Annotated in this window: 103 protein-coding genes, 1 tRNA gene, 5 pseudogenes and 1 riboswitch (1 of these 110 only partly in view); of the genes and pseudogenes, 18 read left to right on the plus strand and 91 right to left on the minus strand. The window is 39.2% G+C overall.

Annotation, left to right across the window (positions count from 1 at the left end; genetic code table 11):
• The 5 genes from EL076_RS06135 to EL076_RS06155 form a co-directional block, all read right to left on the minus strand.
• Positions 1 to 564, minus strand: partial view of an ABC-F family ATP-binding cassette domain-containing protein gene (locus tag EL076_RS06135; protein WP_126429667.1) — the start only. 975 nt of this gene lie to the left of the window's left edge; only the first 564 of its 1,539 coding nucleotides appear in the window; its start codon is at positions 562 to 564; its stop codon lies off the left edge, out of view.
• A gap of 138 nt (positions 565 to 702) precedes the next feature.
• On the minus strand, positions 703 to 1,233 hold the full coding sequence (locus EL076_RS06140) for an ECF transporter S component (RefSeq protein WP_126429669.1): 531 nt from the start codon (positions 1,231 to 1,233) through the stop codon (positions 703 to 705).
• On the minus strand, positions 1,223 to 2,080 hold the full coding sequence (locus tag EL076_RS06145; RefSeq protein ID WP_126429671.1) for a pyridoxamine kinase: 858 nt from the start codon (positions 2,078 to 2,080) through the stop codon (positions 1,223 to 1,225). The genes EL076_RS06140 and EL076_RS06145 overlap by 11 nt, the downstream gene beginning before the upstream one ends.
• A complete protein-coding gene (locus tag EL076_RS06150) occupies positions 2,081 to 2,590 on the minus strand; it encodes an ECF transporter S component (protein ID WP_126429673.1) in 510 nt (169 codons plus the stop codon).
• Between the two features lie 139 nt (positions 2,591 to 2,729).
• Positions 2,730 to 3,260, minus strand: coding sequence for a DUF5067 domain-containing protein (locus EL076_RS06155; protein ID WP_064519838.1), 531 nt, complete (start codon positions 3,258 to 3,260; stop codon positions 2,730 to 2,732).
• Between the two features lie 159 nt (positions 3,261 to 3,419).
• Here EL076_RS06155 and EL076_RS06160 point away from each other — a divergent pair, with 159 nt between their 5' ends.
• Positions 3,420 to 4,685, plus strand: coding sequence for an aminotransferase-like domain-containing protein (locus tag EL076_RS06160; protein ID WP_003096861.1), 1,266 nt, complete (start codon positions 3,420 to 3,422; stop codon positions 4,683 to 4,685).
• 43 nt (positions 4,686 to 4,728) lie between these two features.
• Here EL076_RS06160 and EL076_RS06165 read toward each other — a convergent pair whose 3' ends face one another.
• The 13 genes from EL076_RS06165 to cls (EL076_RS06230) form a co-directional block, all read right to left on the minus strand.
• Positions 4,729 to 5,067, minus strand: coding sequence for an ATP cone domain-containing protein (locus EL076_RS06165; protein WP_002887879.1), 339 nt, complete (start codon positions 5,065 to 5,067; stop codon positions 4,729 to 4,731).
• 90 nt (positions 5,068 to 5,157) lie between these two features.
• Positions 5,158 to 5,739: a hypothetical protein gene (locus EL076_RS06170; protein WP_126429675.1), complete on the minus strand. Its 582-nt coding sequence runs from the start codon at positions 5,737 to 5,739 to the stop codon at positions 5,158 to 5,160.
• Between the two features lie 68 nt (positions 5,740 to 5,807).
• Entirely contained in the window at positions 5,808 to 8,222 is a 2,415-nt protein-coding gene (pheT, locus tag EL076_RS06175; protein WP_408055273.1) for a phenylalanine--tRNA ligase subunit beta, read from the minus strand.
• 296 nt (positions 8,223 to 8,518) lie between these two features.
• Positions 8,519 to 9,037 carry a GNAT family N-acetyltransferase gene (locus tag EL076_RS06180; protein WP_064519832.1) on the minus strand — a complete coding sequence of 173 codons (519 nt, stop codon included), beginning with the start codon at positions 9,035 to 9,037 and terminating at the stop codon, positions 8,519 to 8,521.
• Between the two features lie 16 nt (positions 9,038 to 9,053).
• Complete coding sequence (gene pheS, locus EL076_RS06185; protein WP_048788044.1) at positions 9,054 to 10,097, minus strand: phenylalanine--tRNA ligase subunit alpha; 1,044 nt, start codon at positions 10,095 to 10,097, stop codon at positions 9,054 to 9,056.
• Positions 10,098 to 10,607: 510 nt separating this feature from the next.
• Positions 10,608 to 14,141 (minus strand): chromosome segregation protein SMC, encoded by a 3,534-nt coding sequence (gene smc / locus EL076_RS06195; RefSeq protein WP_126429679.1) that lies wholly within the window; start codon positions 14,139 to 14,141, stop codon positions 10,608 to 10,610.
• A gap of 2 nt (positions 14,142 to 14,143) precedes the next feature.
• The gene (rnc, locus tag EL076_RS06200) at positions 14,144 to 14,833 is read right to left on the minus strand and encodes a ribonuclease III (protein ID WP_126429681.1); all 690 of its coding nucleotides are present in this window, start codon (positions 14,831 to 14,833) and stop codon (positions 14,144 to 14,146) included.
• Positions 14,834 to 14,989: 156 nt separating this feature from the next.
• Positions 14,990 to 15,925 (minus strand): 4-hydroxy-tetrahydrodipicolinate synthase, encoded by a 936-nt coding sequence (gene dapA, locus EL076_RS06205; RefSeq protein ID WP_126429683.1) that lies wholly within the window; start codon positions 15,923 to 15,925, stop codon positions 14,990 to 14,992.
• A 383-nt stretch (positions 15,926 to 16,308) separates the two neighbouring features.
• Positions 16,309 to 17,385 carry an aspartate-semialdehyde dehydrogenase gene (locus tag EL076_RS06210; protein ID WP_126429685.1) on the minus strand — a complete coding sequence of 359 codons (1,077 nt, stop codon included), beginning with the start codon at positions 17,383 to 17,385 and terminating at the stop codon, positions 16,309 to 16,311.
• A gap of 295 nt (positions 17,386 to 17,680) precedes the next feature.
• The gene (locus EL076_RS06215) at positions 17,681 to 18,334 is read right to left on the minus strand and encodes a DNA alkylation repair protein (protein WP_126429687.1); all 654 of its coding nucleotides are present in this window, start codon (positions 18,332 to 18,334) and stop codon (positions 17,681 to 17,683) included.
• A gap of 15 nt (positions 18,335 to 18,349) precedes the next feature.
• Positions 18,350 to 19,924: a cardiolipin synthase gene (gene cls, locus EL076_RS06220; RefSeq protein ID WP_126429689.1), complete on the minus strand. Its 1,575-nt coding sequence runs from the start codon at positions 19,922 to 19,924 to the stop codon at positions 18,350 to 18,352.
• 129 nt (positions 19,925 to 20,053) lie between these two features.
• Positions 20,054 to 20,566, minus strand: a complete 513-nt coding sequence (locus tag EL076_RS06225; protein WP_037597922.1) for a GNAT family N-acetyltransferase — start codon at positions 20,564 to 20,566, stop codon at positions 20,054 to 20,056.
• Positions 20,567 to 20,646: 80 nt separating this feature from the next.
• Positions 20,647 to 22,197, minus strand: coding sequence for a cardiolipin synthase (gene cls / locus EL076_RS06230; RefSeq protein ID WP_193383675.1), 1,551 nt, complete (start codon positions 22,195 to 22,197; stop codon positions 20,647 to 20,649).
• A 592-nt stretch (positions 22,198 to 22,789) separates the two neighbouring features.
• Here cls (EL076_RS06230) and EL076_RS06245 point away from each other — a divergent pair.
• Together EL076_RS06245 and EL076_RS06250 are read left to right on the plus strand one after the other, a co-directional pair.
• Positions 22,790 to 24,340, plus strand: a complete 1,551-nt coding sequence (locus tag EL076_RS06245) for a BCCT family transporter (protein WP_126429691.1) — start codon at positions 22,790 to 22,792, stop codon at positions 24,338 to 24,340.
• Positions 24,341 to 24,590: 250 nt separating this feature from the next.
• Complete coding sequence (locus EL076_RS06250; RefSeq protein WP_003096828.1) at positions 24,591 to 24,914, plus strand: potassium channel family protein; 324 nt, start codon at positions 24,591 to 24,593, stop codon at positions 24,912 to 24,914.
• Here the strand turns inward: EL076_RS06250 and EL076_RS06255 are convergent.
• From EL076_RS06255 to EL076_RS06270, 3 genes are all read right to left on the minus strand, one after another.
• Positions 24,885 to 25,166, minus strand: coding sequence for a protein rep (locus tag EL076_RS06255; RefSeq protein WP_002891204.1), 282 nt, complete (start codon positions 25,164 to 25,166; stop codon positions 24,885 to 24,887). The genes EL076_RS06250 and EL076_RS06255 overlap by 30 nt on opposite strands.
• A gap of 312 nt (positions 25,167 to 25,478) precedes the next feature.
• Positions 25,479 to 27,263 (minus strand): excinuclease ABC subunit UvrC, encoded by a 1,785-nt coding sequence (uvrC, locus tag EL076_RS06265; protein ID WP_002891205.1) that lies wholly within the window; start codon positions 27,261 to 27,263, stop codon positions 25,479 to 25,481.
• Between the two features lie 71 nt (positions 27,264 to 27,334).
• Complete coding sequence (locus tag EL076_RS06270; RefSeq protein WP_126429693.1) at positions 27,335 to 28,030, minus strand: YjjG family noncanonical pyrimidine nucleotidase; 696 nt, start codon at positions 28,028 to 28,030, stop codon at positions 27,335 to 27,337.
• A gap of 275 nt (positions 28,031 to 28,305) precedes the next feature.
• Here EL076_RS06270 and sdaAB point away from each other — a divergent pair, with 275 nt between their 5' ends.
• Both sdaAB and sdaAA read left to right on the plus strand, forming a co-directional pair.
• Positions 28,306 to 28,977, plus strand: coding sequence for an L-serine ammonia-lyase, iron-sulfur-dependent subunit beta (gene sdaAB / locus EL076_RS06275; RefSeq protein WP_126429695.1), 672 nt, complete (start codon positions 28,306 to 28,308; stop codon positions 28,975 to 28,977).
• A gap of 12 nt (positions 28,978 to 28,989) precedes the next feature.
• Positions 28,990 to 29,859 carry an L-serine ammonia-lyase, iron-sulfur-dependent, subunit alpha gene (sdaAA, locus tag EL076_RS06280; RefSeq protein ID WP_126429697.1) on the plus strand — a complete coding sequence of 290 codons (870 nt, stop codon included), beginning with the start codon at positions 28,990 to 28,992 and terminating at the stop codon, positions 29,857 to 29,859.
• A 155-nt stretch (positions 29,860 to 30,014) separates the two neighbouring features.
• On the opposite strand, the pseudogene tnpA (EL076_RS06285) reads toward sdaAA, so the two are convergent.
• Positions 30,015 to 30,478 (minus strand): annotated as a pseudogene (tnpA, locus tag EL076_RS06285) (IS200/IS605 family transposase).
• 237 nt (positions 30,479 to 30,715) lie between these two features.
• On the opposite strand from tnpA (EL076_RS06285), the pseudogene EL076_RS06290 reads away from it, so the two are divergent.
• Positions 30,716 to 31,965: pseudogene (locus EL076_RS06290) on the plus strand (ISL3 family transposase).
• A 153-nt stretch (positions 31,966 to 32,118) separates the two neighbouring features.
• Here EL076_RS06290 and EL076_RS10490 read toward each other — a convergent pair.
• Both EL076_RS10490 and EL076_RS06300 read right to left on the minus strand, forming a co-directional pair.
• The gene (locus EL076_RS10490) at positions 32,119 to 32,493 is read right to left on the minus strand and encodes a hypothetical protein (protein WP_316068311.1); all 375 of its coding nucleotides are present in this window, start codon (positions 32,491 to 32,493) and stop codon (positions 32,119 to 32,121) included.
• A 9-nt stretch (positions 32,494 to 32,502) separates the two neighbouring features.
• Complete coding sequence (locus EL076_RS06300) at positions 32,503 to 39,000, minus strand: S8 family serine peptidase (RefSeq protein ID WP_126429699.1); 6,498 nt, start codon at positions 38,998 to 39,000, stop codon at positions 32,503 to 32,505.
• A 936-nt stretch (positions 39,001 to 39,936) separates the two neighbouring features.
• On the opposite strand from EL076_RS06300, the gene EL076_RS10315 reads away from it, so the two are divergent.
• Positions 39,937 to 40,647 (plus strand): hypothetical protein, encoded by a 711-nt coding sequence (locus EL076_RS10315; protein WP_126429701.1) that lies wholly within the window; start codon positions 39,937 to 39,939, stop codon positions 40,645 to 40,647.
• Positions 40,648 to 41,030: 383 nt separating this feature from the next.
• Here EL076_RS10315 and EL076_RS06315 read toward each other — a convergent pair.
• The 23 genes and pseudogenes from EL076_RS06315 to EL076_RS06425 all read right to left on the minus strand — a co-directional run bounded on the left by EL076_RS06315 (position 41,031) and on the right by EL076_RS06425 (position 61,296).
• Positions 41,031 to 41,103, minus strand: a tRNA-Thr gene (locus tag EL076_RS06315).
• A 46-nt stretch (positions 41,104 to 41,149) separates the two neighbouring features.
• Positions 41,150 to 41,611: pseudogene (locus EL076_RS10495) on the minus strand (GNAT family N-acetyltransferase).
• A gap of 38 nt (positions 41,612 to 41,649) precedes the next feature.
• Positions 41,650 to 42,435 (minus strand): ABC transporter permease, encoded by a 786-nt coding sequence (locus EL076_RS06325; protein ID WP_126429705.1) that lies wholly within the window; start codon positions 42,433 to 42,435, stop codon positions 41,650 to 41,652.
• Between the two features lies 1 nt (position 42,436).
• Complete coding sequence (locus EL076_RS06330) at positions 42,437 to 43,255, minus strand: ABC transporter permease (RefSeq protein WP_126429707.1); 819 nt, start codon at positions 43,253 to 43,255, stop codon at positions 42,437 to 42,439.
• A gap of 1 nt (position 43,256) precedes the next feature.
• Complete coding sequence (locus EL076_RS06335) at positions 43,257 to 44,249, minus strand: ABC transporter ATP-binding protein (RefSeq protein WP_126429709.1); 993 nt, start codon at positions 44,247 to 44,249, stop codon at positions 43,257 to 43,259.
• Positions 44,250 to 44,778: 529 nt separating this feature from the next.
• A complete protein-coding gene (locus EL076_RS06340; RefSeq protein ID WP_048788454.1) occupies positions 44,779 to 45,015 on the minus strand; it encodes a hypothetical protein in 237 nt (78 codons plus the stop codon).
• A 117-nt stretch (positions 45,016 to 45,132) separates the two neighbouring features.
• Positions 45,133 to 45,402: a hypothetical protein gene (locus EL076_RS06345; protein ID WP_048788453.1), complete on the minus strand. Its 270-nt coding sequence runs from the start codon at positions 45,400 to 45,402 to the stop codon at positions 45,133 to 45,135.
• A gap of 209 nt (positions 45,403 to 45,611) precedes the next feature.
• Positions 45,612 to 46,619 carry a helix-turn-helix transcriptional regulator gene (locus EL076_RS06350; RefSeq protein WP_048788452.1) on the minus strand — a complete coding sequence of 336 codons (1,008 nt, stop codon included), beginning with the start codon at positions 46,617 to 46,619 and terminating at the stop codon, positions 45,612 to 45,614.
• 230 nt (positions 46,620 to 46,849) lie between these two features.
• Entirely contained in the window at positions 46,850 to 48,934 is a 2,085-nt protein-coding gene (locus EL076_RS06355; protein ID WP_126429711.1) for a DUF262 domain-containing protein, read from the minus strand.
• Positions 48,935 to 48,936: 2 nt separating this feature from the next.
• Entirely contained in the window at positions 48,937 to 50,472 is a 1,536-nt protein-coding gene (locus EL076_RS06360; RefSeq protein ID WP_126429713.1) for a DUF262 domain-containing protein, read from the minus strand.
• A gap of 174 nt (positions 50,473 to 50,646) precedes the next feature.
• Positions 50,647 to 51,249 (minus strand): response regulator transcription factor, encoded by a 603-nt coding sequence (locus EL076_RS06365; RefSeq protein WP_126429715.1) that lies wholly within the window; start codon positions 51,247 to 51,249, stop codon positions 50,647 to 50,649.
• On the minus strand, positions 51,246 to 52,340 hold the full coding sequence (locus tag EL076_RS06370) for a sensor histidine kinase (protein ID WP_126429717.1): 1,095 nt from the start codon (positions 52,338 to 52,340) through the stop codon (positions 51,246 to 51,248). Before EL076_RS06370 ends, EL076_RS06365 begins: the two co-directional genes overlap by 4 nt.
• The gene (locus EL076_RS06375) at positions 52,333 to 53,070 is read right to left on the minus strand and encodes an ABC transporter permease (RefSeq protein WP_126429719.1); all 738 of its coding nucleotides are present in this window, start codon (positions 53,068 to 53,070) and stop codon (positions 52,333 to 52,335) included. Before EL076_RS06375 ends, EL076_RS06370 begins: the two co-directional genes overlap by 8 nt.
• Positions 53,070 to 53,948, minus strand: a complete 879-nt coding sequence (locus tag EL076_RS06380; RefSeq protein WP_126429721.1) for an ABC transporter ATP-binding protein — start codon at positions 53,946 to 53,948, stop codon at positions 53,070 to 53,072. Before EL076_RS06380 ends, EL076_RS06375 begins: the two co-directional genes overlap by 1 nt.
• Positions 53,941 to 54,120 carry a hypothetical protein gene (locus EL076_RS06385; protein ID WP_003093251.1) on the minus strand — a complete coding sequence of 60 codons (180 nt, stop codon included), beginning with the start codon at positions 54,118 to 54,120 and terminating at the stop codon, positions 53,941 to 53,943. The genes EL076_RS06380 and EL076_RS06385 overlap by 8 nt, the downstream gene beginning before the upstream one ends.
• A gap of 10 nt (positions 54,121 to 54,130) precedes the next feature.
• Complete coding sequence (locus EL076_RS06390; RefSeq protein ID WP_003094505.1) at positions 54,131 to 54,340, minus strand: hypothetical protein; 210 nt, start codon at positions 54,338 to 54,340, stop codon at positions 54,131 to 54,133.
• A 153-nt stretch (positions 54,341 to 54,493) separates the two neighbouring features.
• On the minus strand, positions 54,494 to 55,432 hold the full coding sequence (locus EL076_RS06395) for a bile acid:sodium symporter family protein (RefSeq protein ID WP_003093402.1): 939 nt from the start codon (positions 55,430 to 55,432) through the stop codon (positions 54,494 to 54,496).
• Between the two features lie 142 nt (positions 55,433 to 55,574).
• Positions 55,575 to 56,024, minus strand: a complete 450-nt coding sequence (locus EL076_RS06400; RefSeq protein ID WP_003094422.1) for a cytidine deaminase family protein — start codon at positions 56,022 to 56,024, stop codon at positions 55,575 to 55,577.
• A gap of 143 nt (positions 56,025 to 56,167) precedes the next feature.
• Positions 56,168 to 56,662: a YkgJ family cysteine cluster protein gene (locus EL076_RS06405; protein WP_003094156.1), complete on the minus strand. Its 495-nt coding sequence runs from the start codon at positions 56,660 to 56,662 to the stop codon at positions 56,168 to 56,170.
• An 84-nt stretch (positions 56,663 to 56,746) separates the two neighbouring features.
• Entirely contained in the window at positions 56,747 to 58,747 is a 2,001-nt protein-coding gene (locus EL076_RS06410) for an ABC transporter permease (RefSeq protein ID WP_003094348.1), read from the minus strand.
• Between the two features lies 1 nt (position 58,748).
• Positions 58,749 to 59,507, minus strand: a complete 759-nt coding sequence (locus EL076_RS06415; RefSeq protein WP_003094077.1) for an ABC transporter ATP-binding protein — start codon at positions 59,505 to 59,507, stop codon at positions 58,749 to 58,751.
• A gap of 144 nt (positions 59,508 to 59,651) precedes the next feature.
• Positions 59,652 to 60,626 (minus strand): sensor histidine kinase, encoded by a 975-nt coding sequence (locus EL076_RS06420; protein ID WP_039976404.1) that lies wholly within the window; start codon positions 60,624 to 60,626, stop codon positions 59,652 to 59,654.
• Positions 60,616 to 61,296 (minus strand): response regulator transcription factor, encoded by a 681-nt coding sequence (locus EL076_RS06425; RefSeq protein WP_003094822.1) that lies wholly within the window; start codon positions 61,294 to 61,296, stop codon positions 60,616 to 60,618. Before EL076_RS06425 ends, EL076_RS06420 begins: the two co-directional genes overlap by 11 nt.
• A gap of 204 nt (positions 61,297 to 61,500) precedes the next feature.
• A riboswitch (purine riboswitch) is annotated at positions 61,501 to 61,596 on the plus strand.
• A gap of 149 nt (positions 61,597 to 61,745) precedes the next feature.
• Here EL076_RS06425 and EL076_RS06430 point away from each other — a divergent pair.
• Positions 61,746 to 62,327 carry a xanthine phosphoribosyltransferase gene (locus EL076_RS06430; protein ID WP_126429723.1) on the plus strand — a complete coding sequence of 194 codons (582 nt, stop codon included), beginning with the start codon at positions 61,746 to 61,748 and terminating at the stop codon, positions 62,325 to 62,327.
• A complete protein-coding gene (locus EL076_RS06435; RefSeq protein WP_126429725.1) occupies positions 62,327 to 63,595 on the plus strand; it encodes a nucleobase:cation symporter-2 family protein in 1,269 nt (422 codons plus the stop codon). The genes EL076_RS06430 and EL076_RS06435 overlap by 1 nt, the downstream gene beginning before the upstream one ends.
• A 52-nt stretch (positions 63,596 to 63,647) precedes the next feature.
• On the opposite strand, the gene EL076_RS06440 is transcribed toward EL076_RS06435, so the two are convergent.
• Positions 63,648 to 64,064, minus strand: a complete 417-nt coding sequence (locus EL076_RS06440) for a pyridoxamine 5'-phosphate oxidase family protein (protein WP_126429727.1) — start codon at positions 64,062 to 64,064, stop codon at positions 63,648 to 63,650.
• 171 nt (positions 64,065 to 64,235) lie between these two features.
• Here EL076_RS06440 and EL076_RS06445 point away from each other — a divergent pair, with 171 nt between their 5' ends.
• Entirely contained in the window at positions 64,236 to 65,585 is a 1,350-nt protein-coding gene (locus EL076_RS06445; protein WP_126429729.1) for an MATE family efflux transporter, read from the plus strand.
• 361 nt (positions 65,586 to 65,946) lie between these two features.
• Here the strand turns inward: EL076_RS06445 and msrB are convergent, their stop codons facing one another.
• From msrB to manA, 3 genes are all read right to left on the minus strand, one after another.
• Positions 65,947 to 66,897, minus strand: a complete 951-nt coding sequence (gene msrB, locus EL076_RS06450) for a peptide-methionine (R)-S-oxide reductase MsrB (protein WP_126429731.1) — start codon at positions 66,895 to 66,897, stop codon at positions 65,947 to 65,949.
• Positions 66,898 to 67,024: 127 nt separating this feature from the next.
• On the minus strand, positions 67,025 to 68,353 hold the full coding sequence (brnQ, locus tag EL076_RS06455; RefSeq protein ID WP_003093615.1) for a branched-chain amino acid transport system II carrier protein: 1,329 nt from the start codon (positions 68,351 to 68,353) through the stop codon (positions 67,025 to 67,027).
• 212 nt (positions 68,354 to 68,565) lie between these two features.
• Positions 68,566 to 69,507 (minus strand): mannose-6-phosphate isomerase, class I, encoded by a 942-nt coding sequence (manA, locus tag EL076_RS06460; RefSeq protein ID WP_003093849.1) that lies wholly within the window; start codon positions 69,505 to 69,507, stop codon positions 68,566 to 68,568.
• A gap of 373 nt (positions 69,508 to 69,880) precedes the next feature.
• Between manA and EL076_RS06465 the strand changes: the two genes are divergently transcribed.
• From EL076_RS06465 to EL076_RS06475, 3 genes are all read left to right on the plus strand, one after another.
• Complete coding sequence (locus EL076_RS06465; protein WP_048788435.1) at positions 69,881 to 70,333, plus strand: DUF3290 family protein; 453 nt, start codon at positions 69,881 to 69,883, stop codon at positions 70,331 to 70,333.
• Positions 70,330 to 70,962, plus strand: coding sequence for a DUF421 domain-containing protein (locus EL076_RS06470; RefSeq protein ID WP_126429733.1), 633 nt, complete (start codon positions 70,330 to 70,332; stop codon positions 70,960 to 70,962). Before EL076_RS06465 ends, EL076_RS06470 begins: the two co-directional genes overlap by 4 nt.
• Before the next feature lie 66 nt (positions 70,963 to 71,028).
• A complete protein-coding gene (locus EL076_RS06475; protein WP_003096760.1) occupies positions 71,029 to 71,223 on the plus strand; it encodes a CsbD family protein in 195 nt (64 codons plus the stop codon).
• 122 nt (positions 71,224 to 71,345) lie between these two features.
• Here the strand turns inward: EL076_RS06475 and EL076_RS06480 are convergent, their stop codons facing one another.
• From EL076_RS06480 to EL076_RS06525, 8 genes are all read right to left on the minus strand, one after another.
• Positions 71,346 to 71,606, minus strand: a complete 261-nt coding sequence (locus EL076_RS06480; RefSeq protein ID WP_003094097.1) for a SemiSWEET family transporter — start codon at positions 71,604 to 71,606, stop codon at positions 71,346 to 71,348.
• A 629-nt stretch (positions 71,607 to 72,235) separates the two neighbouring features.
• Positions 72,236 to 72,427 (minus strand): ASCH domain-containing protein, encoded by a 192-nt coding sequence (locus tag EL076_RS10325; RefSeq protein WP_232009622.1) that lies wholly within the window; start codon positions 72,425 to 72,427, stop codon positions 72,236 to 72,238.
• A gap of 185 nt (positions 72,428 to 72,612) precedes the next feature.
• Positions 72,613 to 73,998, minus strand: coding sequence for an amino acid permease (locus EL076_RS06495; RefSeq protein ID WP_003094082.1), 1,386 nt, complete (start codon positions 73,996 to 73,998; stop codon positions 72,613 to 72,615).
• 425 nt (positions 73,999 to 74,423) lie between these two features.
• On the minus strand, positions 74,424 to 75,026 hold the full coding sequence (locus EL076_RS06500; RefSeq protein ID WP_126429735.1) for a nitroreductase family protein: 603 nt from the start codon (positions 75,024 to 75,026) through the stop codon (positions 74,424 to 74,426).
• Positions 75,027 to 75,155: 129 nt separating this feature from the next.
• A complete protein-coding gene (locus tag EL076_RS06505; protein WP_126429737.1) occupies positions 75,156 to 76,016 on the minus strand; it encodes a VOC family protein in 861 nt (286 codons plus the stop codon).
• 133 nt (positions 76,017 to 76,149) lie between these two features.
• Positions 76,150 to 76,599: an Rrf2 family transcriptional regulator gene (locus EL076_RS06510; protein WP_126429739.1), complete on the minus strand. Its 450-nt coding sequence runs from the start codon at positions 76,597 to 76,599 to the stop codon at positions 76,150 to 76,152.
• Positions 76,600 to 76,779: 180 nt separating this feature from the next.
• Positions 76,780 to 77,643 carry an alpha/beta hydrolase gene (locus EL076_RS06520; RefSeq protein WP_003096749.1) on the minus strand — a complete coding sequence of 288 codons (864 nt, stop codon included), beginning with the start codon at positions 77,641 to 77,643 and terminating at the stop codon, positions 76,780 to 76,782.
• Entirely contained in the window at positions 77,630 to 78,922 is a 1,293-nt protein-coding gene (locus EL076_RS06525) for a PTS sugar transporter subunit IIC (RefSeq protein ID WP_003096747.1), read from the minus strand. The genes EL076_RS06520 and EL076_RS06525 overlap by 14 nt, the downstream gene beginning before the upstream one ends.
• A 248-nt stretch (positions 78,923 to 79,170) precedes the next feature.
• Between EL076_RS06525 and EL076_RS06530 the strand changes: the two genes are divergently transcribed.
• Positions 79,171 to 80,091 carry an ABC transporter ATP-binding protein gene (locus EL076_RS06530; protein WP_126429741.1) on the plus strand — a complete coding sequence of 307 codons (921 nt, stop codon included), beginning with the start codon at positions 79,171 to 79,173 and terminating at the stop codon, positions 80,089 to 80,091.
• Between the two features lie 4 nt (positions 80,092 to 80,095).
• Positions 80,096 to 80,851, plus strand: a complete 756-nt coding sequence (locus EL076_RS06535) for an ABC transporter permease (RefSeq protein ID WP_003093365.1) — start codon at positions 80,096 to 80,098, stop codon at positions 80,849 to 80,851.
• 51 nt (positions 80,852 to 80,902) lie between these two features.
• Here the strand turns inward: EL076_RS06535 and EL076_RS06540 are convergent, their stop codons facing one another.
• The 13 genes from EL076_RS06540 to EL076_RS06600 form a co-directional block, all read right to left on the minus strand.
• A complete protein-coding gene (locus tag EL076_RS06540; protein WP_232009623.1) occupies positions 80,903 to 81,412 on the minus strand; it encodes a DUF4352 domain-containing protein in 510 nt (169 codons plus the stop codon).
• A 157-nt stretch (positions 81,413 to 81,569) separates the two neighbouring features.
• Positions 81,570 to 82,445, minus strand: coding sequence for a sensor histidine kinase (locus EL076_RS06545; RefSeq protein WP_126429743.1), 876 nt, complete (start codon positions 82,443 to 82,445; stop codon positions 81,570 to 81,572).
• Positions 82,445 to 83,128: a response regulator transcription factor gene (locus EL076_RS06550; protein ID WP_003094226.1), complete on the minus strand. Its 684-nt coding sequence runs from the start codon at positions 83,126 to 83,128 to the stop codon at positions 82,445 to 82,447. The genes EL076_RS06545 and EL076_RS06550 overlap by 1 nt, the downstream gene beginning before the upstream one ends.
• A 163-nt stretch (positions 83,129 to 83,291) precedes the next feature.
• Entirely contained in the window at positions 83,292 to 83,924 is a 633-nt protein-coding gene (locus tag EL076_RS06555; RefSeq protein ID WP_037621397.1) for a nitroreductase family protein, read from the minus strand.
• Positions 83,925 to 84,016: 92 nt separating this feature from the next.
• Complete coding sequence (locus EL076_RS06560; RefSeq protein ID WP_126429745.1) at positions 84,017 to 84,703, minus strand: DUF1275 family protein; 687 nt, start codon at positions 84,701 to 84,703, stop codon at positions 84,017 to 84,019.
• Between the two features lie 98 nt (positions 84,704 to 84,801).
• Positions 84,802 to 85,644 carry an aldo/keto reductase gene (locus EL076_RS06565; RefSeq protein ID WP_126429747.1) on the minus strand — a complete coding sequence of 281 codons (843 nt, stop codon included), beginning with the start codon at positions 85,642 to 85,644 and terminating at the stop codon, positions 84,802 to 84,804.
• Between the two features lie 130 nt (positions 85,645 to 85,774).
• Positions 85,775 to 86,776 (minus strand): UDP-glucose 4-epimerase GalE, encoded by a 1,002-nt coding sequence (gene galE / locus EL076_RS06570; RefSeq protein ID WP_126429749.1) that lies wholly within the window; start codon positions 86,774 to 86,776, stop codon positions 85,775 to 85,777.
• A 128-nt stretch (positions 86,777 to 86,904) separates the two neighbouring features.
• Complete coding sequence (gene dexB / locus EL076_RS06575; RefSeq protein WP_003094180.1) at positions 86,905 to 88,518, minus strand: glucan 1,6-alpha-glucosidase DexB; 1,614 nt, start codon at positions 88,516 to 88,518, stop codon at positions 86,905 to 86,907.
• Positions 88,519 to 88,745: 227 nt separating this feature from the next.
• Complete coding sequence (locus EL076_RS06580; RefSeq protein ID WP_003093962.1) at positions 88,746 to 90,050, minus strand: sensor histidine kinase; 1,305 nt, start codon at positions 90,048 to 90,050, stop codon at positions 88,746 to 88,748.
• Positions 90,047 to 90,700: a response regulator transcription factor gene (locus tag EL076_RS06585; RefSeq protein ID WP_003094788.1), complete on the minus strand. Its 654-nt coding sequence runs from the start codon at positions 90,698 to 90,700 to the stop codon at positions 90,047 to 90,049. Before EL076_RS06585 ends, EL076_RS06580 begins: the two co-directional genes overlap by 4 nt.
• A gap of 72 nt (positions 90,701 to 90,772) precedes the next feature.
• Positions 90,773 to 92,149: an ABC transporter permease gene (locus EL076_RS06590; protein ID WP_003094563.1), complete on the minus strand. Its 1,377-nt coding sequence runs from the start codon at positions 92,147 to 92,149 to the stop codon at positions 90,773 to 90,775.
• Between the two features lie 13 nt (positions 92,150 to 92,162).
• A complete protein-coding gene (locus tag EL076_RS06595; RefSeq protein WP_003093416.1) occupies positions 92,163 to 92,795 on the minus strand; it encodes an ABC transporter ATP-binding protein in 633 nt (210 codons plus the stop codon).
• Positions 92,796 to 92,810: 15 nt separating this feature from the next.
• The gene (locus EL076_RS06600; protein WP_126429751.1) at positions 92,811 to 94,070 is read right to left on the minus strand and encodes an ABC transporter permease; all 1,260 of its coding nucleotides are present in this window, start codon (positions 94,068 to 94,070) and stop codon (positions 92,811 to 92,813) included.
• A 308-nt stretch (positions 94,071 to 94,378) separates the two neighbouring features.
• Here EL076_RS06600 and EL076_RS06605 point away from each other — a divergent pair, with 308 nt between their 5' ends.
• Positions 94,379 to 95,863 (plus strand): DUF1846 domain-containing protein, encoded by a 1,485-nt coding sequence (locus EL076_RS06605; protein WP_126429753.1) that lies wholly within the window; start codon positions 94,379 to 94,381, stop codon positions 95,861 to 95,863.
• A gap of 220 nt (positions 95,864 to 96,083) precedes the next feature.
• Here the strand turns inward: EL076_RS06605 and EL076_RS06610 are convergent, their stop codons facing one another.
• Positions 96,084 to 96,428, minus strand: coding sequence for a hypothetical protein (locus EL076_RS06610; RefSeq protein ID WP_003093336.1), 345 nt, complete (start codon positions 96,426 to 96,428; stop codon positions 96,084 to 96,086).
• Between the two features lie 258 nt (positions 96,429 to 96,686).
• Between EL076_RS06610 and EL076_RS06615 the strand changes: the two genes are divergently transcribed.
• Positions 96,687 to 97,880: a ferredoxin reductase family protein gene (locus EL076_RS06615; protein ID WP_126429755.1), complete on the plus strand. Its 1,194-nt coding sequence runs from the start codon at positions 96,687 to 96,689 to the stop codon at positions 97,878 to 97,880.
• A gap of 51 nt (positions 97,881 to 97,931) precedes the next feature.
• Here EL076_RS06615 and EL076_RS06620 read toward each other — a convergent pair whose 3' ends face one another.
• Genes EL076_RS06620 through dhaK form a run of 4 tightly spaced genes read right to left on the minus strand, consistent with a single transcriptional unit; the run spans position 97,932 to position 100,902 of the window.
• Positions 97,932 to 98,915, minus strand: a complete 984-nt coding sequence (locus EL076_RS06620) for a Gfo/Idh/MocA family protein (protein ID WP_126429757.1) — start codon at positions 98,913 to 98,915, stop codon at positions 97,932 to 97,934.
• Between the two features lie 13 nt (positions 98,916 to 98,928).
• Positions 98,929 to 99,303, minus strand: a complete 375-nt coding sequence (gene dhaM / locus EL076_RS06625; protein WP_126429759.1) for a dihydroxyacetone kinase phosphoryl donor subunit DhaM — start codon at positions 99,301 to 99,303, stop codon at positions 98,929 to 98,931.
• Positions 99,304 to 99,306: 3 nt separating this feature from the next.
• Positions 99,307 to 99,882, minus strand: coding sequence for a dihydroxyacetone kinase subunit DhaL (gene dhaL / locus EL076_RS06630; protein WP_126429761.1), 576 nt, complete (start codon positions 99,880 to 99,882; stop codon positions 99,307 to 99,309).
• Between the two features lie 30 nt (positions 99,883 to 99,912).
• Positions 99,913 to 100,902, minus strand: a complete 990-nt coding sequence (dhaK, locus tag EL076_RS06635; protein ID WP_003096700.1) for a dihydroxyacetone kinase subunit DhaK — start codon at positions 100,900 to 100,902, stop codon at positions 99,913 to 99,915.
• A 325-nt stretch (positions 100,903 to 101,227) separates the two neighbouring features.
• Between dhaK and EL076_RS06640 the strand changes: the two genes are divergently transcribed.
• On the plus strand, positions 101,228 to 102,487 hold the full coding sequence (locus EL076_RS06640; protein ID WP_126429763.1) for a threonine/serine exporter family protein: 1,260 nt from the start codon (positions 101,228 to 101,230) through the stop codon (positions 102,485 to 102,487).
• A gap of 149 nt (positions 102,488 to 102,636) precedes the next feature.
• Here the strand turns inward: EL076_RS06640 and EL076_RS06645 are convergent, their stop codons facing one another.
• The 14 genes and pseudogenes from EL076_RS06645 to EL076_RS06715 all read right to left on the minus strand — a co-directional run bounded on the left by EL076_RS06645 (position 102,637) and on the right by EL076_RS06715 (position 114,935).
• On the minus strand, positions 102,637 to 102,963 hold the full coding sequence (locus EL076_RS06645; protein ID WP_048788031.1) for a bacteriocin immunity protein: 327 nt from the start codon (positions 102,961 to 102,963) through the stop codon (positions 102,637 to 102,639).
• 322 nt (positions 102,964 to 103,285) lie between these two features.
• Positions 103,286 to 103,759, minus strand: a complete 474-nt coding sequence (gene tnpA / locus EL076_RS06650; protein ID WP_126429765.1) for an IS200/IS605 family transposase — start codon at positions 103,757 to 103,759, stop codon at positions 103,286 to 103,288.
• Between the two features lie 266 nt (positions 103,760 to 104,025).
• A pseudogene (gene rpsD / locus EL076_RS06655) lies at positions 104,026 to 104,620 on the minus strand (30S ribosomal protein S4).
• Positions 104,621 to 104,808: 188 nt separating this feature from the next.
• Positions 104,809 to 105,843 (minus strand): sensor histidine kinase, encoded by a 1,035-nt coding sequence (locus EL076_RS06660; RefSeq protein ID WP_126429767.1) that lies wholly within the window; start codon positions 105,841 to 105,843, stop codon positions 104,809 to 104,811.
• Positions 105,840 to 106,538, minus strand: a complete 699-nt coding sequence (locus EL076_RS06665) for a response regulator transcription factor (RefSeq protein ID WP_048788425.1) — start codon at positions 106,536 to 106,538, stop codon at positions 105,840 to 105,842. The genes EL076_RS06660 and EL076_RS06665 overlap by 4 nt, the downstream gene beginning before the upstream one ends.
• 80 nt (positions 106,539 to 106,618) lie before the next feature.
• Complete coding sequence (locus EL076_RS06670; protein WP_126429769.1) at positions 106,619 to 108,703, minus strand: SSURE domain-containing protein; 2,085 nt, start codon at positions 108,701 to 108,703, stop codon at positions 106,619 to 106,621.
• A 154-nt stretch (positions 108,704 to 108,857) separates the two neighbouring features.
• Positions 108,858 to 109,112 (minus strand): annotated as a pseudogene (locus EL076_RS06675) (TrkA family potassium uptake protein); the annotation flags it as partial.
• Between the two features lie 360 nt (positions 109,113 to 109,472).
• Positions 109,473 to 110,066 carry a pyridoxal 5'-phosphate synthase glutaminase subunit PdxT gene (gene pdxT, locus EL076_RS06680; RefSeq protein ID WP_126429771.1) on the minus strand — a complete coding sequence of 198 codons (594 nt, stop codon included), beginning with the start codon at positions 110,064 to 110,066 and terminating at the stop codon, positions 109,473 to 109,475.
• Positions 110,067 to 110,939: a pyridoxal 5'-phosphate synthase lyase subunit PdxS gene (pdxS, locus tag EL076_RS06685; protein ID WP_048788383.1), complete on the minus strand. Its 873-nt coding sequence runs from the start codon at positions 110,937 to 110,939 to the stop codon at positions 110,067 to 110,069.
• Between the two features lie 402 nt (positions 110,940 to 111,341).
• Positions 111,342 to 111,575 carry a type 1 glutamine amidotransferase family protein gene (locus EL076_RS06690; RefSeq protein WP_064520095.1) on the minus strand — a complete coding sequence of 78 codons (234 nt, stop codon included), beginning with the start codon at positions 111,573 to 111,575 and terminating at the stop codon, positions 111,342 to 111,344.
• A 406-nt stretch (positions 111,576 to 111,981) separates the two neighbouring features.
• Positions 111,982 to 112,245, minus strand: coding sequence for a hypothetical protein (locus EL076_RS10330; RefSeq protein ID WP_064520097.1), 264 nt, complete (start codon positions 112,243 to 112,245; stop codon positions 111,982 to 111,984).
• A gap of 157 nt (positions 112,246 to 112,402) precedes the next feature.
• Positions 112,403 to 113,788 carry an MFS transporter gene (locus EL076_RS06705; RefSeq protein WP_048788419.1) on the minus strand — a complete coding sequence of 462 codons (1,386 nt, stop codon included), beginning with the start codon at positions 113,786 to 113,788 and terminating at the stop codon, positions 112,403 to 112,405.
• A gap of 54 nt (positions 113,789 to 113,842) precedes the next feature.
• Positions 113,843 to 114,220, minus strand: coding sequence for a MarR family winged helix-turn-helix transcriptional regulator (locus EL076_RS06710; protein ID WP_232009624.1), 378 nt, complete (start codon positions 114,218 to 114,220; stop codon positions 113,843 to 113,845).
• A 151-nt stretch (positions 114,221 to 114,371) separates the two neighbouring features.
• Positions 114,372 to 114,935 carry a sugar O-acetyltransferase gene (locus EL076_RS06715; RefSeq protein WP_064520102.1) on the minus strand — a complete coding sequence of 188 codons (564 nt, stop codon included), beginning with the start codon at positions 114,933 to 114,935 and terminating at the stop codon, positions 114,372 to 114,374.
• Between the last annotated feature and the right edge of the window lie 408 nt (positions 114,936 to 115,343).

Consider the following 115,343-nt stretch of genomic DNA (forward strand, 5'->3'; position numbering starts at 1 on the left):
TGGCTCATCGAGGAGCAAGATATCAGGTTTTTCAAGCAATAACTTAGCCAAGAGAATCTTGGTACGTTGACCACCTGAAAGATCTGTTACATCAGTGTCCATACCAAAGTCCATAACACCTAGTGCACGGGCAACCTCATCAATCTTAGCATCTAGTGTATAGAAATCACGCGTTTCCAAACGATCCTGAAGCTCACCTACTTCTTCCATCAGAGCATCAACGTCGGCTCCTTCGTCAGCCATAGACATGTAAATCTCGTTGATGCGTTCTTCAGTTTTAAAGAGCTCATCGAAAGCCGTACGAAGGACATCACGTACGGTCATACCCTTTTCAAGGACAGCATGCTGATCCAAGTAACCTGCTGTTACATACTTAGACCACTCTACCTTACCTTCATCTGGCTGCAATTTCCCAGTAACGATAGACATAAAGGTTGATTTCCCTTCACCGTTAGCACCGACAAGACCGATATGCTCACCCTTGAGCAAACGGAATGAGACATTTTCAAAAATAGCACGGTCACCAAATCCGTGACTAAGATTTTTGACTTCTAAAATAGACATAGCATATCTGGGCTAAAACAGTCTTCAGCCCTTTCCTTTCTTGACATTAACTCTACTATTTTACCATTTTTTAGTTTAAATTTGGACCTATGCTTCTGGAAAATTAAAAAGAGTTATCAGGACCAACCTGCTAACTCTTTAGTTTCTCTGTAAAATACGTTTAAAGACAGGATATAGGAGAGGAACCGCAATAATTGTAACAACTGATGTCCCAAAAGTACCACCAATCTTAACCAATGAAGCCAACATTGCAGCTTTTAAAGGTAGAGATGCAACAGCAGTGTTTATAATCGTATATTTGACAAAATTAAGAATGATTTTCGTCACTGCAGCTATCACCCCAATAATTATGATATTAGCCATTTTGTCATTTGATTTTAGGAGCTTTTCAAAAACAAGATAGAGAACATAACAGACAATCAAAGATTCTAAAATAGTAATCCAGACTTCAGCGGCATAACCATTGAAAATATCAAATAACCCTAACCCTACTGTTGCGACTAGCGCACCTTTTCTAGCACCGAAAATCAAAACAGCAATTACCACTAGAGCATTTCCCAGATGGACAAATTGAGGTCCAAAAGGAATACGAATAAACTGTACACTCACAATAATTAAAGCTGCATACAAACTCAATTCAACTAATTCACGTGTTTTATCACTTTTCATTTTTCTCCTCCAATAGGGCATTAAAACCACTGAATAAATAACCGATATGGGGCTCATAGCAAAGACCATATTTTAAAGGACGACCATCGGACAGTGTTGACGAAAGAACCCTATCCATGACATCCAAGGCTAAATCACAAACCTTTAGTAAATCAAGATCATAAAAGTAACCAGCTGATAAGATTGCCGTTAGTAAATCACCACTACCATAAAAATGAGATTGATAACTTTTCCTCATAAGATAAGCCGTTTCATTAATCTCTTTATCAAAATAAGCCAAACCCATTTTTTCTGTCTCAAATGAGATACCTGTCAAAATAACTTTTCGAGGGCCAATCTTGCTTAAATCTCTCAGAAGCTTCTCAATACTAGCCTTGTCATAGGAACCTGCTTCAAGATATGGAGTATCCGTCAACAAGGCAGCTTCTGTCAGATTGGGAATGATGACATCTGCCTGTTGACAGAAATCCTTCATAGCTTCTACATAGTTTCTATCAAAACCTTGATAGAGACAACCATTGTCACCCATAATAGGGTCAACAAATAGAGCTATCTGTTTATCGCGAGCCAATTGACCTACACGCTTTAGTGCTTCTTCTGACTTAAAATAACCACTCACAAGGCCATCTACTCTAAAATCCAAGTGCTCCCACTGCTTACAAAGTCCCTTTAGATCATCCGTAAGATCTCGCACATAGATATTGTCAAACTCACCAGTATGCGAAGATAAAAGGACTGTTGGTAGGGGAAGAACTTCAGTTTGACAAGCTGACATGATAGGGAGGCTACTTGTTAAAGCAACCTTACCTAGACCAACCAGGTCATTGGCAACAATTACTTTGGTCATCTATTTTCCTTCCCAGGTCTTTTTAAACTGTTTAACAAAACCTGTGTGGAAATAAATGTAGTAGGCCATTCCTAAACCAAGAATAGCAGCTACAATGTCAAAAGGAATCTTCATAATAGCATAGGCAGGCGTTCCATAGATAAAGGCTCTTCCTAAGCCATATCCGACTAAGTCAATAATAGCCCCAATTAAGAGACCTAAAGCTGCCTTAGACTTACTCAATTTTCCTAAGCGTCCTCCAACAATGAGTGCAATAGCAAGAACTTGAAGGCTGTGTGTTACTAGGGTCACCCACATAGGAAGGGGGTAGAAAAGAAAATCTCCAATAAAGGAACCTACTCCGGCAATAATAACTGCTTCTGTAGGTGGGAAAATTAAACCAACTAGGAAAATAATAATCCCGTTAAAATAGAAATGACCTCCTGGCACAGGAATAGATAAGAGACTCGAGCTCAAAATAATGACAAGTGCCATGAAAAATGCAGAAATGGTTAAACGTTTTGAAGACATACCTAAAACTCCTTAGTCAATAAATATAGTATAAGTTTATGAAAATTCTGACGATTAAACAAGATAGTATTTCCGCTACTGTCTGGGTACAGATTTAAGACAATAAAAAAAACACCACACATTCATGTGGTGATAAGACTTATTGAGCTTTTTTATCAAAGTATTTGACAGGTGCCTTTTCAAGATTTTGTAGTGAAAGCTTAGCAGTCGCGTTAGCCTCAGTACCGTAATCAGAAAAATCAATGCTAAGTTCATGATCAAAATCTACAACGGCATAGTCAACAACGATTTCTTTAACTTCCTTAGGAGCAATCTTGGTCTTATTAGCAATCTTGTCTCTGTCATCATCTTTAGAGAAGACCATTGTCGCAACCTTCAATTCTTCCTTCTCCTGTTTAACATCGAGAACCACCTTCATCAAAAGAGTGTAGGCATTCATGGTTTCTTTACTTGAGTTGCTAAGTTTATAGTGAACACGTACAGCTTTCTGACCTTCTGGTGATTCGATTTTAGTTGCAGAAAGAACTTGTACACTAGCATCTTGTCCCACAAATTGCATTTTGTTTTTATCATATGTCCAAGTAGACTCTTTATCCGGCGTACAGGCTGACAAACCAATAATGGTTAAGCAGGCAAGAGCGATAAGTCCTAAGACTTTCTTAAATGTCATTCTTACAATCTCCTTAAACTTGTTTAAAATAGGAATTTAGTATTTCCTAATAACCTTTTTATTATGTCAAAATCTAATAATCTTGTCAAATATCTCCAGACATCTTGCTCTCAGAGAACAAATAGGGTAGAATAAGAAAAAATCTGTAAGGGGTCAGTTATGAGCATTTATCAAGAAATTGTTGAGACTATCACCAAAGATATCCAAAATGGTAAATTAGAGAAAGGAAGTAAATTACCATCTATTCGTCAGCTTAGCCAAACTTATGGTTGCAGTAAAGATACTGCTCAAAGAGCACTCTTGGAACTCAAGTATCAAAACTATATTTATGCCGTCCCCCAAAGTGGCTATTATGTTCTCGAGGGCGCCTCTAAATCCAATGATAAGGTTCTACTCAACCTTAATGACTATAATCAATTAGCCTACGAGGATTTTCGTCTTTGCTTAGATGAAAGTTTAGCAGGCCACCAAGACTACCTCTTCAACTATTATCATGAGCAAGCTGGACTAAAAGAACTGGTTGAAGCATTAAAAAATCGCCTTGCATCTGACGACATTTATGTCAATTCAAATCAAATTGTCATTACTTCAGGAAGCCAACAGGCCCTCTATATCCTATCACAGATGGATTTCGGTAATGGTGCTCACAAAATTCTTTTGGAACAACCTACCTACCACCGTATGAACCAACTAGTCAATCGTCAAAATCTAGCCTACGAAACCATCAATCGCAATTTTGATGGTCTGGACTTCACACTATTAGAGGAGTACTTTAAGTCTGGTCAGTTTAAGTTTTTCTATACCATTAGTCGTTACTCTAATCCTCTTGGATTGAGCTACACTGCTAGTGAAAAAGAAAAGCTTGCCCAACTTGCCAAACAGTATAATGTCTATATCGTCGAGGACGACTATATGGGTGACTTTAGCGATAGTAAAAATCTACCAATTCACTACTACGATACCCAAAATCAGACCATCTATATCAAATCATTTTCCATGGCACTTTTCCCTGGGTTACGTCTGGGGAGTGTTGTCTTACCACCAAATCTCAGAGCGACCTTTTTGGCTCACAAAGGGCTTATCGACTACGATACCAACCTCATTATGCAGAAGGCCCTCTCAGTCTACCTAGATAATGGCATGTTCCAAAAAAATATAAAAAAATTGCGTGATCTTTTTCAAGAAACCATGGCTAAAAGTCACGAAACTATCGAGCAAGCTAAGGTTTCCATTCCCTATCAGATTTCTCCTAGACACATTACCTGGAAGCTTCCAAAAGGGGTCTCATTAGAGAATTTCAAAGCTCAGAAACAAATTCGCTTTTTAGAAACATCCTTTATAAGACCGAGTTCTGAGACTTATATGCAAATAGGACATGGAAAAGAACTGAAGACTTTTTTAAAACTTTTGAAAATGACAGACTAAAAACTCAGACACACAAAAAAGCCATCAAAGCAATGGCTTTTTATTATTTAGTCTGTTCAAAGCGTAGGTGTACGATTACTTTGTCACCATAACCGTTACGCTCCAAATCTCGTTGCAAACGGTATGAAATATAATGTTCAGCAATATTGATAAAACCAGCTTCCATAAGACGATTTTCAACCAATGACTGAATCATGTTAATGGTTGGGCGTTCCACTTGGGCGTCTTGAAGATCAAGCACTACTTTACGAGTCACTTGAGCTAGGTTTTGGCGCCAAGCATCATCAATAACATACACAGTCTGGGCTGCTTTTAAGATGGCTTGGTAGATTTTATCAGGATCAAATTCAGCAACTTGACCATTACGTTTAATAATTTGCATGGCTACCCTCTTTTCAAGTTTTTTCTTTTATTATGCAGAGAATTTACATATTTGTCAAGTGCAAATCACTGAAAGAGCTATTCGGACTGCTTATTCCCAGAATTTAGCAATGTAAAGTGGTTTGCCATGTCTATCAAAGGATAGAGTTGAGGGATAGGACATTGACTGATTATGTCGAATATGATTAGCAATTCTTTTATCGCCGTTTATCAGGTGAATGTCATAAGTCTGCCCGTCAGAACTTTCAAAGTGAGCATTAATCCTAGCACTACTCGTTTTAGACCCAACATGACTAATATCTATTTGTTCAACTTTGCCATCAATGCTTTTAGATATAGGTCCTCCATAAGCCTTGTAAATTGTGACGGTAGCTAAAACATCCTCAACCAAAACATAGGTCATTCCGAAAATAAACAGATAGACTATTGGGATAACAATGAAAGATAATTTACTTTTGCGAAACGTTTCTTTATGCCAAGCCCAAATATCCTGAGGTGACATGATTAAAAACTTCTTAACATACTGATGAACGAGTAACCTATAGACTAACATTAAAAATGTTAATTGCCCCAAGGGATAAGCAAAACTGGGTAAGCCATCAATAAGTACATTGACTTTATCAGATTCAAAAGTGTAATGTCCCCACACCCCGTTAAAGAACTCTAAAAACAAATTATCTCCTCTATGTAATATCGTCTAATAACTTAAAAATCCATCTTCTCAGATGGATTTTCTAACTATTAACGTACTTCTGCTTTAACTTTTTCAGTGAGAGCTTTAGTAATTTTTTCCATGTATTTGGCAACTTCTTCGTCTGTGAGGTTGTCATTTGGATTTTGGAAGGTAAGGCTATAAGCCATTGATTTCATACCTGCACCAAGTTTTTCACCTGCGTAAACATCGAAGAGTTTAACGGCAACCAAGCGTTTGACTCCTGCAGAGTAGATAGCATCCAGAACTTCTTGATGAGTGATTTCTGCCTTGAGAAGAAGGGCGATATCACGTGATACTGCAGGGAATTTTGTGATTTCAACAAATGGTTGATCTGGTTGCAAGGCAGCTTCTACAGCACTAAGGTTAATTTCAGCCACATAAGTCTCAGGAATGCCATAGTTTTTGGCAGTTTGTGGGTGAACTTGACCAAGGAATCCAATAGTTTGACCATCAAGTACAATAGCAGCTGTACGACCTGGATGCATGCTTTCTAGATCTTTTGTCGCTACATAGTCAACTGAAACTTCAAGTTTATCAAAGAGTGCTTCAACAATACCTTTGGCATAGAAGAAATCAACTGGCGTTGCTTTGGTTTGGAAATCTTTTTCAGCTACAAGACCAGAAATAGCGAAGGCAAAGGTATTGATTTCATTTGGCAATTCCTCTTTTGGATTACCCTTTTGTTCAAAGACCTTACCGATTTCGTAAATAGCAACGTTACTATTCTTACGGTTGACGTTGTAAGCAACGGTATCAAGCATACCAGAGACCATGTTCTGACGGAGGGCTGAGCGATCAACAGTCATTGGCCACATCAACTCAGTCAAGTTACTTGGTGTCACTGCAAATTCTATGGCTTTTTCAGGTGTTGTCAAAGCGTATGAAATAATCTCTGTCAAACCAGCACCTTCAGCAATGGTACGAACTTTACGGCGAAGTACTTGTGTTTCAGTCAATTCACCGGCTGTCCCTGCTGCTTCTGGAAGTGTCGTAGGCAATTTTTCATAGCCATAGATACGTGCAATTTCCTCTACCAAGTCTGCTTGGATACTGATATCCCAACGACGACGTGGTACAGATACTGTGAATTTATCGGCATCACCTGTCAATCCAAAACCAAGTTTCGCAAAGACATCTTCAATATCTGCAAAAGTCAATTCTGTACCAAGGCGAACATTCACATAGTCAAGACTTGTAGAAACTTGAACTGGCTCTGTATCAACTGAACCTGCTTGAACACGGCCTGCAAGAACAGTACCATTTGCCAATTCTTGCAACATAGCTGCTGCAAAATCAAGCGCTTCAAGGACAGTATCGTTATTGATACCTTTTTCAAAACGTGATGATGATTCTGAACGAAGGTTAAGACGGCTGCTCGTCTTACGAACAGATTTGCCATCAAAAACAGCAGCTTCAAGAACAACGTTTTTAGAATTGTTGTCAATTTCAGTTGAAGCACCACCCATAACACCTGCTAGGGCAACTGGTTTGTCAGCAACTGTAATAACAATATCTTCAGTAGTCAATTCACGTTCTTCACCATCGAGAGTCACCAATTTTTCCCCCTCACGGGCATCACGCGCAACGATTCGTGAATCTTCAAATTTGTCCAAATCAAAGGCGTGCATTGGTTGTCCAAAGTAAAGAAGAACATAGTTTGTCACATCTACTACGTTGTTAATTGGACGAATACCAGCATTCATGAGAAGGTTTTGCAGCCATTGTGGACTTGGTTGAACCGTGACATTCTCAACCACACGACTAGCATAAGTAGCCACTTTATCACTTTCAATAGCTACTGAAATCTTATCAGAAGCTGGTTTGCTGTCTTCAGTAACTGTTTTTTCTGGGAAATGAACAGATTTACCATAGATTGCAGCAACTTCATGAGCCACACCACGCATAGAAAGAGCATCGGCACGGTTAGGTGTGATTGACAATTCGATAATTTCGTCATCAAGGTCGAGATATGGGAAAATGCTATCTCCAGGTACAGCATCTTCAGGCAAAATTTGGATTCCATCTGCAAATTCCTTAGGAATAATGTTATCTGGAAGTCCAAGTTCTGCCAAAGAACAGATCATACCGAGAGATTCCATGCCTCGAATCTTCCCTTTTTTAATTTTGTAATTGTCTGCAATTCGGGCACCAGGAATGGCAACAATGACCTTGATTCCAGCAGTGACATTTGGAGCGCCACATACAATTTGACGTGGACCTTCAGCATCTCCTGTATCTACTTGACACAAGTGCAAGTGTGTTTCAGGTACGTCTTCACATGTCAAGACATGACCAACAACCAATTTAGACAAGCCTTCAGCAGGTGTCTCAACACCTTCCACTTCAATACCTGTCGTCGACATTTTTTCAGCGAGTTCAGCAGTGGTAACATCCACATCAACCAACTCTTTTAACCATTTATAACTAACTAGCATAATAATGATATTAAGACCATGTCCTTGCAGAGCAAGGACCAAAGTGACAAGATTTTAGGAAGTCGCCTGAAATCCTAATTTCAGTAGCGACTTATCTAAATCTCGAACTTTGAGGTCGTATTCAAATCCTTTCTGTAAAATTATCAGTTCAACTGATAAATGAGAGAAGAATTTAAACCTCTACTTAGGGCGGGTTCAAATCCTTTCTGTAATATAGGAATATGTATAGCTGATATAAGAGGAAGACGAACTGACACGTTTAATCGCCTTATAAACTCCTCTCTATCAACTTAATAATAGGTTTATAATTTCAATTTTAGTAACCAATCGCAGTCCACTTTACCATCACCGACCGGAAAATTGTGTTCTGAAAATTTTTCAAAGCCATATTTATCGTAAAATATCTGTGCTTTGAAATTTCTTTCCCAAACACCCAACCAGGCCCAATCACAACCTAGATCACGGGCTTCCTGCAATGCAAATTCAAAGAGTTGCTTACCCAAACCCATGCCTTGGAAGGCCTGACTAATATATATACGTTGAATTTCAAAGGCATTGTCCAAATACTGCTCTGTTTGAGCAGAACCAACATTGGTCTTTAGAAAACCTGCCTTTTCACCATCAACGAGAATGAAAAAGTAACGCGATTCTTCATGAGTGATTTCATCCAAGAGAACTTCCTCAGCAAGTGTGGTGTCGAAGTAATCTTGCAACTGGGCCTCGGTATTATCATGAGCAAAAGTCTCTCTAAAGGTATCTTCGGAGATAACTTTTAATTCTGCTACTTCTTCCGGAAGAACCTTACGAATAACGACTGACATGACAACCTCCTAAACCTTATTTAAACTGTTCTGAGAAACGAACATCCCCTTGATAGAAACCACGGATGTCGTTAATACCATAACGAAGCATGGCAATACGTTCTTGACCAAGACCAAAGGCGAAACCTGAATATTCTTCAGAATCAACACCTGACATCTCAAGCACTTGTGGGTGAACCATACCAGCACCAAGGATTTCAATCCAACCTGTCTTTTTACATACGTTACATCCTTTACCTCCACACTTGAAGCATGACACGTCAACCTCAACGGAAGGTTCAGTGAATGGGAAGTAAGAAGGACGCAAACGGATTTGACGTTCTGCACCAAACATTTTTTGAATAATCATCTCAAGCGTTCCCTTAAGATCACCCATTGAAATGTTCTTACCAACAACCAAACCTTCGATTTGGTGGAACTGGTGACTGTGAGTAGCATCATCTGTATCACGACGGAAAACACGTCCTGGTGAGATCATCTTAAGTGGACCTTTAGAAAAATCGTGTTTATCAAGTGTACGAGCTTGAACAGGACTTGTGTGAGTACGAAGCAAAATTTCTTCCGTAATATAGAAAGTATCTTGCATGTCACGCGCTGGGTGATCCTTAGGCAAGTTCATACGTTCAAAGTTATAGTAATCAGTCTCAACTTCAAAACCATCAACGATTTGGAAGCCCATCCCCAAGAAAATGTCTTCGATTTCTTCAGCTGTTTGGCTAAGAATATGACGGTTACCAAGTTTAACTTGGCGTCCTGGAAGAGTTACGTCAAGACTTTCAGAGTCAAGTTGTGCTTGAATTTTAGCGGCTTCGACAATTTTAGTGGCTTCGTCAAAAGCTTCCGTCAAAACGTCACGAACTTCGTTGACCATTTTACCAACTTTAGGACGTTCTTCATTAGGAAGGTCTTTAAGTCCCTTCAAAAGGTCTGTCAAAGAGCCCTTTTTACCTAAAACTGCAACACGCAATTCTTGTAATTCCTTAGAGTGTTCACCACGCATTTCAGCCAGTTTAGCCTGCGTTGAGGTTTTCAACTCTTGCAATTGTGTTTGTAAATCCATGAGATTCCTTTCTGATGTGACAATTTCGAATCGCAAACAAAAAACCACATGCCAGAACTCCAACCCGGAGCGTTGACACGCGGTACCATCCGTTTTTTATCTGTTTTCCCAGACCTTGATTCGTCAGCCGTTTTCATGAGTGAATTCGCCAAACTTCCCTTGAGGAGGCTTCCAGTCCATGACCCCCAATCCCTGTCAATTTCTATAAGGTTACTAGTCTCTACGACTTCTATTTAATTACCACCATTCTATCAAAAATTAGTTGTGCTTTCAAGTGCCTACAGTTACGTCAATTCAATAAGGTATTTTTGAAACTATTCTTTTTGGAAAAATCATTCAGGTAATGGTCAATGCCCGTATCAAACAAGCCTAGTCTCAAACTGAAAAAGATGAGCAGTAAAATAGACACGGCAACCTTATTTTTTCTGAAAGTTATTTCAATTTTTTTGAGACTATAAAAAAGATAGTGATAAAGCTATCAACTATCTTTCATGAACATATAATCTATTTTTAGTCAAAACCGAGGTCTTTTAGTTTAACTGAAACAATTTTTGAGACACCTGATTCCTGCATGGTCACCCCATAAATAGAGTCTGCTGCTGACATGGTTCCCTTACGGTGGGTAACCACAATAAATTGACTAGACTTGTCAAAACGATTAAGGTAGTCCCCGAAGCGTTTAACATTGGCTTCATCCAAAGCCGCTTCTACTTCGTCAAGGATTACAAAAGGTATAGTCTTAACACGAATGATGGCAAAGAGAAGAGCCAAAGCTGACAAGGCCTTTTCACCGCCTGACATAAGGTTAAGTGATTGAATTTTCTTACCTGGTGGCTGCACAGAAATTTCTACCCCAGCCTCTAGGAGATTGTCTGAGGTCAAAATCAAGTCGGCAGAACCTCCACCAAACATCTGGGTAAAGGTCTGTTTAAAGCTTTCTCGGATAGCCTCAAAAGTTGCTTTAAAGCGTGATTTCACTTCATCATCCATGTCATTTATGGTATTCAGAAGGAGACTCTTAGCTTCGAGCAAATCATCCTTTTGGCCGTTCAAGAAATCTAGACGTTGCTTAACCTCTTCAAATTGAGCAATAGCGTCCACATTGACAGGACCCAGAGCCTTAATCGAACGCTCGAGACTTTGCAGATTCTGGCGAGTTTGGTCGACATTGTCAAGAGGACAAGCCTGACCTTTGGCGACTTCAAGTGTCATCTGGTAATCTTCAGCCAACTGGGTCGCAAACTTACGAAGCGATTGACTAATCTGACTTTCACGCTCTTCCAGGCGAGTCTGCTGACGAATCAAGTCCTCATTACGATTACCTGCTTTAGCCAAACGCTCCTCCAAATCTTCCAACTGACCTTCGTAATCTTGCAGCTGAATCTTGGCACGAACAAGAGCTTGTTCCAAATCGTCCTTACGTTGGACAGCTTCTTTATGCTGTGCTTGCAAATGCGGAAGGCGATCAGTTTGGTCATCATTGACCTGGTTATTAAGGAGCGCTTGAAGATTATCCGATTCCTTCATTAACTCAGACAAGTCGGCTTGAAGACGATTACTTTCTGTCCTAGCAAAACGCAATTCTGCTTGCAAATCACGTTCCTTCAACTGAAGTTCAGATTGCTTGTCTAAGAGAACCTGTTTTTGTTGGCCAAGAGCGTCTTTGTCTTCCTTAATAGCCTCAATACGGTCGTTAATGGCCTCACGCTTGGATGCAATTTGTGCTAACTCTGCTTTAAATTGTTCAGCCTTATCTTGAAGATTTGCTCCATCAGTTCCCTGAGAATCCTGTTTGAAACTATCCACTAGGGTTTGATTTTTCTCCACCTCTGACAGGGCTTGTTGGTGTTCTAAATCTAGTTTTTGCTCCTGAAGACGAGCATTTTCACCATCTACTTTAAGATCATCTAGCTCTTTCTGTAGAGCCTTACGTTTGGTCTTAAGGGCTTCAACTTTGGCTTCACTATCACTTAATTGGACCTTGATCTGGTTAATTTCAGCAGTCAATTCATCCAGTTCAGGCTTGATAAAGAGATTATTATTTTGTTTGTTGGTACCACCAGCAAAGGCACCACCGGGACGGATCTCAGACCCATCAAGAGTAACCATACGTACTTGGAAACGAACAGCTCGAGCAGCCTTATTAGCATTGTCAATGGTATCAAAGATTGCCGTAACCCCTAGGAGGTTTTGTAAAATATTAGATAAGCGTTCTTCATAGGTAACCAAATCGGAAGCCATACCAATAAAGCCTGGTGCATTGGCAAGACTTTGAGCAAATTGTCCATTAAGTTGACGTGGTTTAATAGTGGTCAACGGCAAGAATGTCGCACGACCCTGACGATTGCGCTTCAAGTAGTCAATCGAACGCTTGGCAGCCGCTTCGTCCTCAACAATAATATTTTGCCCGCTAGCTCCCATAGCAATTTCAAGAGCTGTCTGATAACGCGTATCAAAGGTCAAGTGTTCACTGACAGCACCAATAATTCCCTGAATGGACTGGGCATTTTGAAGGACAGCCTTAACCCCTGCATAGAAATTAGAATGATTTTTTTGAATAGATTCAAGACTTTGACGACGGGCATCTTTACTTTTAAGGTGATCCATGAGGTCAAACATCTGCTTTTGAGCCTCTTGATAGTCCTTATCAATAGCTTGATAAACCTGAGCCTTTTCTTTGTAACTAGCTAAAAGACTTTGAAGACTCTCTTTGGCTACTTGATAAGCTTTTTGGGTTTCGCTAGCCACTTCCTGAGCTGAGAGCAAATCGGCTTGAGCTTGTTTAAATTCTTCAGCTTGTGCCTCAAGCGCTTGTGTCTGACTGTCCATGTCGTGGGTGACCTGAGTCAAACTATTGGAAACCTTGGCTTCCTCCTGCATCAGACCAACATAATCCTCACGTAAACGTTCAATAAGCGTATCTGGATCATCAGAAAATTGCTCCAAATCTTTTTGAATGGCAGTCAGCTCCTGAGCAATAGTATTCAATTCAGCATCTAATTTAACTTTCCGTTGGTTAACCTTATCAAGTGATGCCTGAGCTTCTGCTTTCAAACTCTCTAACTCATTGAGACGAGATGCTGTCTCTTCTTTTTTCTCTGAACGCTGCTGACTCTCCATGGTATAAAGATCAATTTGACGCTCAAAATCACTAATAAGACGTGTGACATCCACCAAGGTTTGCTGGTCAGAAGAAATTTGTTCTGAAATTTGATGGCGTTTTTGCTTGAGTTCTTGATTTTCAGTCTCTAGATGATGGCGTTCCTCATAATAGCTGGTTAATTTTTCCTTGACCTCTGCCAAATCCTCTTGGGTCTGACTCAACTCAGACTTACCAATTTCAATATCGTGGACCAAAAGATTAAGCTGAGTCTGTCTACGCTCTTCATCTAATTCCAAATAACGTTTGGCAGTCGCAGCTTGCTTTTCAAGGGGTTTAACCTGACCGTCCAGCTCGTAGATAATATCTTCCAAACGATCAAGGTTATCTTGGGTTTGATTAAGCTTACTTTCCGTTTCTTTCTTACGTGTCTTATATTTGAGAACCCCTGCTGCTTCTTCGAAAATAGCGCGGCGTTCTTCAGGTTTGGCATTAAAAATAGCCTCAACACGACCTTGGGAAATAATGGAAAAAGAATCACGCCCTAAACCTGTATCCATGAAAAGGTCATGAATATCACGCAGACGAACCTTACGACCCTCAATCAAGTAATCATTGTCACCGTTTCGATAAATGTGACGCTCCACACGAATGGTTTCACCAGCACCCGCGATAAAGCCGTCACTGTTATCAAGAGTGACTGCCACTTCCGCATAGTTGAGAGCCTTACGAACCTCTGTCCCCGCAAAAATAACGTCAGGCATCTTGCCCCCACGCAAACTCTTGGCAGAGGATTCACCCAGTGCCCAGCGTAGACTCTCTGTAATATTTGATTTTCCCGATCCATTTGGACCTACAACGGCTGTTACTCCCTTGTCAAAGACGACTTGCGTCTTGTCCGCAAAGGATTTAAAGCCCTGCATTTCAATTGATTTCAAATACATGCTTAATTTCCTAGTTGTTCAAGGGCAGCCTTAGCCGCTGCCTGTTCAGCTAATTTCTTAGATTTTCCAAGACCTGTGCTGAGTTCTTTACCATCAACAGCTACCTGCATAGTAAATTCTTTGGCATGAGCTGGTCCAGACTCGTCAATAACGGTATAAGTAATATCAACCGTACCATTAACCTGAAGACGCTCTTGAAGGGCCGTCTTATAGTCTGTTACTCGGTCAAAGTTTCCCTTTTCAACCTGAGGAATCATGACCTGATTCAAAAATTTCTCAACAGCAGGCAAACCTTGATCCAGATAAAGGGCTCCAAGGAAGGCCTCCCAGAGGTCACCAAGAATAGTGGCACGTTCACGGCCTCCAGATTTTTCTTCACCTTTACCAAGACGAATATACTGCTCGAAACCACAAGCCTTCGAAAATCCGGCTAAGCTCTCTTCACGAACGATAGTGCTACGCATCTTAGACATTTCCCCCTCTGGCTTGTTAGGGTAGCGTTTGTAAAGATAAACAGAAATGACTAGTTGCAGAGCCGCGTCTCCTAAAAATTCCAAACGTTCATTATGTGAAATGTTTAGGAGGCGGTGCTCATTGGCATATGAGGTATGGGTAAATGCTGTTTCTAAGAGGTCTTTTTGGCTAAAAACAATACCAAAATCCTGCTCAAGTTTTTGTTCAAGTTGATTCATGAAACTTCCTTTCTTTTTAAGCACACTAACTATAATTATATCAAAAAAAGCCAATTTTCATGATAGAAAACTGCTTTTAGACCCTATATCTGCTGAATTTGTGAGATTTAACCTATTCAACTAAAAAAGCTGAGCAAGCTACTCAACTTCATTTTCTTAATAATCTGGACGAACGACACCTGTAACTGTCTCACGTGTTGCTTCGACATCTTCTTCAAGGACAACCTTGATGATACGTTTGGCTTCTTCTGAAGTACATGCAACCAATGGCAAACGAAGTGGTCCAACTTCGAAACCAAGATGGTTAAGAACAGCCTTGACAGGTGCAGGACTTGGAACTGAGAAGAGAGCGTTAACTTTAGGAATAAATTTACGTTGGATAGCTGCTGCTGTCTTGAGGTCACTATTTTCAATAGCTTCAAGCATGGCATGCATCTCACCACCATTTGTATGAGAGGCTACTGAGATAACACCGTTAGCTCCAAGGTTCATAGCGTGGAAGGCATCCCCATCTTCACCGGTATAAACCAAGAAATCTTCTGGTTTATGTTCGATAAGGTAGGCCATATTAGCAAGGCTGGTACATTCTTTAACACCGATAATATTTGGATGTTCAGCCAAACGAAGCATGGTATCAGGAGCCATTTCAACAACCACACGCCCAGGGATGTTGTAGATGATAATTGGCAAATCAGAAGCGTCCGCAATAGCTTTGAAGTGTTGGTACATACCTTCTTGTGATGGCTTGTTGTAGTATGGAACGATAGCAAGACCAGCTGCAAAACCACCAAATTTAGCAACTTCTTTGGCAAACTCGATAGAGTCGCGTGTATCGTTAGTACCGACACCAGCAATTAATGGCACACGTCCATTAACGATTTTCTGAACAGCCGCAAAGAGTTCCAACTCCTCATCGTGAGTAAGTGTTGGACTTTCAGCTGTTGTCCCCGCCAAAAGAAGAGCTTCTGTATGGTGAGCCAAAAGATGCTCAATCAATTCTGGAAGCGCATCGTAATTGATAGAGCCATCTTCGTGGAAAGGTGTAATAAGGGCTGTAATCAGTTTGACATCTCTTAATTGATCAATTGACATAATATTCTCCTTCAACCGTTTTCTAACCCTTTCCATTTTACCATAATTTTGACCAGACAGACAGATAAGTTAACAATTTTCTGAAAACGTGAGAACTGACTGTTTCAATATGATAGTCAAAACACAAAAAAACAGAGAGAAGTCTCTCTGCTTTATAGGATTCAGCTTGAATTTAGTATTCAAATACAACACTAAATCCTTACTAATTCCTGAATCATAACGCAGTGTTTGATTGGAACTACTCATGTCTGCAACATTCGTACTTCCTAATCAACTGTGCGGGGGGAGTATAAAAGTCTAGTGGACTTTTATAGCCTGAGCCTTAAATTATAAAAGCGAAGGAGAAATCAAACTCTTCGAGTTACTGATTTCTGTTTTGTTCCCTATTTCAATTCAAATTTTAATTCTGAAGTTGGGCGAACCAAACCACGTTCGTGAAGTGTTTCTGCGATTTGGACTGAGTTCCAAGCGGCACCTTTAAGGAGGTTATCTGAAACAACCCACATGTGGATACCTTTTTCAGCATCCAAATCTTTACGGATACGTCCAACGAATGTATCACGTGAACCTACAGCGTTAACAGCTTGTGGGTAGACTTGGTTAGCAACATCGTCTTCAAGAACTGCACCAGGGAATTCTGCAATAGCAGCTTTCACTTCGTCAATTGGTGCCACTTCTTTTGTTTCAATATAGACTGACTCTGAGTGAGCTGACAAAACTGGAATACGTACACATGTTGCTGATACAGCAATGCTGTCGTCTTCCATGATTTTCTTAGTTTCGTTTGTCATCTTCATTTCTTCGTAAGTATAGTCATTTTCAGTGAAGACGTCGATTTGAGCCAAGGCGTTGAAGGCGATTGGGAAGTGTTTCTTATCACCACCACATGGCAAGATTTCAGCTTTAACATCACGTGGGTTAACGCCGTCATTCAAAACTTCTTTCAACTCACGTTGTGTTTCAAGGATTGCTCCCATACCAGCACCTGATACGGCTTGGTAAGTTGACACGATGATACGGTCCAAGCCCCATTTTTGACGAACTGGCTCAAGGGCAACCATCATTTGAATCGTTGAACAGTTAGGGCAAGCGATAATACCGTTGTGAGCATCGAGTGCATGTGCATTGACCTCAGGTACAACCAATGGCACATCTGGATTTTGACGGAAGAAAGATGTGTTATCAACGACTACTGCACCGGCTTTAACAGCGTATGGTGCATATTTAGCAGAGGTAGATCCACCAGCTGAGAAAAGTGCAATGTCTACACCTTCAAATGCGTCTTCAGTCGTTTCTTCGATGGTCACGTCTTGACCTTTAAACTGCAAGACTTTTCCTGCAGAACGAGCAGACGCAAGGTAGCGAATTTTATCGATTGGAAGTGTTGATTCTTCCAACATTTTGATCATTTGAGCACCAACGGCACCTGTAGCACCGACAACAGCAACTGTGTATCCCATAGTTAAACCTCTTTCGGAATTTTCTATCAATTTAGTTTAGTGAATCTATTATACTACGTTTAAGTCCAGTTGAAAAGGGTAAAAAAGCCAAGAATAAAGAAAAATCCCCTACCAAACGGCAAGGGATAAGAGGCATCTTTCGATGAGAGTAGCAGGTTCACACAACTACTCAAGGTCCGCTCCTGCGTTACAATTTAATGTAGACCTCCTCAGCGCAAAAGGCTCTAAAGAGCCAATCGACTCATCGCATGTTTCTATTCTAGCATAATGAACGCAAGAGTCAAGCTCTTGATTTCTATAAATACTTACTTGCCTCACGAATGCTAAGAGATGCCATTTGACTAGCATGTTGATCAATAAAAGCCCGAACCCAATCAGGATTTACCTTTGAGTAATTGCGCAAACTCCAACCGATAGCCTTATTAATGAAAAACTCTGTCTGCCCAAAGTTGTTACAGATAACCTCTGCTAGGAGAGCAGTATCTGTCAAATCTTTACGCATAAGCTGGTGGTCAATGGCAATACGTCTCAACCAAAAATCCTCATCAAGACTCCATTGGCGCATGATACTCTTGGTTTCTGGATAGTGAAAAGTAACCTCTCCGATGATAAGGTCCAATTGATCTATACTGTCCCACCATGATTTGGTTTGAGCCAATTCCTTTAGCTTTGGAAAATCTTCAGGTCTAAGCTCCTTCTTCTTTTTATCCAGATAATCCATAGCAATATATTGAAACTCACGGTAAGGTTGCTGCCAACACTCTTCCACAAAAGTCCAATCAATTGGATTTTTTATGAAAGGCTTAAAAAACTCTCTTTCAATCTTTTTGAGAATTGGTTTTTGAACGCCAAGAAAGCTGAATTTATTTTTCATATAAGCTTCCATTGCTGGGACTTTCGTTGGATTAGCTTGGTCTTCTAACAATTTCAAAAGAATTTTTGTATCCATATGATTCCTCCTTTTTTACATCAAAGGTCCAATCAAAGAAAAGAGATAGCCACATAGACGATGAGCTAAAGGCATTTTTGATAAACTTTCCAATGTCACTTCCTCTGAGAGAGCCTGGGTTTTCTCAAAATCTTGTTCAATCTTAATCACTTCCAAATTTTTATAGAGATAAACCCCGTCTTCAAAATTTTGATAGAGACTTCGGTAGTCTGTATTAATGGTACCTACCACAGCTTGTTGACCATCAGAAACATAAACTTTAGCATGGACAAAGCCTGGGGTATAGCGGAAAATACGGACGCCAGCATCCAAGAGGGCTTTAAAATAGGTCGTCGCAATATCAAAGGCATACTGTTTATCTGGAATTCCTGGCATAATGATACGAACATCCACACCTCGTCTGGCCGCAAAGGTCATGGCCCGAACCAATTCGTCATCCAAAATCAAATAAGGCGTCATGATATAGACATAATTAGTTGATGTATTTAGAAGATGTAAATAAACATTTTCGGCAACCTTGTGGTAGGTCAGTGGTGAATTGCCATAAGGGAGTACAAAGCCCTGACTCTTTCTTTTTTGTGGTTCTTCTTGTAGATAGCGATCCATATCTGTTTTATCTTCTATTCCAGTCACTGTCCACATGGTCAAAAAGAGAGCTTTTAGCGTTTGAACTGCTGTACCATCTAAGCGAAGGGCCGTGTCCTTCCAATGCCCAAAGCGTTCTCGTTTATTAACATACTCGTCAGCGATATTAACGCCACCAGTGTAAGCAACTTGACCATCAATCACTGTAATCTTTCGATGGTCTCGGTAATTGTAATAGGTTGATAGAATAGGCTTGACTGGTGAGAAGGCCTGAGCTTTAATGCCAACCTTGTGTAGTCGCTCAATATAATCGTAGGACAAGGTAGTCATCTCATTCATCCCATCAAACATGACACGAACGTCCAGACCTGCCTTGGCCTTCTCCTCTAAAATGGTTAAAATCTCGCCCCACATGATTCCTTCGTCAATGATGAAATATTCCATGAAGATATAACGCTCCGCCTTTTTCAAATCCTCCAACAAGGCTGGAAGCATGTCATCTCCAAGTGGAAAATAGGTAACCTCTGTGTTTCTGTAGATAGGAAACTGTGCTGGACTATGCTCCAAAAAATAAGCTAATTTCTGTAATTGGCGATCACTTTGGGATAAATAATCAGCAACTTCTGGATCGGTACTTAGATAGTCGGATACCTGCACTGTAGCATCCTCAAGCCGTTTCTTCAAGCGTCTCACACCCAAATCAGCCAGTGAAAAGTAAAGCAGAGCCGTCCCAAAAATTGGAAAGAGGGCAATGATAATCATCCAGGACAGTTTGGAACGAGAATCCATGGAACGATTGAGCAAGTAAAAGAAGGTAAAGACACTCAACAAGTGTTCCCATAAGATAATGGATGGGAAATGCTCTTGTAGGCTGAGATATGAAAAGACAAGAAAGGCCAATTCCAGTAAGAAGAACAGGAGAATGGGAACCTTTCGGTTAAGTAGAATTTTAGCCCATCTGGAGGGCTTTTGAGGTAACAGTCTAGCACTGCTTACTTGAGACATATAAGCTCCTTTCATGTAGGGGAGACCATCACAACTTTCCGATCTCTTTCAATAATTTTATTAGTATCGTTTTAGCCTATGCAAAAGGCAGGGATAATTAGCCATTGTGGTTTACAAATGTCGTGATTTCTACTGTATTTTCCTGACAGGACCATCTATGGTCTTTTGCATCCAGACGATGTCGTGCCATTGCTCAAACTTGTAGCCAACTTTTGGAAAATGGGCAACTTGAACATAGCCACGTTTTTCATGCATGGCAATGCTGGCCTCGTTAGGAACTGCAATGCAGGCTAGGAAACGCAAGTACCCACGCTTCTCAAGTTCCTTCTCTAGGGCATCATAGAGCTGGCTTCCCAAACCTCGACCACGTGCATCTTCATGAAGATAGATAGACAGCTCTGTCGTCCAATCATAGGCTGTACGAGCATAATAGGTTGAGGCATAAGCATAGCCTAGCACTTGGCCATTCTCTTCTGCGACTAAATAGGGATATGTTTCAAGCGTCTTGCAAATGCGTTTTTCAAACTCTTGAACACTGGGAACCTCATATTCAAAGGTAATAGCTGTCTTCTCGACATAGGGTGCGTAGATGGCCTGAATAGCTTGTGCATCTGACAAGCTGGCTGGACGAATGGTTAACATCATTTTCTCCTTCGACTTCATTATCTTTATTTTAAACTATAAAAAAAGAGGGCTCAACCCTCTTCGAAAAGAAATTGTCACTACATCAATGGCGCAACTAATCTGGTCAATAAGCCTAAGCACTTCTGGTGGAATGGTCGATTTTTAACATCAGCCATGCTGACTCGATGACACTTGGCCATTGTCGCTTGGAAATCTTCTTCAATACCTACCACTGATGACGTCCTGTAAAGATAGGTCGCACACTCAAAGTGGTGATAAAGACTACGGTAATCTAAATTAATCGTTCCAACAACTGCCCTACTATTGTCACTCACAAAGACCTTAGCATGAACAAATCCAGGTGTGTACTCGTAGATTTTAACTCCGGATGCCAAAAGTGTTGGGTAGTAAGTCTTAGCTAGGTAGTAAGCTGACTTTTTATCAGGAATGCCTGGCATGATGATACTGACGTCTACCCCACGCTCAGCCGCAAACTTCAAAGCATGCAGTAACTCACCATCTAAAATAAGATAAGGTGTCATGATATGAACAAAATCACGCGCATGGTTTAGGATATCAATATAAACATTCTCACCAACCTTATCCTTATCAAGTGGAATATCCCCGTAAGGGACAACAAAACCAGGAGTATCAAAGGCCTCATGCTCGACCATATAGGGGGTCACATCCAGTGTTTCATGAGAGTAAGTCCACATCTGAAGGAAGAGGACTAAGAAAGTATCGACTGCTGGCCCCTCAACCATAAGTGCGGTATCTTTCCAATGGCCAAAACGCTCAATTTTGTTGATATACTCATCAGCTAGATTAACCCCACCTGTAAAAGCAACCTTACCATCAATCAGCAAGATTTTTCTATGGTCACGATAGTTGTAATAGGTCGACAAGAAAGGCGTTACAGAGGCAAAAACACGAGATTGAATACCAATTCTCTCCATACGTTTCTTATAGTCGAAACTCAAGGTTGAAAATTCGATCATGCCGTCATATAGGACTCGAACTTCCACCCCTTCTTGAACCTTCTGTTTCAAGATAGCTAGGATTTCACCCCACATCTCCCCTTCGTCAATAATGAAATATTCCAAGAAAATGTACTTCTCCGCTTTAAGGAGTTGTTTCTTCATTTCCTCAAACTTGGCCTCACCACTTGGAAAATAGGTCGTCTTCGTTTGACGATAGACAGGAAAATGCCCATTAACATTTTCAAGATATTGGACCAAGTTGTAGTTGCTCGTGTGACGCTGCTTAAGCTCTTCGAGAGCCTGATCATCCTGTTTCAATATGCCAGAACTGCGGTCAATATTGCTCTGAATCGCACGCTTCATCCCTGTATAGCCCAAATCTAGTTTTGTATAGGCTAGGAGTAAGGTTCCGATAATAGGGAAAGGTAAGACAATCAGCAGCCACGTATTAACAGCCGTCGACTCCATATCACTTTGAAAGAGATAAATAATGGCCAGAATACGAAGGACTACTTCTGTAACTTGCAGGTGTATCCTATATTGATGCAACCAGAGGTAAGACATGGCCACAACAACAAGCTGCAGTAAGATGATTAAGAAGATAATCGTAGCACGACTAAAGATTCCACGAAGAAATCCGCGACGACTCTTATCATAAAGACGTTCAATTTTAGCTTCGTTTTTGATAGCATGACTCCTTTCCCTTTTTAATTAATCTTATTATAACCAAATTTGTAAAATTAAGCTAGACAGAAAAAGCCATCTATGTTAGGCTCAGATAAACACCACATTTATCTGAAAAGAACTAACATATAGGACGAAATGGATTACCGAAACAAATGGATTTTACGAATGTTTCTCAAAATTATGAGGCTGGGACAAAAGTCCTAGCCTCTCAATTTGTCTTTGGATTGTCGAGAAAGACGCAGTGGTTGAGTGGGCTCTACTACACTGATTTCATCAGCTTTTACAGCCCTACTCAACTGTGCGGAGGTGGGACGACGAAATCGAATTCTAACGAATTACCGATTTCTGTCCCACTCTCAAGAAATAGAATTCCTAGGAAATCATTGAATTATCAATCACCCTACCAAGTTTTTCTGAGTTACTTGAAAAGTCTAACTTAATTTGACAATTTAGGTTCTTAAACGTCTCTAGTTAATCAACTAAAAATTATAACTAGCTGGGTGTTATCTAATCTCCCCTCATTTTTAAGTTTTTATCATTTTTGATATAATGGTAGAGAATGAAAGGAGACTTTATGTCAACTAAAAATTTAACGCCGGTCTTAAAAACCTCTTTTGTGCTACTGGCTATCCTCGTCCTTCTTGGTATTGTTATGCCTGACGGCTACCAAGTTTGGTCAGAACAACTAAGGGAAGTTATTTCAGATAAACTTGGCTGGTTTTACTTATTACTGGTCACGTCAATCGTTCTACTTTGTGGCTTTTTCCTGGTTAGTCCCGTTGGGCAAATCAAACTGGGGGAACCCAATTCGGTGCCTGAACACTCTACTATCTCTTGGATTGCCATGATATTTTCTGCTGGAATGGGAATCGGCCTTGTCTTCTACGGTGCCGCAGAGCCCTTATCCCATTATGCCATTTCAACGGTACGAGCTACCCCAGGGTCGCAGGAAGCCTTAGCCGATGCTTTCCGTTACACTTTCTTTCACTGGGGCATCCATGCCTGGGCAATATATGCTTTAATCGCCCTGGCCCTCGCCTACTTTGGTTTCCGAAAAAAAGAGAAATATCTTTTATCGGTTACCTTAAAGCCCTTGTTTGGTAAAAAAACAAACGGTATCCTTGGTAAGATCGTAGATACGATTACAGTGGTCGCTACTGTTATCGGGGTGGCAACCACTCTTGGTTTTGGGGCAGCCCAAATCAATGGGGGACTCAACTACCTCTTTGGTATTCCAAACAATGCCCTTGTGCAAGTTATTATCATCATTATCACAACCATCCTCTTTACCATTTCAGCCCTTTCTGGTCTTGGAAAAGGGGTAAAAATCTTATCAAACACCAATCTTATTTTAGCGATTGGACTACTCGCCATCACCATAATCATCGGTCCCACAGTCCAGATTTTTAATACCTTGACCGATAGTATCGGACTGTATATTTCCAATTTCTTCCGTATGAGTTTCAGTGCTGGTTCCTTTGGTCAATACAATCGTGACTGGATCAATACTTGGACGATTTTCTATTGGGCTTGGTGGATTTCTTGGTCACCATTCGTGGGAGTTTTTATTGCCAGAATTTCTAAAGGACGTAGTATCAGACAATTTCTATCCATCGTCTTATTAGCACCGACTGTATTAAGCTTTTTATGGTTTTCTACCTTTGGAACACTTTCAACGCATGTTCAATCACTTGGAAATGTAGATTTAACACAGTTTCCAAGTGAGCAGACCTTGTTTGCAACCTTCAGTCAACTGCCATTTGGTTTTATTGCCTCCGTTGTTGCCATCATCTTGATCATTACCTTCTTTATCACGTCAGCAGACTCTGCGACCTATGTGCTAGCTATGCTCTCTGATGATGGGAATCTCAAACCAAAGAATAACATTAAAATCTTCTGGGGCGTACTACTTGCGACTATTGCCATCGTCTTACTTCTTTCAGGGGGCTTAGTAGCCTTGCAAAATACGCTGATTATCGTAGCCTTTCCATTTTCACTCATCATGGTACTGATCATGGTTTCCCTAGTCATTGAATTGCTACACGAAAAAGACAAGATGGGACTGTCAATCACACCGACACGATACCCTAAAAAAGATCAACCCTTCAAATCTTATGAAGAATAAATAACCCAATTTGTAAAACGAAGCTAGACAGAAAAAGCCATCTATGTTAGGCTCAGATAAACACCACATTTGTCTGAAAGGAACTAAGATAAATGACCTATACTCATCTTACCACAAACGAGCTTGTAACGATAGAGGCTTACTATCAAGAAAACATAATAAAAATTAATATAAAAAGTGTCTAAAATACATATTTAGAAACTTTTTGTATGCTATAATTTTCATTAACACTATAACAAAGGAGAACCAAATGAAACGTTTAAATACTCTATTTCATATTATAAAAGTTACAGGTTTTAATCAATTTTTGATAAGTTTTGTAAGTTTTATTTTTATTTCAGGAGGAATACTTTTATTAGTTGAACCTCAAATAAGTAATTACTGGGATGGACTATGGTATGCTTTTGTCACATCAACAACAGTAGGTTACGGAGATATACTAGCTACTACTCTAATCGGACGTATTACTAGCGTCTTTTTAACTGTATATGGACTTATTTTTTTTGGATGCTTATCAGCCGTAATTGTCAATTACTACAGCAAATTAAATACATCTAATAATAAAACTGACTAACATATTTCTTAGTAACTGTAAAAAATAATTCTTTCTCTGCCAATTCCAAACGGCTACAATTTCCTGACCTCGCGATACTTCTTGACTATCCTCTCCAGTCTGAACAAGATTACCATCTTCGACATCATCTAAGTCTAATTCTTTCTTGATAGTCTTGAAGAGTTTTCCAAATCCAATCTGTCGTTTCCGATAAAGTCCCTCAAACAAATCACCCGTTATCCGTTCCTTCGTCTCTTCAGGCAAGACAATCACTTGTTTGTCATTCTCTTTCTCGACATCAAATGGATTTTACTAATATTTCTCAAAATTATGAGGCTGGGACAAAAGTCCTAGCCTCTTTATTGTTTTTGGATTGTCGAGCAAGACGCAGTGGTTGAGTGGGCTCTACTACGCTGATTTCATCAGCTTTTACTGCCCTACTCAACTGTGCGGAGGTGGGACGACGAAATCGAATTCTAACGAATTACCGATTTCTGTCCCACTCTCAAGAAATAGAATTCCTAGGAAATCATTGAATTATCAATCACCCTACCAAGTTTTTCTGAGTTACTTGAAAAGTCTAACTTAATTGTTATCATTTAATTTATCTAACAGAGCCTCTGCTACTTTTTCTGGAATGCCAAGTGCTTGGATGTCCTCAACAGTAGCTTTTTGGATAGCTGTCATAGACTTGAAGTGTTTGAGAAGTTTTTGTTTGCGCTTAGGTCCAAGGCCCTCCACGCCATCAAGTTTGGAGCTGAAACTATTTTTACTACGAACTTGACGGTGGAAGGTGATAGCAAAACGGTGAACTTCATCTTGGATACGGTGAAGAAGGAAAAATTCCTCGGATTGCCGTGGCAAATCAATGACCTGCAAGGGGTCCCCAAAGAGCAATTCGTTGGTTTGGTGCTTGTCATTTTTCTGAAGCCCCGCAACTGGGATAGAAAGATTCAATTCATTGCGTAGGACATCCTTGGCCACATTGACCTGTCCTTGACCACCATCCATGATAATAAGATCTGGTGGTGTTAGCCCATCGCGTTTGACACGACTATAACGTCGACGAATGACCTCACGCATGCTGGCATAATCGTCAGGCCCTTCAACCGTCTTAATCTTGTATTTGCGGTACTCTTTTTTATTGGGTTTTCCATTCTCAAAGACGACCATGGCGGATACAGGGCTCGTTCCCATGATGTTAGAGTTATCGAAGGACTCGATGCGAACCGGTGTCGGAATTCCCATGAGTTTGCCTAGATTTTCAATGGCTCCTTGGGTCTTGGCTATATCTTTTTCAAGAAGATCAAATTTTTGAGTCAGACTGACACGGGCATTTTTCGTCGCCAGATTAACCAACTGCTTCTTCTCGCCACGTTGAGGTTTAAAGACCTTGACCTCATCTCCAACTAGAGCTTCGACAGACTCTTGATCAATGTCTCCTGGAATGAAAATCTCCTTAGGCTTGAGATGACGACTATCCAGATAAAACTGACCCATATAGGTTAGAAAATCTTCCTCAGCATCATTATAATAAGGGAACATATTGACATCACGCTGAATGAGTTTTCCTTGGCGAACAAAGAAAACCTGAACACACATCCAACCCTTGTCCACGTAGTAACCGAAGATATCACGGTCCTGCATGTCCTGACGGATAACCCTTTGCTTGGTCCTCAGCGTCGATACTGCCTCAATCAAATCACGATACTCCGCAGCACGCTCAAACTCCATCTGGTCAGACATATCCTTCATCTTGGCCTTAAGCTGATTAACGATTTTATCATCATGACCGTTTAGGAAATTCTTGACATCCTCAACCAAACCTTGCCAATAGTCCTCAGTGGTGTGACAGATGGTATGGGCATTACATTGGCCAATATGGTAATAGAAACAGACCTTGTTGGCGGGATTTTTACATTTCTTAAAGGGGAAAATACGGTCCAACAGTTTCTTGATTTCATTGGCCGCACCAGAGTCTGGGTAAGGACCAAAATAGAGACCGCCATCCTTCTTAACCTGGCGGGTAATCAAGAGCCTTGGATAGAGCTCCTTAGTAATCTTGATAAATGGATAAGACTTGTCATCCTTGAGGCGGATGTTGAATTTGGGCATATTCTCTTGGATAAGATTAATCTCCAAAAGCAGGGCCTCAATATTGGACTCGGTTACGATAAATTCAAAATCTGCAATCTCAGATACCAAAAGCTCTGTCTTGGTATCATGACTTCCACGAAAATAGCTACGCACACGATTTTTTAGATTTTTAGCCTTACCGACATAGATAATATTGCCGAATTTGTCCTTGTGGAGATAGCACCCAGGATTGTTTGGGAGCAATTCCAACTTATGTTTAATCAGATCATTCATGCTTTCATTGTAGCAAAAAAAGAGCTGAAAAGCTCTTAGTAGTCATAGGTAAATACAATTTGAAAAGTGGTCTATTTGCTCAAAATTGTCAAAATTTCTTGGTAGTTTTTGACTTGATAAGATGGAACAGCTGGAGTCTCATTAACCAAACCATTTGGATTAAACCAAATGCTGTCAATTCCTGCATTATTACCACCTTGAATATCAGCAGTTAGACTATCACCAATCATGAGGGCCGAATCGGAATGAAAGTCATTTACCTGATCCGAAATTTTTTCAAAAAAGTCAGTAGACGGTTTGTGGGCACCCACTTCATCTGAAATGAAAATATCGTCGAAGAAAGGCAAGATGCTTGAGGCTTGCAGACGACCACGTTGGATGTAGCTAACACCATTAGTTGCTGCATAAATCTTGTGACCGCGATTTTTAACGTTCGATAAGAAAGCATGGGCCTGAGGCAACTCCTGCCCCTGTTGGCTCAAGAAATGCTGGTAACGGCCAGCTAAGTGTCTGCCATCAACCTCCTGTCCAAAATGCTCAAAAAGACGAGAAAAGCGAGTGCGAAGCAATTCCGGCTTAGTGATTAAACCATGATTGAGATCTTCCCACATGGAACGATTCATGGGGATATAGTGATCCTTGTAAACTTTAAGATCTCGTGAAGCCACCCCAGCCCCTTCAAGAAGGTAGGTCAAAGCCAAATCTTCAGCACGGTCAAAATCTAGGAGGGTGTGGTCAAGGTCGAAAAGTAAATGCGTGTAGGTCATGGTATATCCTTTCTAACTGGAAATCTTTAGGCTCTATTTTACCACAATCCAGCTATATATAAACAAAGAAACACAAAAGGGCGACCCGCAGGCCACCCTCTCAGATTTATGAAAAATAAGTATTGCTTACTTAATAGACTGCTATTATATCCATTGAACCTTAAAGAAAGCTTAAAGTAGCTTATTTTTTTGATTCTATAGATTTTTACTTAAACAGCGAATCTCTTTAATTCGTGGTATACTGAAAATACAAGATTAATCAAACGAGGCGTGTTATGAAAAATTTAAAATTTCAATCCGTTTTTGACATCATCGGACCTGTCATGGTCGGGCCTTCCTCTAGTCATACTGCAGGAGCTGTTCGTATTGGCAAGATTGTTTCTGCCATCTTTGGTGAGACACCGACTGAGGTAGAATTTCAACTTTTTAATTCCTTTGCCAAAACCTATCGAGGTCACGGGACTGATGTGGCTCTAGTAGCTGGTATTTTAGGTATGGAAACGGACGACCCTGACATCCCACGCGCTCTGGATATCGCATACGAAAAAGGCATTAAGGTCTACTGGAAAATTAACAAGGATAGTAATGCGCCACACCCCAATACGACTCGTATCACCTTAAAAAATGCTACAAAAACCATTTCTGCCACAGGCGTTTCTATCGGTGGAGGAAATATCCAAGTAACTGAACTCAATGGTTTTGCGGTCAATCTCAAGATGAATACACCGACTCTCATCATTGTCCACCAAGACGTTCCAGGAATGATTGCCCTTGTCACAGATATTTTGTTGCGTTATGGCATCAATATCGCCCAAATGACTGTTACTCGGGAAAACGCCGGTGAAAAGGCCATTATGATTATCGAAATTGACTCGCACCAGTGTGATGAGGCCGTCACTGAAATCGCTAGAATTCCTCATCTACATAATGTCAACTTTTTCAGCTAAGAGGGGGATTGCATGTTTTACACTATTGAAGAATTAGTTCAACAAGCTGACCGAGATTACCAAGGTAATATCGCCAAACTCATGATTGCTACAGAGACAGAGCTAACTGGACGGGAACGTCCTGAAATCCTAGCTCTGATGGCTCGAAATCTTGAAGTGATGAAGGAGTCTGTTCAGGCTGGTTTGTCTCCTGAGAAATCACCAACTGGCTTAACCGGGGGAGACGCTGCCAAACTGGATGCCTATATCAAAAATGGAAAGACCTTGGCTGATTCTGCCGTCTTAGGTGCTGCTAGAAATGCCATGGCAGTCAATGAATCTAACGCCAAGATGGGCTTGGTTTGTGCCACACCAACTGCTGGATCAGCTGGTTGTCTACCTGCTGTTCTTACAACTGCTATCGAAAAACTGGGCTTAACCGAATCACAACAATTGGATTTTCTCTTTACTGCTGGTGCATTTGGCTTAGTCATCGCAAATAATGCCTCGATATCTGGTGCCGAGGGAGGCTGCCAAGCTGAAGTCGGTTCCGCCTCTGCTATGGCTGCTGCCGCTATTACAATGGCTGCTGGTGGAACACCTTTCCAAGCCAGCCAGGCCATCTGCTTTGTGCTTAAGAATATGTTGGGACTCATTTGCGACCCTGTAGCCGGATTGGTTGAGGTCCCATGTGTCAAACGTAATGCCATGGGTGCAAGCTTTGCCCTAGTCGCTGCCGACATGGCTTTGGCAGGTATCACATCTGCCATTCCAGTAGACCAAGTTGTTGATGCTATGTATCAAGTCGGTTCAGCTATGCCAACTGCCTTTCGTGAAACTGCTGAAGGTGGCTTAGCAACAACTCCGAAAGGAAAAGCACTCGCAAAAGAAATCTTTGGTTGATTTTTTAGAATAAATCATAACCACCCGTCAAACGGGTGGTTTGTCCCAGGGCTATAAGCCCAAATTACCAGCCAGCGCCTAAAGACGCTGGCTTTCACGTTGTTCAAGCCTTATTGCTCTTGACTCGTCACTTGCCTCTTAAAGAGGCTTTAGTATTACTTACCGTTATTCCTAAAGAGATTTTCATATTCTTTTACGTTTAATTTGTCCAAAGAGATATCATGCTTCTCTTGTTCCTGAATATATTTCTTAATTGTGGCTTCATTAAGCCCTGCTGTACTCACATAATAACCTTCCGCCCAGAAATGCCGATTTCCAAACTTTTACTTGAGATTGGCGTGTTTGTCAAACATTATGAGTGCACTTTTTCCTTTTAAATAACCCATGAAACTCGAAACACTTAGCCTTGATGAAATACTTACTAACATGTGTACATGGTCTGTCATTAAGTGACCCTCGATAATTTCAACCCCTTTATAACTACACAAGCGATAAAATATTTCGCCTAAACTACTTCGATATTGATTATAGATGACTTTTCGTCTATACTTAGGGGTGAACACAATGTGATAGAACAGTGCCACTTTGTGTGCGATAAACTATGAGCCTTTTGTGCCATATTTTTCTCCTTTCGCTTTACAATTGGCTTGAACACCTTTATTGTATCGCGTTTGGAGTTTTTTGTTATAACGGTATAACCTTCGACGCGCACCCACATAGCGGGTGTTTTTTTGGGGCTCTATAATTTCTGTAGTGGGTAAAACCACTGTAGAGATTATGGAGCTTTTTGAATGCAGACAAAAAGTCCCATAAGAACTATAATGAAAAGCAACCAAACCATCATTAGGAAGAACTTATGAGACTTATTAAGAATACCACAGAATTAATCGGAATTAAAGACCAAAATATCATTATTTCACTTGTTTTTGAAACTGACACTCATATAGAGATTCAAGCAAAACTCGATTACCCTGCACCATCATGTCCTCACTGCCATGGAAAGATGATCAAATATGACTTTCAAAAAAACTCTAAAATCCCTCTTCTCGAGCAAGCTGGAACTCCAACTCTACTACGTCTGAAAAAACGTCGTTTCCAGTGCAAAAGTTGTAAGAGAGTAACGGTGGCTGAGACATCTATCGTTGAGAAAAACTGCCAAATCTCTAATCTGGTCCGACAAAAGGTTACACAACTCCTAACTGAGAAGGTGTCACTAACGGATATTGCCAGAAGACTTCGTGTGTCAACGTCCACTGTCTATCGTAAGCTTGACCAGTTCACTTTCAAGAAACATTATGACAAACTTCCAGCTATAATGTCCTGGGATGAGTTTGGGTTCAAGAAAGGTGACTTGGCTTTTGTGGCGCAGAATTATGAGACCAACGAACTCATAACCATCCTTGATAATCGCCGCCAAACCACTATACGAAACTACTTTTTGAAGTATCCATTGAAAGCTCGACAAAAGGTGCAGTTTATCACGATGGATATGTCTGGAGCCTATATCCCACTAGCCCACAGACTCTTTCCAAACGCCAAAATCGTTCTTGATCGTTTCCACATCATCCAGCACCTTGGTCGAGCCTTTTTAAAGACAAGAATTGCCATTATGAACCAGTTCGATAAGAAGTCACTACCCTATCGAGCCTTGAAGAATCACTGGCGACTTTTCCAAAAGGACAGCCGTAAACTATCTCTCAACTCTTTTTATTCAAAGACTTTCCGCCAAACTTTAGCACCACATGAAGTTGTTGAGAAGACATTGAATTTCTCAGAGGAACTCGCTAATTATTATAACCTTTATCAGCTTTTGCTTTTTCACTTTCAGGAGAAGAGAGTAGATGAATTCTTTGAGCTGATAGAGGAAAATAGAAGCAAAGTCAATCACTATTTTCAAACGGTCTTTAGAACTTTTCTTAGACACAAACAATACATCCAAAATGCACTAGAAACAGACTATTCAAACGCAAAACTGGAAGCTACCAACAAGTTGATTAAAGACATCAAACGGTTGGGCTTCGGTTTTAGAAACTTCATCAACTTTAAGAAACGTGTCTTCATCACTCTGAACATAAAAAAAGAGAAGACCTATCAGGTCCTCTCTAGATGTTAGCTTTTCGTCACCCACTACAGTTGACAAAGAGCCACAATTATATACTTATGTTAATTTTCAAATACACCTCTCATAGCAGAAAAAGAAAGCCCGTTTTATAAGCTTTCTTTTCATTATTTACATTTTCGATGGTAAATTTTACACTTTTAAACCCACTCACCGTTGGCATTTACTGTATAACCATTGATTGTAGTGCTTACTGCAAGGGCTCCTGAACTATAAGCATAGTACCATTTACCATCTACTTGGAACCAACAGGTCTTCATAGCGCCTGAATTATCAAGATAATACCAACTACCACCTTGTTTCAACCAACCAGTTTTCATTCCATCTTCTTTAGAGAAATAATGTTTCTCATCAACAGTAATATCACCCGTTAGACGAACACCTTCTTTGACATAGTAAGTTTTATCATCGATTTTAACAAAACCAGTTTTCTTCTCACCATCTTCTACAAAATAATAAGTCTTATCAGCAACTTTTACAAAGCCTAACTTTTTAACACCATCTTTTTCATCTATAGCTTTGTCTTAATCTTGATCTTTTTTCTTTAATCCAAGAAACGCACCTAAGGTAAACATTATTCCGGCAACTAATGACGTGAAGACTTCGTTAACTGTTCCGGTTTTTGGCAACCTATCATTGTTAGTAGTTGATTTACTATCAATATTGGTATGTTTATTATCTATGTTCTCTGGTTCATTAAGATAAACTTCCTTCTTATTTTCAAAGTTTTTATCATTTTCATCAGGAACTTTAGCTGTGACATCCTTAGTTGAATCAGATTTGTGTGAATGATTTTCTCTTTGTAAATCCTCCTTTTTGTAATTTTCATCTAAGTGACTATGATTTTCTTGCACGTTATCTTTCTTTTTCGATACATCAAAAGTAGGTTTATTTTCCTCCTCCTTTTTCTCCTCTATTTTCTTGAATACAGGTTTTATAAGGGTATCTTTTGATACATTAATAACATAGCCAGCGTCTTTTTTCCCTTCGACACCAGAAATTTCCCAGCCATCAAATTGATATCCTTTTTCTAATTCACCCTTATAGACAGGTAAAATGAAATCTTCTTCCGACACTATCGTTGAACTCATTTCTTTTCCATTTTGAATGGTCACAGTTACCGTATGAGGTTTTAGTTCGCTTACCTCTCCCGTATCTTTGTTTAAAATGAATTCTTTTACGGTTGTATTTCTTGCAAAATCTTTTACAACAATCTTAATGTTTAGTGTCGTATCTGTTAGTTGTTTAATATCATCAAATGATTTATATTCTTTTCCATTTACATAAATATGTTTGTCTTGAATCTCACCATCGAATCCATTATTTCTTTTATCATTGATATTAAAGACTACAGATTTTCCGTCAGCATATTCAATACTAGTATTTCCCTTAGGATCAATGTTTACTTCTGGTTTAACATTATCATATAAAAATTGATAGTGTACTCCAACCGCTTTCGCATTCAAATCGCTATAGCCAGTTTGAAGATAAACATTTCCATCCATATCTGTTACCTTATCTGGGAATCCATTTGCTTTATAGTCTTTCATTCCCCAGTCCATGATGTCACCGTCTTTAACATTAAGCTTAATATTAAAATCTCTAGTGTTATCAATGTGTAAATCTCCGTAGATTAAATAATTATCTACAACCGATTCATTAACTCTCAACTCCCAGTTAAAACCACCCTTATCAGAAATCTTACCTCTTAAATAAAATTCTGGATTTCGTACATAAATTTTATTAGATTTAGATGGATTAAAGTAGTTCTTGTCCATTGAAAGATTTACTGGTTTGGTATCAATAAATAACATAGAGCCATCTTCTTTTATAGCTTCTACGTTGGACTTATCCTCCCCATGATACTCTTTAGCATCTTTACCAAATAATACCAGTTTAGAAGAATCTGTTACAAGATTTCCATCTTTATCGATTGCCTCCCCTTTATCATTCATTTTAAAGGTAAACACTTGATATTTTACAATGTTAAAGCCATCCAAAGCCGACATTAATACTGATTGAGTACTTCTTCCATCTTCAACATTTCTACTATCAGCATAAATTATTTTTTCTGATAGGACTCTTAGATTAGGATTGGCCTTTTGTATTTTTGCTATATCTTCCTTGCTATAGACTCCATTCCCTTCTAACATATCCGTTTTTCCAGGATTATAGGTAGTCACTTTTAGTGCATAGCCTTTTCTTAGAATAATGTTATCCTTTAACAGATATTGTTGTTTTTCTGAATCAGAATAGATTTTACCAGATTCCATTTCCGTTAAATTGTTTGGTTTGTTCTTTGAAAGATCACCTTCTCCTAATTCTATTACATTCCCATAACTTGATGTATAGGGATATTCTGTTTTAGTTTCCTTATTTTTTTCAGGCATTCTAATTTTAGTTTCAGCTTTTATCTGATCATCATCTTTAACAAAGAATCTCATATCTCCTGCAAAAGCTAATCCATCCACAATATCATTAATATTAGCGTATAAATCAAATGTCATCGTTTTTGAGTGGGAATCATACTTAGTCGTTTTGATTTCTATAGATTTATAGTTATTGCCGTAATATACCTTGGCATTTTTAGAAACATTACTTATCTTTCCAAGAATTTCAAAGTGTCCATCTTTAGACGGGTTTAGAACACCATAAATTTTTGATTTGATTTCGTCAAGTTTTTCAGTTTCATATTGTAAGGCACTACCATCGTCATAAGCAATGATATTTCCCTTATCATCGTATTTATAATCGTATTCCTCTGTTCTCTTACCAGTTTCACTTGTAAAGTCATCAACTTCTCTAAATTTCTTTTTAATGAGTTTCTTTAAGTCTTTACTTTCAAAATCTCTAATTGTTGAAATAGTTTTATGAATAGTCAAGCTAGATTTTTCTTCGATAGACTCTTCATTGTCTTGATGATTTTCTTCCTCAGTTGTATCTTTTTTAAGACTATCCTCTTTTCTATTTTCTAAATTTTTAAATTTAGATTCGGAAATCTCGCCAAGCTTTTGGTATTTAGATGAATCTTGATCAGGATCTACTAGATAATAGGAAATCATCCCCTTTTCATCAGCATGATCAGCAAATTTAATTCTATGAATCTTTGTGAAATTGCTAGATCCATCTAATGCAATGACTTCAATGATTTTTCCTCTTAAATCTCCTGCACCATTAATTTCATAAATGGTATTTCCGTCTTTGTCTAGTTTCCTATTTCTTCCTTGACCCTCACCTGCATAAGTTACTTCAAGATTTTTCTCAACCTCTCCATCTTCATTAACCAGAGCGGCGCCTGCATACCAAACTTCGTTTGCAATCTCGTCAAATTTTTCAGGATGTTCTTTTTGATCTCTCGCAAATAGGGTTTCATTCTTGTATTGATCTTTTACCTTGTGATAAGTATCCTTTGTAATCAACTTAATTTTTTCAGGATTTGAAAAATCAACCGAAACAATCTTAGGGGCTGTATTATCAATTTTTACAGGAATATAGGAAACCTGCCATGGGTAATCTTTAGTTAATCTATATTTAAATTTATAGAAATATTGACCTTCTGCAATCGGTTCAAATTGTCCTCTTATCTTAGTAGCAGGATCTTTGGTATCCTTGCTTTCTGGTGCATTTTCTTCTCTACCTCTAGGATTATAAATGAGTCCATCCCATTTCAGGTCGCCCCAAACTTTTAGCTTAGAAGATTGGATTCCCTTAGCATCATTTCTCTTAGAGTTTAAAATTCCTTTAATGAAGTGTTCTCTCGAAATGACTTTTAAGTCTTTTTGATTTTCTCCCTCTTTATTTGTATTTACTATTGAAATCAATCCTTCTTCTGCACTTCTTAATACAAGTGGAGAAGGTGTTAATCCTCTCTCAAGTTGAGCATCTTGATGATTTCCATTTGAATCTAAAGGATAAATGTTAGCAATCTTAGAACCACTTGATGATGGTGCATTGATTCCTTCGTTATTGAAAGCAAATAATTCTGGATTTTGATCTAGGGATGTTCTATTTTTATCTTTTCTATTTTGTATAACTCCAGCTGGATTAAATTTATCTATACCATGTTCTCCACCAATCCCCTTATTTAAGGTTCCTGGAATTTTCGGTTTGCCATCATCATCATAACCTTCCATTGTTTTTGATCTTGAACCTTCTTCCCAGGCCCATTTATCAAGGATTGGTTCGTGGTTCCAATTCCCAGCAAATCCCATTAGAGGCATCGATAAAGAAGGTTGGAAGTTTATTTTCTTCCCGTTGGAGTTCAGAGCTTCCATTTCTTCCACTGACTCAAAATGAATAAATGATTCTACAAATTTATTTTTGTTTTTAGCCTCCCCAACATTTATAACCGCATTTAAATCAAAGCTAGAATTTGGGCCTATAGTGAAAGTGTCATGCTCAAATGTAATATTTGCTCCTTTGATTTTTTCTGGGTGGATTTCTGGAACAATTTGCTTCCCATCTGGAGATTTTTCATCTTTGTATGTTTCATCCAGTTTGAGTCTGTCAGTGAGAGCATCTGTAGTTATAGCAGATGCTGAAACTTTAAAGGTTAAAGGCCTGTTTGATGTATTGTGAAGCTTAATTGTAAAATATTTTTTATCTCCTTTTATTTCTTTAAGAGAAATAGAACCATAAGAGTTTACCAAACCTTTAGAATCCGTGTTTTTAAAAGTAGCTACGACTTCATTTCTCAAAGCATTGGCAACATTAATTAGCCCTGCTCCCTGTTGTCTAGGTGATGCAAAGTATTGACTTTTTTCTTTCCAAGAAGTTGCATCCATCATAGGGCGTGCAGTATTTTGTAGGGCTATTTTTGTAAGACTTGTAAGATCTATTTTGTCATCTCCCTTAAGATTTTTCAACACAGGTCTTTCAAGCATTTCTTTTAATTTTGGTCTAATCAAAACAGTAGAAGCTGCCACGATTGGAGTTGCCATACTAGTCCCTGACATATAACCATAAGTTGATTTCCCATTAATGACATTGAGAGTGGATTTAATATTTTTACCGGGTGCTGAAACATCCGGTTTTAAAAGTAAATCTATTCTTGGCCCCCAAGATGTGGACCCTGCTGGAACGATGATCTCTTCTTTATACAGTTCTTTGTCTGTGTCAGGTGCAAACTTAAAGTCAATCTCTTTTTCGTCACCTACATTCGGTTTATTAGAATTATAGCTTGCCATATCAATTGGATAGTATTGCTCCAATTTATCTTTAAAATCTTCTTTATTATTCCTTTTAACCTCAGTTTTTTTGGCAGGGTTAATCATGTTCCATAACTTTACACCATCATCTCCTGAAATTGAAAAAACTTGACTAGTAGTTCCTTCATCCTCCTCATATCCCATAGCTGGAAGCTCTGTCCAATTATCTCTATTGTAGTAATTGACAGTATTTACAACCATAATGGCGCGTGCGCCCTTATCCGTTGCTCTTTTAAAAGCATCTTTTAAATCCTTGGTATAAATTCGATCCATTACTGCAATTTTGCCCTTAAGATCCAATCCTATCAAATCTTTGTCTTGACCCTTGCCTATATATACAAAGTTTAATTTACTAGGAGCTTTTGAACCGTCTTCATTTGTTGTGATTTTATTCTTATCGAAAAAGGCCCCTATATTTCTGTATTTAAAATTTTCTCCACCTATGTTGACTTTATCAAACTCAACTGTCTGATTTTTAGCAGATGCGACCGCTATCGCATCTTCATGTGCTGCAGTTCGTGTTACATTTCCAGTGTCGGTCATTTTCAGATTATTATTTGCCACTAAATCCCATGAAGAACTTGAAGCAGAAGTCGCATAGTTACCCGTAGCTACAACCATTGGAATGCCTGCTTTTCTTAATGCTCTAATAGCTTGCCAATATTTCTCACCTACAAGACCTGTTCCTGTAAAGCCAGATGATATCGAAACAACATCGACATTGTGTTTGATCGAATCTTCAATAGCATGAAACATTGTTTCATCTCCTGCGAAGCCAGATCCTGCGTCAGAGTACATTTTATAAGAGAAAATCTGTGCATTAGGAGCAATTCCATCTATTCCGTTAAAGTTTTTAATATCTTTTTCAGTATCATTTCCCGCAAGAATCCCTGCAATATGCATCCCATGTGGATCAAAAAAATCGCTTCCATCATCAGCTTTTTCTACAGTAATTTTACCACCATTATAATAATTGAAAGCATGAGGAATTTTATCACTCAACCAGAAATTTTTATCAGTACCTTTTAAGTCTTCTTTTTTAAATCTCATTGAGCTTTTAGCGTCATCATCAATCCTCATGGCCTTATGCCTATAATCCGTTCCCGTATCGATATTTGAAATGACCATACCTCTACCATCAAAGTTTTTCCCAAATGGTGCATTGATAGATTTTAGGTAATCGATTGCCTCTTCAACTCCAATTTCTTTTCTAGCATGATTCATCATAGGTTGGACTTTTTGTGACCTTTCAACCGATGAAATACCTTCTATTAGTTTAATTTTGTCCAGAGTATCTTTGGTTGTTTCAATAGCGCTACCGTTAAAAATTCTATCATAAGTATATAAAACTTTTGTATTCTTAAGATTTGATAGTTCCTTGATTGCTTTTTCTCCAGATTCTTTATCTTTAAATTCAGCAATATAGACAAGTTTATCCTCTTTTTGGGGACTTTCTGGGTCTTTACTTGCAGACAAGTCCGCTTTATCTCCTTGGGATTGATTGGAATTTTCTTCTTTGATTTTTGCTTCTTCATTGCTAGTGTTATTGTCTATCACAGGATTTTTACTAACAACTTCTTTTTCCTCAATAATTGTTGTTTTCTTTTCTTCAGTATCCTTTGAAGTTTCTATAACATTATGAATATCTTCAAGTTTTTCTTTGTTTTCGTTTTGGTTACCTATTACTGTTTCTTTATCAGATATTTTTAAAGAATCTTCAGAACTAGGTGTATCTGCTAGGATTACCTCATTAGGGACACATGCTGCTAAAATAACTGCAGCTGTGGTTAATGACAATACTGTACTTTTTTTCATTTTAATTCCTTACATATTTATTTAACTTCCAATAGATAGTAAACTTTAACTTTGCTAGCATTTGTTATAAAAAGTTTTACTAATACTCTTCGAAGATCGCTTCAAACCGCGTCAACGTCATCTTAGCGTATGTATGGTTACTGACTTCGTCAGTTCTATCTACAACCTCAAAGCAGTGCTTTGAGCAACCTGCGGATAGTTTTCTAGTTTGCTCTTTGATTTTCATCGAGTATAAGTATTATCTAGGAAATAGAGTAGTACATTTATATATAATTGTTAGCTCTCCAGAAAAATAGTATATCATTTAAAAAATTTAAGTCAAGAAAAATTAATATACATTAATTTATTTTTTAATAAGAGTTAAAACATACTAAGATTAGTAGTGAAGAAATCTCCGACGGGAGAGAGTACTCACTACTTTTTCTTTATGTTAAAGTAGTGGTGTCTTGTAAAGTCGTAGGGCTCTATGGAGCTAGACGTCGCTTGACAAACTGGCAAGACACCTTATTTCAAAAAATACCAGATGAGGTGTTTTTTTAGCATGCCCATTTATGAATCAAAAAGGCTTAAAAATAAGACAGTAACTTCGGAATAGCTACTGTCTTATCCCTTTTTTACTTAAAGCCTTGATAGACTTGACAAATGGTAGAAAAGAGCCGAGATTCTTCACTTTGCCGATTATAAACCTATAAAAAATTGTTATAAAGCTTACTCTAATTGTCTTTAGACTAAATCTTCTATAATTTATAAATCCATCAAGAAGTCTCTTATGACTTCATTTTTATTTTCAATCAACTAATTTTTCTTAGAATGTTAAATGAAATTTTTTATTAAAAAGCAATAAATACTTGACAATATATATATATATATATATATAATTGAAACGATAAGGTTCGCCTTAGAAATAAAACGAAAAATTAAAGAGGAGATCAAACAATGAAAAAAGTTTTATTAACAAGCGTATTAGGAGTATCAGCAATCGCTAGCGTTGCTTATGCAGCTACTGAAGTGCCTTCTATCCCAGGAGTAACTGCCCCAGTTACCAAAACAGTTACAGAAGCAAATGCTAAAAATAACCACAACAACCGTTTTGGTTACGCAGTTTCTCCATTGAGAGAAAAGAAGGCTGTTAATTTTGCAGGTGCTGAAACTTATCCAGCTAAACCTATTGCAGGTACAGACGGTAAACCTTTGAATGATGCAACTCGTGAGTTCGGAGACAACACTCGCTTTGGTGCAGGATTTAACGCTGCTAAACAAACTGCACCAGCAGCTCCAGCAGCACCAGCAGCTCCAGCAGCACCAGCAACTCCAGCAGCTCCAGCAGCTCCAGCAGCTCCAGCAGCTCCAGCAGCTCCAGCAGCACCAGCAACTCCAGCAGCTCCAGCAGCTCCAGCAGCTCCAGCAGCTCCAACTGCACCAGCAACTCCAACTTATCAAGCTAAACCTATTGCAGGTACAGACGGTAAACCTTTGAATGATGCAACTCGTGAGTTCGGAAACAACACTCGCTTTGGTGCAGGATTTAACGCTGCTAAACAAACTGCACCAGCTAAACCTGTTGCAGGCACAGACGGTAAACCTTTGAATGATGCAACTCGTGAGTTCGGAAACAACACTCGCTTTGGTGCAGGATTTAATAAATAATCTAAGAAATTTATCTATTCTAGTTAGCTTTTATTTAGTTAATTAAGTGAGAAAACCAAATTGGTTTTCTCACTTTTCTTTTGTTCATCTCCAATTTCTTTTTTATGAACTTGAGTTCTCTGATAGTGAGGCCTCACGTCTCTTACAAAAATCATTATAACAGAGGTCAGAATAAACTCTTTTGTCTATCTGGTCTATATCTCAGTCTAAGTGGTTGAATAGTTAATACTCTTCGAAAATCTCTTCAAACCACGTCAGCTTCCATCTGCAACCTCAAAACAGTGTTTTGAGCAACCTGCGGCTAGCTTCCTAGTTTGCTTTTTGAGTTTCATTGAGTATAAGATAAAATAAAAAGAAACTCAGTAGAATGAGTTTCTTCACTTTGCCGATTGCAGGGTTTGAACCTGTGACCTAGGCTTTACGAGTGCCTTGCTCTACCAACTGAGCTAAATCGGCTAATACAATTACAGTCTAGCACTCTGAGGATAAATGTCAAGGAATATTATTCAAGCTTCTTAATCAAAATCTGACAAGGATTTTGAGGCCCCCAAAGTTGTGGAAAAATCTCTAACTTTTTAAAACCAAGACTGCGATAAAAGACATTCGTTCGATCATAATCTTTATTAGAACCTTCTGCCACTGTTTTGACCTGCAAATAATCAACTTTTTTACGTGCTTCACTTTCTAAAGTAGCCAGCAATTGACTCCCAATTCCTCTACCTTGATGAGCTTTTTTTACACCGAGACAATCAATCTCTGCACAATCTTCACTAGAATAGGACAAGATCACAAATCCAAGCAAATTACCCTCCTAAAAGGCGGCCCACACTTGCAAGTCCTTGGCTCCCTCGATGTAGGCTTGCGTGCTTTCTGGTATTCCAAACCATTCTGGCAAATCCTTTAAAATCTCAGCGACAACTGCCATTTTTTGATCTTCATACTTGACTTCTTTAATTACAAACATCATAGGTTCCTTTCTTGATTTTAGTCTTACTTTCCCCCTTACGACCCAGCACTTTCATAAGAATCCAAGCCCCTATCCCAGAGTTTAAGGGAAATGACAAAGAAAACAAGGGAAATCAACATCAAACCTCCGATGTTAAAGATTACATTCTTGCCCTGCAAGAAATAGCTGGCAGGATAATAGGCCGTAAAGGCAAATGGCACGATAAAGCTAATCAACCATCGAAGGAGCGAATTGTAAATCGAAATCGGGTACTTGGCAAAGTCATTGAACATATAGAAGATGTAAATCATTGCTCCTGACTGCTTGGTCCAAAAAGCGATGCTGGCTGTCGCGATTTTCAAGGAAGTATAAATCAAGGTCGCAAAAGGAATACAGACTAGAAAAAGTAGAAATTTGGGAAGCGTCCAAGCAATGCTTGATACTGTTGTTCCCAATAGAATGCAACCGACTAAAAGTTCGCCCAAAGCATCAATCTGAAAGGTCTCTACGAGGATGTGAAAGAGAGGATTGATAGGACGAGTTAGGTACTTGTCAAACTCCCCTTTTCGGACTAGTCGTTGACCTAAAGCCCAGAGATTGTCAAACAAGAGATGGTCCAATCCCTTGGGAATCAAGGAAAATCCATAGATAAAGGCAATCTCTTGAAAAGTCCAACCTTGTAAGGATGGAATATGTTGAAAGATGACATTGAGAAACAAGAGGTTCAAGCCTTGAGTCAGAAAGACTCCCAAGACACCAACTACAAAATCCACCTTATATTCCATGATTTGCTTGATGTATTGTCTGATAAAAATTAGATGCATGCGTTGATATTTTTTCATACTATCCTCCTTGAATGGTGATAAATGACTGGACTCGTTTCCAAATCAACTGAGACAAGCCCACCATAACTATAAGCCAGAAGAACTGGAGTAAAAGCGCTTGAAAAATCTGACTGGCATCGTATTTCCCAACAATGATCATGACCGGAGTATAAATCAAGGATGAAAAAGGCAGGAAGGACAGAATATCTGAAACAACCTTTGGAAAGAAAGCCAAGGGAATCAAACTTCCAGACATAAAAGCCACCAAGGAATTCTTGAGGAGATTTGATCCCCAAAGATTTTTAAATACAAAGGCTGAAAAACCAAAACAGATATTAAAGAAAAAGTTAATCAGGTAGGCGAGCGTTAAGCTAAAGAGGTAAAGGACAGTTAAGCCTATCACTTCTACAATACCTTGCCCAGATAAGATTTTCATCAACACAATGACACTTAAAAATGGAAGCCCAACAGTGATAAAAATCAACCACTTGGACCCAAGCTCGGTAAAGAGGTAAGAAGCCGCAAAATGTACTGGTCGCAACAAACGCATGATGATAGAGCCATCCTTGACCTCTTCCCCAATCATAAAGGAGCTATCAGACCTGGTCAAAAGATTAGTCACAAAACTCATGATGATGTAGAGGGTAATATCTGCCATACTGAAACCCTGAATCAAGGACTCCTGCGAGGAATCAAAGACAGCCTTCCAGAGATAAAAGGCCACAAAAGCCCCCATAACATCCCCAATCCGATAAAGAATAAAGTTGACTCGGTAGGTGATCAACTCCTGAACACCTGCATTGATAAAGGGTTTATAACGTCTCCACAATTTGACCATCTTAGAGCTCCTTTCGGTAGAAGCGACGGATAATATCCTCGATATCCGTATCCACCATCTTCAAATCGCGAATTTCAAAATCAGACAGGGTTTGCTTGATAATGTCAGCTGACTGGTAGCGTGAACTATCGAATTCAATATTGAGGCTATTTCCTTGTCTATCAACGGTCATATCAGGCAGGCCTTCATAGTGAGAAACAAGATGACTTTGACCTGGCACCAGTTCAAAAGAAAGGGTCTTCATCTTGCCAAAGTTTTCCTTGAGCTGGCTCACCGTTCCATCAAAAATCTCCTGCCCCTTGTCAATCATAAAAATCCGATCACACAGTTGCTCAATGTCGCTCAAATCGTGAGTGGTCAAGAGAATGGTTGTTTCTTCCTCCTGATTGATCTGGGTAATGGCTCGACGAATGTTATCCTTGACCGAAACGTCCAAACCAATAGTCGGTTCATCTAAAAAGAGAACCTTGGGATTGTGAAGCAAGGAAGCCGCAATATCCGCCCGCATCCGTTGACCTAGTGAAAGAGTTCGAACGGGGTCCTTGATAAAGTCCTTCAAATCCAAGACTTCATTCAAAAAGTCCATGCGCTTGTGGAAGAGCGAGTCTGGAACATCGTAAATTTCTTTTAAAACCGTGTAGGTCTCTTGCAGTGCCAAATCCCACCATAGCTGGGTACGTTGTCCGAAGACCACTCCAATATCCTTGACATAATCTTGACGATTATCCTGGGGAATCTTGCCGTTAATCCGACAAAAACCAGATGTTGGTTTCAAAATTCCTGTCAGCATTTTGATGGTTGTCGACTTCCCAGCTCCATTTGCTCCAATGAAGCCTAAAATCTGCCCCTTAGGAACCTCAAAAGTCAAATCCTTGACCGCTTCAAAGGTCTGTTTTTCAGGATGAATAAAGGAGCGCAAAGCACCCTTCAAGCCCGGTTCCTTAACAGTCTTCACAAAATTTTTCTGAAGATGTTCCACTTCTATCATTGCCATATCTATCTCCCTATCGTAAAAAAATCAACAAATCTTGTCATCTAAACACAAAAAGCCGATTTCTCATCTCCTAAAATCTGCCATCTTTCTCACACCAGAAGGCCTCAGTATGACTCTATTATAAAACAGTTAAAAAAGGAAACCAAGTATTATTCTCACAAAAGAGAAAATAGTTTTGATATTTTAAAAAAACAAAACCACCCGTCTAATTCACTAAACAAAATGACACAATTCAATAATTCATCAAAGCCTCTACATATTCCTGTAGAGGCTCATTTCAACTTCTCTCATTCTTTGCTTGTGAATGTTTAGATAGATTATAAACCACAAAAAAGCCACCATATGGTGACTTAATGATAGACAATCTAAAAAGAATTTGGAATAATTACTTTTTTGAGTTCTGTGAATATAAATCATAACTTTACACAATGATAAAAATTCCTTTGAACAATTGCTTCAAGTAGTTGTAAGCTTTAGAACCAAGCTATGGAAAAGATGAAAGTCTTCATCTAAAAAACGAAAAAATATATTAAAGTTCATTTATCACATCTAACAATAACTCTTTGTCATTCTTCATAATAGCTAACAATGCATCCTCGTCATCTTCCAAAATGGCTAAATATATCTTTCTTCGAGCTTCAAACTTTTCGATTTCTTTTTCAATCTCTTTACGCCGTCGATTTTCTCTTAATTTCATATAAAGAAAGATTCCTGCGACCAAATAGTTTAATACTGAAAATATAGCAAATAATACAACAAGATTCATGATAATTACTCTCCCTCTAAAATAAATTTTCTTAGTTCTCAGCTATTGAATGTATTTCAACACTTCACACTAAAAAGATGTGTTTTCCCTGTCTATGTTCATTATCAGCGTTAACTATTAACAAACATATACTCTAGCAAATAAATACAAATCATCTAATTCATTATGTTCAGGTCTTGAGGTTGTATGAAATCCTGCACAATAATGACAATAATAAGTACGAATGGTTTGATCCTCACACAACATAACTGCACGAAGCGCTTTGGCATTAGTCTCATAAACTATTTTATTTTTTTTAGCTCCATGACAGTAAATACCTTTTGTTGAGTGTCTATTCTCCATTAGTTTCATTTTGTTTCTATAAATAATCTTTCTAATTTTAGACATTTTGCTTTCCTCCTTTTGGTAATAAATGCTGTACTTTTGTTTTGCATTATTTATTTATAACTATATTTTATCATTAGAAATACACAATACAAGTACCTTAAATACATCATTGTCCATCTGTTTTATACTTTTAAACAATACAACAAAAAAAGTACGTATAAAACGTACTTCTGTTTTTTTGCGAAATGCTATTTAAAAAAGTGTCAATTTTACTTATTTATTTTTTCTAGTTCAAGTATAGTAAACACCCCATTAAATCGATCAATATAACGTTGAAAACTATCTCTGCCATAGGTTTCAATTTCATATATTACCCTAGGTACTGTACTCCTTGTATCCTTCTCAATAACTTTAAGTGCAGGGATATCATCTTCAAGTACTTCCCAAAACTGACCAACATATCTGAATCTAATCCGAAATTTTTCCGTATCTGAAAACATCAAGAAAGTATGATAACGAACATCACTATCTGACAAAATTTGAGTTAATTCCTCAGAACTTAATATTAATTCTGTATTATGCTTCGAACGATGAACAGTTTTAAAACGATCCAGTCGAAAATTACGCAGACTCCTTGTATCTATTTTTAATCTTCCATCTTTCTCTTCAACTTTATATGCCATACAATAAAAATAATGGTCATTAAACATAATCGAGACCGGTAACACATCATAATCGGCATCCTTACCTTGGTATTTCGTATACTTAAAAGAAAGAGGCTTCTGATTCTCAATAGCATCAAAAATAGCGGATAGATGAGGCAAGATTGATTTACTCTTATTGTCCCTGTAAATCGATAATTCCTTATACTCCTCTAGTTCCCGTTCCGTAAAGTTTCTAATACGCTGACGTTCCCTATCATCAACTGCTCTCTCTACAAAGGTATCAATGATTTCTCTAACTTCCTCAACACGTAGTGCTCTACTTTCTAAAAGAATCTTAGACAAGATGACGGCCTGGTTGTACTTTAAGTTACCATAACCATGGTTATATTCTGCCTCATAGGTTCCTGCAAGTCGAGAATACTTTATTTTCATGTCATCTCTAAGTATTTTTAGATTTTCCTTTAATTCCCTTAAATCATCTTTAAAGGTTCTCTCGGCGATATTAAAACGTTTAAGGTACTCAGTTTTATTAACCTTATGCCCCTTTTCCAATTCAGACATAAAATATAAAAGACGACTGGTTTTCCCTTGCAAATTATTTTCTTCTTTCATTATTCGACCTCATGCTTGATTATAACTTCTAGAATATAATATCATTATCCGCTAAGTTAGTATGCTTTTACTTTCAATACTTGTCAAAAAACTCAAAGTTCCTTTGAAAATTGAAAAATTATCCTAATTCTGTTCGTAATAATCTCTAGTCTTTTTATACTAGCTTACAATAAAAATTGAGATTTAATACACAAAGGCCAGTGTGAACTTCACTAGCCTTTGTGATAATATTAGTGCAATTTATTATTCAAGTATTCTGCTATATCCAAAAATGATAGCGTAGGATCAAAATGTTCTTCCTCCTCTTCTTCGCCACCTATTTTATTTATGCTAAAATGATTTCCTCGAAATCTGACTTCATATACTTCATTTATATAGAGTATCCTATTGGTACTTTCAATCCCTTTCTCTCTTTCATAACAAGATTGTATTCCTAATTCCTTTAGTTTTTCTTCTAGGGCTATCAAATGAATATCATAGTTTCTAGCACTAGAGCTCTTATTGGGAATTAACAACATTTCTTCTGATCGATTAAGCCAGAACGGAGATTTCATTCTATATTGTGAAGAATCCATTTTACTAAACATGGTTTCATAATAAGAAATGAAGGCATAACGCCATTCCTGAGGAGTCAGATGACTAATATTGTCTTGGATAATACGACGATACTCACCATCTAGTGGCTTGGTAATATCTACTTCATCAAGTAATCTTTTGACATACTCATTTCGAGATGAAAATAAACTTTTAAGGCTTGGTGCAAACCCAGAAGACTCATTTGAATTATCCCGATACAGCGTTTTATAATTATTAGCTGTAGTCATTGTATAGTCTCCTAGAGCTAGCAAAGCTGCCCGCATTAATAGACCTTCTTCAGGCTTTGTTTCAGTAAACATTTTTGATATTTTATTCCAATAGATTGAAATAACATCAATCTTTCTGCTTGGCAAATCATTTGCTTCGAAGTAGAAGCAACTTCGAATCTGACCATCAAAATAGCGATGCTTTTCAGCGACTTCAATAATATCTCTATAGGAATCATCTGCTGTTATCAATTTAGCTTTTTCAATCTCTTCGTCAACCTGGTCAATACTGAAACCATTAATTCTATTTCCCTCAGCTAGATATTCTAGCAGGTCTGAAGTATGTTCGATTTGTTCATTAATCCCCTTGATTGCCCGTTCATATGATTCTTGAGAATCTATAACTGAGTTATTAATCAAGTTCCTAAAGATACGATACCAGTTTTTATAGCTAGTATCTAATGAATCACCGTGATGTTCTAAGAATGTTGAAATAACGTGAAAATAAACCCTATCCTTCAGTTTTTTGTCGACTATTGAACCTTCTAAGATAGATGAAACCTCAGGCACTTTATTCTGAGAGAGAAAGTCAAGAACAGATACAATTATTTTTATATGACTTATTTCTACAGTTTCAAAGTCGATTTCAAGAGTCCAATTGTCGCGTTTAGAATAATCAAGGCTATCTAAATTATTGATAAGCACAATTTCAAATAAATTTAAAAAGTTGGTGTCAAAGGCATTTTTATCAATATTCCAAATAACATCAGTCCATTTTGTATCAATATTTTGGGAAAATTCCCTTTCTAAATGACTATCTATTTTCTTTATTCTATCAATTAATCTTGCTTTAAAATTTTCAAAGTCAGTTAATGGGCGCCCTCTAGAATTCAGTTTGATATAGAGCTCATCTTCTGAACCAAGTTTATCAATATCTAGAAAATTGAAGACAAGTTTTTGGTTATTAGAATCTGATAAAACTGAAACATAATCAAACCCATAATCAAAAGAATCAGAAATGTCATCTAGTGTTTTCAAGGCACCTTGTACAGTTGGATCTAACTGCCATGAATCTGCAAACCATGGCTGATCTGTTATGATTTCTGAAGAACTTTCTGTTTCTGTAAAGATATTCTTTCTGTTCTCAAATAGACTCTTGAAAAATTGTGTAGAAGACTTTCTAGTTTTATAAGAAAAATTACCTAGAAAGTCACACTCGTCATTATCTCTATAGGCAAAAAGATAAACCAGAAATAAGGTTGTCAGACGTTGTTGCCCATCTAATGGAATAAACTTCCCATTAATTGATTTTCCATAAATAAAATTCAAATCGAGTGGTCCAACGTTTGTGTCAAGTAAGGCAGTATTTATATCCTGGAGTAATTTTTTTCGAACTTCTGTGGTTCTTTTATCCTTTCTTCCTTGTGCATAGTCTCGCTGAATCAATGGAATTACGACTCGATAATTTTCTAACAATGATTTTAAGTTATATTTTACATTAATCTCTTGCATGACTACTCCTCATAATCTCCAAAAAATTGGTTGAATTCCTGTTTTATCGCTTGAATATAACTGTCTTTATCCTTATCAGTCCAGTCGTCAAATCCATCTACCTCATTGCTATAGACTTTCAAGAACACATTGCGCGTACAAACAGGTACAAATTTTCCTTCCGCATCAACCTCAAGAATAATTCTACGCTTTTGGTCAAATGGGCTATTTCCATAAGAGCGATTCGTATTAGAGTCTAGCAAGGTTAAATTAGCTAGACTATCATCAGCCTCAGCAGTCTCATCAGCCGTAGCATGAATATGCTCGATATCCCATTTCTCTTTCTTATAAATATCAAAAGGAAATCGATATTGTTTTTCACTCTTATTAATCAAAGTAACGAGATTAAACAGTAAAAGTAGATCCTTAATTTCTTTTTTCTTACTACTGTAGGAAAAATCTTCGATAGAACCTATATCTTTTTTCAAAGTTTTATAAGCAATTTTTTTTAATTCATAAAAAGCTTCTGACTTTTTCTTCCCTCTTGTAGCCTCAAAGACCTTTTCAATATTCTTATCGTCAACCGATAAGAGATAGCCGATTAAATGGTACCTATTTAGATCCTTGTACCAATTGGTCAAATCTTCAAATTTTAAGTAGACTTCATTCCAGTACTCACTTATAAAAATCGATTTATTTTCAGCATTTTGATATTTTGCGTAGATTGAGTAAAAAGTTGCATAAATATCATTTTGAGGTATTTCTAAAGTTTCATGTTCAAGTAGGTTAAACAAAAGATCTATCCTAGTGACATAATTCTCACTATTTGTAAGAAACTTCCAAAATGATTCCTCTTGAAGTCTATGTTCAATAATATCCCATTCTATTCCCCTTTGTATCCTTTCACTATCATTTTCAGATTCATAATTAGTTTGATCTAACAATAGAGCCTTAATGAGCTCAGCATTAGTCAAAGGAATCTTACCTAAGTTAACTTTAGTAAATAGTTTTATAGGGTCTTCTGTCTCATCAATTTCATACCAAATAAAGAAAACAGCCTCTGTTAAGACTTGATAAATATCGTGTAGAGCATTATCCGAATTAATATCTTCTCGTTCCACCCATTTATCAATAGCAGCAAAAGCCTTACTGATATGATTTGCGTCAATGTCATAATCTTCTATTTGTTGATAAGTGTCAAAGTTTAATTCTTTTAAATACTTAGCACTCTGTTCTCTTGTTTCATAAACCAACTCAAAGTAATCATATTGATTACTTCTTCTACGGCCTCCAAATTCAGCAGACATAAATTTCAAAAAGATAAAGATCGTTGTTAGCCTCTGTTGACCATCGACAACATCATAAGTATTATCTGAAACTTTTTTTACTATCAAGGGCTGCAAACAGTACTTATAATCTCTGTTCTGTTTACTATGTGTGTAGAGGTCTTCCAAAAGAGTTGTAACCTCATGTTCAGTCCAGCGATATCCCCTTTGATATGAAGGAACATTAAATTTTAGCCCTTTTAGGTCTTCAATTCGTTTTTCAGAAACTACCATTTGATGTCTCCTTTGCTCTAACAAAATGGTTACTATGATAAAAATGAAATTGTTATCTACAATTATAGCACTATTATAAATCAAAATATTGGAAAAAATGCAAAATACTTTCTATATAGGACAGGATAATGAAAAAAGCCACCATCTGATGACTTCATTCTTATCTATCTCTCCTCACCCCAACCAGTCTTTTTCTTTGGCAATGCGGACGGCTTCTGTTCTATTGCCTGCATCAAGTTTGGTCAGGATGGCTGTCATGTAATTTCGGACAGTTCCATTTGAAAGAAAGAGGCTTTCAGCAATTTCTTGGTTGGTTGACCCTTGAGCTACCATGGTCAAGACTTCTTGTTCACGTTGGCTGAGTGGATTATTGTCAAAGGCGACACCTTCGACAAGCTCTGGTGAGTACTCCTTTTGACCTGCTAGGACGGTATGGATGGTCGCCATGAGGTCACTGATGGAACGCTCTTTGAGAACGTAGGCATCCACCTGAGCTGCAAGGGCTCGTTTAAAATAACCTTTTCGTTTGAAGGTGGTCACAATAACGACCTTCGTTTCTCTTTGGTTGGCACGGATCCACTCAAGAACATCAAGGCCTGTTTTAACTGGCATTTCAATGTCTAAAATGGCTACGTCTACTTCTTCTTTTTCCAAGAGAGCAATGGCTTCTTGACCATCACTGGCCGCATGGACCTCTTCGACATCGTCTTCCAACATGAGGAGTTGGCAGAGGGCATCCCTCAACATTGACTGGTCTTCGGCAACTAATAATTTCATGCTTTTCCTCCCTCTTTCAAATGCACACGAATAATGGTTGGATGCGATTGAGACAGAATTTCCAAGTCTCCATCTACCAAACTGAGGCGCTCTCTGATACTGTGTAGTTCTTGTCCAGTGACTTCCTCAAAGCCACAACCATCATCCTCAAACTCAAGGACAATACCATGATCACGTCTTAGACGAATCTGACAGCTATCGGCCTGGCTATGTTTGATGACATTATTGGCCAGTTCACGAAGTACCATAGATAAGGTAGACTGAGTAACTGGTGACAGGCTGTCTAAGTCAAGACTGCTCTCCACAGTCAGGACGATATCAGATAGGTCAAAGAGTCGCTCGAGTTCCAGTAACTCCTCTGCCACCGTTCGGTACTTGAGCTGATTGACAATTTCACGCACCTCGTACATGGAGTCACGGCTAATTTGGTTTAATTCTTCCAGATTCTTCCTAGCAGCATCATACTGCTCCTTGTCCATCTGTTTTAGAGCCAACTCGGTTTTGAGACTCATCATGGCAAAGGTGTGTCCCAAGGTATCGTGCAAATCACGACCAATACGATTGCGTTCATTTTCAGCTGACAGGATATTAATGGTACGATTCTGCTCCGCAAGGGCTTCTTCCATCTTTCTCTCCTGACGCATACGATTTTGAAAATAGTACATTCCCAAAGAAAAGAGAGGAATCGCCATAGACATGAGGTGAGTGCTCAAATCGTCTGTCAATAGGAAGGATGATGACGTCAAAATCAAGAGTGTCGCTAGAAAGGATAAGAATCGATAAGAAGATATGCTATCCTCAAAGCGCCAAACGAGAAGATTAACATTGAAAAAAACAAACCACATCATGCCACCTTGGAAGCAAATGGACATAAAGATAATGTAAGCTAGAGTATAAAACCACAGGAAGGGAATCCACTTGCTATAAGCTTTTTTCAAATATACCATAAGGAGATAAGCGATGGTAAACAGACCCGTCAAAACTAGAGTCCAAACTGGAAAATACCCACCAAAGACTCCCAATACTGGGAAGACAAGGAAAATCAGACTAACAAAATAAGCAAAATCATTTTTCTGGTATGTTCTAAACATGGTCACTTTCTCTGTACGATTTGATAAAAAGGGCTAAGCCTGTAGCTATTGTAGCATAGACCAAGATAAAAATGAGTGATTTCCATGAAAATTCCCCTTTTTTTGCAAAATTGACTACCAACTGATTAATATGATAGATGGGTGTCCACTCGGAAATGTGCTGAACCCATTTTGGAAACATGGTTACTGGCATCCAAGAGCCACCGATAATAGCAAGTCCAAGAAAAACGATATTTCCGACAATTGCCATGATTTGTTGAGACTTAATTTGGGCAAGGAGTAAGCCAAAGGATAGGAAGACTAGACTTGACAAGAGTAAAAGAGCCCCTGAACCGAGCCAATGTGATAATGGCATCTCAACATCACGCACAAAAGCTCCCACACAGAAAGTCACTAGAATAGCTACCATAAAGTTCATAAGAACACGGAAGATTTTAGAGAGGTAATAAGCCTGAATACTGATTTTTGAATGTTCGATATAGGTTAACCAGTGATCCGTTTGGTCCTCTCTAAGCATGTAGGGAAATGTAAAGAAACCAAAGCTGGACATAGAGAATCCTGTCATGGTCAACATATAGGACAAGACAAAAGCTTTTTGTGACTCTGGGTCAGGACTCATTTCCATACCCGAATACAATAGGAAGAATCCGACAGGCATTCCGATGGACATGATAAAGACTGGCCAACTGCGCCATGTTTTTATCCATTCGATTTTAAGTAGTGCTTGCATTACTTGTCCTCCCTTGTGCTATCAAATAGGCTATCTAAAAGTGTCTTGTTTTGAATTTCAATGTCAGAAATACGACAGCCGTGAGCTTGTAAACTACTCCATACACTTTCAATATCTTTAGTCATAAAGGTTACAACATCACGTTTTTCAGTCACATCATAAATGGCTGCCAGTTTGTCAAGACTTGGCACAAAGCGACTCGGTAAGGTGACTTGTTTTTCCTTTTCTTCGCTACGCATAGCGTGTGGCGTAGTATCCCTGATGAGTCTCCCCTGATGAAGGACCAAGATACGATCAGCCGTGTGTTCTACTTCTTCAATATAGTGGGACGAATAAAGAATAGTCACACCTGACTTTTTCAGATCATTGATGATTTCCCAGAAACGTTGACGTGTCGTAGTGTCCATCCCTGCTGTCGGCTCATCTAAAAAGAGAATATCAGGCTTGCCAATTAGACAGAGGACAAAGGCAAGAAGACGTTTTTGTCCCCCTGAGAGTTTGTTCGCAAACTGCTGATACTGATCGTCTTTGAATTGTAAGAGTGCTTGAATCTCTACTTTAGATAACCCATTTTCAGAAATATCTTGGAAAAAAGTAATCAGTTCCTTGACTTTTAATTGTGAGGGAATGGTATTTTCTTGAAGGAGAACCGCAATTTGATCTTGCGCTTTCCCCTTTTTGCCCTTGATAAAGACTTGACCGCTACTGGCCTTCTTATCACCAAGAATACAGGACATTAAGGTCGTTTTACCAGCACCATTTGGCCCAATTAAAGCAAGACAGTCGCCTTTTCCCACCTCAAAGCTAATATGGTCTAAAATCGTTTTTCCCTTGATTTTTTTAACAAGATTTGTGACTTGAAGGATTGCTTCACTCATGTTTGTGATTTCCTTTCTTTTGGTAGAAGGCTAGAAAAACATAACAGCCTGCAACTGAGACGCCCATAACACTATAGAGAATATCACTGCTGCCATGAAGAAGGACATAAGCAAAGAGGATGGTCCAAATTGCTGCTAGAAGCATAATGCTTAGTATTTTCAATAATTTCATACTAGGCCTCCTAGTTTTTCAATTCTTTAATGACAAGGTCGATAAAACTTTTAGCCATAGTGATGAGAATGTAGGCTGAGATAGACAAGCCAATAATCATGCCCAAATTTGAGAAGATAACTTCAAAATTGCCTCTTTCAAAGATGTCAGTAAACATGCTAAGTCCAGCAAAGACAGTTCCGATGACAGCGTAGATAAGGTAAGATGTTTTGATTTTCATGAGATGACCTCTTTCGTTTTTTATTATTTCTAAGTTATGACTAAAGTATATCTTTTTGGTCATTCTCTTTTTAGCACCAGATGTCATGACATGATATGACATTTGTCATGTGACGTAAAAAAAAGCCAACCCAAGGTCAGCTTTTCATTTATCTTAATGACTATTTTTTGAATGGTTCTTCCACCATGATGAAAGGATAGAACCTGAGATATTGTGCCAAATACTGAAGATAGTTGATGGGATGGCAGCTTGTGGCACGAAATATTTCATGGCAAGGGTTGCTCCAAGACTTGAGTCTTGCATCCCCACTTCGAAAGTAATGGCTTTTTGTTGTGGTTCTTCCAAACCAAGGATTTTTGAAAATCCAAAACCAAGCGCATAACCACAAAGGTTATGAAGCATAACAACTGGGATAACAAGGGCTGTCGCTGCTGTGAAAATATTGGCATGGTTGGCAGAAACAACTGCTCCAACAATCAAGAGGATGGCGGCTTGTGAAATCAAAGGCATAATCTTGATGATGGCATCGATTTTTTTACCAAAGATTGAGTGAACAAGCACACCCAAGATAATAGGGACAACCACGATACGCAAGGTACTTAGGAAGAGGCTTTGGGCAGGGACACTCACGTACTGACCAGCCAGGAATGACAAGAGGGTTGGAATCATGAGTGGTGCCAAAAGAGTTGAGAGGGTTTCAATAGAGACATCCAAGGCAACATCCCCACCTGAAAGGAAGGCCATGACACTCGATGAAGTCCCACTTGGACAAGACCCAACAAGGATAACACCTGCTGCTGTCGCACCTTTCAGATGGAAAATCATACAAAGCAACCAAGCCAAACCAGGCATGATGACATAGTGAGCTACAGTCCCTAGGACAACTGGAATTGGACGCTTAGCAATACGCTTGAAATCCTCAGTGGTCAAAGTAAGCCCCATACCAAAGAGAATCAAACCAAGCAAGTAGGCCGTATTGGGAATGACCCAACTACTAGTTGCAGGAAGGGCGTAGTTAAAGGCCGCCCAGAGGATAACAGCTACAGTAAACCATTTGCTGAGCCATTTACTAAAAGATACAAGTGAGTCCATAGTGAAACCTTCTTTCTATTTTCACGATATAGTATAGCACTTTCATTTTGAATTTCAAGATGTGTTTGGAATTTTCTGAAATTTATTTCAAAAAATAAACCCTCGCACTTGAATCACGAGAGTTTAGAGATTTCTACAAACTTTAAACCTTGTCTTTCGACTTCTCTTCAAACTGCTGAGCCCGTTCTTCTCCCCACCACAGTGGTAACAATTCCCCCAGAGTGATGGTTTGACGTGTCTCGTAATCAACCATGAACTCCAAGTTACGATTATCAGGATGGAGTTCCATTAAAAATTCTCGACAGGCTCCACAAGGCATACCAGATGGTCCACCATGAGGTGGCTGGTCTCGAAAAGCAATAATACGCTTGACCTTAGTCTGACCAGTTTCTTGATACATATTGAAAAGGGCAGCCCTTTCGGCACATAGATGGAAAACACCACACGTCCCTTCCATACAAAAGCCTGTGAAAATTTGTCCATCTTCAGCCTCCACCGCAGCCACAACGTGCCTAGCATAGACAAAGTCTGAGACTTCCTGTGGCTGATACAAGGCTTGGGCTCGTTCATACATTTTCTGCCAAATATCCATTTTTTCTCCTTTAACCTCGATCACTTTCTCTTTGCGACTTGATAAAGAGTGACGGGGATCCCGATTCCCATGATAAAGACTGGCCAGCTACGTCATGGTTTTATCCATTCTATTTTTAATAATGCTTTCATGCCTTGCCCTCCCTAAATTCTGTCCTTAAGTTTTTCCACAAAGAGGTAGGCCGCTGGACAGAAAAGCGTATTTTTGATAGTCAAATGATTAATCTGATAGATTTTCTTACGATTCGTGTGAGGAAAAGCTGCACAAGCCTTGGGGCGGACGTCATAGATATCACAGAGATTATCAGGTCCCAAAAATGGACAAGGCATAGACTTGAAGACCTTATCACCATCCTCATCTACCTGTAAGTACATCTCCTCAAAGGCAGGTAACTTCATACGAAAATGCTTTGCAATACGAGTGATGTCCTGCTCTGTGAAATCTGGTCCTAGCGTCTTACAGCAATTTGCACACTGGGTACAATCAATTTCTTGAAATACTTCATTATGCACCTCCTGAACAATCTTATCTAAATTTTTAGGGGCCTTCTTCTTGAGCTGTGCGAGAAACTTACGGTGCTCCCCCTGCTTTTGACGTGCCAATTCCTCATAACGTTTGACATCAATAGTCTGTGACATGTGTTTTCTCCGATGATTTATAATTCTTTCATCTATTATAGCATAAAAGAAATAGAGCCTAGCATGAACTAGACTCTATGTAAGTTACATTGATACGATTCTACGATAAGAACGCGACGTTAGGGCGAAAACCAAGACATAGGCTAGGAAGAAAACGCCACAAACAATAATAGTGACCACTAACATAAGATCTGGATTGAGAACCCCAATAAGACGTATAATCAAACTGAGCATATGATAGGCAAAGGCCAAGTGAATAAAGGCAAAAATCAGAGGGAGGAAAAAGACGGTAAGAACTTGTTTACGAATGGTTTTCTTGACTTGTTGATCGTCCAAACCAATCTTTTGAAGAATAACAAAGCGCTCACGATCCTCATAACCTTCAGAAATCTGTTTATAGTAAATCACAAGAACTGTACCAATCATGAAGATGATAGATAGGAAAATACCGATAAATAATGTTCCGCTAACAAAGCCATTTAGTGCCCCTTCTACATCATATCGGCTATTAGTAATGAGGTTAAACCAAGGGACACCAGTAGTTTGTCCATCTAACTGTTGCGTTTCTTTATCCGCGAGTTTGTCTAACAAATCTGAATTTTTCTTGGCATCATGTGCAGGGTCTTTGACGTTAACACCAATATAGGTAGTCTGAGTGGTTGCTGTTCCTTTGATACTTTCTTTAAAATTATCCGTATCAGGAACGACAAGGTAGCTATAATCAGAAGATATAACTGAAAAGTTATTGGGTACTTTACCTTTAATAAAGTCATTAAGGCTATTCTGAATCTGGTAGTTTTGACCATTGATAGAGACACTCTTTTGATCTTTCAATGTTTTATTTTTAGTAAATAAGCCAACTTGATTTGAAGTCAGATTGAGGTCTTTACCTGTTAATTGTTTATAAGTAGCTTGTGAGAAGACAATAAAAATTGACTTTGGTAGAACTTTTCTTTCATTCTTAGAAAAGATGGTTAACTTGTTTTTTTCTTGTTCTTTGATACCAAAGTAGATGTAAGTTACTTCCGTTTTTCTATTGACCTGATTTCCCGACTGTGATAAGAAATCATCCATAACCTTCTGTGTACTTGTTACATCCACATTCGTTCCGGTAACTGAGTAATCATGTGGAGCAGCACTGGCCAGATAGTCTTTTTTTCCAGCATAGATATTTGTAGCACCTACAAGCGTCACGAGAACCATACTTGAGAGGATAGCAATGGTCGCCAGCCCAACTGCATTTTTCTTCATCCGAAAGACAAGGTTGGAAATGGAAATCATATTATTAGGCTTATAATAGTAGCTTTTCTTCTTTTTCAAAAGTTGCAGAACTACTGTTGTCCCGGCATTGAAAAGAAGATAAGTCCCTAAAATGACCAGTAAAACAGCTAGGAAAAAACTGATAATAGCTGTTACTGGATTCTTAACAGAGAGAGCAAGATAGTAACCGCATCCCATAGTCCCAAGTCCTAAAAGAGTTTGAACAACTAGGAAACGTCCTTTTTTTTCACCCTTAAGGCCATCTTTCGTTAATTGTAAAGGATTAAGCCGTAGTAATCGGAAACCATTTACCAAAACCAACAAACTAAAAATACAAGCAAAGATGACAAGAACAATAGGAATAGTCATTACTTGAAAGGTTGAAACCAAACCTGTACTTTCTCCGATAATTCTTTGAAGAAAAGCATAAATGAGTTTATCGAATAGCGCCCCTACACCTATACCTAGAAGCAAAGTTACAACCCCCATAATCATCGTTTCTTTTAATATCATGCTAAAGAGGTGACGCTTCTCCAAGCCTAGCACACTATAGAGACCAAGCTCCTTTGAACGATTTTTCATAACAAAGCTATTGGCATAAAGAACAATAATCCCAGAAGAGAGGGCGACAATTACAAGTCCCATACCCAAAACCGCCTTGATAGAATCTGCCCCAGGTAAGTCACCCAGATGCGGATTAAGCAGTAAAGATGTAAAAATATAGGTAATAGCAATAACCAGAATAGTTGCCAATGTATACGGATAATAAAGCTTACGATTTTTGATGAGATTGGATAAAGCCAGTCTATTGGTTAGACGAAACATATTAGTTCACCTCACTTGCCATTGTAGTTAGTGTATCGGAAATTTCTTGGAACATTTGATGTTCAGACTTATCCCCTTTAAAGATTTGATTATAAAGAATACCATCCTTAATAAACAAAACACGCTGAGCACGACTGGCGGCCGATGTTGAGTGAGTTACCATAAGGATGGTCTGACCGCTGGCATTAATAGTATCAAAGACATCCAATAAGGCCGCTGAAGATTTTGAATCCAAGGCGCCTGTTGGCTCATCTGCTAAGAGGATTTCTGGTTTAGTGATGATTGCACGCGCAACTGCAACCCTTTGCTTTTGCCCACCTGAAATTTCATAAGGGTACTTCTCTAGCAAGGGATGGATTCCCAATTGACGACTGACTGCTTCTACTTGCGTCATCATTTGCTTAAGTGGACGTCGAGAAAGGACCAAAGGTAGTAAGATATTATCTTTAACAGATAGGGTATCCAAAAGGTTAAAATCCTGGAAAACAAATCCTAATTTTTCACGACGGAAACTGGAAGCATCCTTATTTTTAATGGTTGCTGTGTCCATGCCATTAAGGTAGACACGCCCTGCCGTTGGTTTATCAAGCATGGCAAGAATGTTGAGCAGGGTTGATTTTCCTGAGCCAGACTCACCCATAATAGCAACATACTCACCCTTTTCAACCGTAAAATGGATATCTTTAAGGGCCTCAACCTGATTTCCTTTGAAACGTGTTTTATAAATTTTTTTAACATGTTGAACATCTAGTAATGTCATAATAAGCTCCTTTATTTAGTAGATTTTGGAGAGATTTTAGGAATCTCTTACTTAACTTCTGATACCATTTTATAGAAAAAGCAGGGGCAAAACCATAACCCTTGCTTTCATTTGTCGTCTAATTTCTTACACTTTTGTAAGTTATCAATCAATGGCTAACTTCTTCTTTTGAAAATGAATGGAAACTGTGGTTCCTTGACCTACTTGGGAGCTAATACTAATATCATGTCCAAGCTGATCAGCAATTTTCTTTGAAAGATAGAGGCCTAACCCAGACGACTGCTGAGTCAATCGGCCATTGTAACCTGAAAAGCCACGCTCAAAAACCCTTAAAATATCACTATCCTTAATACCAATCCCAGAATCTTTAAGATAAAGCGTATTATCTTTGAAGTAAATTTCAATACCGCCACTCTTTGTATACTTCAAACTGTTTGACAAGATCTGCTCAATGATGACTAAGAGCCATTTTTCATCTGAAATAACCTTAACATCCAAGTCATCTAGGTTAATAGTCAACCCTTTTTGAATAAAGAAAAGACTATACTTTCTAACAACTTCTTTAACTAATTGTTCTAATGCAACCTGTTTCAACTGCAAATCATCATGAAAGTTTTCTAAACGTAAATACTGCAAAACCAAATGAGTGTAGGCATCGATCTTGAAGATTTCTTGCTCCAAGAGAGATCTAATATTCCTATCTGTGACATCCTGAACCAACAATTGACTAGCCGCTATTGGCGTCTTGATTTGATGAACCCAAAGAGTGTAGTAGTCCATCAAATCTGTATAGCGCTTACATCCCTCCTCAGTCTGATTCTTCTGATTCTCCCTTGCATTTTCCAAGGTCTGGGCTAAGTAAAATTCCAAGGGACTTAAGGGAGTAATTTCCTCATATAGATATGCTAGCTTATAAGACTGATAGGATCTAAACAAGTCCCAAGCCACCATAATGATGCTCACAAAAGTCAGGATTGTCAGGGAATAATAAAGAACATCTGCTGCCTCTTCAAATAAAAAGGCAAACAAAATCAAGATGATTCCGTTAAAGATAACCAAGAGATAGAAAGGCAGACGAGACCTAATATAGTATTTGATAAATTGACACTTACCCATCATGACGCAACCCGTAGCCGACACCTTTCTTGGTTTCTATAAAATCCTTCAAACCGACTGCCTCTAACTTCTTACGCAAACGTGCCACATTTACAGAGAGAGTATTATCATCAATAAAGAAGTCACTATTCCATAGCTCCTTCATGAGATCTTCACGACTAACAATATTACCAGAACGCTCGAAGAGAACTTGTAAAATCTGAAACTCATTTTTAGTCAAAGAAACAACCTCTCCCTGATAAACCAAATCCATGGCCTTAAGGTTCAGAATCACACCCATATATTCCAAAAGACTCTGATCCTTACCAAACTCATAAGAACGACGTAAAAGCCCTTGAATTTTCGCTAGGAGAACATTTTGGTCAAATGGTTTAGTCACAAAGTCGTCTCCACCCATATTGATTGCCATAACGATATCCATGGCTTGATCTCTAGAGGACAAGAACATAATAGGCACCTTGGAGACCTTACGAATTTCCTGACACCAGTGATAACCATTAAATAGAGGTAAACCAATATCCATAAGAACCAAATGGGGCTCTACTTTTACAAAAATAGATAATACTTCCATGAAATCTTCAACAAGAACAACTTCATAACCCCACTGTTCTAGCATTTTTTTGACTTGTTGACGGATAACCTCGTCGTCTTCAACTAATAAAATCTTATGCATAACTCAACCTCTTTCGTTTCTCACTATTATAACAAAAATGATATAAGAATCGCCCTTTCTCAGCAAATATTACGATAATGTTAGATTGGATTTCCCAATTTTTTAAAGGGTGCGTTTTCATAGAAAAATTCTTTGAGTCTTCAAAGAAAATATAGTATTATAATAGTGTTGATGTTGGTTTATCATCAACCATCGAAAGCTTCATCGAACAATGAGAACATTACTTATTTATGTCACGAATGGGCGTGACGTTTCTACAAGGTGCCGTAACACCTAACAATAAGTAAGCTAATTTAGTCATAGAGAGATTTCAATGTCTTTTTGTGATTTTAAAGGCTTGCTTTGCAGGCCTTTTTCTATTATTCGATTGTTTTGGTTTATTTCAGAGTCTCAATAGATTCTGAAATAAATCAACACACAGCATTGTTATTAAATTTATAGGAGGTAATATGAAATTACTGGAAGACCGCATTCTCAAAGATGGGAATGTCCTTGGGGAGAACATCCTCAAAGTTGACTCTTTCCTTACTCACCAAGTGGACTTTGATCTCATGCGTGAGATTGGAAAGGTCTTTGCTGAAAAGTTCAAGGATACTGGCATCACCAAGGTGGTGACTATCGAGGCATCTGGTATTGCTCCAGCCCTCTATGCAGCTGAGGCTTTGGATGTCCCTATGATTTTTGCTAAGAAGGCTAAAAATATCACCATGAATGAAGGGATCCTCACTGCTGAGGTCTACTCCTTCACTAAACAGGTGACTAGTACTGTCTCTATCGCAAGCAAGTTCCTCACTCCTGAAGATAAGGTTCTCATCGTTGATGACTTCTTGGCTAACGGTCAAGCTGCCAAAGGCTTGATTCAAATCATCGAAGAAGCTGGTGCACACGTCGAAGCGGTTGGTATCGTTATTGAGAAATCTTTCCAAGATGGTCGTGCCCTTCTAGAAGAAGCTGGTTACCCAGTCGTTTCACTTGCTCGTTTAGATCGTTTTGAAAATGGTCAGGTCGTATTTAAGGAGGCAGACATCTAATGCAAAATAAAGAGAAACATTCGCAGGCGGCGGTCCTAGGACTGCAACACCTTCTTGCCATGTACTCGGGATCAATCCTGGTTCCAATCATGATTGCTGGAGCCTTAGGGTATTCAGCTCATGAATTAACCTACTTGATTTCAACCGACATTTTCATGTGTGGTGTAGCAACCTTCCTCCAACTTCAACTTAATAAATACTTCGGTATCGGTCTTCCAGTTGTTCTTGGGGTTGCTTTCCAGTCAGTGGCACCACTTATTATGATTGGTGAGAAACACGGTAGCGGTGCTATGTTTGGTGCCCTTATCGTTTCAGGGATTTATGTTATCCTCATTTCTGGCATCTTTTCAAAAGTGGCCAATCTCTTCCCTTCTATCGTTACAGGATCAGTCATCACAACTATCGGTTTGACCCTCATCCCTGTCGCTATCGGAAATATGGGGAACAACGTTGATAAACCAACTGGTCAAAGCCTATTTCTTGCAGCTATCACGGTTCTCATCATCCTTTTGATTAATATTTTCACTAAAGGATTTATCAAATCCATCTCAATCTTGATTGGTTTGATTGTCGGTACTGCTATCGCAGCAAGCATGGGCTTGGTTGACTTCTCACCAGTGGCTGCGGCACCTATTGTCCACGTGCCAACACCATTCTACTTCGGAATGCCTAAGTTTGAGTTGTCATCAATCATCATGATGTGTATTATCGCTACAGTGTCTATGGTTGAATCAACTGGAGTTTACTTGGCCCTCTCTGATATTACCAAAGAAGCACTCGATAGCACTCGCCTTCGTAACGGTTACCGCGCTGAAGGTTTGGCTGTTCTCCTTGGTGGACTCTTCAATACCTTCCCATACACAGGTTTCTCTCAAAACGTGGGTCTTGTGAAGTTGTCAGGTATCAAGACTCGCTTACCAATTTACTATGCCGCTGGTTTCCTTGTTCTTCTTGGACTCCTTCCTAAGTTTGGTTCCTTAGCACAAATCATCCCAAGCCCAGTCCTTGGTGGCGCTATGCTTGTTATGTTCGGTTTTGTTTCTATCCAAGGGATGCAAATCTTGGCGCGTGTTGATTTCGCCAACAACGAACACAACTTCTTGATTGCTGCAGTTTCCATCGCTGCAGGGGTTGGTCTTAACAATAGCAATCTCTTCAACAGCCTACCAAATGCTTTCCAAATGTTCTTCTCAAACGGTATCGTGGTCGCAAGCTTGCTTGCCATCGTCCTCAATGCCATTTTGAACCATAATAAAAAAGAAAAATAAAAACGAATAAACTCCCCTTATAGATTGTACTGATCCATAAGGGGAGTTTTTATCATAGTCTTAAGGTACCGATAGTAGCAAGATCTTTGGTAACAATAGCGGTATCAAATCTCACCTCAAATAGAATCAGCGATTCACCTGCGTAATCTATTGTCTTTTTATAATCTGGAACCTTTGCAATGAAATGTTCTGCCATATCAAATATAGTTTTCGAACTTCTTTTTGCGAGACCTTTGGCTTTGACATGCTGGTTTCCAGTGTGAGGAATAGTGGTAAAGGCAATCGAAGGATTTTCTTCTATTTCCTTGACTTTATCATTATCTTTAAAGGACGAAAAATAAAGAATATTATCACTAGGGTCGAAATAGAAATTAACGATTCTCACATTAGGAATGTTATTTACAGAAGTTGACAAGGCCATTTCTGTTTGTTCTGCCATTATTCTCAAAAATTCTGTTTTCGTGTTCATTTTCAAAGCCTCATTTCCTTAGATTAATTATATCTGAAAGCCTATAAAATGTCAGTAGAGAAAATGAAAGCAAAGTGTTTCTTTAAGATTAAAACAGATTGAAAGCAAGTCATATCTATAGTACAATGAAAATATAAATGTTTGAAAAATTAATTTAGAAAGGAAAACAGAATGCACGAAACACATTCTCTCCGTGAGCGATTCCTTGTTTTCTTCAAGATTTTTGTGCCCATACTGATTTATCAGTTTGCCAACTTCTCGGCAGCCTTTGTGGACACTACCATGACTGGTCAATACGATACCCTACACTTGGCGGGGGTAGCCATGGCAACGAGTTTATGGAGTCCTTTTTTCACCTTTTTAACAGGTATCGTCTCTGCCCTAGTTCCTATTATCGGACACCATCTAGGGGCAGGTCGCAAGGACCGAGTGGCACCTGATTTTTATCAATTTCTTTATATGGCTTTGGGCCTATCACTGATTCTCTTTGCCCTCGTTTTTCTGGGGGCTCCCTTAGTTTTGAGCCACTTAGGTTTGGAACCTGTTGTCAGAAAGGTGGCCCTTGGTTACCTACGCTTTTTGAGTCTTGGGATTATTTCCCTTCTGCTCTTTAGTGTGGCTCGATCCTTCCTTGATTCACTTGGCCTCACGCGCCTCTCCATGTATCTCATGCTTTTACTTCTACCACTAAATGGTTTCTTCAATTTCCTCCTCATCTATGGCATTGCTGGTTTACCAGAGTTAGGGGGAGCTGGAGCTGGGCTTGGAACTTCATTGGCTTACTGGGCCCTTCTCCTTATTTCCATCGCGGTTATCAGAAAGCATAAAAAGATTAAGCCCTACCACATTGAAAAGGTTCAACCCCTTGATAAAGCAGCTCTGCTTGGCGCCCTTAAACTAGGTCTCCCTATTGGTGGAACGGTCTTTGCGGAAGTCGCCATCTTCTCAGGTGTTGGTCTGGTTATGTCTAAGTATCCGTCACTAGTGATTGCTAGTCACCAGGCGGCCATGAATTTCTCAAATCTCATGTATGCCTTTCCTCTCAGCATTTCCAGTGCCATGGCTATCATTATTTCCTACGAATTTGGGGCCAGACGCATGGATGCGATCAAGAGCTATAGCAAACTAGGTCGCCTGACAGCCTTAGGATTCTCTATCTTTACCTTGATTTTCCTCTACTTCTTGCGTTATGATTTGGCTGAACTTTATGGGCATGAGCCTGATTTTTTGAGAATGACGGCCATTTTCATGACCTATAGCCTCTTCTTCCAAGTGGCGGATGTCTTTGCGGCTCCCCTTCAAGGAATCCTGCGTGGCTATAAAGATACCAAGGTACCTTTTTATCTCGGTGTCCTAACCTACTGGGGCATCACCCTCCCAGTTGGCTTCTTGCTTGAAAAAGTCACTGGACTTGGTCCCTATAGTTACTGGATTGGCCTGATTGCCAGTCTTATCGTCAGTGGTCTCTGTTACCAGTGGCGCTTAAATAAGATCGTCAAACGATACGAATCACAACAGTAACACACCTGAAGCAGTCTTTTCCGAATGCTTTTTCTATGTCCAAATCTCGATAATACAGAAAAAAAACTCCTGCATATTGAAAACAGATAAACTGTTATCAATACACAGAAAGCTTCTTTTGATGAGTGATTAATTAAATTCAGATTTTCCTGACCTATTACCAAACTGGATTCATTAATGAAAACATAATGTTTAATATTGAAAAAGGTCACTTTTTGTCCTGAATGGTTAGGTCACATATTATGTTAGTTTTAAAAGGCTTTCATCTTATTTACATCTTCTTTTGTCACATAAAAAGAGGTTGGGACCAAGGGTCACCAACCTCTCTTTTAGCTTTTACTAATTCCTTCAGAATACCTAATCAGTCCACTTGATCAAGTAAGTAGGCATAGCCTTCTTTTTCCATGTCAGCTTTAGGCACAAATCGCGTTGCTACACCATTGATACAGTAGCGTAGACCTCCCTTGTCACTTGGCCCATCTGGAAAGACATGCCCTAGATGGGAGTCGCCCACACGACTACGAACTTCGATGCGGTCCATATTGTGCGAATGGTCTTCCTTGTAATTGGCTACCTCGGGGCTTATAGGGCGAGAGAAACTTGGCCAGCCACAGGCTGAATCAAACTTGTCCTTGGATGAAAAGAGAGGCTCACCGGTCACTACATCAACATAAATACCTGGTTCAAACTGATTCCAAAGTGGACTCGTAAAGGCCCGTTCTGTTCCATTCTCCTGAGTCACAGCGTAGGCTTCTGGACTCAAACTTTCCTTAAGCTCCTCCCGATTCTGCTTGTGATAAGTACTGGCATCAATGACAGGATTAGCTGCCTGATTGACATTGATATGACAGTAGCCATTCGGATTTTTCTTGAGATAATTTTGATGGTAATCCTCAGCAGGAATAAAGTGCTCCAGGGGCAACAATTCAACCGCCAAAGGCTGACCGTATTGCTCAGTCATTTCTTGGAAAACTTGCTTGATAGTCGATAAATCATTTGCATCCGTGTAGTAAACACCTGTACGGTACTGAGTTCCCACATCATTGCCCTGTTTGTTTTTACTCATAGGATTGATGATACGGAAGAAATGAAGCAGAATCTCTCGCAATGACACCTTGCTAGCATCATAGGTCACCTGAACAGTCTCAGCGTGACCCGTCTGACCGATAAGCTCATAACGAGTCGTCTCACTACGACCATTAGCATAACCCGAAACCGCATCAAGCACACCAGGCACACGAGAGAAATACTCTTCCACACCCCAGAAACAACCACCTGCAAGATAGATCATATGAATATTTAGATTTGACATTTTTAACACTCCCTTCAATAGATAATTATATCTCCACGCCTTAAGTGTAACGCTTTTGAGAAGATTTCGCACTTATAGTGACTTGGGGACACAAAAAATCCCACCACATTGTGATAGGATTTTATTTTTATTCCATTTCGAAGCTTTCGCTCTTAATCTTATCTGGTAAGACAAGAGATAGGAGGATGAGTAAGATGGCTGGAATCAACCATGGCAGTGATGCTCCTGATAATGGAAGGAAGTTAATAATGGCATTAAGTCCTGCAAGTTTGAACTGGCTGCCAATTACACTAAGCAAAGCGATAAGTGTCACTACACCAACTGTAATTTGCATACCAGGTTTAGACAAGGCCACAAACTTATTAGCAATCACAATCATAACAATTGTGATTGTAATTGGGTAAAGAATCAACAGTACTGGTACTGAGAAAGCAATGATATTATTAAGTCCCAAATTGGCAATCGCAAATCCAATAAGAGTGAAGACAATAGCATAGGTTTTGTATGAGACTTGTGGGAAGGCCTTATTAAAGAACTCACCGGTCGCCACAATCAATCCTGCTGTTGTCGTAAAGCACGTCACTGTTACCATAACTGCTAGGAAAATCTGTGACATGGGACCAAAGATAGCCTGTGTTGCACTCGATAGAACTGCTGCTCCAAGGTTAGCACCTTCTCCCAAAGTTGATGTATCAAGTGGGAAATGGTTACCCAAGAATGCTAGACCTAAGTATAAACCTGAGAACATCAATCCAACCAGAATACCTACAACCCAAATGGTTGAGATGTACTCTTTTTTAGATTTAAAGCCTAATTGATTGAGGGTTACTACTGCCACCACACTAAAGGCTACCGAAGCCAAGGCATCTAAGGTATTGTACCCTTCCAAGAAACCATTACCAAAGGCTGTGGCTTTGTAAGCTTCTGTTGCTGTATGTGTGCTATGACCACCATATTTAAAGGCACCAACTACAATCAAAATAACGATTAATAGAGCAAAGATAGGTGTCAGGATTCGACCAATACTATCTAAAATCTTAGAAGGATTCATTGCAATCCATAAAGCCAAGGCAAAATAAACCGCTGTGAAGGCAAGTAACCATAGACTAGTATGACTATTACCAAGCATTGGTGCAATACCAATTGAAAAAGCTGTCGCTGCTGTCCTTGGAATAGCAAAGAATGGTCCAATAGACAAGTAAAGCACTGCCAAGTATAACAAGGCAAACTTAGGTGAGATTTTTTGAGAAATCTCGTGAATATACCCCTTCGGATTTAAAGTCCCAATAATAAGTGTTAGAATTGCAATTCCGACACCAGATAGGACAAAACCGGCAATAGCTGGCCAGAAATGACCTCCAGATTCAAAGCCTAGCTGAGGTGGGAAGGTTAGGTTTCCCGCTCCGAAGAACATACCAAACAGCAAAAGGGCTGTAAGGCCTCCTTTTTTTAACATAAGTTACTCCAATCTAAAACAAACAAGACATCATCTCAAAAAAGATAACTTGTTTATTACTATTTTAGTCAACTTACTTAGTATGACATGATTAGTTTGGAACTTCAAGCTATTGAAACGTATTAGGAAAGGTTTTTAAAATTGCAAATTTTCTGTATCATTATACGAAAAAACTAGACAAGAGTCTTATCTCGTCTAGTTTGATAGTTTAATTAAGGGTGACTAACAATCAGTTCAAGATCTCCCTTAATTTGCCATGCTTGAACATCGCTAGGAAGAATAAAGTGGCTTCCTTTTGCAATTGGGTATTCTTGACCATCGACTAGGAGACTTCCTTGACCGTCAAGTACACTAAACAAACTGTAATCAGCAGTCTTTTCAAAATCAGCTTTACCTGAGATTTCCCACTTATAAACGGCAAAGAAATCACTAGCGACTAAAAGCGTTGATTTGAGATCATCTACTTTTGTTGTGACTGGGCGACTATTGGCAGGTTCTCCAATAGTAAGCACATCAATCGATTTTTCTAGATGGAGCTCACGCAAGTTCCCTTGGTCATCCTTACGGTCAAAATCATATACACGGTAGGTCGTATCACTAGATTGTTGGGTTTCAAGAACCATGATTCCTGCACCAATAGCATGCATGGTACCGCTTGGAACATAGAAGAAATCTCCTGCTTTAACTGGAACTTTTGTCAAGAGATTTTCCCAATCCTTACTTTCAATTTGTTGGCGCAATTCTTCTTTTGATTTAGCATTGTGACCGTAAATGATTTCAGCACCTGGTTCAGCAGCAATGATATACCAGCATTCTGTTTTACCAAGCTCACCTTCATGTTCAAGTCCATAAGCATCATCTGGATGAACCTGAACCGAAAGCCAATCATTGGCATCCAAAATCTTAGTTAAAAGTGGGAAGACAGGTTCCTGACGATTTCCAAACAATTCACGATGCTCTGCATAAAGCACATCTAAAGTTTGCCCAGCGTAACGACCATTCTTAATCGTCGATACACCATTTGGGTGAGCTGAGATAGCCCAGTACTCTCCAACATGGTCGCTTGGTATATCATAGCCAAAGACATCACGTAAATGCGTACCACCCCAGATTTTTTCTTGCATAACAGATTGTAAAAACAATGGTTCAGACATAATATTCTCCTTATTCTAGGAACAGAGCCTCAGAGTCTCTGGAAAATTTTAGAAAAATGACTATCAGTGATAGATTCGTAGATGGATAAATTCCACATATGTCTTTAAATCACATGCAAGTCGCTAGTCCTTTTATTTACCAAAATTTTAGGCAAGTTCTTATGATTGTTTACCTCAATTATAAGCATAATTTGTGAAAAATTCAACAAAGTCTTAAAGAAATCATAATATTTTGGCTTAATGTCTTTAAGTTATCCCATAATCTAATTTACTTTTAAAGTCTAGCTCACTCCCTCATTTTCTGGATGAACTTATTGAAATTAAAGGCTTTTTATCCTATAATACTAGTGATACTGTGAAAGGAAACTTATCAATGAAATTCTACTCCTATGACTATGTGCTAAGTCAGATTAGCCAACAAAACTGGGTTATGGTTGCCATTGCTGCAGGACTTATTTTAGTGACTGGCGTATTTGCTTTTAAGGCCTTCAAAGAACGCCATAATACTAAGTTTCGTGAACTCTCTATCATTTCTATTTTAACCTTAGTTGCTGTGGTTCTAATTTCTATCAGTAATTTCCAAACTAATCAGACCAATGATAACCAGTTCCGAGCATCTCTTCATTTTATTGAAGTCATCTCGAAACAGTTAGACGTCAAGAAAGAAAATGTCTATGTCAATACTTCTGCAGCCACTGATGGAGCTATCGTAAAAGTTAAAGACAACTACTACCGTGCCATTGCAAGTTCGGATCCTGATAGCTACTTGCTAGAACAAATAAAACTTTACAAGTCTGATGTTGAACTCGTGGAGGTTAAAAAATGACATCTTTTTATCTTACTGTTGCAATTAAACTAGCTTTGGGGCTTATTTCACTCGTCTTTGTTATCAATTTAACAGGTAAAGGAAACCTAGCACCTAGCTCAGCTACTGACCAAGTACAGAACTTTGTTCTTGGTGCAATCCTCGGTGGTACAATTTATAGTAGTACCATTTCAATCCTCCAATATATCGTGATTTTGATTATTTGGACGATTTTGATTTTACTTCTAAAATGGCTAATTACCAATATTCTCTTTATCAAACATTTGATTGACGGTAAACCAACTGTCATCATCAAACATGGTCAACTAGATCCTGAAGCTTGTCGCTCTAAAGGACTTTCAGCCTCTGATGTCGCTTTAAAATTACGTTCCCAAGGAATTTTTCAACTTAAAGAGGTTAAACGTGCAGTTATTGAACAGAACGGCCAATTGATTGTGGTTCGTGTAGGTGATGAAAATCCTAAATACCCAATTGTCACAGATGGTGTCGTTCAATTAGAAATTCTTGACAGTATCGGAAAATCCGAAGCATGGTTAAATGACGAACTTACTAAAATGGGATATGACAACATTTCAGATATCTTCATCGCTGAATACGATAAAGGAAACATTAATGTCGTGACTTATTAAACAAATCACTTGCATTACCGTTTAATATTGTCTACAATGGTCTCATCATAAAAAGGAGGTTCTACTATGGGAATCGAAGATAAATTGAATCAAGCTAAAGGCGCTCTTAAAGAGGGGACTGGTAAACTGACTGGCGATAAAAAGACTGAAATCGAAGGTGCGGTTGAAAAAGTTGTATCTAAAGCAAAAGATAGCCTCGAAGACATTAAAGGTAGCGTTGAAGGTGCGGTTGAAGGCCTTAAAAATAGCTTTAAAAAATAATAAAAAACTGTATCTGTTCATCAGATACTTTTTTTATGCTTTAAATGATAGAGCTAAAAAAAGACAGTCCTGGAATACAGAAACTGTCAAATGATTTTTAAAGCACTTAAACTATCTTTTGCTTAAAATAAACATGTCAAAGTCGTGATAAGTCCAAAAACAATACCAGGAGCATTGGCTGCTGCAAGTGGTAAATCACGTTCTTTCTTGAAAAGACCATAATAAACCCAAAGGCTACAGTTAATAGCTGCAACGAGGGGTTGGATAAAGTTTCCTTTATGACCTGCCAAGTTGTCCATGATTTGTGGGATATAAGAAACATACATCAATACTGACATACATGTTGCTACCCAACCGACGATTTTCATTTGTTTGTCATTCATAGCCAAACTCCTTTATTAAAAATGCGAACGTATATTCTTATAATATCAAAGCAATTGTATCCTAAAAAACTAATGATTACAAGCTTTTTCAAAACTTATATTTATTTTTATTCATCCTCATATAATCATGAAATGATATAGAAAAAGAACAGTAGTTTACTCCGGAAAGACAGATAACTACTGTTCTTTTTATCTTATTTTTGAGACTTTCCTTGACCTTTTAATGCAAACGATGTTGTCATGAGTACAGCCCCTAACGCGCCTAGTCCCAAGCTACTCACCTCACCGATATTGGGTAGGCTTGATTTACTTGTTTGGTTCGTTTGTGAACTTTTATCAGACTGGCTAGCCTTAGAGTTTGTTTGGGTATTTTTTTGTGCAAGATTAGTTTGTACGACTGAGCTACCCAAAATTAAGCTAGCTACTAGGACTGCCCCCGCTTTTTCCCATTTTGATGATTTCTTAATGGCATACCATTCCTGTGTTTATTTGGTATGTTTGTATGTCATCTGTTAAACCTCCTACTTACTTTTGTGATGACTCTATTAAACACAATAAACCTAAGATAAGACTTAAAGAGAAGTTAACCTTCCCTTAAAGTAAAAAAATCACCAAGATATTGAGAACTTTCAATCTCTAGGATAGACCACTCTAAATCCTTCTATAATGACTAGACTGACCTGACTAAAATTCAGTCCATCCCTATGCAACCATTTGCTAAAGAAGTTTTCATGAATATTTTGCCAGTAAGCTAGGCTTCGATTTTCTTCACCTTCTTTGTAAGCATGGTCAACGCTGACTTGTTTAAAAGGAAGAACCACAACTTTAGTTGTTTCAATAATACAAACGGTATTTTACTTGGGCAATGGGACCTAGCTAACCGCATATAAGGCAAAAGGTGAGCTAGTTACTGTCTTTTGTACCACCAAAACCAAATTGCGAGATAGTCTATCTCTACTCCAAATATCAAAAAATGGTAGACCAAAAGGGCTCTACCATTTTCATCTTAATACTTAGAATGCTTGTAACCGTAAAAGGCATAAATAGCCGAACCAACTAGCACTGCTATGCCAAAGGCTAACCATGTCTGCCAACTGTACTGACTCATAAATGATAGACATACAATAATCGAAAGGATTGGTAAGACTGGAACAAATGGAACCTTAAATTCACCCTTTTGTGGCAAGCCCTTGTCTTTACGAAGAATGATAAGAGCAATAGCCAAGAGGACCAAATAAGCCAAGGTCGCAATGTTAACCAAGGATGCCATATTGGCCAAGGAGAAAACACCTGCTGAGATGGCTGAAAGGATACCAGTCAAAAGTGTCGCATGATGTGGAACCTTATGGGTCTTTGAAACCTTTTGGAAAGTTTGTGGAAGAAATCCATCACGCGCCAAGCTATAAACCATGCGACTAAGGGCATAGGCCATGGAAATACATACGGTAATCAAGGTCATAATGGCAACTACCGATACATAATTGGCTGCCCATGGCACACCAATGTAACGAAGGGCATAAGCTACGGCATCGTCGACATTTAACTTCGTATAGTGGACAACTCCCGTCAAGACTAATGAAACAACTGCATAAAGTGAAGCGACGATAATCAAAGCGAGAACAATACCTCGAGGAACATTCTTTTGCGGTTCCTTAATCTCATCTACTGTCATAGAGATGGATTCAAATCCAAGAAAACCAAAGAACATGAGAGAAGCACCTGCTATAATCCCCGTCTTACCACCATAAATTTGACCAAAGCCAAATGGTGCAAAGTTAGCCCAGTTGTCTGGATTCAGATGGAAAAGACCAACCAGGATGAAAACCGCCAAGGCAGAGAACTTAAGCACCACTAGGAGTGAGTTCAAACGAAGAACTTGTTTAGAATCCATGAGGAGGAGAGCCGTCACAAGCACCAAAACCAAGACTGGCAATAGGTCAATATAGGTCCCTTGACTCGGATTAAAAGGGCCACTGATAGCCTTGGGGAGCTGTAGACCAAAGCTCGCTAAGAGCCCCTTGAGGTAGGCTCCCCAACCAGAGGCAACACTAGACACGGCGTTCATGAAAACGATCATTGTAAGCCATCCGCCCATCCAAGCAGGGTACTCACCCCAAGAAGCATAGAGATAACCATAAACGCCACCGGCGGATGGATAGCGTGAGGCAAACTCAGCAAAGAAAATAGCCGACATACCCACACAAACGGCTGAAATCAAAACCGAAATAATCAGGGCTGGACCTGCCAAGGTTGATGCTGCGGTACCAGTAATGGTAAAGATACCGGTTCCGACCATGGCACCAATCCCCAAGAGGACGACATCCCTAAGGGTCAGATGCCGTTTCATCTCGGTTTGAGCCAAACCAACATCCTTTTTACGAAAAATACTCATTTTTATACTCCATTTTCTGAGAAATACCGCACTATTATACCATACTACAGGACAAAAATAGAGCTATTTCTGTGTTTTTATACCTCTATTAATAAAAAGCATATTCAAGATTAAGATTTCGTAACAAGTATTTTCTAACGTGTGGCCTATATCTGTCAAAAACCGACTGCTCAAAACTTTGCTTTAGTCGTCCATTATTTTGCAGTTTTAGTAAATTGGGATCATTTAAATTAGAAAACACTATGAAACTGAACAGGGTTTCAAATCTCAAGTTCTAGCTTTCATTTAGAATTTATCTACTAACTGGTCTTAGGATAGAAAAAATAACAAGATTTTTCAATCCTGCTACTTTTTTGTCTTATCATTTTGATAATGTTTAGTCATAGTACAGCCAATCGTCAAGCTAACTGACTAAATTAAAGTGATTATTTGTCACCAAAAACTTTGAAACGATCTTCTGTTTGGATGTCTTTATCTCCTGCTGGTGCAACGATTTGGCCAAATGGTGCTTGAGCACGGAGTTTCCAGTTAGCTGGAATGTCATATTTTTCAGCTAATTGTGCATCAACAAGTGGGTTGTAGTGTTGCACGTTCATGCCGATATTCTTCTCAGCCAAAGCCAACCACGTCGCATAAAGGGCGATTCCATGACCTTGCTCTGACCAAATTGGGAAGTTTTCAGCGTAAAGTGGGAATTGCTCTTGAAGGCCTTTCACTACATCTTGATCTTCATAGAAGAGGATTGTTCCCTTAGCTTGGGCAAAACCTTTCAAACGTTCTTTTGTTCCTTCGAAGGCTTCTGCAGGTGTCACTTTTTCAAGCTCTGAATAAGCAATCTCATTCCAGAAGGCATCTGATTCTTCATCCAGCAAGATCACCACACGTGATGTTTGTGAGTTGAAAGCTGTTGGTGTGTTAAGAACCGCTCGTTGGATAGTATCAATCAATTCTTGATTAGAGAGCTCAAGGTCTTTTCCCAAAGTATAAATTGAACGACGTTTTGTTTGTAAGTCTGTAAAGTAGGTCATAGGTATTCCCTCTTTCTTTGTGATATATGTTAATTGTTAAAATTGTTAAGTTCATTTGTAATAAGTTTGATTACAATAATCATTATAGACCTTTCAAATGTAATATCAATAGTTACGACTCGGGAATCACTAATTATTAATATTTTTTCTCACTCGTGTCAAAATACCATCATTATCCTCGAAGATTAACGCATTAGAAGATAACCATTTGACCTCTGCTCCACGATTCTTAGCACGTTCTGCTATGGTAATCAAGTCTTCCTTGTTTGCTACTTCAAGGACGTAGTAAGCAAGACCAGGTATATCTTCTTCACGTTTGACTAAGTTTTTGCCACCCCATTCATTGACAGCCAAGTGGTGATGGTAATCACCTGAAGCAATCCAACTAGCACTTGGAATGGTAAACTTATCTGCTAGCTCCAAAACATCCTGATAGAAAGTCGTTGATAGCTGACTATCTTTGACCGATAAATGAATATGCCCCATGCGAGTATCCTTAGCTATCACAAAAGGCTCAACCTTGCGTCCCATCTCGTAAATTTCTTGAGCTGAGAGTTCTTCTGTGACACCGACGATGCGACCATCCTCACGAATATCCCATTCAGCAACAGTTTTATCTCTGTAGAGCTCAATACCATTGCCTTCGAGGTCTTCCAAATAAAGAGCTTCACTATAACCGTGGTCAGCGGCACCAACAAAAGGATAGTCTAGCTCAGCAATATGTTTGAAAACATCTGCCAAATCCTCGCGAGATGGCAACATAATTGCCATATGGTAGAGACCATAACTGGACTTGACCGCTTCCTCACGATTGGTTTCAATCAAGTGAACTAGCGGCTTGTTTCCAGCACCCAAAATAATTTCTGTTGCAGTTTGAGATAGGATTTCAAGTCCTATAACCTGTGTATAAAATGCTGTCTGACGTGCCAAGTCCTTCACATTGAGTACCGCTTCTGCGAGGTAAATCTTACTATTGTAGTCGTATGTCATATGATTTTCTCCTGTGTTGTAATCATTCCTATGACATTATTATACTCAGTTTAATTGTAATATCGAACATTACAACCTGGAATTAAAAAGAAACCGAAAAACTTTCGATTCCTTATAGTTTAAAATCTAAAAATCAAGCTCCAACTTCTTTCCAGTTAGCCTTAGCATCCTTTAAAATACCAGCCAAAGTTTTCTTTTCGAGTTCTTTTTCCATTGCCATTTGAACGTCTTCTAGGCTCTGATCCAAAATCCCATGGATATTACGTCCTACTGGACACGCTGGATTAGGATTGTCATGAAAACTAAAGAGTTTGCCACTTGGACCGATGCTATCCACCGCACGATAAACCTGTAAAAGGTTAATCTCCTCTGGTGTCTTGACTAATGTGGCTCCTCCACTTCCCCTTTGAACTAAAATCAAGTCTGCTTTCTTCAGTTGCGACAAGGTTTTGCGGATAATAACTGGATTGACCCCCACACTCCCTGCTATTAAATCACTGGTTAGCTTAGTTTCATTTTCCTTATTTTGTGCTATAAGGGTCAAAATATGGACAGCAATGGTAAAGCGACTTGGAATTTGCATATTTGGGACCTCTCATTCTTCTTTGCTATTTTACTTAATTATAACAAAAAGAACGTTGTAAAACAAGGAGTTACAACGATTCAAAAAGTTAGTCTTACACTAAAAAATAGAGCCATCGTAAACTCTATCCTTTTGTATTTGATAATAAGTAACTAGACTAATAATAGATAGTATTCTATCCTATTGAGGCTCTAGTTTGGTCTTTTGTTTCTTACGGACCCCCTGCCCCTCAATATGCTGTTTGACCAGATCCACAACTTCATCATTGGTTGGCAAGTCCGAGTGCTGAGCATCTTCACCTGTAACAGTGATTTCAGTATAACTTTTTGCCTGATTCTGATAGATATATTTCCCAGCAGACACACTAGCATCAGGAACCAGCTCGTCCGAATCATAGGTAATGGTTCCAGCTACCGAATAGACATGCAGGGTAGACGGAATATTCTCCTTGGCAGCTATAAAGTCTGCTAGCATGACTGATTTATTTTTGATATTGGTTTCAGTGAAATTATAGGGCGTTCCGATAGTCATCAAAGAATTTATCTTGACATCGTAGTCGCTAAGATAATTTTCAATAAAAGCCGTATAAATCAGACCACCATTGGAATGGGCCAACCCTTTAAAATTATTGAAATTGTATTTATTCTGCAAGGCTTCAAAGGCCTGATTCATCATCTTAGCTTGTTTCTTGATATTACTATAGCCATCTTTGTTATTTTCAAATCCTATAACAATGACTGGTTCGTTGTCCTTAGCTTTGATTTTACCCTCAAAGGTGATACGCCCATTATTCCAAACCTTAACCTTGAGGAGGCTATGCTTGACACCACGACGGTCTTGATTAAGCTTACGTACTAGGCCATCAAATCTATTTTCCGTAGCGGAGCTCCCTGGAATCATGATAATGGGAGATAATTTTGAATTATAGAAAGTCTCTATTTCCTTGACATTTTTCCTAGTCCAACTATAGGATGGGACGGCTAGCCCAATAAGAAAGAGAGCAACAAGGATAAAGACCAACTTAGTTTTTTTATTTAGTTTCAAGGCTTTCTCCTTCCTCTTTTAGACCGTGTTGTACCTTATTAGACAAACGCACAAATGGTATAAAGATAAGAATGTCAACTGCAAAACAGAGGAGACTAATTGCTAGAGCTCGTAAACTACCCCCAGTTCCGATAAAGGCGAAAAGAAGACTTGGTGTACCATCTGGAACTGGATAAACCGCAGCTGGCATAAGATGAATAGCCAAGGCCACCGCAGCAATACCCATATTGATCATAGGTGCCAATAGGAAAGGAACCAGATAAACTAAATTAAGCAAGACTGGTATCCCCACCATAAATGGAGCCCCATTATTAAAGAGACTAGGAAAGACACTTAGAAGACTCACCTTCTTATCCTTGTAACTGGTTGATGCTAAAAGCAGAGCCACCAAGAGGGCTAGCCCTGAGCCAATGCCAGCAACCAAGCCATAACTATGATAAAGATTTGTTAGTGTGTAAAGGTGGGGAAGCCCAGTCGTCGTATGATGGGAAACAGCATAGGTCAGATTTTCCAAGGCAAAACTATCCTCGGCAATAGAATTTAGGGCAAAAGCCTGACTATTACCAATCCAAGCAAAAAAAGTGTTCAAAAGTCCCATCATAAAGGTTAAGAACAAATGATTATCAGTTACAGTAAAGGTAGAGGTAACCTGCCTAATCGTCTGAAAAATATTAGCCTGCTCTCCAATCACAAAGAGAATGTTAAGTCCAATAGCTAAAATGAGTGATAAAAAAATAGGACGGACAGTCTTTGGTTGATAAATATAGTTCTTGTCCACAATCTGATCATCACTAGCTCTTGAAAAGCGAAAAATCTGGCCAACCAGATAGCCAACAAAGATAGCCAACATAATGTTGATTGAAGCCGGTAAATTGATGCGAGTCAAAACACCATCGTTTAGCGGTGACAGCAACAGCTCCTGCGATCCTATAATTAAGCTAACCAAAAGGGATGTCACACCAGCTGTACCAGTACTTCTACCATAGTGACCAGCTGTGTATTTTCCTGCAAAGTAGGTTGATAAGGGCCCAGCTAAGCCACCAAGAAAGTTGGAAAGATTAATGAGCACCTGACCAGTTATCTTAAAGGCCGGTAACCAGTCAGAAACTAAAAACAGCTGATTGACATAGCCAAGCTCTGAAAATACCGATAGTGAAATCACCCGAATAATTCCTGAAAATAGGAAAAAGGGAAAGAGCGAAACCAAGGTTTTCTGCGTAATTTGGACGAAGCCTCGCTCACGAAACCAGAGAAACCTCTGGACCAAATAGTTTGTCATAAAAGACTCCTAGTAAAAGGCAAAATAAACTTTACATTCAACGTTTTTCTTCATTATAACACAAAGAGAGATGCCTTACCTTAATCCTGGGTTACAGCACACACTATCAGACTTTAATCCCCGTCATTTTTATGATTTCTTGAAAAATTTAAGAAACATTTGAGAATTTCTTGATGTTTATTTGATGACTTTATACTACAATAAAGATAAAAAGAAAGCGATATCAAACAAGCGAAAGGAGGCTTATCATGAAAAAGGTACTTGAGGTCAGACATCTGACTAAACGTTACGGCCAACACCTAGCACTTGACAATGTAAACCTGACCTTAGAAAAGGGTGAGGTCTATGGCCTTATCGGAAGAAACGGGGCAGGTAAGACAACACTGATTAAAGTCATCACAAAACTCATACGCCCTAGCCAAGGCAGTGTTTCCCTCTTCCACTCTACCTCCAAATCAGAGTGGACTCACGCACTGAAACGTGTTGGTTCTGTGATTGAAACACCAGTTGCCCTGAATCATCTCAATGCACGTCAAAACCTACGTTACTACTGCAAGATTCATCACGTTCCAAATCCTGACAATGTCATTGATGAAATCCTTGATACAGTTGGACTTGGACACACTGGCAAGAAAAAATTTCGTAGTTTCTCACTGGGTATGAAGCAACGTCTAGGTATCGCTATTGCACTGATTGCAAAACCAGACCTACTTATTTTAGATGAACCGATTAATGGTCTCGACCCAGTTGCTATCAAAGAATTCCGTCAAATGATTAAAAAATTGAGCGAAGAGCAAGGTATGACAGTTCTCATCTCTAGCCATATCTTGTCTGAACTCTATCAAGTTTCAACCCGCTTTGGCATTATTGATCACGGTCAAATCATCCGTGAAATCACTAAGGACGAATTCGAACATCTCAGCGAAGACTATATCGTTCTTAAAACTAACCAATTAGCCCTGGCTAGTCGCATTCTCCAAGACCAACTCCATCAACACTTCAAAGTAGTTAACGGCGACAATGAAATTCATATTTTTGACAAATCCCATGTTATAAAGGCAATTGTCAAAGAGCTGGTTAAACAAGAAGTTGAGATCGATGAAATTTACTACAAACGTCAAGACTTAGAAAACTACTTCACACAACTAGTAGATTCAGAAAGGAGGTAGAGCCATGTTACACACTATTCACGCCGATTTCTATCGACTCTTCCGTTCTAAAGGATTTTGGATTTCTGAAATTATCCTAGCCCTAAACATTATTTCTGGTGTCCTATTGGGTGGCACAGGTCATGTAGGCGTAGAAACTGGGGCAAAACAAGCCGTTAAAAGCGCCTCTTCGTGGACTGGTGTCGGATCACTGATTAATTACTCTAGTAGTATCTCCATGACAGTCCTCTTCACTTTAATTGTGGTCTCTATCATTTTAGGTGTTGATTTAGCACAAAAATTGTACAAGAATAATCTCACCTCCGGCATTTCACGGAGCGGATTCTTCTTCGCCAAGGCAACCGTCATTGTAGCTATCACTTTAGGACAACTCCTCTTGTCTTACGGCCTTGCCTTTGTTCTAGGTACTCTTTGCCACGGTCTTGGAACTGTACCTGATCACTTTGTTAGAAACTTTGCCTTAACTTTCCTTCTCCAATTCTTGTGTAATCTAGCTTGGGTAAGTCTGACCACGGTTGCCCTCTACCTCACACATTCTATCGTGACAACCTTTGTGACTTACACCCTTGGTTTAGTAGCTTTAACCGTACCAGCAGCAATCTTCCCTAAAGTAGAAATTTTGAAATACTTGTCACTCAACTTTAATTACGGCATGACTGCAGATAAAACTATCATTCAAAATACTGCAATCGTGGCAGTAGGATTTATCCTAGCATTCACAGCTTTGGGCTTGATTACTTTTGAAAAACAAGATTTATGAGAACAAAAATAACATCGTGCACACGCTCGATGTTATTTTGATTTCTTGTTATCATTCGTTGATTTTCACAAATGCTTTATTTGAGTTTCCAAATCCAGCATCAACTTTTAATTTCAAATTAGTATCAGAGATTGTATCTGGATTCAAATCAAAAACAACATTACCAGTCACTTCATTTTCTGGATTAACACTGGTAAAGAAAAGATTTGCATCATCATTTGCATAGATTCCTGCTGTTGAATCAGTTTTATACTCTGTTTTATCTTTAACTAGCTTAAAGTCAGAATCAGATACTGTAATAGCCTTAGTACCGTTATTTTTTACAGTTACGTTTAGAATAAGATATGAACCTTTTGCATTCATACCAAATTCGCCACCTACATTTTGCACGACTTCTTTAGTATGAATTGTGTATTCTACATCTGCAATTTTAAAAGTTTCTGACATCTTATAAGTAGGAATGTCCTTACTTTTTTTATTTTTCTTATTTTTAAATCCAAAGATAACATTGCTATATTGATAATCATTATCAGTTTTTGCAGAAGCACTTGTTTGGTTCATTAGAGAAATAACAACTGCACCGACTAAGAACCCAGATAGAACGATACATTCTAAAATTTTACAATGAAAACTAAATTATTTTTATATTGCAATTCTCTAATTTTTATTTTTCCCTCAAAGTTGCAAAAAGATTATAAAAAACATAAAGTTTATGCTTTCATAATCTCACTGTTAAATAAAACCATTCATTCTCATAGGACAAATGCAACTCACCCTCTAAGACTTGGACTAAGTGTTCGGTGATATAAAGTCCAAGTCCAGAGGAATCCTCGGTGTCTGACAGGTTTTCAGAATAAAAGCGGGTCGTTAGTCGGTCTAGATGCTGTATCGGCTGTTGTACCATATTACTAACTGACAAATAAATGCCATCGTCCTTTTTCTGCAATGTCAGATGAGCTTGAGTCTTACCATGTTTTAGAACGTTACTGATAATATTCTGAAATAGACGTTCAAAAATATCTGGATCCATTTCGCATTGGATATCAGGGGTTACTTGAATATCTAGTGTAATCCCTGTCTCTTGAAACATGTCATAGTAAGGTAGGATAGACTTAACCACAAGTTGAGAAAAGTCCACATCTTGAAATTGTGGTTGGATGGCCCCCTCTGTTAATCGTCGATATTCCAACAAGGCTTCCAAACGCTTTGAAACAGTCAATAGATTTTTAGAAATCTTCTCCATAGCCATATCATCTTCCCTACTACTTCGAAGACTTTGCTGAGCATAGCCGCTCGCTACTGTTAGTGGTGTTCGTATATCATGGGCAATATTACTGATAGCCATATCCATGGTTTTCTTTTCTTGGACAGCGACAAGCTTAGTCTTTTCAATTTGGGTAAAGAGAGACTCAATCCGATTCGTTAGGGTAACCAATGATTTTGGCTGGTTTTTCAAAGTAATTCGTCGATGACTTTCTTCAACTAGCTTTTCTTCAATCTGCTTTGAGAGAGATTTTACAGCCAAATAGTAACGAACTAGACAGGTAGTTACTCCCAGAAGAAGTCCTATCAATACAATAAGCAGTCCTTCCATCAGTCTTCTCCTTTAAGTCGCACACCTAAGCCCCAAATCGTTTCGATATACTCCGTACCCGCATCCACTTGGGCTAATTTCTTACGTAGATTACTCAACTGTGCATTCAATGTATTATCACATGATAGATAAGGGGCTTCCCAAACCGTCTCATAAAGGTCATCTTTAGTAAAAATTTTCTTTGGATTTTGAAGGAGTGTGTGGAAAATTTGAAACTCTTTCTTACCCAAACGAATGACTTTTCCCTGACAGGAGACTTCAAAACTGTCTGAGTTTATCGTGATATTTTTGACTTGATAGATGTTATCAGGCCTATCACTTCCCTTGCTGTGTTCACGTAGTTGAACCGAGACACGCGCATAAACTTCTTCAAGATCAAAGGGCTTAACGATATAATCATTTGCACCATCAAGTAAGTACTGGCTAATCAAGTGCTTGTCACCCAAGGCTGTCAGCATAATAACAGGAACAGAGCTTCTTTGCCTGATAAACTTAAGCACTTCTTCGCCACCTTTACCCGGTAACATGATATCTAGGAGAACCAAATCAATCTCTTGACTTTGAAACACAAGCTCTCCTTCGGTCCCAGAGTAGGCTTGGATAATATCATGTTCTTCAGAAAACAAGTTAAAAAGAATATTCTGGATATCCTCATTGTCTTCAATCTGTAAAATACGTGCCATGTCTTAATCCTCCAATGATACTACCAATTGTATACGCTCACTTTCTCCTTCATCTTAACAAAAAGCCAAATTAATGACAAGGTGCATTATGAGTTATTGATAGCATAAAAGGAAAAATAAAAACCGTAAGCCTTCGCTTCCGAGACTGACGGTCAATTATTTATTAAGCAAAAGTCGTCACATCAGAAGCATTCAAACGAACAGACTCGAAACCTTCTTCATTGGACTTACCAAGAGCAATGAGCAAAACTGGTACATGACGGTCTTCATCAAGTCCAAAGGCTTTGGCGAGACCTTCTTTTTTATAGCCACCAATGGCATTAGTATCGTAACCATAAGAACGAGCGACCAACATCAACTGCATGGCAGCCAGACTAGCATCAATATGAACAATTTCATTCATCACTTCACGTGGAGCATTGTCATACATTGGTACAATGCTTGATAGTTGTTTCTCCTTGACCTCTTCAGGCATTTTTCCTTGTGCAACAGCCTTACCATAGATTTCTTCCGCTCTCTCTTGGCTCTTCAAATCCGCAAAGATGAGAACCATGGCTGATGACGTTTCATTTTGCACCCCATTGAAGCTAACGAAAGGTGTCAATTTTTCCTTGCCTTCCTCACTATCAACAACGACAAAGCGCCAAGGTTGCATGTTGACTGATGATGGTGCTGTAACAGTCTTATCTAGGATTTCCAACAGTTCTTCTCGCGGAATCTTAACAGATGGATCAAAGTTACGAATGGAACGACGGTTATAAACGATATCTGAAAAATCATTACTTACTACAGGCATCTTATGTCTCCTTTTTAACATTAGACGAAATTAATATAATCAAAATTATAACACAAGACATTTTTTATCAAAAATAATTGCTACAAAAGTGCTTAAAGATTAGTTTCCTTGAGTCCCAGACGTTTCACTTCTGATGAATAGTAAACCATAATCGTAATCAAGCTAATCGTGATTAGCCAGATTGACTTAATATGAATAAAATGCATCAGAAGAGCTGATACAACTGCACCAACCACAAAACTAACTACGACAAAGCCATAATTGACAGCCTGACGACGATATTCTATCTGATCACCACTTCCCTGAATGGCATAATAGAGGGCAGTTAACATCCTTCGATAATTTCCTGAGGTCATAAATATCACGAAGGGATGATTCTCAATCTGACTGCCAGTAAAAGTCTTCATCATGATACCTGCAGAAAAAGCAATAATCGGAAGCTCTAATAGAGCATTTGGCGTCAAGAATGGTAAAATTGCAGTCATTACGCAAAGAGGAAGTAAACCATAAACACGCCAGTAAGCATTCTTACGATGATCTTTAAACCACATGCCAAAAAGAAAACCTAAGGAAAAGAAAAGGATGGAAAAGCATCGTAACATGTTATGGTACATACTACTACTACGCCAGTCAGCAACTAACAGGAGAATATTCCCTGTCTGAGTAGCAACCAAACTATGGTAATACATATGACAAAAGACATCCAAAGCTCCCCCTGAAAAACTGAGTAAATTTGCCATCATACGTGTGTTCTGAGGCAAAAGATTTCGAGACTCCATTACGTAACTCCCATCTATAAATAAAAAAATGACAGTTTCATTATAGCAAATCAAAAGAGACAAGCAAAAAACAACCCTCACGAGTTGCTTCTATCCTATTAAAAATTAACTGTGTCAGGGTTATCCTGACTCTTGATGCCTTGAATCTTATCCAAGACTACCATGTCGTCCTCTGACAAATCAAAGTCAAATATATCCAAGTTGGCTTCGATATTTTTTGGTGTCACTGACTTAGGTAGTGGCAAGAAACCTTTTTGAAGGCTCCAACGTAGGGCAACTTGAGCAACAGATTTTCCGTTACGTTCAGCCACTGCTTCTACGTCTTCATTTCCAAAAATGCTACCAGTACCTAGTGGACTGTAGGCTTCAAGAAGAATGTCACGCTCTTGGCAATAGGTAACCAAATCTTCTTGGACACAACCTGGAGCCAAGAGAATTTGATTGACATGTGGCACAATTTCAGTCGTTTCAAGGAGAGCATCAAGGTGATGTTGCATAAAGTTAGACACACCGATAGCACGCACCTTACCATCTTTGTAGGCTTCTTCCATTGCCTTCCAAGCACCTGCATTGCCAGCCTTCCAAGCATCATTCTCACGAAGAGCCTTTGGATTTGGCCAGTGGATGAGCAAAAGATCCAAATAATCCACACCTAATCTTTCGAGTGACTCGGCGATAGAGGCTTTAGCCAATTCGTAATCGTGCTTGTCATTCCAGAGTTTAGTCGTTAGGAAAATATCCTCACGCGCCACATCACTATCTGCAATCGCCTTACCTACAGAAACCTCGTTACCGTAGATTTGCGCCGTATCAATATGTGTGTAACCCGCCTTAAGTGCGAAACTAACACTGTTATAAGCTTCTTCCCCTTCTGGAATCTGCCAAGTCCCAAAACCAATTTTAGGAATCGTAACGCCATTTGAAAGTGTATATGTTTCCATCCTGTTCTCCTTTTCAAGTTGTAACAGAATTATCTTAAAGGATATAAGATAAAATTGCAAAGATTAGCTATGGTGTCTAGAAAAACACAAATAGTAGTTTACTACCAGATGGAGCTTCTATTCCTTATGATTACCCTCTATCATCGTACCCTTTTGGATGGCTAGAATGCCATGCCCAAGCACTTGCGATGATTTTTTCGATGTTATCAAATTGTGGTTTCCAGCCAAGTACCGTACGAGCCTTTTCAGAAGAGGCAATCAATGTATCTGGATCACCAGGACGACGATCAGCTTTCTCAGCTGGAATCTCCTTACCTGTTACCTTACGAGCTGCTTCAAGGATTTGCAGATTTGAAAATCCTGTTGAAGAGCCTAGGTTGAAGGCTGTTGACTCATTGCCTTTGCGGAGATATTCCACTGCCAGAAGGTGGGCATCCGCCAAGTCGAATGGATGCACATAGTCACGAACGTTAGTCCCGTCTGGAGTATTGTAGTCATCCCCAAAGATCATGATTTTTTCACGAACACCTTGAGCTACTTGGAGAATAATTGGCAAGAGGTGGGTTTCAGGACCGTGGTCCTCACCGATAGAACCGTCAGGCTTAGCCCCCGCTACATTAAAGTAACGAAGAGGGACATACTTGATGCCGTAGGCTTGGTCTGACCACTTCATGATGGTTTCCATCATCAACTTACTTTCACCGTATGGGTTAATAGGTTTTTGTGGTGTTGTTTCAAGAATTGGAATTTCTTCTGGAATTCCGTAAGTTGCTGCTGTTGATGAGAAGACAATGTACTTAACATCACATTCGTTCATGACTTCAAGCAACTTCACCATACCAGCAGTGTTATTGTCGAAATACTTAAGTGGCTTTTCCATAGACTCAGCCACAAGTGAGTAGGCCGCAAAGTGAATAACAGCATCAACATCAGGGTTTTCCTTAAAGACATTACGCATAAAGTCCTGATCTGCTAAATCTCCCTCGTAGAATACAGCGTCTGGATGAACTGCCGCACGGTGACCAGTCACCAAGTTATCCACGACAACGACTTTTTCTTGCCCCGCTTCAACCAAACGGTCCACCATGTGAGAACCGATATAACCAGCTCCACCTAATACTAATATTGCCATAAAATTTACCTTTTCTTATTTTTCTATTATTATAACATAATTTTAGTCCATGGGACTAACGTGATTTAAGTAAGGGAAAAGAAGAGAAAAAATGGTCGCCAACAGTTAGTTGACAACCATTATTCTTTCTATTTCTTCAACTTGACACAAAAGGCATCCCAGGCTTGGAGTTTACCTTGGTCTGAGATTGGTTTCACTTCGGTATTTGAGATGACGACTTCTTCGACATCAAAATTATAATCAAAAATTTGTTCTTGGTCTGATAGATTAACTGCAATTAGATAGCTGCTATCTTTGGTTTTTCGAATATAAGCAAATACTTTGTCAGTTGTCTCCAAGAGTTCAAAGTCAGCATCTACCAACCAATCCTGTGTTTTGCGAAGCTCAACCAGTTTCTGATAGGTATAAAAAATCGAGTCTGGATTGGCAAGGGCTGAGGCAACATTGATAGCCTTATAGTTAGGATTAACAGCTAGCCATGTTTGTTCTGCTGAGCTAAATCCAGCATTTTTAGACGTATCCCATTGCATTGGTGTTCGAGCATTGTCACGACCCACCTGACGGATTTGGTCCATGATAACTTCTAGTGATGCCCCTTTTTCGAGAGCTTCTTTGGTATAGTTGAGAGATTCAATGTCATTCAATTCTTCCAAAGTTTTAAAAGGATAATTGGTCATGCCTATTTCTTCGCCCTGATAGATATAAGGTGTCCCACGCATGAGATGTAGGAGAATGGCCAAGGCCTTGGCTGACTTCTCACGATAGACACCAGTATCACCCCACATTGAGAGAACACGAGGCAGGTCATGGTTGTTCCAAAATAGTGAGTTCCACCCTTGTCCCAACTCTAATTCCGTTTGCCATTTATTAAAAATAGCCTTAAGTGCTGAAACATCCAACTCCTTCTCATACTCCCATTTAGGGCTATCTGGCTTATGCTGAAGTCCAATATGTTCAAACTGGAAAACCATGGAAAGTTCTTGATTATCTGGATTTGAATACTGTTTAGCAATTTCAGGTGTTGCTCCCCAAGTTTCACCAACGGTTAGAAGGTCGTGCTTTCCAAAGCTTGCCTGGTTCATCTCCTTGATATAATCGTGAAGTTTTGGACCATTTGTATCAATCAGTTGATCTGGGATCTTACCAATCATATCAATCACATCCATGCGGAAACCACCGATTCCCTTATCAATCCAGAAATTCATCATGTCATAAACTTTCTGGCGCAACTGTGGATTTTCCCAATTGAGGTCTGGCTGTTTCTTACTAAAGAAATGCAGATAATATTGGCCTGATGTCTCATCATATTCCCATGCGGATCCACCAAAGATAGACACTAACTCATTAGGTTTGTCTCGCCAGATGTAGAAATCTCGTTCAAGACTTTCTGGATTTTCACGCGCTTCGATGAACCATGCATGCTCATCAGACGTATGGTTAACCACCAAATCCATGATAATTCGGATATCACGCTTTTTGGCTTCCACCAAAAGTTCATCCATGTCACTCATGTCTCCAAAAATATCTGCAATAGCCTCATAGTTAGCGATATCGTAGCCATTGTCATCCATCGGACTGTCATAGACAGGCGAAAGCCATAGGGCTGTTATTCCAAGCTTTTGCAAGTAGTCTAACTTACTGGTAATCCCCTTGAGATCACCGATACCATCACCGTTCTTGTCCATAAAAGATTTAGGGTAAATTTGATAAATCGTAGCTTTATGCCACCAATGTTTTTGCATGATTCTACTCCTAGTATTTATTATCATCCTGAGTCTGACAGTTCTATTTTACGTTTTTCCAGAATTTATGCAAGCGTTCTCTTTCATTGTTTAAAACATTTCAATGACCTATACTCCAGACTACTTAAATTTTTGGTAATGTTGAGAAATAATAGAATTGAAATGTAAAGTTAGCATTTACTAATCTTAATACAAAAAATGACAGTTAATGCCTTAACCGTCACTTTTTACTTTTTGGGCAAAACCATAACAAAGCGCCTCCCCGTAGGACTTTCCTCAAATCTATAGCTAAGTTCCTCATGTTCTAGAAGGTATTTGACCACAAAAAGTCCTAATCCTCCTTCTTTCTTAGATTGAGCTTTAGTTGAAGTATTTTCTTTAGATACAATTGTATTTTCAATGACAAAATCGGTTCCTCCATTTTCTAAACCTATTCGAACCACTCCCCCCTCATCAGAATGCTTGACAGCATTACTGATGATATTTGAGAGAACTAGTTTCAAAATAGCTAAATTCATGAAAATACTAGTTGCCGGAAGATAATTGTCAATTGATAGAAAGCGATTCTCAACCAACACTTGATTTTGAGTGAGTATGCGATTTACCACATCATCTAACTGAATCCACTCCTTATCATCACCTAATTCTTGAACAGAAGATAGGGACAAGATTTCCAGGACGATCTGGTTCATCTCATCGACGATATCGAGGGAAACCGATAGATAGCGGTCTCGATCCTTGTAGCGACCAATATTATCTCGCATATTTTCTAGGATAATTTTCAAGCTAGCTAGAGGCGTCTTGAGTTCATGCGAAGCCCCTCTTAGAAATTCGACCTTCATCTGCTCCAACTTCAGATTTTCCTGTTTCTGCTGCTCTAGATTGTCGATCACTTCTAAAAGGTGGTGATAGAGGTCGTTGATGTGTTGCTTGAGGACGCCGATCTCATCCTGCGAGTCAATGGGGAGACTGGCTGTCCGATCCAGGCGCTTCATCCGCTTGGTCATCCGCTTGATCTCAAGGATTGGAGCAGAAATCATGCGGGCATAGAGATAGGATGCAATCAACGACAGAACAAAAGAAGCAAGGAGTGTATAGGGAAGAAAGCCCAGACTGATATCTCGCGCTTCCTTTTGCGAATCGACGGTCGCTAAAAATTGCAAGGTTAAGTCTTGTCCTTCTTTAGTCTGAATTTTTCGCTCTTCGATGACCAGGGAATTATTCTGGCTAGATGGATTGAGGAGGAGGTCATCCTTGACTTCTAATGAATTTTGTTTTTCCTTGCCCTTAATATAGACCTTGATATCATTAGTCTTAGAATAGAGGGCAATAACCGTCTCAATGGTGCCCACTTCCTGACCTTGAAAACTGTCAGCCAAGACTTGCGATTTCTTCAAAATCGTCTGACGTTGCGACTCGATATAGGTCGATGGAAAAATAAAGTAAACCGAAGCATGTAGAAGGATGACTAAGCTACTAAAAAGGGCAAAGGTGATCAGAAAGATCTTTGCAAAGATACTCCGTTTGGTCATGGTCTCTCCAATTTATAGCCGACATTGCGTACCGTAACGATACAGTCCAGCTCTAGTTTTTTTCGTAGTTCCTTGATATAGACATCGATCACCCGGTCAAAAGGAATCTCCTCCGTCTCCTTCCAGACGGCATCGAGGATCTGAGAGCGGGTCCTGGCCTTCCCCTCATGCTGGAGGAGGTATTCCAAGATTTCCAACTCCTTGGCGTTCATGGAAATAGCTTGCCCAGCTAGGCTGGCGGTATAACTCTCAAAATCCACCCGCACATCTCCATATGTGAAAACCCGGGAAGGTTGGAGCTTTTTAAAAATAGCTTCGATACGGACTCTCAATAGAGACAAGGAGAAGGGCTTTTCCAGATAGCCATCTGCCAACTCTCCAAAGGCTGTCAACTTATAGTCCTCGTCATGGAAGGCCGTCAGCATCAAAACAGGGACCGAGCTAGTCTTTCGGATAGTCTTGAGGACTTCCAGACCATTGAGGATTGGGAGCTGGATATCCAGCAAGACAAGATCTGGCATCTCCCTGTAAAAGAGGTCCAGGGCCTCATGGCCATCACCTGCTTCAAAGACCTCATGGCCACATTCCATGAGATAGTCGCTCATCCCTTCTCGAATCAGGACTTCATCCTCTACGATTAGTATCTTCATACATTATCCTTTTTAATCTATATATGGTCTCTTTCTTCCATTATACCGTTTTTTATAGATGCAGCAAACTTATCATTCAACATCAACTAAGAGGTCCTTGGGTTTCTTGTGAAGAAGCCAGCGAGAAGAAATCAAGGATACTAAGCTTAAAATAAATCCACCGACTAGAATGACTACCAAAAGTTGCTTAGGTTGGACTGTCATGTGAATCTGAGTTAGAGTCTTACTGAAGCTTTCTGCCTCAGCCCCTCCACCAAGATTTGCAGCTAGAGATTCTTTGGTCATTTGCTTATTGATACCTTCTGTTACATTGGAAAGGACTGTATTACCAACTTTTTCGGCAAAGAAACTAGCTAAACCATATGACAAAAGAAAGGCTGGTAAAGCAATCATCAGCAATTCTATTAAAAATTGACCCGCAACCTGTGTCTTTTTAAGTCCCAAGGCCAAAAAGATACCAACTTCTCTACGACGAGCATTTAACCATAAAATTAACAGAAGGGTTAGCAATAAACTTGTAAAAATGAGACTTCCAATAAACATACGGTTTGCCACACGATACATCCCAAGAATAGATTTCTGTAAAGCAGGGTAGTTTGACGAGCTCTTAACAAGATCGTAGAGGGACCAGTTAATATTCAACTTTTTAATCTTTGCTATCAAGGAATCAAGATTTTGATCGCCTTTAGCAAAGAAAGTGGCATCCTCATAAGTAGCAGTTTCTACAGCATTACCATAGAGTTTTGCTACTGTGTCTAGATCAGTGATGAGGGTGTTTTCATACAACTCCTGAGCATAGGTAACGGCTGCTTTATTTTGACCAGAAAATAAACCTTTGATAGTCACTTCTACTGTTTCATCAGCCCTTTTTTCGTTATCAGCATCATAGAGATTAGATTTAAGCTTTACTTTATCTCCTACATTAAGACCATTCTTTTTAGCTAAAGCTTCGTGCATCAAGATTTGATTATGATCCTTATCGGTTAGATGTTCTCCTTCAACTAGTTTATATGCACCTGAAACAAATTTATCTTCTTTTGATGAGTCATTGACTCCTGTCAACATCAGGGTAGACTTAAAATTTTTAGCACGTTCTGGCGACTGATTTTGTAGCGTTTGCTCTGTTTCGATAATCTCATGATCTAGTAAATCACCAATACCATTTATCCGTTTTATAGTCGAAACAATCCCTTTAGTCTCACTAATCTTTTTAATATCTTCTCCCTTAAGATTTCCAGCCCCTCGAGGAGTTCCAGGATTCGTGTTACGATTAATCTGCATTGAAAAACTATTGGTAATTGACCCTAGACTCTTGGATGCAGCTTCTTGGGTTGCACTTCGCATAGCAAGTCCTAACAAACTAAGAGTACTCATCAAAAGAATAATAATTAACAGTAATAGTGACTTTGACCATTTTCGTGTAATATATGCAAAAGCGTTTCGAAACATAAGAGTCCTTTCTTTATTTTTTCTTTTCTATGAGTTGTTTCTTCTTCAACTCTAAAACCACATCAGATGCTTGAGCAACTTCCTTACTGTGCGTTACAACTATGACACATTTTTGGCGATCTAAGGCCATTCTTTTAAGGATAGCAATAATATCCTTCGCAGTTTCCTCGTCTAGATTTCCTGTCGGTTCATCTGCTAAGATAATTGGAGCCTCTGAAACCAAAGCCCGCGCAATAGCTACACGTTGTTGTTGTCCACCTGAAAGTTGTAGGACATTTCGATTAATTTGTTTTTCATCTAATCCCAATTCAGAAAGTATCTTCTTATCGGCATTTTTATTAACAAGTCGTACATTTTCTAAAGGTGTAAGATAATCAATGAGATTGTAATTTTGAAAAACAAGCGCAACATGGTGTCTACGATGATAACTAGAGCCTTTTTTCTTGATATTTTCTCCGTTAAACAAGACCTGCCCCTTCTTGGGATAATCAAGGCCTGCCAAAAGGGAAAGCAAGGTCGATTTTCCCGCTCCAGATTGCCCAATAATACTATAAAATTTACCTTTCTCGAAACTATAATTCACCTTCGAGAGGATAGCTTCACTTTTATTTTGATAACTATACGTAACATCTTTGAGTTCTAACATAGTGTTCCTTTCTCCTTAACTCATATTAGATAAGATTTCTTTTGGAGTTTTGCGCCAAATGAGACCTGTTGTGACACCGAGCGATAACATTACCAAGACTAGAAGACTTAGATAAGATTGGCCTAAAGGTAGTCCCTGAGGAATTTGATCTAATAACCGAAGAGCCTGCTGCTGTCCTTGCTGTCCTATAAATTCTTGTAAAAACAGTCGACTTAGTAGCCGTCCAATAGCAAGGGCGGGTAGCAAAGACATAAGGGACACCAACAATATCTCCATAAGAAATTGAGCAAAAATGCGTCCCTTGCTCTTCCCAATTGCTAAAAGAATACCTATCTCATGATTTCGCTCACGCGTCCATAGTGCCATTAAAAATGATAGGATTCCTGCTCCTGTAACAATTAAACTAATCATCATCGTTCTGACGATTCCTTGTAGCGCTTGAGACGATTCCTTCAAGGAGTCAAAAGCCTTACGGTCCTCGTCTAAACGTAGACGGTTCCAATCGATATCTAAGTGTTTCACTTGTTTAATGACTTGATTGATTCTATCTGGATTCTTAATACCAAAGGATAATTTTGTCACTAACTTATCAGTCAAATCAAGCAGTTGGCTAGCATCGTCATAATGGAGGAAGATTTGATTTTCACTTAAATCTGAGGACATTCCAGTAAATGTCTCCTCTTTCTTGCCAGAAAAAATACCAACGATATCAAAGGTCATTTTCTTAGCTCCATTTTCAGTCACCTGAAAATTGGACAAGGTCAGCTTGTCTCCGACGCTTAGTTTATTTTTCCTAGCAAGCGATTCATGAATCATAATTTGCCCTTTAGCAGATATGTACTTCCCCTTAAGAAGTTGAAAAGCACCACTCCTAAAATCAACACTTTGGGCTGTTTCCTTAGTAAAAGTGGCTCCCAAGGCTTGATTATCCATATTATCAAGATCATCACGTTCCACCGTTTGTTTTCCTGTAACTACCTTCTTATCCATAAGTCGCACCGGACTTACATATTGAGGTATCGTTGACATCACATCAGATAGATGACTAATCTTTTCCCCCTCTTTCCAGGAAAATGCACTGCCTCTTTCTTTACTTACCAGAGAAAAACTTGCTCCACCTGACTTCCTGATTTGTGCCTCCATTCCTCCACCAACTTGCATAAGAGAGAAACAAAAATACAAGCAAGATAATATCAGAAATAAAATAAGAAAAAGGATAAAATTCCGCGTTTTTTTGCGGAAAATATAAGCAGTTGCCTGTTGTAAGAGAACCATCTTCCACCTCCATTTAAGACATTGGACCTCAGCTATACCAAAGATAAATGAGGACTCTTTCATTTTTCTTATCCTAATTATAGACGACAAATATGAAACCTTTATGAAATTAAATACTCTAAAGTGATTGTTATCTAAAAATCTAACTGCTGAGATGATAACCCCAATTAAATAATAACTTTAAAGGACTATCATAAAAAATACGTTTCATGATTGACCTTCACCTCTTTTTCTCTAATAAATCGTCCTTCGCTAATAGCATTTACCTTCGGCATTTGATATAATTTTTCTCAGAGGTATTTTTATTTATGAAGAAACAAGCTTTTAGTTCTGAACAGTATTTGAATCTACAACGCGACCATATTTTGGAGCGTATTAACCAGTTTGACGGTAAGCTCTACTTGGAGTTTGGTGGAAAGATGTTGGAAGATTTCCACGCTGCCCGCGTCCTTCCTGGTTATGAACCTGACAATAAAATCAAGCTCCTTCAAGAGCTTAAAGAGCAAGTCGAAGTGGTTATCGCCATCAATGCTAGCAATATCGAGCATTCTAAGGCTCGTGGTGACCTTGGCATTTCCTACGATCAAGAGGTCCTTCGTCTGATTGATAAATTCAACGAGCTCAATATCTATGTAGGTTCCGTTGTTATTACGCAGTATTCAGGTCAACCTACGGCTGATGCCTTCCGTAACCAACTTGAAAAAAATGGCATCACGTCTTACATCCACTACCCTATCAAGGGCTATCCAACGGATATGAACCATATTATCTCTCCCGAAGGTATGGGGAAAAATGACTATATCAAGACTAGCCGTAACCTTATCGTCGTTACTGCTCCTGGTCCTGGTTCTGGTAAATTGGCGACATGTATGTCTAACATGTACCACGACCAAATCAATGGTATCAAGTCAGGTTATGCTAAATTTGAAACCTTCCCAGTTTGGAATCTGCCGCTTCATCACCCAGTTAACTTGGCCTATGAAGCTGCCACTGCCGACCTTGATGATGTCAATATGATTGACCCATTCCACTTGGAAACTTATGGCAAAACTACAGTAAACTACAACCGTGACATCGAGATTTTCCCAGTCCTTAAACGTATGCTTGAACGCATTCTTGGTGAATCACCTTACGCTTCACCTACAGATATGGGTGTTAACATGGTTGGTTTTGCCATTACAGATGATGATGCTGCCAAAGAAGCTTCTAAACAAGAAATCATCCGTCGCTACTATCAAACTGTACTTGATTTCAAAAATGAACGTGTTCCTGCGACTGCTGTCAAGAAGATTGAATTGCTCATGAACGATCTTGGTATCACTCCTGAAGATCGCCAAGTGGTCGTTGCAGCACGTACTAAGGCTGAAGAAACAGGTAGTTCTGCTCTTGCCCTCGAATTGCCAAATGGCCAAATCGTCACTGGTAAAAATTCAGAACTCTTTGGTCCAACAGCTGCAGCTTTGATTAATGCTATCAAAACTTCTGCAGGTATTGATAAGGATACTAAACTTATCGAACCTGAAGTGGTTAAACCTATCCAAGGTCTGAAAATTGACCATCTGGGTAGTCGTAATCCTCGTCTCCACTCTAACGAAATCCTCATTGCCTTGGCCATTACAGCTGCCAACAATGCGGATGCGGCGCGTGCCATGGAGGAACTTGGTAACCTTAAGGGTTCTGAAGCTCACTCAACAATCATCCTTACTGATGAAGATAAAAATGTTCTCCGTAAGCTTGGTATCAATGTCACATTCGATCCTTACTATCAATACGACAAATTGTACCGTAAGTGATAACTGACTATATACATCAAAGACCTCAGTTTTAATAACTAGGGTCTTTTAAAAATGACTTTAGCTTGATAAAGAAAAAAGGGAAACTCTATCGAGTTCCCTTTTTGATAACTAATTTTTCGTCTCAACCCGTTCCTAATAAAAAGGGAGTGGCCTAGCATTATTATGAAAAAGTGAGTTAAAGGAATCAAACAGAGGGCTAAGCCACCCCCGATTCTAATCAGCCTACGATTTCTAACTTGAGAAAAGGTAAGCTAAAAAGCAAAACTATAGTAGATAGGAAAGCAACAAGCGGGAGATAACGACCTCCAAAAAGGTAGAGAAGCAATGGAGCTATCGCTATCAAACGATTTAGAAAATTGCTAGTAACCCGAACAGTTTGTCCATCCTCCACAGTAATAGTATTGGACTTGTAACCCATTTTACCAACACTCAAACGAGCTTTTGATGACGGTAGGGAAACAGTTACTGCTTCCACACCAGAAACCGTCCCGACAAGACTAGTGTCTACTCGAATGGGACTCTTTCTAGCCACCTTACTAGCTTCTATTGTAATACTAGCCACTAATCATCTCCTCTTCCTATCTTCTACTTATAGTATACACTTTTAGAAACGCTTTCACAAGATAATCGACTATTAAATCAACGTTTCTTGACAATCATTGTACCTTTTCAAAAAGTATTGGATACCTTGATTACTATATCACTGTCAGCTTTTTTCAAAAAATTAATTATTTTTGACAGAAAATCTATTACAAGATATAATGTAACGATATCAGTTACAACTAATTGACGATAATGGAAATAATAGAAAGAAGGTTACATGAAATCATATAAAGGAATTCTCCTACTAACCATAAGTGTTGTTCTGACGGTATACGCCTGGCTAGCAAGGGGCATGACAAACTTAGTCGCTCCTGGTCTAGCTTTAACAACCTTATCATGGACTTTTATGTTGGCAACACGATCACGAGTTTTAGAAAAACTCTTTAACGGAATTGAGAGAATGTACACTGTCCACAAATTTCTTGCCATCTTATCAGTTGTTCTCCTTGTTTTCCACAACATCGGTATGGGGAGTCTATGGGGTTCCCGTCTGGCTGCTCAGTTAGGAAACCTTGGTATTTATACTTTCTTGGCTATTGTGGTTCTGGTCTTTCTTGGCAAAACTCTCAAATATGAAACTTGGCGTTGGCTTCATCGTTTGGTGTACTTAGCCTATATTTTTGGTCTCTCCCATGTCTACTTGATTTTGGGACAAGTATTGACTAAGCCAAGTCTCTTATCATTTGTAGTGGGGGGCTTCGCTATTCTTGGTTTAAGCTCAGGATTTTATATCATCTTCCTCTACCAAATTATTGGTTTTAAAAATCGTGGGAAAATTGTGGGCTTAAAACGTATTAACCATGACACAACAGAAATAGCTATTAGGCTAACACGTCCAATGGATTATCAATTTGGTCAATTTACCTTTATTAAGATACTTCAAGCTGGTTTTGAGAAGGCACCTCACCCTTTCTCTATCTCAGGCGGACATGGCAATATTATCTATTTTACCATTAAGGTCTCAGGTGATCATACCAAACAAATCTACAAGAAGCTTAGAGTCGGAAGCCCTGTAGCAATCGACCGTGCCTATGGTCACATGTTGCTAAATCGAGGACGTGACAAGCAAGTTTGGATTGCAGGTGGTATCGGCATCACCCCTTTCATTTCCTATATCCGTGAAAATCCTGTCCTTGATAGGGATATCGACTTCTACTACGCCTATACAGGTGAGCAGAACGCTGTCTATCTGGAGATGTTGACTGCATATGCTGCGAAAAATAAACATTTCAAACTTCACACTGTCAATAGTCAAGTGGATGGTTATCTGGACTTCACTGACTATCCTCTCACTGATGACACAACTGTCTTTATGTGTGCTCCAGTAAAAATGATGGAAGCATTTGCTAAAACCTTTACGGCAAACAATCCAAAGGCTGAGCTCGTTTATGAGGGCTTTAGTTTTAAATAAGTTAAAAAGACTCAGCAAAAACTGAGTCTTTTTGAGTGAGTCGGTAAGCTACTATTCTTCTTCTAGGTAGACCAAGCCCCAATCTTTGCGGAGTCGCGTCATGAGCTCCATAACATCTTGGCTATAGTTGAGATAAAGATGATTTTCTTGACCTGAGACGGCTGCCTCCATGTCTAGGACCTCATACTGGAGGGCTTTGGCAGTTTCTCCTACCTCGATGACTTCTTGTGAGCCATCTTCCGTATAGGTGATGACTGCCTTTTGCCCACGTGGATACTCGTAAATTTCGATATAACCCTTATCATAAGCAATGGTGCCACGTTTAGGTTGTTTGGCATGGAGACTTAGGGTCACCGTCGCCATTTCTCCTTCTGCATTGGTAAGGAGAATACCCGCTTGCTCATCAACACCAGTCGGAGCTAATTTAACCTGTGAAACCATTTCTGTCGGTTGTGACGTCATAAACCAACGTACAAAGGAAAGAGCATAGACACCGATATCAAGCAAAGCTCCACCAGCCAAGTTACGATTAAAAAAGCGGTTGGTCATGTCATATTCTTTATAGGAACCAAAGTTCATCTGGATAACCTTGAGAGGCCCTAGCTTACCACTTTCCACGATTTCAGAGAGTCTTCGATAGATAGGCATATGGAAAATGGTCATGGCTTCTGCCAGTTTGACATGGTTTTCTTCGGCGAGTTGGATAGCTTCTGCCAATTCTTCACTGTTTAAGGTGATAGATTTTTCACAGAGGACATGTTTGCCCGCTGCGAGTGCCTTGCGAAGAAAATTGATATGCATATTGTGCGGCGTTGAAATGTAGATAATATCCACTTCAGGGTCTTCAAAGACTTGATCAATCTCTTCATAAACCTTTTCGATTCCATATTTCTCAGCAAAGGCCACTCCCTTGTCATAGGTACGATTTGCAACGGAATAGAGTTTACCACCTAGGGCCTCTAAAGCCTGTGCCAACTCATTTGCGATAACACCAGTCCCAAGACTGGCCCACCTATACTTAATTTGATTTTCCATAGTGTAACTTTCTTTATTTTTGAATGGTTAATTCATTTACCTGAGATAAGATTTCAACCTCACTCGCTCCTGCTTGAAGAAGGGCTGAAGCCGTGTAGGCTCCCTCTATAAGGGGGACATGTTGAATGAGAATATCCTTTTCTGAAAATTCCTCAACCATCTCCAAATTCATGCGTGCACTGCCTAAATCGTAAAAGGCCAAGAGACGTTTAGCAGGCTGACTATCTACTGCTACTTGAACATGGTCAAAACTAGATCCCAGTCCACCATCTTCAAGACCACCTGTAGCCGTTAAAGGAATATCTGGTGCAACTTCGCGAATCAGACTCACCAAACCTTTAGCAATATCAGCGGAGTGGGATACAATCACAATTCCAAGTTCTGGCATATCCTAGCCCTCCGCTTCTAGCAAGGCCTTGAAGAGTAGGCCAGACGAATAGGAACCTGGGTCAATGTGACCAATTGAACGCTCACCGACATAAGAGGCACGCCCCTTTGTAGCCGCAACTTCCTTGGTTGAAAGAACAGCTTGATCAATGACATCAATGGTGAGTTGGCCTTGTTTGACAGCTTCAACAACTGGATGCCAAACATCCACCATGGTCTTTTCACCGACTTCTGCATGGCCACGTTTTTTAATCATCTCGAGACCTGCCTCAAGCACACCTGCCAAATCCTGACCAGCTTGTTCAGCCTTCATCATGCCCATAAAGGCAGAGCCATAGAGCGGACCAGAAGCCCCACCAACCTTGCTTATCAGAGCCATTGATACCGTCTTTAGAACATCTGCCGTACTTTGAGGGTCTGATGTGTTAATAGCTTCAACGGCTGCTGCCATACCACGCGCCAAGTTAGCCCCGTGATCACCATCTCCGATAGGACCATCTAACTCAGATAAGTGATCTTTTTCTGATTCAACTTTTTGATTAAAGACTTGCATCCATTTTACTGCAACTATTTTATCCATAATATACCCGATTTCTAGTTTTTGTCATTCTTACCATGCGATAGTCTTAACAGGACTTTCTAGAGCCTCAAGCCAAGCATCATCTTCAATCTTCATGAGCGTCAATGACAAACCTGCCATATCAATAGAAGTCATGTAGTTTCCTAGTTTTCTATAGATCACTTCTAGACCCGCGTCTCTAAGAAGACTTGCAACATCATTGGCAAAGACATATTGCTCCATGAGTGGCGTTGCCCCCATACCATTGATGAGAAGAGCATAGCGATCACCAGACTTAGCATCAAAGGATTCAAGAAGCTTACCAGTTAATTCTTCTGCTAACTGGCGAGATGGCTGCATAGACTCCTTACGATAGCCTGGCTCACCATGAATACCAATACCATATTCAATTTCATCCTCAGCTAGAACAAAACCAGGCTTACCAACCTCAGGAACCGTCGCCCCGCTAAGGGCCAAACCAATGGTGTGAATATTAGGAACAATCTTGTCAGCCAAATCTTTGATTTCAGCCAGAGACTTACCTTCACGAGCCGCATGACCTAGGATTTTGTGAACAAAAATAGTACCAGCAACCCCGCGACGACCTTGTGTATAGAGGCTATTTTCCACAGCAATATCGTCGTCCACAACAACACTAGCAACCTCGATACCTTCCATCTCAGCCAATTCTTGAGCCATCTCAAAATTCATGATGTCGCCAGAGTAATTTTTAACAACCATGAAGACACCGGCTCCCTGGTCCGCTTCCTTGATTGCTTCCAAAATTTGATCAGGCGTTGGTGACGTGAATACTGCACCTGCGATGGCTGCCGAAAGCATACCATCACCTACAAAACCAGCATGAGCTGGCTCATGACCACTTCCACCACCAGAAATAAGACCTACCTGACCAGCAACCTGCTCATTTCTTGCAATGATATCAAAACCTTCAACTCTATGAACCAGATCATTGTGAACATAAGCCAAGCCATCTAACATCTCAGTAACAATATTTTCAGGTTTATTGATAATTTTTTTCATGGGATTGCCTCCTTTTCAAAGGTATCAACTATTTGCACTTCAATGTACTTCCATCTCAAATCAATTTTCCCTTATAAATACAGTTTTTCAATCATTTTAGAAGAGGAAAAGCAACAACGTGTAAACGCATACAATTTATAATTCAATTGTAGCACTTGCCTCCAGCCGTGGCAAGTTAAAAAGGAAGACCGTCATTTTCCTAAAATATATTATTAAGTAGAAGAAAAATCTCATAAAAAGACTCATTTTAGTCACTAAAGTCATTGAAAAACGGGTTCTCAAAGCTTATAATGAAATGGCTACTAAAGCGATAAGGAGCGGTTACATGACTATCGATTTTCCAAATGAAACAGAGACGCAAAACGAAATGGATGCCATCCTTCAGGCAGGGCGAGTTCTTATGGAGAGCGGTGCCGAGATTTACCGTATCGAAGACACCATGGGTCATATGGCCAAGTCTCTTGGCATCAGAGACTTCTCCACTTACGTGGTCAATCGAGGAGTTATGATTTCCGGACTCAACCGCTCAGGTCTTAAGGAGTCTCGTGTTCTAGCTACCTCAGTCCCTTCTATTCATCTAGGAAAACTAGAGGAGGTTAACCGCCTGTCTCGTGAACTGGCAGAACAGCCAAATCAGCCCGTTTCTAGCATTTTCCAAAAGCTGAAAACCATTGAGCAGAAGACTTTCTATCGTCCTTTAGAGGATATTATAGCCTGTGTCATTGGTGCTGGGAGCTTCTCGCTAGCTCTTGGAAGTGGCTTGATTGATGGTACTGCTGCGGCTATATCGGGACTTTTTGTGGGGATTGGTATGCAGCTTTTTTCCCGTTTTATTCATACTAGTTTCTTGCAGATTATTCTCTCTAGTGCCATTGCCGCTCTATCAGCTAATATTCTCTATTATCTGGGTATCGGGCAACATCGTAGCGTTATCATCCTAGGAGCCCTGATGATTTTGATTCCTGGAGCCTACTTTGTTAATGCTATCCGTGAATTCACTCAAAATAACTATTATAGTGGTCTGGCCCTGATGCTGTCAGGGGTCTCCACTTGTCTGTCTATCTCTGTCGGTGTTCTTGCCATGATTTCACTTCTCCCCTTTGCGGAACAATTATCAGGCATGTTCTCAACACCGTCCACCTCATGGCAAGAGGTCTTGATTCAGACTGTCATGGCAGGACTAGGAACAGCAGCCTTCTCCGTGCTATACCGAGTACCTAAGAAATACTTCCTAGACCTTGGAACACTAGGTGCTGGCTCATGGCTCCTCTACCTCTTGATTTGGAATAATACCCATCACGAAGTCTTAGCCATCCTCTTCCCTGCCTTACTGGTCACTTTCACCTCACGTTTCTTGGCCCACTACCGTAGATGTCCAGCTACCGTCTTCCTAGCCTCAAGCATGTTCCCACTCATTCCAGGAATGAGCTTCTACCGTGCCATCTACTTCCTATTGATTGGAAATGCAGACCTAGGCCTCAACTTCCTACGAGCTTGCTTCCTAGCCTCATTTACCATCGCCATCGCAGTCAGTTTGACACAACAAATCCCTAGCCATTATTTTGTACTAAGGAAGAAAAAATAAATTGTTGAAATCCATTGGTTTTGTATACCAGTGGATTTTTTGATACCTCAATTAAGTAATCAATAGCAAAAAACAGAATACAACTTAGTCGGTTCAATTCAGTTGATCTTTTTTGTCATTTTAATTATTAATCATCACAAACAGATAAATCATCTAAAAAACATGGCGATTGATGACAATCCTCTTGCTAGATTAATGTTGCGTTCTGATTCCTCTTGGAATTCTGCGAGAGTCTTACTCAACTCACTCACTCCATAACTTAATGAAATTCCTTTAGAAAGATTCTCGACTGCTAGAACTTGAATAGCTCTGCGTAACTCTGCAAGAAGTTCACTACTATCCTTCTTTCCAACTTCAATTTCATTTTTAAACATTACGAGTAACTTTCTCTCATTTTCAGTTGTTTCTGGATTTAAAATAAGATTATAGATATTGTTTAAGATATCCGTAATTTGCATGTTATTGCTTTTTGTCATCTGGAACACTCCCTAAATAGGTCCTGCTTTTCTCAAGGTAAACATTTGATTTATACTATCATCAAATTCGGAAAGAAATGCTATCTTGGTAAGCACACCTATATTCTTTATTTGAAAAAGATTCTACGCTTATCATAGACTACTGTCAATACTATGCCGAAAAAAATCTAAATAGAAGCACAGTCACCCCCCACCCGTGAGAACGGGTGGCTTGCTCTGCGGCTGAAAGCCTCTGCTACTGGCCGAGGCCTAAAGGCCTACCGAATGGTTTCCCTTCAGCACCACCTTTTCTAGCTGACCCGTCTAGCGGGTCTCTTTAAGACTACTTTCTTTTATTCTTATCACCTGTAAACGAATCACATTCCTCGAAAATACTGAACTGATCTGCTATCATGTCCTCTTGTAATGGATTACGAATATATTCTTCAATTCGCTTCTGATTTTGCCCAACCGTATCAACATAAAAGCCTCGACACCAAAATTTGCGATTCCCATATTTATATTTTAAATTGGCGTGTTTATCAAACATTATTAATGCACTTTTACCTTTTAAATATCCCATAAATGAGGAAATACTTAGCTTCGATGGTATACTCACTAACATGTGAATATGATCTGAGCAAGCTGCTGCTTCATGAATTTCAACGTCTTTTCTTTCACATAATAACCGTAAGATTTGACCAATACTTGCTTTGTATTTCCCATAGATTATCTGACGTCTATATTTTGGGGCGAATACAATATGATACTTACAATTCCATGTAGTATGTGCTAAACTATTATTATCCTGTCTCATCAGGGGCCCTCCTTTTGTATATTAGTTAGTGGTCGGGAAACCTTATCTAATATAACACTTTAGGGGGACTTTTTTGATACATCGCTAAAAGCTTTTCGGAACCACTAGCACAGCTAGTGGTTTTCGTAAAACAAAAAAAGCCGTCTCATTCTTTGAAACGGCTATGAAATCAATCTAGCAAATATCTAAGCAAACCCAGAAATTAACGTTTTAAGATAAAGCAAAAAGCCCACTCTTATAGGCTTCTTACAATATAAATTCTTATCTTAAAGAATTTTGTTGTAGAATTCAACGACAAGTGCTTCGTTGATCTCGTCGCGTTCTGGCAAGCGAATCAATGAACCTTCCAATTTTTTATCGTTGAATGATACGAATGCTGGACATCCAAGAGTAGCTTCTACTGTTTCAAGGATAGCTAGAACTTTCAATGATTTCTCACGAACTGAGATCACTTGACCTGGAGTTACGCAGTATGATGGGATATCAACGCGTTTTCCGTCAACAAGGATGTGGACCGTGGTTTACGAATTGACGTGCTTGACGACGAGTAGTTGCAAGGCCGAGACGGTAAACAACGTTGTCCAAACGACGTTCCAAAAGAAGCATGAAGTTGAAACCTAGGATGCCGCCTTTGATTTTTGTAGCTTGTAGGAACAAGTTACGGAATTGTTTTTCACCCACACCGTAAGTGAAACGAAGTTTTTGTTTTTCAGCCAATTGCAAACCGTACTCTGAAAGTTTTGAACGGTTGTTTGGACCGTGTTGTCCTGGTATGTAGTTACGACGTGCCAATTCTTTACCTGTAAGTGAAAGGCCAAGGCGACGAGCTTGTTTCCAAGATGGTCCTGTATAACGTGACATATGTATGTCCCTCCTGATATAAATAATATTTCGGTGGAAATAGTCACTTAGAGAGCCCTGATTCGTGCAGATGCCCTTCGCCTAAACAGCCAAGGTTACTTGTTATAAGACACCTGTTGACTAGCTTCACGCTTTACCGCTACTGTTTTACCATAAAATGATCAATTTGCAAAGGGGAAGGTACGGCTTTATTTCAATTTGAGAGAGAATGTAAACTTGCTACCTAAGCCATACTGACTTTCTGCTGAGATGTCGCCGCCAAGCTGATGGGCTAGTTCTCGTGCAATCGCAAGTCCTAAGCCATGACCACCTGTCTTCATATTGCGCGAAGTTTCTACACGATAAAGTCGTTTAAAGATCTTTTCCAAATCCTCAGGATGAATCCCCTGACCCTCGTCTTTCACACTGATTGTCAGCTCTTGTTCTGTTAATTGGGCAAGAACCTCGATTCTGGTTCCTGGTTCTGAATATTTAAAGGCATTGTTTAACAAATTGACTAAAATGCGAGAAAGTTTGTCATAATGGCTCTTGACTTTCGCTGACTCAGGTGACACTTGAATGTAAACATCTCGCTCCTCTTGTTCAATCTGGAGTTGAAATTCACTCATTGACTCAATCAACAGCTGATCTAAAAATACCTCTTCGACTTCTTCATCAGCAGTATCTTGAGGTTGTGTGTTAAGAGTCAAAACATCCAATTCCTCTACTAGCTTGTTTAGACGCTCAGTTTGCCGACCAATCGTGGCTAAGTAGTGGAGCCTCTCCTCTTCCTTAATCACCCCATCTAGAATTCCCTCTACAGTAACCTGAATGGAGGTAATGGGAGTTTTAATATCGTGAGAGAGCTGCGCAATCATCATTCTCTTTTCTTGCTCGCTCTCATCAAGTGATTGAAAGATGGCTTGCAAATTGTGGGACATGTCATTAAAAGCCTGGCCCAGCTCTTGAAACTCTAATGGGCCTTTGGTTTCAATTTCTGTGCTGAAATCCTTGCTGGCTATATCCTGAGCTTGTTTTTTCAAATGTTTCAGAGAAGAAAAAACAGGCGACAAAAGAAAGATGCTCACTGCAGCGCCAATGAAACTAGCAATCAAGGTCATTCCAACTAGAAAGTACACTTCACTTTTCTCGATCAACATTCGTTGGACTGCCCAGAAAACAACCAAAATCGTTAGTAGAGTCGACACTAGATACCCCACTAAAATATAGTTTTTTAATTTCATTTTCTACCTCTTGGTTTTTCCATCTTATAGCCCAAACCCCAGACAGTTTTGATAGCAGGAGCATTTGAATTTGTATACTTGGTCAACTCTTGCCTCAAAGCATGGATATGAACATTGAGTGTATTGGTATCATCCACATAGTCCTCTTGCCATACCTTCTCATAAAGTTCCGTCTTTGAAAAGACTCTCTCAGGATTGCTGGCTAATACCCATAGAAGTTCAAAGGATTTTACTGTCAATTCCAAAGGTTGGTCCCCTATGCGAACCTCATGAGTCACATGGTTGATCACTAAGTCACCAAGCTCGATCCGCTCTGTCTCACCTCCACGGCTAAGGCGACGTAAGATATTATTCACTCTTAAAACCAATTCGCGTGGACTAAACGGTTTGGCTATGAAATCATCTGCCCCCATACTTAATCCATAAATCTTATCCTGCTCGCTTGTCTTAGCAGTTGTAAAGAGAAAGGGTTGATCAGGAGCAATATATTGAACCTCACTGATAAAATCATAACCGTCCATATTGGGCATCATGATATCTGTGATGATGAGGTCAATAGATTTTTTTCTGAAAAGTTCTAATCCCTCCTTGCCATCATGGGCGACTAAAACATCGTATCCTGCCTGTAAAAGATAGCGGTTTTGAATATCTAGAATATCTATCTCATCATCAACCAGCAAAATTGTCTTTTTCATCTGACGCTCCTCTGATAAAAACAGTGTTATACTTGCCTTAGTATAACACTATTTCTTCTAATATTTAAATGATTTGAATCTTAATCTTCTCGTTTGGTTGTCAAACCTAAAAGTCCAACAAGGCCTGCCAAGGCTATACCAAAGATACCAAGGCCAGCTGTAGCCGTTTGAGCTTCCCCAGTATTTGGTAGCATAGGTTGCCCATCATTTTTCCTAGTCTTAGCCATGGAATTATCTGTGGAATCAGCCGTTCTCATCTCTGAAATATGGGCTTCTTTCGTCATATCTTTCATTTTGTTCATTGAATCTGACGTAGAAGAAGACATAGATATCTGATCTCCTTGAGGAGTTCTGGACATCATTTCTGATCCATGAAGTCGAATCGTTACTTGACGAGTAGCAACTAGATTGCTCAAGTCAGGTTTGCCATCTTTAGAACCATACACTTTGACAGTAGCTTGGTAAGTGTGAGTGCCATTGGCACGAAGTTGGTCTAGAAGGGCTTGTCCTTCTTTGCCTGTCGTGTTGCCATTCAAATCTACTTCGTAGAAATATTGGCCTTTAGCCAAGCCTTCAAGTGGCAATAGCGCTGGGTTATTCGCTGTTCCATTGTCAGACCATGGGGCTTTGTCTGAGGCTTTTAACAAGAGACGAGTCAACATACCATCTCCACCAAAAGCTTCATATGGAATAACTTGGTTGACACCGGCCAAGAAAGGTCCAGGAACATTTGCTTTTTTAAGGTAGCTAGCTGGAACATCAATCATGTCTTTAATATTGTTAACAACAGACTCTTCAACCTGATTTGGTGTGGTTGAAGCATTCAAATTAACAGTCAAATCCTTAGTCGCTACAAGATTTGTCAAATCAGCCTTGCCATCTTTAGCACCGTAAACTTTGATGGTAGCTTTATAGCTTTGAGAGCCATTTTGTTTCAACAAGTCTAACAAATCTTTATCAGATTTTCCTTGAGTGCCAGCCAAATCTACTTCATAGAAGTAAAGACCTTTGCCTAATTTCTCTACTGGTGGAAGGGCAGGATTTTTAGCTGAACCGTTGTCTGACCATGGAGCATTGTCTGAGGCCTTCAAGATAAGGCGAGTCAACATACCATCACCAGCGAAGAATTCATAAGGAATAACTTGGTTGACACCGGCTGTGAATGGACCTGGGAAATTCGCTTTATCCAAGTAAGTAGCTGGAACATCTACTGTATCTTTGGTGTTGTCGGCTACACCTTTTTGCACTTCAGCTGGGGTAGTCAAACCATTCAAGTTGACATCCAAATCTTTTGTCGCTACTAGGTTAGTCAAATCGGCCTTGCCGTCTTTGGCACCGTAAACTTTGATGGTGGCTTTATAGCTTTGTGTACCATTTTGTTTTAAGAGGTCAAGTAGCTCTTTATCAGACTTACCTTGAGTGCCAGCCAAATCTACTTCATAGAAGTAGAGGCCTTTGCCCAATTTCTCTACTGGTGGAAGGGCGAGGTTTTTAGCTGAGCCATTGTCGGACCATGGAGCCTTGTCTGAGGCCTTCAAGATAAGGCGAGTCAACATACCATCACCAGCGAAGAATTCATAAGGAATAACTTGGTTGACACCGGCTGGAAACGGGCCTGGGAAGTTGGCTTTGTCCAAGTAAGTAGCTGGGACATCTACTGTGTCTTTAGTATTGTCAGCCACACCCTTTTGCACTTCAGCTGGAGTTGTTGCTGGTTGCGCTTCACTGACTTCACGGTCTTGCCCAGAAACTGTAGACGCAGGACTTTCCACAGGTTTAACTGCATCTTCTGTTTGTTTCTTAGAGTCAGGTTGTGCTTGCACTTCTTCTTTTGGTTCTACTACTTGATCTTTAGCATCGGTATCCGATTTTTCTGAAGAGTCTGTAGCATCCAAACTTGTTTTAGGTGTTGGAACAGACTGTCCTGAAGGAAGAGCTACATCGACTGCTTCTTTGAGAACCTCTACTGGTAAGTCGCTCTTTGCACTCTCGGAAGCAGCGTCTGGCACGACTTGAGCAGGGGTTGGATTGACGACGTCAGCATGTGCAGAACTTGGTTGACCGACTAGGACAAAAAAGCCACTGGCTACAACAACTGAAGCGACACCGACACTTAGACGGCGAATAGACCAACGAGTATATCTCTGATTTTGATTGAATTTCATAGGATTCTCCTTAGAGCTTTCTTTTTTTATGACTCTAGTATAATCTCCTAAATTTAAAAAGGATTAATAAAAAGTTGAAATTTTTCTTAAATCCCTCTTATAAAATACTTATATTGACTCCATAGTTATTGAAAAAAGAGTAGTCCTTTCTCTTCTACTCACTCAGCTCTGTTAGAGTATCCAAATGTTGGTTATTAATCACCGCCATGATATAGGTGCTTGACCGTAAAAAGTCATCAGGACCGAATTGAACATCTAGAGGAGCATTTTCATAGTCACGAAATCCAAGTACATTGAGGTTGTATCGCCCACGTAAATCTAGCTGACTAAGGCTTTTCCCCGCCCAAGATTGGGGAATTCTCATCTCGACAATCGAAACATTCTTGTCCAGCTGAAAGACATCCACGCTGTATTATAGCCAAAGATGCTACGCCCTATTTCGCCCGCTAGTGTGATGTAACACGCCTTACCATTTTCCAAGATTATAGAATCCGCTCGGTTGCTGTTGGCCGTACCGATAACACGAATAGAGTGCTTTTTTTAATTATAAGAGCAACAAATTTATAAGGATTTGGAAAAAATAAAAGGAAGTCGACCAACCACCAACTTCCTTTTTACCTATTTTTTATAATTTCTCCTCTATTTTAAGAAAACTTTAGGCTTTGCTTTATATACTATAACCATCCTAAAACTTTTCTTTTTCATAATCTCCTAAATCCAGGTATTAGGTCCTGGATTTTTTGTGTGAACAAAAATTATGAAATTTGAATCAAAGCTTTTCTTTTTTTGACTGACTAATCATCTCTAGAAAATAGGTATGGACCCTTGTATCACCTGTTAATTCTGGATGAAAAGAGGTGACAAGCATATGTTTTTCCTTGGCTGCCACGATTGCCCCATTGACTTGAGCTAAAATCTCAACTTCTGGGCCAATGGTTTCAATGATTGGTCCACGAATAAAGACCATGGGAATCTCACCAATTCCCTTAAAGTCAGCATTTGTGACAAAACTGCCCAGCTGACGACCATAGGCATTTCTGGCTACATTGATGTCCATGCTTGCTAAATGTTTTGTTTGGTCTCCCACTATGGTTTTGGCTAACAAAATCAGACCCGCACAAGTTCCAAATACAGGTAGTCCTGCATTAATTTTCATCTTAATTGGCTCAAACAAATCTAAATCATGCAAAAGTTTCCCCATGACTGTCGACTCGCCTCCCGGTAGAATGAGCCCGTCTAAATCAGCATGAGTTTCCCAATCCTGTTGATTTCTGATTTGAACTGTTTCAACATCAAGTGCTTTCAAGACCTGCTCATGTTCCGCAAAAGCACCTTGTAATGCCAATATTCCGATTTTTGTCATCTATTTTCCTCGCTCTGCCATCAAGATTTCTATTTCATCCTTATTGATACCAACCATGGCTTCACCCAAATCTTCTGACACTTGCGCCAAAATATCCGGACGATCAAAGTTAGTTACTGCTTTGACAATGGCTTCCGCACGTTTTTTGGGATCTCCTGACTTGAAAATCCCTGAACCAACAAAGACACCTTCAGCACCCAACTGCATCATAAGCGCAGCATCGGCAGGCGTCGCTACACCACCAGCCGCAAAATTGACAACTGGCAATTTGCCATGTTCATGGACATAACGGACCAAGTCAATTGGTACCTGTAAGTCCTTGGCAGTAATGTAAAGCTCGTCTTCTCTGAGATTTTGAATACGGCGAATCTCTTGGTTCATAAGTCGCAAGTGGTGAACAGCTTGGACAATATCACCAGTCCCAGGCTCACCTTTGGTACGAATCATTGATGCCCCTTCAGAAATACGACGAAGGGCTTCACCGAGATCCTTGGCCCCACAAACGAAAGGCACATCAAACTTGGTTTTATCCACATGAATAAGGTCATCAGCAGGCGTCAATACCTCACTCTCATCGATATAATCAATCTCAATAGCCTGCAAAATCTGTGCTTCCACAAAATGACCGATACGCACCTTGGCCATCACTGGAATACTGACAGCGGCCTGAATTTCCTTGATCATCTTAGGATCACTCATGCGTGATACACCACCCACAGCACGAATATCAGCTGGAATACGTTCCAAAGCCATAACTGCAGCTGCTCCAGCTGCTTCTGCAATACGTGCCTGCTCAGGGTTTTGAACGTCCATGATGACGCCCCCTTTAAGCATTTGTGCCAAATTTTTATTTAAGTCGTAACGATTTGTCATAGCAATCACCTCATATATTTTTATGACCCTTATTTTACACAGGATAACTTTTGAAGAAAAGTGGCACTTTTATAAACTGTATGGGGACAATTTGGATCTCTATTGTCAGAATGAGCAGAATAATCACTAAATTAGAAGGTTTACTTCTATAGATTTTAATGATTTTTTAGTAACTGAATACTGGTGATGACAAATTATTTGGTGAGCATATTGTTTACTAAATGTTTAGTTAGCTAACAGCAACTTTCTTTGTTAACCACAAAAATTCTTCTCCTACTTTAAGAAAACTTTAGGCTTTGCTTTATATACTATAACCATCCTAAAACTTTTCTTTTTCATAATCTCCTAAATCCAGGGCACAAGTCCTGGATTTTTGTGTGAACAAAAATTATGAAATTTGAATCAAAGCTTTTCTTTTTTTGACTGACTAATCATCTCTAGAAAATAGGCATGAGCCCTTGTATCACCAGTCAATTCTGAATGAAATGAGGTGACAAGCATTTGTTTTTCCTTGGCTGCCACGATTGCCCCATTGACTTGAGCTAAAATCTCAACTTCTGGTCCAACGGTTTCAATGATTAGTGTATGAATAAAGTCTATGGGAATCTCACCAATTCCCTTTTCGAAGCACTCCACCCTATAATATAATTGTTTTTTGCCTCTTATTACTGACTATCTTATTCGTAAAAAGCCTGCTTTTATTGAAAATGTCTCAGCACTTAGAAATATTCCCCCTATACAAGAAGGTTCTATTGAACTTCTAAACCTCTTACCGATAACTAAAGTCAAAAGTCCTAGGACGAAAAATTCCTCGTAGAAACCGTCAAGCAATCCGTAGACAATAGCCATAGGTTAGGTAAGAAAGCCAGAAACTTATTAAGGCACGGCCATAGGGCTAATAAAATCTAAAACTTGAGGGCTAAAGTAATTATACTGACCTGACAGAGTGCTGACCATATCAGCGAAGAAATCCATGATCGTGAAAATAAAAGATACCCAAAAGAGAACATACCACTTTAGGCGTATAGGTAATTGTTTAAAGTCAAAATGACATATCCAGAGATAAATGATCACTAAGACTAAGAGAATAACCTGTAAGTTCACTTGAGTAGGCTGCTCCTTCACTAGCCGTATTTGTCGCTGTCTCACTTATTGTTGTGTAAATGGTTGGCGATAGACTAGCCATATACATCTGGGGCGAGCGGACAATAAACTGACCAAACATAATGATCGTAATAATACCGATATCAAACCACCTCAGATTCTTTAGAGGTTGTTCGGGACTAATTTTCCTGAGTAAGGACATTGATCTTTCCTTCTATCATCTTCATCGAAGACTGTTTTTCTTTAAGTCTATTATAGATAAAAAACTTTAAATCTAACTAGAATTTTCAATAAAATTAGTATACGGTTAAAAAAGAAAAAGCAAGGGAAAGCATGTTTCCTTTGCTTCATTTTAATTATTAATCGTTCTTTTTGACAACGTTCACAAGTACAATAAGTTGGAATACTGCTAAAACAAGTAAAACCCTAAACCCATTTTGACTCCCCTGAGCCGTTGCTTGCGCAAAGTCAATCTTATGATTGGTTTGACTTAAGGCAACGATGAGGGAAGCAAGTGTTGTCCCTACTGCTCCTGCAAACTGTTGGAGGGTATTAAAAATAGCATTGGCATCAGCCCGTTGGTCCAAAGGCAATTGCTTTTGTCCGTTAGTCATAACATTACCAAAAGCAACTCCAAGCCCCGTCATAAAAATCATGTAAAAGACGAGGATTAAAGTATTTGAAAGAGAAAGACCGAACACGCTAAATAGCAACTGAGCAAGTACGATAAGGATTGCTCCAATCAGAATTGGTTTACGTGCCCCCATCTTATCTAAAATAATTCCCGAGAATGGTGCAAATCCTGCACCAATCAATGCACCCGGAAGAATCATCAGGGCGGCAAGAGTTGTATTAGAGTGGTTAACCAACTGAACATAGTTAGGTAAGAGGAAACTCATCGCAAGGGATCCCAATTGAAAAGAAAAGAAAGCTATGATATGACCGGTCAGTTTACGATTTTTCAAAATCGAAAGATTGATAATGGAATTATCCAATTTAATTGAACGCCTAATCAAAATGACAAGACCTAAGATACCAATCAAAAGCCAACCTAAGACTGAGAAACTGAAGAAAGCATGATCAGCAATTCCATGAAGGCCTAAAATCAAGCCCAAGAAAAGAAAGATGATAGCCAGTAGACTGAGGATATCTAAAGATTCACGTTTAACCTCACTCTTTTGCTCAATGGAACGAAGCCCTGCTATCAGTGAAGCCAAGAGAATAGGAAACTGAACAAGAAAAATAGAACGCCAGCCAAAATGTGTCGTTAGAAGACCGCCGACGGTTGGGCCAATGGCTGGTGCAACTGCTGTAATCAGTGTACCAACCCCCATCATAAGACCAATCTTACGGCTAGGTATCCGCTCCAAAATGATATTAAACATGAGAGGAAGGGCAAAACCGACACCCAGACCTTGTACCAAGCGACCCAAGACTACAAAGCCAAAGTTAGGAGCTATGAAGTCGATAAGGACACCCAAGACCGACAGCAGATTGGCGATTAGGAAGATAGATTTCATCTTAAAGGAACGCTTGAGGTAGGCTGATAAGGGTACCACACAAGCAACGACTAATAGGTAGATGGTTGTGACCCACTGAACTGTTGATGTTGTTACTGAAAATTCCTTCATCAAAATCGGGAAGGTGATGTTCATGGCTGTTTCACCAGCCACTCCACAAAAGGAAAGGATGCCTGTCGCAAAGATAGCAGACAAGACCTTGATGGAGATCTTTTCTTCTGACATGAGTATTTATTCCTCCTTGATAAACTTAAAGATTACGATAGTGTTGTAAGATTTTTAGAAAGATCTCTCTTCAGCTGAAAATTGCTGAGCAAACTCTTTCTCTTCTTTACGAAGATAGGATTGACAGGCAGACGCGATTTTCACCGCCTTATCCGTTAAAACAACCGCTTTTTGCCTAGCGTCTTTCGATGAGGTATGTCGTTCGATAAGGCCTTTTTTCTCCATCCGCTGTAAGAGAACTGTTGTTATTGACCTTTGAATGTCAAATTCGTGCTCAATGTCACGTTGAAATACCTCATACTTAGCATGATTGGTTATAAAATCGATAATGGCCATCTGATTTCCAGTCAAATCATATTGTTTGGCAAACTGATCCAAGTGGCGCAACATATTGTTATTTGCTTGCTTCAACAAGCCTCCAAAATGGTCCAAAAAATAACTCCTTAACCATATTGTTAGCTAACTAGCGTTATGTAGTATAAGAGTTTTAGAAGGTAATGTCAATAACTTTTCAAAAAATTTCCACTCAACTTTCAATAGATTTCGAAAAAACTCAAGGACTTAAATCCTTGAGTTGCTTCACTTAATCTTTTTTGACAGGAATTTCCTTAATAATACGCGCTGGATTCCCACCTAGAACCACATTATCACCAAAGGACTTGGTAACGACTGCCCCTGCTCCAGCTACTACATTATTCCCCAATGTAACGCCTGGAAGAATGATCACACCTCCACCAGCCCAGAAATTATCGCCAATGGTAATCGGTGCCCCATATTCAATGCCTGAATTGCGCTCAGTTGGATCAAGCGGATGAAGAGGTGTTAAAAACTGACAATTGGGACCAATCATAGCATTGTCACCAATCGTGATAGGACAAATATCTAGCATAGTCAAATTCCAGTTAGAATAAAAATTTTCACCAATATGGATATTGACCCCATAATCGGTAACGCACTGAGGGTTCATAGCAACATTTTTCCCAGTAGAACCAAACCAAGATTTGACAATCTCTGCCCTCTTGAGACGGTCAGGTTCAGCATTAAAGGCCATTTGCTTTTCTCTAGATTTAGCTGCTAAAGCACGTAACTCAGGATCGCTAGGTTTATAAAAATCACCTGCAATCATTTTTTCATATTCTGTCGGCATGGCATTCTCCTCTTCTTACTTCTTCTCCTATATTTTAGTATAGAACTATATGTTACCACAAGCGATTGTGTGCTGTAAAAGTAAGTAAAGTCCTTTCATACTTTTATCATATTTAGTAATTTCCGTAGCCTTCAGACCGTTCATTAACAAAAAAACCAAGTTCTCTATGCAACTTGAGATTTTCTTTCTATCTGGGCATGCCTGAGTGTTTCAGGTCTTTTGATTATTTTCCTCATTTACCTTTGTTTGCTTTTTCCTCATCTTAATGTTAGTTATGCTATCAACAGATGAACCTGTGTCACCGTTCTTATCGAAATGGTTTTCCACCATATCTTCTTTTAAATCTAAGCTACTCAACTTCAATCAAGTTATAACAAAAAGTAGATTAGGACTTAATTCCAATCTACT

The organism is Streptococcus vestibularis (assembly GCF_900636445.1).
GTDB classification, from domain to species: Bacteria; Bacillota; Bacilli; order Lactobacillales; family Streptococcaceae; genus Streptococcus; species Streptococcus vestibularis.

Bases quoted from the DNA above. Each gene is read 5' to 3' on its own strand.
- EL076_RS06300 (WP_126429699.1), bottom strand. From the start codon at position 39,000: ATGAAAAAAAGTACAGTATTGTCATTAACCACAGCTGCAGTTATTTTA.
- sdaAB (WP_126429695.1), top strand. From the start codon at position 28,306: ATGAAAAATTTAAAATTTCAATCCGTTTTTGACATCATCGGACCTGTC.
- EL076_RS06660 (WP_126429767.1), bottom strand. From the start codon at position 105,843: ATGAAATTAAAAAACTATATTTTAGTGGGGTATCTAGTGTCGACTCTA.
- EL076_RS06330 (WP_126429707.1), bottom strand. From the start codon at position 43,255: ATGGTCAAATTGTGGAGACGTTATAAACCCTTTATCAATGCAGGTGTT.
- cls (WP_126429689.1), bottom strand. From the start codon at position 19,924: ATGTCTCAAGTAAGCAGTGCTAGACTGTTACCTCAAAAGCCCTCCAGA.
- EL076_RS06530 (WP_126429741.1), top strand. From the start codon at position 79,171: ATGAAAAAGGTACTTGAGGTCAGACATCTGACTAAACGTTACGGCCAA.
- EL076_RS06360 (WP_126429713.1), bottom strand. From the start codon at position 50,472: ATGGTAGTTTCTGAAAAACGAATTGAAGACCTAAAAGGGCTAAAATTT.
- EL076_RS06410 (WP_003094348.1), bottom strand. From the start codon at position 58,747: ATGTTTCGTCTAACCAATAGACTGGCTTTATCCAATCTCATCAAAAAT.
- EL076_RS06565 (WP_126429747.1), bottom strand. From the start codon at position 85,644: ATGGAAACATATACACTTTCAAATGGCGTTACGATTCCTAAAATTGGT.
- dhaL (WP_126429761.1), bottom strand. From the start codon at position 99,882: ATGGATAAAATAGTTGCAGTAAAATGGATGCAAGTCTTTAATCAAAAA.
- EL076_RS06415 (WP_003094077.1), bottom strand. From the start codon at position 59,507: ATGACATTACTAGATGTTCAACATGTTAAAAAAATTTATAAAACACGT.
- tnpA (WP_126429765.1), bottom strand. From the start codon at position 103,759: ATGAGACAGGATAATAATAGTTTAGCACATACTACATGGAATTGTAAG.
- EL076_RS06595 (WP_003093416.1), bottom strand. From the start codon at position 92,795: ATGTTAGAACTCAAAGATGTTACGTATAGTTATCAAAATAAAAGTGAA.
- smc (WP_126429679.1), bottom strand. From the start codon at position 14,141: ATGTATTTGAAATCAATTGAAATGCAGGGCTTTAAATCCTTTGCGGAC.
- EL076_RS06445 (WP_126429729.1), top strand. From the start codon at position 64,236: ATGCACGAAACACATTCTCTCCGTGAGCGATTCCTTGTTTTCTTCAAG.
- EL076_RS06535 (WP_003093365.1), top strand. From the start codon at position 80,096: ATGTTACACACTATTCACGCCGATTTCTATCGACTCTTCCGTTCTAAA.
- EL076_RS06380 (WP_126429721.1), bottom strand. From the start codon at position 53,948: ATGAGTGAAGCAATCCTTCAAGTCACAAATCTTGTTAAAAAAATCAAG.
- EL076_RS06365 (WP_126429715.1), bottom strand. From the start codon at position 51,249: ATGAAATTATTAGTTGCCGAAGACCAGTCAATGTTGAGGGATGCCCTC.
- EL076_RS06470 (WP_126429733.1), top strand. From the start codon at position 70,330: ATGACATCTTTTTATCTTACTGTTGCAATTAAACTAGCTTTGGGGCTT.
- pheS (WP_048788044.1), bottom strand. From the start codon at position 10,097: ATGGATTTACAAACACAATTGCAAGAGTTGAAAACCTCAACGCAGGCT.
- EL076_RS06340 (WP_048788454.1), bottom strand. From the start codon at position 45,015: ATGAATCTTGTTGTATTATTTGCTATATTTTCAGTATTAAACTATTTG.
- EL076_RS06425 (WP_003094822.1), bottom strand. From the start codon at position 61,296: ATGCATAAGATTTTATTAGTTGAAGACGACGAGGTTATCCGTCAACAA.
- EL076_RS06245 (WP_126429691.1), top strand. From the start codon at position 22,790: ATGTCAACTAAAAATTTAACGCCGGTCTTAAAAACCTCTTTTGTGCTA.
- EL076_RS06155 (WP_064519838.1), bottom strand. From the start codon at position 3,260: ATGACATTTAAGAAAGTCTTAGGACTTATCGCTCTTGCCTGCTTAACC.
- pdxS (WP_048788383.1), bottom strand. From the start codon at position 110,939: ATGACAAATCGTTACGACTTAAATAAAAATTTGGCACAAATGCTTAAA.
- EL076_RS06580 (WP_003093962.1), bottom strand. From the start codon at position 90,050: ATGACCAAACGGAGTATCTTTGCAAAGATCTTTCTGATCACCTTTGCC.
- EL076_RS06210 (WP_126429685.1), bottom strand. From the start codon at position 17,385: ATGGGATACACAGTTGCTGTTGTCGGTGCTACAGGTGCCGTTGGTGCT.
- EL076_RS06495 (WP_003094082.1), bottom strand. From the start codon at position 73,998: ATGAGTATTTTTCGTAAAAAGGATGTTGGTTTGGCTCAAACCGAGATG.
- EL076_RS06140 (WP_126429669.1), bottom strand. From the start codon at position 1,233: ATGAAAAGTGATAAAACACGTGAATTAGTTGAATTGAGTTTGTATGCA.
- EL076_RS06370 (WP_126429717.1), bottom strand. From the start codon at position 52,340: ATGTTTAGAACATACCAGAAAAATGATTTTGCTTATTTTGTTAGTCTG.
- dhaM (WP_126429759.1), bottom strand. From the start codon at position 99,303: ATGCCAGAACTTGGAATTGTGATTGTATCCCACTCCGCTGATATTGCT.
- EL076_RS06270 (WP_126429693.1), bottom strand. From the start codon at position 28,030: ATGACCTACACGCATTTACTTTTCGACCTTGACCACACCCTCCTAGAT.
- EL076_RS06480 (WP_003094097.1), bottom strand. From the start codon at position 71,606: ATGAATGACAAACAAATGAAAATCGTCGGTTGGGTAGCAACATGTATG.
- pdxT (WP_126429771.1), bottom strand. From the start codon at position 110,066: ATGACAAAAATCGGAATATTGGCATTACAAGGTGCTTTTGCGGAACAT.
- EL076_RS06325 (WP_126429705.1), bottom strand. From the start codon at position 42,435: ATGAAAAAATATCAACGCATGCATCTAATTTTTATCAGACAATACATC.
- EL076_RS06225 (WP_037597922.1), bottom strand. From the start codon at position 20,566: ATGTTAACCATTCGTCCAGCCAGCTTGTCAGATGCACAAGCTATTCAG.
- EL076_RS06250 (WP_003096828.1), top strand. From the start codon at position 24,591: ATGAAACGTTTAAATACTCTATTTCATATTATAAAAGTTACAGGTTTT.
- EL076_RS06540 (WP_232009623.1), bottom strand. From the start codon at position 81,412: ATGAACCAAACAAGTGCTTCTGCAAAAACTGATAATGATTATCAATAT.
- EL076_RS06600 (WP_126429751.1), bottom strand. From the start codon at position 94,070: ATGGTTCTCTTACAACAGGCAACTGCTTATATTTTCCGCAAAAAAACG.
- EL076_RS06435 (WP_126429725.1), top strand. From the start codon at position 62,327: ATGCAAAATAAAGAGAAACATTCGCAGGCGGCGGTCCTAGGACTGCAA.
- galE (WP_126429749.1), bottom strand. From the start codon at position 86,776: ATGGCAATATTAGTATTAGGTGGAGCTGGTTATATCGGTTCTCACATG.
- EL076_RS06215 (WP_126429687.1), bottom strand. From the start codon at position 18,334: ATGGATACAAAAATTCTTTTGAAATTGTTAGAAGACCAAGCTAATCCA.
- EL076_RS06420 (WP_039976404.1), bottom strand. From the start codon at position 60,626: ATGATGGGTAAGTGTCAATTTATCAAATACTATATTAGGTCTCGTCTG.
- EL076_RS06615 (WP_126429755.1), top strand. From the start codon at position 96,687: ATGAAATCATATAAAGGAATTCTCCTACTAACCATAAGTGTTGTTCTG.
- dhaK (WP_003096700.1), bottom strand. From the start codon at position 100,902: ATGAAAAAAATTATCAATAAACCTGAAAATATTGTTACTGAGATGTTA.
- EL076_RS06670 (WP_126429769.1), bottom strand. From the start codon at position 108,703: ATGAAATTCAATCAAAATCAGAGATATACTCGTTGGTCTATTCGCCGT.
- EL076_RS06335 (WP_126429709.1), bottom strand. From the start codon at position 44,249: ATGGCAATGATAGAAGTGGAACATCTTCAGAAAAATTTTGTGAAGACT.
- brnQ (WP_003093615.1), bottom strand. From the start codon at position 68,353: ATGTTAAAAAAAGGAGGCCTTACAGCCCTTTTGCTGTTTGGTATGTTC.
- EL076_RS06475 (WP_003096760.1), top strand. From the start codon at position 71,029: ATGGGAATCGAAGATAAATTGAATCAAGCTAAAGGCGCTCTTAAAGAG.
- EL076_RS06590 (WP_003094563.1), bottom strand. From the start codon at position 92,149: ATGTTTCGAAACGCTTTTGCATATATTACACGAAAATGGTCAAAGTCA.
- EL076_RS06440 (WP_126429727.1), bottom strand. From the start codon at position 64,064: ATGAACACGAAAACAGAATTTTTGAGAATAATGGCAGAACAAACAGAA.
- manA (WP_003093849.1), bottom strand. From the start codon at position 69,507: ATGTCTGAACCATTGTTTTTACAATCTGTTATGCAAGAAAAAATCTGG.
- EL076_RS06160 (WP_003096861.1), top strand. From the start codon at position 3,420: ATGAGCATTTATCAAGAAATTGTTGAGACTATCACCAAAGATATCCAA.
- EL076_RS06555 (WP_037621397.1), bottom strand. From the start codon at position 83,924: ATGCCTGTAGTAAGTAATGATTTTTCAGATATCGTTTATAACCGTCGT.
- EL076_RS06180 (WP_064519832.1), bottom strand. From the start codon at position 9,037: ATGTCAGTCGTTATTCGTAAGGTTCTTCCGGAAGAAGTAGCAGAATTA.
- EL076_RS06705 (WP_048788419.1), bottom strand. From the start codon at position 113,788: ATGTCAGAAGAAAAGATCTCCATCAAGGTCTTGTCTGCTATCTTTGCG.
- EL076_RS06620 (WP_126429757.1), bottom strand. From the start codon at position 98,915: ATGGAAAATCAAATTAAGTATAGGTGGGCCAGTCTTGGGACTGGTGTT.
- sdaAA (WP_126429697.1), top strand. From the start codon at position 28,990: ATGTTTTACACTATTGAAGAATTAGTTCAACAAGCTGACCGAGATTAC.
- EL076_RS06145 (WP_126429671.1), bottom strand. From the start codon at position 2,080: ATGACCAAAGTAATTGTTGCCAATGACCTGGTTGGTCTAGGTAAGGTT.
- EL076_RS10315 (WP_126429701.1), top strand. From the start codon at position 39,937: ATGAAAAAAGTTTTATTAACAAGCGTATTAGGAGTATCAGCAATCGCT.
- EL076_RS06550 (WP_003094226.1), bottom strand. From the start codon at position 83,128: ATGGCACGTATTTTACAGATTGAAGACAATGAGGATATCCAGAATATT.
- EL076_RS06665 (WP_048788425.1), bottom strand. From the start codon at position 106,538: ATGAAAAAGACAATTTTGCTGGTTGATGATGAGATAGATATTCTAGAT.
- rnc (WP_126429681.1), bottom strand. From the start codon at position 14,833: ATGAATCAACTTGAACAAAAACTTGAGCAGGATTTTGGTATTGTTTTT.
- EL076_RS06430 (WP_126429723.1), top strand. From the start codon at position 61,746: ATGAAATTACTGGAAGACCGCATTCTCAAAGATGGGAATGTCCTTGGG.
- EL076_RS06605 (WP_126429753.1), top strand. From the start codon at position 94,379: ATGAAGAAACAAGCTTTTAGTTCTGAACAGTATTTGAATCTACAACGC.
- dexB (WP_003094180.1), bottom strand. From the start codon at position 88,518: ATGCAAAAACATTGGTGGCATAAAGCTACGATTTATCAAATTTACCCT.
- EL076_RS10330 (WP_064520097.1), bottom strand. From the start codon at position 112,245: ATGTCCTTACTCAGGAAAATTAGTCCCGAACAACCTCTAAAGAATCTG.
- EL076_RS06465 (WP_048788435.1), top strand. From the start codon at position 69,881: ATGAAATTCTACTCCTATGACTATGTGCTAAGTCAGATTAGCCAACAA.
- EL076_RS06150 (WP_126429673.1), bottom strand. From the start codon at position 2,590: ATGTCTTCAAAACGTTTAACCATTTCTGCATTTTTCATGGCACTTGTC.
- EL076_RS06500 (WP_126429735.1), bottom strand. From the start codon at position 75,026: ATGACCTACTTTACAGACTTACAAACAAAACGTCGTTCAATTTATACT.
- EL076_RS06715 (WP_064520102.1), bottom strand. From the start codon at position 114,935: ATGCCGACAGAATATGAAAAAATGATTGCAGGTGATTTTTATAAACCT.
- EL076_RS06585 (WP_003094788.1), bottom strand. From the start codon at position 90,700: ATGAAGATACTAATCGTAGAGGATGAAGTCCTGATTCGAGAAGGGATG.
- uvrC (WP_002891205.1), bottom strand. From the start codon at position 27,263: ATGAATGATCTGATTAAACATAAGTTGGAATTGCTCCCAAACAATCCT.
- EL076_RS06385 (WP_003093251.1), bottom strand. From the start codon at position 54,120: ATGAAATTATTGAAAATACTAAGCATTATGCTTCTAGCAGCAATTTGG.
- dapA (WP_126429683.1), bottom strand. From the start codon at position 15,925: ATGTCAATTGATCAATTAAGAGATGTCAAACTGATTACAGCCCTTATT.
- EL076_RS06645 (WP_048788031.1), bottom strand. From the start codon at position 102,963: ATGACAAAAAGCAATAACATGCAAATTACGGATATCTTAAACAATATC.
- EL076_RS06375 (WP_126429719.1), bottom strand. From the start codon at position 53,070: ATGCAAGCACTACTTAAAATCGAATGGATAAAAACATGGCGCAGTTGG.
- EL076_RS06640 (WP_126429763.1), top strand. From the start codon at position 101,228: ATGACTATCGATTTTCCAAATGAAACAGAGACGCAAAACGAAATGGAT.
- EL076_RS06390 (WP_003094505.1), bottom strand. From the start codon at position 54,340: ATGAAAATCAAAACATCTTACCTTATCTACGCTGTCATCGGAACTGTC.
- EL076_RS06350 (WP_048788452.1), bottom strand. From the start codon at position 46,619: ATGAAAGAAGAAAATAATTTGCAAGGGAAAACCAGTCGTCTTTTATAT.
- EL076_RS06165 (WP_002887879.1), bottom strand. From the start codon at position 5,067: ATGCAAATTATTAAACGTAATGGTCAAGTTGCTGAATTTGATCCTGAT.
- EL076_RS06405 (WP_003094156.1), bottom strand. From the start codon at position 56,662: ATGTCACAGACTATTGATGTCAAACGTTATGAGGAATTGGCACGTCAA.
- EL076_RS06395 (WP_003093402.1), bottom strand. From the start codon at position 55,432: ATGGACTCACTTGTATCTTTTAGTAAATGGCTCAGCAAATGGTTTACT.
- EL076_RS06505 (WP_126429737.1), bottom strand. From the start codon at position 76,016: ATGACATACGACTACAATAGTAAGATTTACCTCGCAGAAGCGGTACTC.
- EL076_RS06560 (WP_126429745.1), bottom strand. From the start codon at position 84,703: ATGGAGTCTCGAAATCTTTTGCCTCAGAACACACGTATGATGGCAAAT.
- EL076_RS06525 (WP_003096747.1), bottom strand. From the start codon at position 78,922: ATGACAAACTATTTGGTCCAGAGGTTTCTCTGGTTTCGTGAGCGAGGC.
- EL076_RS06545 (WP_126429743.1), bottom strand. From the start codon at position 82,445: ATGGAAGGACTGCTTATTGTATTGATAGGACTTCTTCTGGGAGTAACT.
- EL076_RS06510 (WP_126429739.1), bottom strand. From the start codon at position 76,599: ATGCAAATTCCAAGTCGCTTTACCATTGCTGTCCATATTTTGACCCTT.
- EL076_RS06355 (WP_126429711.1), bottom strand. From the start codon at position 48,934: ATGCAAGAGATTAATGTAAAATATAACTTAAAATCATTGTTAGAAAAT.
- EL076_RS06400 (WP_003094422.1), bottom strand. From the start codon at position 56,024: ATGGATATTTGGCAGAAAATGTATGAACGAGCCCAAGCCTTGTATCAG.
- EL076_RS06345 (WP_048788453.1), bottom strand. From the start codon at position 45,402: ATGTCTAAAATTAGAAAGATTATTTATAGAAACAAAATGAAACTAATG.
- msrB (WP_126429731.1), bottom strand. From the start codon at position 66,897: ATGTCAAATCTAAATATTCATATGATCTATCTTGCAGGTGGTTGTTTC.